The organism is Burkholderia mayonis (assembly GCF_001523745.2).
GTDB lineage: Bacteria > Pseudomonadota > Gammaproteobacteria > Burkholderiales > Burkholderiaceae > Burkholderia > Burkholderia mayonis.
Window position 1 is genome coordinate 2,295,768 of record NZ_CP013387.1, and the last position, 115,343, is coordinate 2,411,110.

Consider the following 115,343-nt stretch of genomic DNA (forward strand, 5'->3'; position numbering starts at 1 on the left):
CAGCGTCAGATACGAGTTCGAGTGGTAGCGGATGCGCGCGATCAACTCGATCGTGTCGGGCAGCTTGACGAGATAATCGTTCGCGCCGGCGACGAACGCCGCGCGCTTGACGTCGGGCTCCTCTTTCGCCGACAGCACGATGATCGGCACGCGCGCCGTCTGCGCGTCGGCACGCCATGCGCGCACGAGTTCGAGGCCGTCGATGTCGGGCATCACGAGATCCTGCAGGATCACGGTCGGCTTCACTTCCCTCGCCATCGCGAGTGCGCGCTGCGCGTCGGTGCACGTGTGCAGCACGATGTCGCTCTCCGGGACGAGCGAGCGGCGAATCACTTCGCCGACGAACGCCTGGTCGTCGACCAGCAGCACCGAGATGCCCGATTCAAGCGAATCCGAATCATTATCCCTATTCGTTTTGTTCATCATGTCGTAACGCTACGCAATCGTTGCCTTGTCGCCTGTTCCAGCTCCGTTCGTCGCTCGCGTGCCTGGCGGGTTCGGCATGCGATCGCGTGAGCGCGAGCCCGCCGTTCCGCGTGAACGGCAATGAAACGGGCCCTCATTCTTTCTTAAAACGAATATAAAGTGCCGATGTTAAATGAAATTAAGTGTGTTCGCTGATTTCGCTCGATAATCGGCGAGCATTTCACTTCGTTTTGCGATCGAATCTTCGATCGAACAGGTAAAAAACGCGCGTCGAAGCGATCCAGTTGATACTGCGATCACAATGCGCCCGATACGCGCCGTGCGCAATTGCGTCCGTGCAGTGTGTTATCTGTCCGCCACAGAGAGATTTATCAATTGCGCCGGCAGTGCCCGAAGTTGTCGGGACGCAAACGTTTTCGCCGATCACGATCGCGGCACGTTCGCCGAACGTGCCCGGCTCGGCAGAAAATGGCGCGAGACGCCCGGCAGACGGGCGTTTGCCGCATGCGCTCGGCACACACCGCCGTCGAACCGATTGAACGTCGACTGCACGGCGCACGCGCCGCACAGCCGGACAGCACGCTCGATTGACCGTCCGGCCGGTGGACGATAGCATCTCGTGACGACGTGACGCCGCCATTCATCGACCGTCCCCGGTGCAATCGCGGACGTCTCGATCATTGAGCGCCGCTTCTCGTTTTTTCGAGATAGCGGCGATCTCCCGCATTGCGTCCTTATCTCAATATTCACGCAATGCTCGTTTAAAACGCAATCGATATCTCTCTTATCTAATTATTCATCACGCCCCTATGAATCCGAGTTACCGCGTTGGCGAAACTATCTCAAAAATGGTCACGTTCGACATTGATTCCGTGCGCCGATTTGCGACGCTCGCCGGCGACATGAACCCGCTGCACCACGACGAGGCACTCGCCGAACCGACGCGGTTCGGCGGACTGATCGTCAGCGGTACGCACTATTCGGCGCTGATGATGGGCATGGTCGCAACGTTCCTCAGCGAGCGACGACCGGCGCTCGGACTCGAATTCGAGTTCAAGTTCCGCAAGGCGGTCGCGGCCGGCGACACGGTGACGATGGCGTGGCGGATCGTCGCGATCGAACCAAGCGAGAAGCTGAAGGGCGACGTCGTTCGGCTCGAAGGCACGTTGCGCAACGCGGCGGGCGACATCTGCGTGATCGCGAAGTCGACGAGCCTCAGCCTGCCGGACGACGCGCTCGCGGCGACGTAGCGCGGAACGGCCGCTGCGATGGGGAGGCGGCCGCCGCCGTTCCCGTTCGATCGGCGGCGCGACGCGTTCGCACCGCGTCGATTCGCCGATTCGCCGGATTCTCGCGGCAAAAGGATACGTCGGCGGAATGGCGCGACCATGCGGCGGCGCGGCGGAGGCAGCGCCGACGAACGCATCGCCGAGCCGCCCCGCCCTTGCGCCGCATTCAGCGCTTGCGCACGACCATCAGCCGCAACTCGGTCATGTCCTCGATCGCGTAGCGGATCCCTTCGCGGCCGAGCCCCGAGTCCTTCACGCCGCCGTACGGCATGTTGTCGACGCGAAACGACGGCACGTCGTTGATCACGACGCCCCCCACCTCGAGCTCGTCCCACGCGCGCTGCGCATGTGCGAGCGAATCGGTGAACACGCCCGCCTGCAAGCCGAAGTCGCTGTCGTTCACGCGTGCGAGTGCGTCGTCGAAATCCGAGAACTTCTCGAGCAACGCGACGGGGCCGAACGCCTCCTTGCGATACAGATCCTGATCGCGGCCGACATGCTCGAGCAGCGTCGCCTCGAACATCGCGCCGTCGACGTCGCCGCCCGCGACGATCTTCGCGCCCGCCGCGACGGCCGCGTCCATCCAGCCTGCGAGCCGCCGCGATTCCGATTCGGAGATCATCGGGCCGACGAACGTCGCCGGGTCCTTCGGATCGCCCATCTTCAGCGAGCGGGTCTTCGCGATCAGCTTCTCGCGCAGCGCATCGTAGATGCCGGCATGCACGATGATCCGCTGCACGCCGATGCAGCTCTGCCCGGACTGGTAGTACGCGCCGAACGCGAGCCGGTCGACGACGTAGTCGAGCCGTTCGCGCTGATCGGCATCGACGATCGCGGCCGCGTTGCCGCCCAGTTCGAGCACGACCTTCTTCTTGCCCGCCTTCTTCTTCAACTCCCAGCCGACCGCGGGCGAGCCCGTGAACGACAGCAGCTTGAAGCGCTCGTCGGTCGTGAAGAGATCGGCGCCGTCGCGATGCGCGGGCAGGATCGAGAACGCGCCCTTCGGCAAATCCGTTTCCGCGAGGATCTCGCCGATGATCAGCGCGCCGATCGGCGTGCGGCTCGCGGGCTTCAGCACGAACGGGCAGCCCACGGCAAGCGCGGGCGCGACCTTGTGCGCGGCGAGATTCAGCGGAAAGTTGAACGGCGAGATGAACGAGCACGGCCCGATCGGCACGCGCTTGTAATAGCCGCTGTAGCCCTGCGCGCGCGGCGAGATTTCGAGATTGATGATCCCGCCTTCGATCCGCACCGCTTCCTCGGCCGCGACGCGGAACGTGTCGATGAGGCGCGTCACCTCGCCCTTCGAATCGTTGATCGGCTTGCCCGCCTCGATGCACAGCGCCTCGGCCAGCTCGTCGAAGCGCTCGCGAAAGCGCGCGACGCAGTGTTCGAGAATCGCCTGCCGCTTGAACGCGGGCAGCTCGCGCAACGGCTTCTGCGCGTCGACGGCCGCCGCGATCGCGGCGTCGATCGCCTTCGCGTCGGCGAGCGCGACGCGCGTCGCGACCTTGCCGCTGTATTTGTCGGTGACGTCGAGATCGGTGTTCGCGTATACCGCGTCGTTCGCGAGGTAGTACGGATAGGTTTCCTTCAGCATGTCGAATGACTCCGTCCGGTTGATGTGCCGAGTTGCCGACTGCGGTCACAATTGCGCCGACAGGCGCTTGATTTCACGGTTCAGCACGCGCTCGTTGTCCGAGTAATCGATCGGCACGTCGATCAGATGCACGCCCGGCGACGCGAAGCACTCGCGCACGAGCGGTTCGAGATCGTCGGCCGATGCGATCCGGTGCCCATGTGCGCCGTAGCTCTGCGCATACGCGACGAAATCCGGGTTCGACAGCGTCATCGCGTAATCCGGGAAGTTCATGTTCTCCTGCTTCCAGCGGATCATGCCGAACGCGTCGTCGCGCAGAATCATCACGACGAGGTCGAGCTTGAGCCGCACCGCCGTTTCGAGTTCCTGGGAATTCATCATGAAGCCGCCGTCGCCGCACACCGCGATCACCTTGCGCTGCGGATGCACGATCTTCGTCGCGATCGCCGACGGCAGGCCCGCGCCCATCGACGCGAGCGCGTTGTCGAGCAGCAGCGAATTCGGCTCGTGCGCGCGCCAGTAGCGCGCGAACCAGATCTTGTACATGCCGTTGTCGAGACAGACGATGCCGTCCTCCGGCAGCGACCGGTAGAGATCGTTGACGATCCGCACCGGATACATCGGAAAGCGCGGATCGTCCTGTCCCTTCTTCAGATGTGCGTCGAAGTGCGCCTTGATCAGCATGAAGCGCGAGAAATCCCAGTGCGGCTGCCGCGCCAGCTTCGCCTTCATCTGCCACACCGCGTTCGCGATGTCGCCGACGACTTCGATCTGCGGAAAGTACACGGGGTCGACCTGCGCGCCGAGGAAGTTCACGTGGATCACGGTCTTGTCGTCGGCGCGCATGAAGAACGGCGGCTTCTCGATCACGTCGTGGCCGACGTTGATGATGCAGTCCGCGTGCTCGATCGCGCGGTGGACGAAGTCGCCGTCCGACAGCGTCGCGTTGCCGAGCCACAGCGGATGCGTTTCGTCGATCACGCCCTTGCCCATCTGCGTCGTGAAGAACGGGATGCCCGTCGTGTCGACGAACTCCTTCAGCATCTTGCAGGTCGTCTTGCGATTGCCGCCCGCGCCGATCATCAGGAGCGGATGGCGCGCCGCCTGAATCGCCTCGGCCGCGCGCGCGACCGCCTTCTCCTCGGCGATCGGCCGGCGGCTGTAGCTCGCCGGAATCGGCTTGCCGTCACCCTCTTCGTGCGCGATGTCCTCGGGGAGTTCGAGATGCGTCGCGCCGGGACGCTCTTCCTCCGCGCGCCGAAACGCCTCGCGCACCGCCGACGGGATGTTGCCGATCGACACGATCTGCCGCGTGAGCTTCGTGAGCGGCTGCATCATCCCGACGACGTCGACGATCTGAAAATGCCCCTGCTTGCTCGACTTGATCGGCTTCTGCCCGGTGATCATCAGCATCGGCATGCCGCCCAGCTGCGCGTATGCGGCCGCCGTCACGAAATTCGTCGCGCCCGGGCCGAGCGTCGACAGGCACACGCCCGTCTTGCCGGTCAGCCGCCCGTAGGTAGCCGCCATGAAACCCGCCGCCTGCTCGTGGCGGGTCAACACGAGCTTGATGCGGGACCGCCGCAGGGATTCGAGCAGATCGAGGTTTTCCTCGCCGGGAATGCCGAACACATACTGGACGCCTTCTGCTTCCAGCGCCTTCACGAACAGATCGGATGCTTTCATGGGGGACTCTCGGTTGGTGCCACGCATCCGGCCTACGGACGGCGCGGCGCTGAGCGACGCGCACGCCGGCCTACGGCGCGCGCGACCCGTTTCCTTCGACAGACAAAAGCACGAGCAAGCTGGGCGAAACCGCCGCGGCGACGCGCGGCGCGGCCTGCGGCATTCGGTCGGAGACCGAAATGGCGGCCGGCGCGCGAATGACGGCGCGCCGGCGGCGGGAACGCTTCTCGATTGTAGAAGATCGCCGAAAAAGCCGCTCCGAGCAGCGCGGTTTACGAAACGATGACAGTCGGAAAAGAAAGGCGCGGCCGGCGGCGCATGCCGCTACCCCTTCGCATGCTGCGCCGCGATCTCCTGCAGCATCCGACGTATCGAACGCCGGCGCGGCGACGAACGCGCGCCGTTCAATACGGCAGCGCGCCCGCCCACCGCGCGATGCTCGACACCGCGTACAGCCCGAGCCCGATCAGCCCGCCGACCAGCGTGCCGTTGATCCGGATGTACTGCAGGTCCTTGCCGATGTTCAGCTCGATCTGCCGCGACATCTCGCGCGCATCCCAGTTCTTCACGGTGTCGCTGATGTGCCGCGTCAGGAACTCGGCGAACTCGGGCGCCATCTCGCTCGCCGCACGCTCGACGTGCTCGTTCATCGAGTCGCGCAACTGCAGGCTCTGTGCGAGGCGCTCGCCGAGCCAGCTGCCGAGCGCCGTCGCGCGCTGATGGACGACCGGCTCGTCGCGCGCGAGATCAGCCTTCAGCCACGCGCGCAGCTGGCCCCACAGGTCCTTCACGTATCGGTTGAACACGTCGCCGTCGCGCAGATAGCGCTTGATCTCTTCGCCCTTCTCGATGAACGCGGGGTCGCGCTTCAGCCGCACGACGAGCCGCGCGGCCGCGTCGTCGAAGCTGCGCCGCAACCGGTGCCCGGGGTCCTCGCCGATCTGCGTGAGCACGCGCGTCACGACGTTCGAGATCAGCTCCGCGCCGTGCTCGCCGAGCCAGTTCGTCGGCAGCAGCCTCTCCATCTTCGGGAATTCGTATTTCAGCCAGTCGACGATGTACGTCGCGATCGACGCGCGGTTGTCGGGATTGCGAAGGAACGCGACGATCTGCGCGATCCCGTCGTCGAGGAGCGCCTGATGGCGGCCGTCCTTCGTCAGCATGTCGAGGATCGCGCCCGCCGACTGCGACAGGTCGATCCGGTCGAGCACCGCATGGAACGCGTCCTTCACGAACGACTGGATCCGCGCGTCGTCGGTCATGTCGAGCCCGAACGCGATGAGGCGCGTCGCGTAGCCGCCCAGCACGTCCGCGTTGCGCGGCATCGCGAGCCACTGCGCGAGCCGCGCGGCCGGGTCGTGCCGCTTGATCAGCGCGACGATCGATGCCGGATCGAGAAACTTCTCCTGCACGAATGCGGCCAGATTGTCGGCGATCTTTTCCTTGTTCTGCGGAATGATCTCCGTGTGCTGTGACACGAACGGAATCGGCACGCGCCGGAACAACGCGACGACCGCGAACCAATCGGCGAGCGCGCCGACCATCGACGCCTCGGCGATCGCCTTGACGCCGTCGATCCAGAAGCCGCGCGGCGCGAACAGCGTCGCGACGAACACGCCCGCCGCGGCGAAGAGCAGCGCGAGCGCGCGCCGCTTGCTGTTTCGGAGTTCCCGTTCCTTGTCGTCGAGCATCGTGACCCGGTCGTATCGGTTCCAGCCGTCAGGCGCGCGGCGGCGCGGACAGCAGGCGCTTCACCATCAACAGCTCGTCCGCGTAGCCGTTCGCCCCCTTCAGCGCGCGCGGCTCGACGCCGTATACGACGAAGCCGTGCCGCTCGTAGAACGCGCGCGCCGCGCCGTTGCCGTCGACGACGGCGAGCGTCACCTGCTCGACCGCTTCCGCCGCGGCCGCGAGCACCGCGTCGAGCAGCGCGGCGCCGACGCCGTGCCGACGCGCGTCGGGCGCGACGTACATGCCCCACAGGAAGCCCTTGTGACGCGCCTTCGCGCCGTCCAGCCGCTTGAAGCCGGCCATCCCGACGATCCGGCCGTCGACGTACGCGCCGAACACGATCGCGCCGGCGAGCCGCTCGGCAAACGCGACCAGCGGGCGGGCGGCTTCGGCGTCGTAGGTCGAGCCGAACGCGTCCGGCGCATCCCGCAGCGCGGCGAGGCGGATCGCGCGATAGTCGGCCGCGTGCTCGGCCAGAAGCCGTCTGACTTCGACGGCGGGTGCGGATGTCGAATCGAGCATGACGGGCGTCGCGAGCATGAGAAAACGAACTCGCCCGATGGTACACCGGCCGGCGCGCGGCTCGGTTGACCCGTGCCGTCGGCGCCACTTAGAATGCCTCCACGCGGTGCCCCGGCCTGCCGCGCCGTCGATCCGACGACCATCCAGACCGACGCCCGAAGGAGTCAGCAACGTGCCGGACAGCCTCGCCCGCCGCAGCCGGTCGCGGCGCCACCCGACCGGCGTCGTCGCGGCCGCGGCGCGCGCGCTCGTCGTGTGCGCGGCGCTCGGGCTCGGGCTCGGGCTTGCCGGCTGCGCGACGCATCCGCCCGCCACCGCGCTCGACCGCACGGTCTCTCACGCGCTGCCGCCCGATACGTCGACGCCGCTCGCCGACGCGCTCGCCGCACCGGAGCGCGCGCATCCGGGCGAGTCCGGCTTTCTCGTGCTGCCGCGCGGCGACGAGGCGCTGCAGATGCGCATCGCGGTCGCGCGCGCGGCGACGAAGACGCTCGACATCCAGTACTACATCGCCGCCGAGGACACGACGGGCAAGCTGCTGCTCGGCGCCGCGCTCTACGCGGCCGACCGCGGCGTGCGCGTGCGGATGCTCGTCGACGACCTGAACTTCAAGGATGTCGACCGCCTGATGGCGGCGCTCGACGCGCACGCGAACCTCGAGGTGCGCGTGTTCAATCCGTTCGGCGCGGCGCGCCGGGGGATGTTCGCGCGCACCACGAATCTCTTCACGCGGATCGACAATTTCACGCGCCGGATGCACAACAAGGCGATGATCGCGGACAACCAGATCGCGATCGTCGGCGGCCGCAATCTCGGCGACGAATACTTCAACGCGAGTCCGACGCTGCAATTCCGCGATCTCGACGTGCTCGCGGCGGGCCCCGTCACGCACGACGTCTCCGCGAGCTTCGACGCGTACTGGTCGAGCGCGCTCACGTATCCGCTGCCAGTGCTGAACCGGCAGCGCTACGACGCGAAGGATCTGGATGCGGCGCGCGACGCGCTGCGTGCGCACTGGCGCGCGAACGCGATGCCGTACAACGCGAAGCCGTTGAACGCGACGCCGCTGTCCGCGCAGATCGCGCGCGACGAGCTCGGCCTCGTCTGGGCGCCGGCGGAGTTCACAGCCGATTCGCCCGACAAGATCACCGCGCCCGACGACAGCTACAAGAGCCCGCCGATGCAGCGGCTCATCGCGCTGACGCGCGACGCGCAGCGCGAATTCCTCGTGCTGTCGCCATATTTCGTGCCGCACCAGGCGGGCGTGAAGGCGCTCGGCCAGCTCACCGCGCGCGGCGTGCGCGTCGCCATCCTGACGAATTCGCTCGCCTCGACCGACGCGGTCGCCGTGCAAGCGGGCTACGCGCCGTATCGCGTGCCGATGCTGCGACACGGCATCGAGCTGTACGAATACAAGCCGGATCAGGGGCGGACGCGCATCGGCATGCTCGGCTCGCGCTCGCGCGCGAGCCTGCATGCGAAGGCGTACGTGATCGATCGGAAGATTCTCGTGATCGGCTCGATGAACCTCGATCCGCGCTCCGCGCACCTGAACACGGAGCTCGCGCTCGTGATTCACAGCCCGCGGCTCGCGAAAGAAGTCGCCGACCTGTTCGACGCGGTGACGAAGCCGACCATCAGCTATCGCGTGACGCTCGCGTCCGATACGCCGGACGCGCCCGGCGCGGTGCAGACGGCGGGCGCGAGCACGGCCGCGTGGCCGCTCGTGTGGACCGAAGTCGCCGACGGCCGCGTGCGCACGTACGGCGTCGATCCGAACGCGGGCTTCTATCGCAACCTGCTCGCGGGACTGTGTCTGTTGCTGCCGATCGACGATCAGCTTTGATGCGCGGCGCGGCGTCACGCCGCGCCTGCGTGCGGTATTCGTTGCGTTTACAGCGCCGCGCGAATCCTCTGAGCCAGCGCCTCGAGCTCCGCCGCGTCGGCCATCTCGCGCGCGTGCATCTTCAGCGGCTCGTCGGCCCAGCGCGGGATCACGTGGAAATGCACGTGCGGCACCGTCTGGCCCGCCGCCGCGCCGTTGAACTGGCCGATGAAGAGCCCTTCCGGCTCGAGCGTCCGGCGCAATGCGAGCGCGACGCGCTTCACCATCTTCATCGATTCGGCTGCGGCCGCCTCGGACAGCTCGTAGAACGTCTCCGCCGCCTCCTTCGGCACGACGAGCGCGTGGCCCTTCGATTGCGGCATGATGTCCATGAACGCGAGCGTCGTGTCCGTTTCGCACAGGCGGATGCACGGCACTTCGCCGCGCAGGATCTTCGCAAAAATGTTCGATTGATCGTAGGCCATCAAAGTCTCCCGGCTCGCGAGCCTGTCTGTCGGATGTTCGTCAACACGCGATTCTTACCGGTCGTGCGCGATCGTGCAAGCGATCCCGCACGCGAATGCACACGCGCGCAAGCGTCGGCCGCTTGCGCGCGTGTGCCGGCGTCGATCCGGGAGCGATATGTCACGCGCCGGATGCTAGGCGCTGCGCGGCAGCATCGACCGCAGCGCGACGGACGGGTCCGCGAGACGCACGGGATCGAGCGCGACGTTCGCCGTCATCAACCGCCGGCACGCGGCGATCTCTCGCCCCGCGTTGACGGCCGCAGCTGCTTCGAGCCCGCCGCGCGCATTCAGCGCGAACACGCAGAACGCGCCGTCGTCCGGCGACCCTCGCACGACGAGCGTCTGCTCGCCGCCGAAGAGGCCGAGCGTCTGCAGATTGCAGTCGTACTGATCGGACCACAGCCACGGCCATTCCGCATAGGTTTCGCTGCCGCCGAGCATGTTCGCCGCCGCGACGGCCGGCTGGTTCTCCGCGACCTGCCACGATTCGATCCGCACGCGGCGGCCGACGAGCGGATTGAAATGCCGCGTGACCTCGCCCGCCGCGAAGATCGCCGGATCGGCGGTGCGGCACATCTCGTCGACGCATACGCCGTTGTCGACGTCGAGACCCGCCGCCTGCGCGAGCTCGACGTTCGGCACGACGCCGATGCCGGCCACGACGACGTCGGCTTCGACGTCGCCCGCGCTCGTCTCGACGACGACCGCGCCGTCCGCGCCGCGTCGAATCCGCCCGGGCAGTGCGGCGAGCCGCACGTCGACGCCGCGCCGCGTATGCAGCGCGAGCGCGAACGTGCCGATGATTTCCGGCATCCCGCGCTGAAGCAGGCGTGGCGCGGGGTCGACGAGCGTCGCGCGGCAGCCGAGCCGCACCGCCGACGCGGCGACTTCCAGCCCGATGAAGCCGCCGCCCAGCACCGCGACGCGCTTGCCGGGCGCGAGCGCCGCGCGCAATGCGCGGGCATCGGCAACGGTGCGCACGTAATGAACCGGCACGTCCGCGTCGACCGGGCCGGCGAAACGCCGCACGCGCGAGCCGGTCGCGATCAGCAGACGCGCGTAGCCGACGCGCGTGCCGTCGCTCAAGCACACCCGCTGCTCGGTGCGCTCGATCGCATCGACGCGCACGCCGAGCCGCAGCGCGATGTCGCGCTCGCGATACCACGCGGCGTCGCGCACGAACGCGCGGCGCTCGCCTTCGTCGCCGCCGACGAGCGCGTCCTTCGACAGCACCGGCCGGTCGTACGGCAGCTCGGGCTCCGCGCCGATCATCACGATTCGCGCGGCCGGATCGCGTTCGCGCAGCGTCTCGGCCGCGCGGCGCGCCGCGTGCCCGCCGCCCGCGATCAGATACGGATCAGCCGTCGACATGGATCTCGACCTGTCCGTCGACGATGCGGATCGGATACGCGCGCACGGGCTCCGTCACGGGCGCGCATTTCGGCGCGCCCGTGCGGATGTCGAAGAGCCCCTGATGCAGCGGGCATTCGACGCAGCCGTCCTCGATGAAGCCTTCGGACAGCCGCGCATGTCCGTGCGTGCACAGGTCGTGCAGCGCGAACACGTCGTCGCCGATCCGGAACACCGCGACCGGCCGGCTGCCGACGACGCGCGCGGCCGGCTCATCTTCCGTGAATTCATCGAGCGCGCCGAGCGGATGCCACGCGGCGACGGTTTCGTTACGCATGCTTCGAACTCCTTGTCAGATCAGATCGGCGTCGCGAGCAGCGTCTGCACGCGCGACGTGTCGTAGATCACGCGCTTCTTCCGGTAGCGCAGCCCGTCGGCCGTGCGCACGACCGTGTCGTAATACTTGCCCGCCTGGTACACGCTCGATTCGCCGTCGCTGCGCGTCTGCACGACGACGTAGCTGCTCTCCGTCTCGATCTCGCCGTCCTCCGCGCCGACGATCGCGAGTCCGGACGTCATGTGCCGATACGTGTGCGCTTCGAAGATGTTCGCGTGGCGCAGCGACACGACGCGGTCGCGCAACATCCGCCGGTTCGTGCAATGGACGATGCCGATCGGCAAGCCCATGTCCGCGTTTTCCTTCGGGACGATTTCGTACAGACAATCTTCGGTGAAAAGCTCCGGCCAACGTTCGAGCCGGTCGTTGTCGAGATGGCTGATGTAGCGGTCCTGCAGCATGTGCAGCTCGAACCACACGCGCATGTCGTCGGTGATGTCGGTCATGTTCGTCTCCCGCTTCAATAGCCCATCAGCTTCTGGTAGCCGACCCAGAACTTGCGGATCAGGCTCTCGGTGATCGCCGTGTCCTCCTGGTCGGGATTGCCGCGCGACATCTCGATCACCGATGCCGCGTCCGCGTCGCGCACGGTGCCGCGCTGGACGAGCTCGGTCGCCTCGGTGTCCTCCATCGAGATGTAGCCCGCGGGCCCGACGAGGTTCGCCTGCTTGATCCGCAGCTCGCGCAGCTCGGGCGTGTCGTCCGCGTAACCGAAGAAGTGGAAGACCAGCTCGAAGTTCTTCGGCCCCTTCGGCAGCAGTTGCCGCGCGACGAGCGTGTTGTGGATCTGCTGGATCACGAGCTGAGGGAAGATCGGCTGGATGTGGTTCGTCGTGTCCTCGTCGTACTCGGACACGAGGCCGAGGATCGATTCGTCCTCGAGCGCGAAACCTTCGTCGAACGAACGGATGTTCTGCTGCTTGTATGCGCTCGCGGTGTCCGCGTCCTCGCGCGTCTTCGTCATCGTGATGATGCTGTGCAGCCCGTGCGTCGCGTCCGGAATCGAGCGCGCCTTCATCCCGACGCGGAAGATGTTGAACGTCGTATGGAACAGATGCAGCATGCTCGCGTGATACGGATCCTTCACGTTCTCGAAATACAGCTTCCAGTTCGACTTCGAATACTGGCGCGTGCAGCCGAGATACTCGATCGGCTTGTGAAAGATCCGCTCGATCCACGGCCGCATCTGCGGGCCGAGATAGTCGGGCAGCGGCGCGACGTCGTCGCTGAACGTCGCGAACACGAGGCCCTGGTAGCTGTCGACGCGCAGCTTGCGCAGCCCGTGATGCGTCGGATCGAAGTCCGCGGGCATTCCAGACATGCCCTTCTGGCCGCGCCTGAACGGCACGCCGAGCAGGTTGCCCTGGCTGTCGAAGCTCCACTGGTGGTACACGCACGTATGCGAGCTCGCGTTGCCGCGCGCCTTGCGGCACACCTGCGCGCCGCGGTGCGCGCAGCGGTTCACCCACGCGGCGAGCGCGCCGTCCTCGCCGCGCGTGACGACGACGGGCGTGTCGCCGACGAACGTGCTCTTGAAGTCGCCCGGATTCGGAATCTCCGCTTCGAGCGCGACGAAATTCCATGTCGGACCGCGAAAGATCCGCTCCTGCTCGCGGTCGTACACCGCCTGCGAGCTGAACACCTTGTACGGCACGCGCGAGCCGTCATCGCGCGGGAATCGCACGTCGGACGAATCGGTGCGATTGATCAGCGATACTGGCGATTCGGTCAGTTCCATCGTTGTCTCCTGTCGATCGGAGTTAGCGCTTCAGCGCTTACTCCGATCCCATGCAAAGCTATCGATCGGAGTTAGCGCTTCAGCGCTTACTCCGATCCCATGCAAAGCTGTCGATCGGAGTTAGCGCTTCAGCGCTTACGCCGATCCCATGCAAGATGCTTGCGGTTGAGGCGGTCGACAATCCGCCTGACGGGACTGATTTTTGAAACGCTAAAATCCGCCGTCTATCCGGAAAGTGCGGTTGCGGCGGCGCAGTATCCACTTCCGGCGGATTTTGTGCGCTACGATGCGCGCATCAGACATGCCATCCGGCCGACGAGCGATATTCAGGACGCCGGCGCTTTGTGCGAGGCAGACGATCATGCCCCCGACCCCATTCGATCCGCTCGCGCTGCGCGAGCACCGGCTGTTCGAATCGCGCGATCTCGACGAGACGCGCGAGCGGATCTCGCGCGTGATGCAGCCGCACGCGCTGCTGCCGGACGGCACGCGGCACGGGCCGTCACATATGGATTTCGTGCGGCTCGGCGGGCTCGGAATCGGAACCATCGCGTTCGGCGACGCGATGCAGGTGCGCGTCGACGCGGTCGACGGCTATCACTTGCTGATGTTTTGTCTGACGGGTTGCGCGCAGGTCCGCACGATGGGGCGCGCGTTCGACGTCGATGGCCACACGGGCGTGCTGTGCCCGCCCGGCGAGCCGTTCGCCGCGCACCTTTCCCGCGATTGCGAGCAGTTCGTCCTCCGTATCGATGCCGCGACGCTCGCCGCGCACATCGGCGATGCGGCGGCGTCGCTCGATCCGGTGATCGGCGTCGACGATTCGGCGCTGAGCGCGTGGATGCAGCAGCTGAAGCTCGTCGCGCGCTCGCCCGAACTGCTCGCGAGCGCAAGCGCGAACCCGCGCGTCGCGGCGAGGCTCGAGCAATTGCTGCTCGACCTGCTGATCGACGGCCATCCGCCCGCCGCCGCGCCCGTGCGGCGCGCCGACCCGGCGCCGGGCTTCGTGCGGCGCGCGCAGGAATTCATCGACACCCAATTCGCGCAGCCGTTGCAGCTCGCGGATATCGCGCAAGCGGCGGGCGTGCCCGAACGCACGCTGCGCGACGGCTTCCTGCAGTTTCGCGGAATGAGCCCGATGCAGTACCTGCGCAAGATGCGGCTCGATCATGCGCGCGAGTTGCTGCGCGCGGCGGCGCCCGACCGGCGGATCGCCGAGATCGCGCTCGACTGCGGCTTCGCGCACCTCGGCCGCTTCGCGATCGCGTACCGCGAGCGGTTCGGCGAGCTGCCGTCCTCGACGCTCGCCGGCCAGCGCGACGCTTGAGCCGGCCCGCGCTCCGCGCGCGGCGTCAGCGGCCCGCCATCAGTTCGCGCGCGAGCGAGCAGAACAGCGTGGTCGCGCGGCTTGCGTCGTGCAGCCGCCGGCTCAGGATGATCGGCGACGTCGCGACGGGCTCCGGCAGCGGCCGGTAGACGACGCCCTTCACTCTCACCCCTTCGACGCTCTCCGGCACGAGCGACACCCCGACCTGCGCGGCGACGAGGCCGAGCGCCGTCTGCAGCTCGCGCACCTCGTGCACCGCCGCGGGCGCGAGGCCGCCGTCGCGCAGCGCGGACAACTGCTGATCGGCGAAGCTCGGCCGCGGCGTACTCGGGTAAACGATCAGCGTCTGCGCGGCGATCTCCGCGAGCGAGAGCGGCGCGCCGGGCGCGGCGAGCGGATGCCCGTCCGGCAGCGCCGCGATCAGCCGCTCTTCGACGAGCACCTCGCGCACGAGCTGGTCGTCGTCGAAGCGCAGCCGGCCGAAGCCGATGTCGATCCGGCCGCCTTTCAGCGCGCCGAGCTGCTCGAGCGTGAACATTTCGTTCAGCGACAGCTCGACCGCCGGCGCGGCCTCGCGGAACGCGCGGATCACGTCGGGCAGCGCGCCGTACAGCGTCGACGGCACGAAGCCGATCACGATCCGCTCTGCCGCCTGCGCGAGCCGGCGCGTGAGCGGCGCGAGCTCGTCGGCCTGCTCGAGCACGCGCCGCGCCTGAGCGTAGAACACCCGCCCTGCATCGGTCAGCTTCAGCGGCCGCGCGCCGCGCTCGAAGAGCGGCAGGCCGATCTCGTCCTCGATCAGCTGCAGTTGGCGGCTCAACGGCGGCTGCGTCATGTGCAGCCGTTCCGCGGCGCGCGTGATGTTCATTTCCTCGGCCACCGCGATGAAATACCGGAGCTGACGCAGTTCCATGCATACCTCGAAAGTATGGAAGTAGTCGGAATGGGTGTTGGACGCCGTCGCGCGTTTGTTTCTACCATGTGCGCGACAGGAGGATTTCGATGATAGCAACAGGCATCACCATCGACCGCATCGAGACGCTGCTCGTCGACGTGCCGACGATCCGGCCGCACAAGCTGTCGGTCGCGACGATGAACTGCCAGACGCTCGTGCTCGTCCGCGTTCGATGCTCGGACGGTATCGAAGGCGTCGGCGAAGGCACGACGATCGGCGGCCTCGCGTACGGCGAGGAAAGCCCCGAGAGCATCCGCACGAACATCGACACCTATTTCGCGCCGCTGCTGCAAGGCGCGGACGCGACCCGCCCCGGCGCCGCGATGGCGCGCGCGCACAAGCTGTTCCAGGGCAACCGCTTCGCGAAATGCGCGCTCGAGACCGCGCTGTTCGATGCGCAGGCGCGCCGGCTCGGCGTGCCGCTGTCCGAGCTGTTCGGCGGCCGCGCGACCGATGCGCTCGACGTCGCGTGGACGCTCGCGAGCGGCGACACCGATCGCGACATTGCGGAGGCCGAAGCGATGCTCGAAGCGCGCCGCCATCGCGCGTTCAAGCTGAAGATCGGCGCGCGCGCGGTCGCCGACGACGTCGCGCACGTGGTCGCGATCAAGCGCGCGCTCGGCGAGCACGGCGACGTGCGCGTCGACGTGAACCAGGCGTGGACCGAGAGCGAAGCGGTGTGGGCGAGCATGCGGCTCGCGGAAGCGGGCGTGAGCCTCGTCGAGCAGCCGATCGTCGCGACGAACCGCGCGGGCCTCAAACGCCTGACCGCGCTCGCGCACATCCCGATCATGGCCGACGAGGCGCTGCACGGCCCCGTCGACGCATTCGCGCTCGCGCGCGACCGCGCGGCCGACGTGTTCGCGGTGAAGATCGCGCAATCGGGCGGCCTGCAAGGCGCCGCGGCCGTCGCGTCGATCGCGGCCGCGGCCGGCATCGATCTGTACGGCGGCACGATGCTCGAAGGCGCGGCCGGCACGATCGCGTCCGCGCAGCTCTTCAGCACGTTCGGCTCGCTCAAGTGGGGCACCGAGCTGTTCGGCCCGCTGCTGCTGACCGAAGAGATCCTCGTCGAGCCGCTGCGTTACGAGGATTTCAAGCTGCACCTGCCGGCCGCTCCCGGTCTCGGCATCGCTTTCGATTGGGCCCGCATCGAGCGGATGCGACGCCGGTCCCGCTGACCCACGCCTACATTCATTGATATTGGAGACGCAGATGAACAAGGAAGCCATCGACGCCCTGCTGAAGTCGTTCGACGACGCCGCGACGCATCCCGGCAACCCGCGCGTGCGCGCGATCGTCAACCGGATCGTGAAGGACCTGTTCCACACGATCGAGGATTTCGACGTGCAGCCGAGCGAATTCTGGACCGCGCTCAACTACCTGAACGAAGCAGGCAAGGAATTCGGCCTGATCGCGGCCGGCCTCGGCTTCGAGCGCTTCCTCGACGTGCGGATGGACGAAGCGGAAGCGAAGGCCGGCCTGCAAGGCGGCACGCCGCGCACGATCGAAGGGCCGCTGTACGTCGCCGGCGCGCCGGAAACGGTCGGCCATGCGCGTCTCGACGACGGCGCCGATCCCGGCCAGACGCTGCTGATGCGCGGCCGCGTGCTCGGCGACGACGGCAAGCCGCTCGCGAACGCGCTCGTGGAAGTATGGCATGCGAACCATCTCGGCAATTATTCGTACTTCGATCCATCGCAGCCGGCGTTCAATCTGCGCCGCTCGATCCGCACCGGCGCCGATGGCCGCTACAGCTTCCGCAGCGTGCTGCCCGTCGGCTACAGCGTGCCGCCCGGCAGCAAGACCGAGCAGTTGCTCGGCCAGCTCGGCCGCCACGGCCACCGTCCCGCGCACATCCACTTCTTCGTGTCGGCGCCCGGCCATCGCAAGCTGACGACGCAGATCAACATCGAAGGCGATCCGCACATCTGGGACGACTTCGCGTTCGCGACGCGCGAGGGCCTGATTCCGGAGATCAAGCAGGCCGAAGGCGCGCAAGGCAAGCCTTACGGAATCGACGGTCAATTCGCGCTGATCGACTTCGACTTCTCGCTGACGCACGAGCGCGGCGACGTGCCGGCGAGCGAAGTCGAGCGCGTTCGCGCGCAGGCGTGAGCGGCGTCGCCGCAACGTTCATCGCAAGGAGCAAACCATGCTGTTTCATGTGGAAATGACCGTCGACCTGCCCGCCGACATCGATCCGGTGAAGGCGGCCAGCCTGAAGTCGGAAGAAAAGGAGATGGCGCAGCGGCTGCAGCGCGAAGGCGTGTGGCGGCACCTGTGGCGCATCGCGGGCCGCTACGCGAACGTCAGCGTCTTCGACGTCGAGAGCCCCGCGCATCTGCACGACGTGCTGAGCCAGCTCCCGCTCTTCCCGTACATGCGGATCGAAGTGCGCGCGCTGTGCCGGCATCCGTCGTCGATCCACGACGACGATCGCTGAGCGGCGCATCGCGTCGGCCGCGCAAAATGAAACGGACGCACGGTTGTTCTCCGTGCGCCCGCGCTTTTTCACATGCACCGGGCATACGCGGCGCATGCGAGATTCACGCTCAACGCGACATCATATTCATGCCGACGTTGTGCATGACCCAAAGCGTGCCGACGATCAGGATCGCCGCCGTCAGCACCGTGTAGCTGAACGCCATCACGTTCCAGCGTTGGCCGGACGATCCGTTCATGTGCAGGAAATAGACGAGGTGCACGACGATCTGCACGAACGCGAGCGCCGCGAGCGCGATCAGCGACGCGTGCGACGACAGCGCGCCGCTCAGCACGAGTCCGAACGACGCCGCCGTCAACAGGACCGACAGGATGAACCCGGCGACGTAGCCGCCCGCCGTGCCGTGCGCTTCGCCGTCGTGAGAGAGGTGCGTATCGGTCATTTAGATCACGCTCGCGAGATAGACAAAGGAAAACACGCAGATCCAGACGATGTCGAGGAAGTGCCAGAAAAGACTCAGGCAGGTGAGCCGGCGAATGTCGCGCTCGGTCAGCGCCGGGCGGCGCATCGCCTGAAACGCGAGCACGGCCATCCACAAGAGGCCGATCGCGACGTGCAGCCCGTGCGTGCCGACGAGCGTGAAGAACGACGACAGGAACGCACTGCGCTGCGGCCCCGCGCCTTCGGCGATCAGGTGCGAAAACTCGCGCAGCTCCATCGCGAGAAAGGCCGCGCCGAGCACGAACGTCACCGCGAGCCAGCCGAGCAGCGCGCCGCGGCGGCCGCGCTGCGCGCCGATCATCGCGAAGCCGTACGTGATGCTGCTGACGAGCAGCAGCGCGGTCTCGAGCGCGACGCCCGGGATGTCGAACAGGTCGACGGCCGTCGGGCCGCCCGCGAACTGATGCGCCATCACCGCGAACACGGCGAACAGCGCGGCGAAGATCACGCAGTCGGTCATCAGATACAGCCAGAAGCCGAACACCGAATGCGACGGCGGATGGTCGTGCGCAGCCTGATGATGAGCGGCGCTCACGGATTGATACGACATCAGTTTGCCTCCAGTTCGGCTTCCGCCGGCCGCGCGGCGAAGCGCGCGCCGCCGCGTTTTTCCTCGATCTTGCGAACGGTATCGGCCGGGATGTAATAACCGTCGTTGTCGCTCGCGCTATGCGCGATCACCGTGACGACGATGCCGGCGAGCCCGACGATCGAGAGCCACCCGATGTGCCACACCGCCGCGAAGCCGAGCACCAGGCTGAACACGCCGACGAAAAGGCCCGCGCTCGTGTTCGACGGCATGTGGATGTCGCGATACTCCGCCTGCTTGCCGATGCCGGGGCCGCGCTCCTTGCGGTGCGCGAATTCGTCGAGCGCGCGCACGCTCGGAATCGTCGCGAAGTTGTACGCGGGCGGCGGCGACGACGTCGCCCATTCGAGCGTTCGGCCGCCCCACGGGTCGCCCGTGACATCGCGGTTCTCGGGCTGTTTGCGATCGCGCAGACTGACGACGAGCTGCAGCAGCTGGCATGCGATGCCGATCGCGATCAGCACGGCGCCGAACGCGGCGACGATGAGCCACGGATGCCAGGCCGGATTGTCGTAATGGTTCAGACGCCGCGTCATCCCCATGAAGCCGAGCACATAGAGCGGCACGAACGCGACGTAGAAGCCGACCTGCCAGAACCAGAATGCGGCCCGGCCGAGCGTCTCGTTCAGCTTGAAGCCGAACACCTTCGGGAACCAGTAGTTAAAGCCCGCGAGATAGCCGAACAGCACGCCGCCGATGATCACGTTGTGGAAGTGCGCGATCAGGAACAGACTGTTGTGCAGCACGAAGTCCGCGCCGGGGATCGCCATCATCACGCCCGTCATCCCGCCGAGCGTGAACGTCACCATGAAGCCGATCGTCCACAGGATCGGCGTCGAGAATTCGAGCCGGCCGCGGTAGATCGTAAACAGCCAGTTGAACACCTTCACGCCGGTCGGAATCGCGATGATCATCGTCATGATCCCGAAAAACGCGTTGACGTTCGCACCCGAGCCCATCGTGAAGAAGTGGTGCAGCCACACGAGGAACGACAGCACCATGATCGCGCAGCTCGCATAGACCATCGTCTTGTAGCCGAAGAGCGGTTTCTTCGCGTACGTCGCGACCACTTCCGAGAAGATCCCGAACGCGGGCAGGATCAGGATGTAGACCTCCGGATGGCCCCACGCCCAGATCAGGTTCAGATACAGCATCGGATTGCCGCCGGCATCGTTCGTGAAGAAGTGCATGCCGAGATAGCGGTCGAGGCCGAGCAGCGCGAGCGTGACCGTCAGGATCGGAAACGACGCCATGATCAGCACGTTCGTGCAGAGCGCGGTCCACGTGAACACCGGCATCTTCATCAGCGTCATGCCGGGCGCGCGCATCCGGATGATCGTCGCGAAGAAATTGACGCCCGTCAGCAGCGTGCCGACGCCGGATATCTGCAGCGCCCACAGGTAATAGTCGACGCCGACGCCCGGACTGAACTGCAGTTCCGACAGCGGCGGATACGCGAGCCAGCCCGTCTGCGCGAATTCGCCGACCACGAGCGAGATGTTGATCAGGATCGCCGAGACCGCCGTCATCCAGAAGCTCAGCGAATTGATGAACGGGAACGCGACGTCGCGCGCGCCGATCTGCAGCGGCACGATGATGTTCATCAGGCCGATCATGAACGTCATCGCCATGAAGAAGATCATGATGACGCCATGCGCGGTGAAGATCTGGTCGTAGTGATGCGGCGGCAGATAGCCGGGCGCGTCGTACGCGAGCGCGAGCTGCAGGCGCATCATGATCGCGTCCGAGAAGCCGCGCAGCAGCATGACCAGCGCGACGATGATGTACATCACGCCGAGCTTCTTGTGGTCGACGGTCGTCAGCCACTCGGTCCACAGCCATTTCCAGCGCTTCGTATAGGTCAGCGCGCCCAGAATCGCGAGCACGACAAGCCCCATGAACGCGGCCGCGCCCATGATGATCGGCTGATCGAACGGGATCGCCGAAAGCGTCAATTTACCGAACATGCTTACCTCTTCGTCCGACAGGCGGCGTCCGTCAGGTCCAGGACGCGGCCATCGTTGTACTTCGCGATGATGTTGTTGAACAGCCGGGGATCGACCGTCGAGTAGTAGCGCACCGGCTGCTTCTCGCTCGGTTGCGCGAGCTGGCTGTACGCGGTCATGTCGAGCCGGTCCGACGACGCGCGGACCTTCGCGACCCACGCGTCGAACGCGTCGCGCGGCGTCGCGAGCGTGCGGAACTTCATGTCGGAAAAGCCGCGGCCGCTGTAATTCGCCGACATCCCGGCGAAATCGCCCGGCTCGTCGGCGATCAGATGCAGGCGCGTCTGCATGCCGGCCATCGCGTAGACCTGCGTGCCGAGCTGCGGGATGAAGAACGAGTTCATCACCGCGTCGGACGTGATCCGGAAATTGACTGGCGTGCCGACCGGCACCGCCAGTTGGTTCACCGAAGCAATGCCGAGATCCGGATAGACGAACAGCCACTTCCAGTCGAGCGCGACGACCTCGACGTCGATCGGCTTCACCGACGATTCGAGCGGCCGGTACGGATCGAGCTCGTGCGTGGTCTTCCACGTGAGGATGCCGAGGAACAGGATGATCAGCGACGGCACCGTCCAGATGACGATCTCGATCGCGGTGGAATGCGCCCACTTCGGCGCGTAGGTCGCGTTGCGGTTCGACGCGCGGTAGCGCCACGCGAAGAGCAGCGTCAGGAAGATCACCGGCACGACGACGATCAGCATCGCCCACGTCGACGTCGCGATCAGCGACTTCTCCGCGGCGCCGACCGCGCCTTTCGGATCGAGCACGTCGAGCCCGCAGCCGGACAGCGAGGCGAGCGCACCGATCGCACCGAACAACGACAAGCCTTTGAAAGCCTTTCTATTCATCACATTTGCCAGCATCAGATGTATCGCAGTCCGAGCGAACCGGCGGACGACCGATTCGCGGAAGCGCTCGCATCATACGGCCGGCGAACGAGATGAAAATCCGTCAATGAGACAAATCATCTTTGCAGAAAATGATAGTGTGACACGTTGTCACAGCGATGACGCGGCTTGTCTCGATGCGGAGGGCAGCGTGGTTGCGTACGCGCGCATGCATGTGCGAGAAGGCGCTCGCCGATGACGAACGGGACCGTCGATGCGATCGGCCGTGCAATCGGCAACGTGCGTGCGGGGTGGTTTGTTCGGCGAGATCGCAAACGCGGCGACGGCGATTGCATGCGTCGTGCGCGTCGGCGGACACGCGTCATCGCTGTCAACGTCGACGCCACGCAATCGACCGTGCTTCACGTTCGAATCGCTGCCGCACGTCAAGCGCCGACATGATGAAAGATCGAACCGGCGATCGCGATCCGTCACGTCGCCCGATTCGACGAGCCGGGATACTCGGCGCGCGGACGCCGGCCTGCCGCGCACGCTCGAATGCATGCAGATGCAGATGCGTCTCGACGCTCGATCGCCGCGACGCGCCCGCTATCGCCGAAGCAAACCGCTGCGCGAGTAGCGCCGCGACGCACGGACGCGCGCCTCGCTCACAGCCGGGCGGCGAGCCTCGAACCCTGGTCGATCGCGCGCTTCGCATCGAGCTCGGCGGCCAGTTCCGCGCCGCCGATCAGATGCACCGATACGCCCGCCGCCTTCAACGGCTCGTACAGCGTGCGCTCGGATTCCTGCCCCGTGCACATCACGATCGTATCGGCCTCGATCACGGTCGGGTCGGCGCGCTCTTTGCCGAACGTCACGTGCAGCCCCTTGTCGTCGATCAGCTCGTAGTTCACGCCGCCGATCATCTCGACTTGCTTCATCTTCAGCGTCGCACGGTGAATCCAGCCGGTCGTCTTGCCGAGCCCCTTGCCGAGCCGCGTCGCCTTTCGCTGCAGCAGCGTGACGCGGCGCGCGGGCGGCGCGACCTCGCCGCGCGTCACGCCGCCGCGCACGAGCGCGGGGTCGGCGACGCCCCATTCGGCCTTCCACGCGTCGAGATCGAGCGTCGGCGATTCGCCATCCTGAACAAGAAACTCGGAGACGTCGAAGCCGATCCCGCCCGCGCCGACCACCGCGACGCGCGCGCCGACCGGCTTGTTGCGCGCGAGCACGTCGATGTAGGTCAGCACCTTCGGATGATCCTGGCCCGGGATGCGCGGATTGCGCGGCGCGACGCCGGTCGCGAGCACGACGTCGTCGTAGCCTGCCGCGATCAGCTCGGCCGCGTCGATACGGCGATTCAGACGTAGCTGCACGCCCGTCAGTTCGATCTGTCGTGCGAAGTAACGCAGCGCCTCGTGGAATTCCTCCTTGCCCGGAATGCGCTTCGCCATGTTGAACTGGCCGCCGATCTCGGCCGCCGCGTCGAACAGCTCGACGCGATGCCCGCGCTGCGCGAGCACGGTCGCGCACGCGAGGCCGGCGGGACCGGCGCCGATCACCGCGACCCGCTTCGCGTTCGCCGCGCGCGCATAGTTCAGGTCCGATTCGTGACACGCGCGCGGATTCAGCAAGCACGAAGCGATCTGGTTCTTGAACGCGTGATCGAGGCATGCCTGATTGCAGCCGATGCACGTATTGATCTCGTCGACGCGCCCTTCGGCCGCCTTGTTCACGAACTCGGCGTCGGCGAGGAACGGCCGCGCCATCGACACCATGTCCGCGCAGCCATCCGCGAGGATCTGCTCGGCGACTTCCGGCCGATTGATCCGGTTCGTCGTCACGAGCGGAATGCCGACCTCGCCCTTCATCTTCTTCGTGACCCACGCGAACGCGCCGCGCGGCACCGACGTCGCGATCGTCGGCACGCGCGCCTCGTGCCAGCCGATGCCGGTGTTGATCAGCGTCGCGCCCGCACGCTCGACCGCCTTCGCGAGCAGCACGGCTTCGTCCCAGTCGCTGCCGTCCGGAATCAGGTCGAGCATCGACAGCCGATAAATGATGATGAAGTCGCGGCCGACCGCTTCGCGAGTGCGCTCGACGATCTCGACCGGCAGGCGCATCCGGTTCGCATACGAGCCGCCCCATTCGTCGGTGCGCTGGTTCGTATGCAGCGAGATGAACTGGTTGATCAGATAGCCTTCGGAGCCCATGATCTCGACGCCGTCGTAGCCGGCGTCGCGCGCGAGCTTCGCGCAACGCACGAACGCGCCGATCTGCCGTTCGACGCCGCGCGCGGTCAGCTCGTGCGGCGTGAACGGCGAGATCGGCGACTTGAGCCGCGTCGGCGCGACCACGAACGGGTGATAACCGTAGCGGCCGGTATGCAGGATCTGCAGCGCGATCTTGCCGCCTTCCGCGTGCACTGCGTCCGGAATCACGCGATGCCGGCGCGCGGCCGATGCCGTCGACAACGTGCCGCCGAACGGTTTCGTCCAGCCGGCGACGTTCGGCGCAAAGCCGCCCGTGACGATCAGGCCGACGCCACCGCGCGCGCGCTCAGCGAAATAGTCGGCGAGACGCGGCAGCGTCTTGCGGCTGTCTTCGAGGCCCGTATGCATCGACCCCATCAGTACGCGATTGCGCAGCGTCGTGAAGCCGAGATCGAGCGGGGCGAGCAGGTGTGGAAACGGGGTCGTCATCGCGTATTGTGGGAAGTATCGGGATCGTGACATCGTAGGGGCGCGCGCCGCTTGTCCGTGAGGGGTCAAACAGCCATAATGCTTGTCATTTATGGCCAATCTTGGCCATTCCTGGCCGGTTCACGACACGATGACGCGGCGATCGACGAAAGACCATCTGGGCCTGCGCCGGCCGACGATTCCGGTCGCGTATCTGCGGCACCTGCTGAAGGTGTTCGAAGAGCGCGGCATCGATGCGCGCGACGCCCGCGCGGGCACCGGCCTGCGCGACGACGTGCTCGGCGAGCCGGACGCGCGCGTCGCGCCGTCGCAATGGGGCCGGCTCGTGCTGAACGCGATCCGGCTGAGCGGCGACGAGGGGATCGGCTTCGAGCTCGGGCTGCGGCTGCGGATGTCGGTGCACGGCTTTCTCGGCTACGCGGCGCTGACGGCGGCCGACTTGCGCGCGTCGCTGCTCGTGAACGCGCGCTATTTCCGGATGCGCAACCGGCAATACCGGTTGCAGTACGCGGAGCGCGACGACGGCGCAACGCTCGCGCTGCACGCCGTGCAGGCGAACCCGGTGCTCCAGCATCACGCGATGTTCGAGATCGTGCTGACCGGGATCGCGCAGAACGTCGGCACGGTGACAGGGCGCGCCGCCCCGCCGGTCGAGCTGCAGTTCGCGTGGCCGGCGCCCGACTATCACGCGCGCTACCGCGACCGGCTGCCGCCCGTGCGCTTCGACTGCGCGGCGAACGCGCTGTGGGTATCGCGCGACGCGCTCGACTGGCCGTTGCCGATGGCGGACGAAGTCGCGCACCAGCAGGCGCTCGCGCAGGTCGAGCGCGAATATGCGGACGTGCGTCACGAAGAAGGCGATCTCGTCGCGCGCGTGCGCGCGGAGCTCACGCTGCCGGCGCACGGCTATCCGGGGCCCGACGCGCTCGCGAAGCGGCTGTTGATGTCGACGCGCACGCTGCGGCGGCGCCTGCTCGATGCGGGTTCCGGCTATCGCGCGCTCGTCGATGAAGCGCGGCTGCGCGACGCGCGCCGGCTGCTGCGCGCGTCCGACCTCGACCTGAAGACGATCGCCGAACGCCTGCAGTTCACCGATCCGGCGAACTTCACGCGCGCGTTCCGCAAGTGGACGGGGCAAACGCCCAGCGCGTATCGGGGGGCGGCGGGCGACGTCGAGCCGTGAACGGCGCGCGCCGCACGTTCGCGGTCATGTCATGAACGCATCGCTCGCCGACCTCCGCGCGACCGCGAACATGTGCTGCGCGAGCCACGCGACTTCCGGCCGGCGCACGTGCTTCGCGGACTCGATTGCGCGGCAACGTCGCTGACGCAGCGCGTGCCGACTTGCATGCACGACGGCTTCGCGTTGTCCGAACCGACGGAGATCGCCAGGCTCGGTCAGCCGCGCGACGCCGAATTGATCTGGGAATATCCGCGCGAAACGCCGCACGGCGATCAGGTCGACTTGATCGAATCGATCGACGTCGTCGGCGGACGCATCGCGCGCCACCGGGTCTACTGGGGCTGGGTCGGATTCCGGACGCTCGTCGCGGCGATGAGGCGCGCCGAATCGTCTGCGTGACGCAGCGACGTTCGGCGCGAAAGGAAAAAGACAGCCCGCCGCGCGGCCGGCGGCGCATGCCGCTGCATCCGGGTACAAAACGCGCGTCCGCGTACCGACTCACCGGCGCGGCAGCGGATTCGCGCGCGCCCGGGCAGATTCGACATGCGCCCCCGTGGACCGATGCGCGCCGATACGTGTCGATACGCGTCGGTCGTTCCGTCGACGCTACGCTTGGCGCGGCGCATCGACGGGCGGCGTGCCGTCGTGGAAAAGCGTCTTCAGTTGAGCGCGCAACGCCGGCGAATCGGCATGATGATGAACCGTGACCGCGTGCTGCACGGCCGCATCCAGCAATTCGTCGTCCGAATCGGCGGACATCGCGACGGTGCAGTGCATTTCGCTCGGAAACTCCCGGCAATCGATGTATTTGCGAGCCATGATGCCCTCCTCGCATGAGACGTGAAGCGATTTGACGATCGAACTTCCCTTGGGATGAATCGCGTCGAAAGCGACGATGCTGCGCATTGGATGAAGTTATGGTTGGATTCTAGGTCACGGCGAAACGCTTTGTCAGGCTAACGAATGCCGAGCGCGAACGCGCCGCGCGTCATGCGCCCGCAAGCCGATCTCCGGCTCGGCCGCGATTCGGTCCGGGCGCGCTCGCGCGTCGTTCCGCGCACCGCCCGCTCATTCGTGCGGCGGCTGATACTCCATGTTGAATTCGTCATATAACTGATAAATCAACGTGAGCATCGCGCGAATGTCCGTCGATTCGTCGAGCATCCGCGTGCTCATGATGATCGGCGACACGAGATTCGGATCGTCGAGCTCCTTATAGCTGACGTCGTCGCGCTTGAGCCCATGCACGCTGCGCGGCACGACCGATACGCCCTCGCCCGCCGCGACGAGCCCGAGCGCGATCTGCAGCTCGCGCGTCTCGTAGATCTTCTGCGGCTTCAGCGCGCGATCGTGGAACGCGGCGAGCACCTGGTCCGCGTAGCTCGGCCGCGGCGTCTTCGGAAAGATGATCAGCGTCTCGTTGACGAGATCGTGCAGCGACAGCAACGGCTTCGCCGCTTCGAGCGGATGCCCGACCGGCAGCGCGACGATCATCCGCTCCTCGCGCAGCACGATGCGCCGCACGCTCGGATCCTCATGACGAATGCGGCCGAAGCCGACGTCGATCCGCCCCTCCTTCAGCGCCTTGATCTGATCCATCGTCGACATCTCGTGCAGGCTCAGCTCGACCTCGCCGTATTCGTCGCGAAAGCGGCGGATGATCCGCGGCAGCATCCCGTACAGCGTCGAACCGACGAAGCCCACCGACAGCGAGCGCTCGATCTTGCCCACACGCTTCGTCATCGATTCGAGCTCGGCCGTTTGCGCGAGCAGCTGCACCGCGTGCGAATAGAAGAAGCGCCCGGCGTCGGTCATTTTCAGCGGCCGCGCGTGCCGCTCGAACAGCATCACGCCGAGCGCGTCCTCGAGTTGCTGGATCTGGCGGCTCAGCGGCGGCTGCGCGATGTGCAGGCGCTCCGCCGCGCGCGTGAAATTCTGCTCCTCCGCGACCGCGACGAAGTAGCGTAAATGCCGCAGCTCCATCTTCATACCTCTTGGATATCGATCCGATACTCAATCAGTGTTGGACGCACCGTTTTGCCGGCAACTATCCTCATTCTGACCGCGTCGTTGTCGTGCACTATACCTGCGAAGCATCGTAGCTCCATCCGGGTTTTCCGCACGGCGCGCGTTGCGGCGCAGCGCCGAACCGATCGTCCGGACCCGCGCCGGTCACGATCAGAGCCCATCAGGAGACGCCCCCCATGATCCCGATCTACCCGGATCGTCATCCGGCACTGCGATGCATCGACGACTTCCTCGTCGAAGACAAGATGCGCGGCGACTACCGGCTGCACCGCAGCGCGTTCACCGACGACATGCTGTTCGAGCTCGAGATGAAGCACATCTTCGAAGGCAACTGGATCTATCTCGCGCACGAGAGCCAGATCCCGAACGCGAACGATTACTACACGACGAACATCGGCCGCCAGCCGATCGTGATCGCGCGCAACCGCCAGGGCGAGCTGAACGCCTTCGTCAACGCATGCACGCATCGCGGCGCGATGCTATGCCGCCACAAGCGCGGCAACCGCGCGAGCTATACATGCCCGTTCCACGGCTGGACGTTCAGCAACAGCGGCAAGCTGCTCAAAGTAAAGGATCCCGAAGAAGCCGGCTACCCGGACTGCTTCAATCGCGACGGCTCGCACGATCTGAAGAAGGTCGCGCGCTTCGAGAACTATCGCGGTTTCCTGTTCGGCAGCCTGAATCCGGACGTCGAGCCGCTCGCCGCGTATCTCGGCGACGCCGCGCGAATCATCGACATGATCGTCGACCAGTCGGCGGACGGCCTCGAAGTGCTGCGCGGGTCGTCGACGTATACATACGAAGGCAACTGGAAGCTCACCGCCGAGAACGGCGCCGACGGCTATCACGTGTCGGCCGTGCACTGGAACTATGCGGCGACCGTCAATCACCGCAAGACGGACGCGCAACACGAAGACTCGATCCGCGCGATGGATGCCGGCAAGTGGGGACGCCAGGGCGGCGGCTTCTACGCGTTCGATCACGGCCACATGCTGCTGTGGTCGCGCTGGGCGAACCCGGAGGACCGGCCGAACTTCGATCGTCGCGACGAATTCGCCGCACGCTGCGGCAGCGACGTCGCCGACTGGATGATCCAGAACTCGCGCAATCTGTGCCTGTACCCGAACGTCTATCTGATGGACCAGTTCGGCTCGCAGATCCGCGTGCTGCGGCCGCTCGCCGTCAACCGCACCGAGGTCACGATCTACTGCATCGCGCCGAAGGGCGAAGCGCCCGACGCGCGCGCCCGGCGCATCCGGCAATACGAGGACTTCTTCAACGCGAGCGGGATGGCGACGCCCGACGATCTCGAGGAATTCCGCGCGTGCCAGCAAGGCTACGCGGGCCGCGCGGTCGAATGGAACGACATGTGCCGCGGCGCGACGCATTGGATCGAAGGCCCCGACGAAGCCGCGCGCAGGATCGGCATCCAGCCGGTGATGAGCGGCATGAAGACCGAGGACGAAGGGCTGTACACGGTCCAGCACCGCTACTGGATCGCGACGATGAAAAAGGCGCTCGCCGCCGAACGGAGCCGCGCATGAAGACGATCGATCTCGCCGACATCCAGGCGTTCCTCCACCGCGAATGCCGGCTGCTCGACGACAAGGAATGGGATGCGTGGCTCGACTGCTATCACCCGGACGCCGTGTTCTGGATGCCGTCGTGGGACGACGCCGACACGCTCGTCACCGATCCGCAGCGCGAAATCTCGCTGATCTACTACCCGAACCGGCAAGGGCTCGAGGATCGCGTGTTCCGCATCAAGACCGAGCGCTCGAGCGCGACGATGCCCGACACGCGCACGAGCCACAACGTCGCGAACGTCGAGCTCGAAAGCGTCGCAGGCGGCGTGCACATCGTGCGCTTCAACTGGCACACGCTCAGCTATCGCTACAAGACGGTGTCGAGCTATTTCGGGATGTCGCGCTACGCGATCGATTTCTCCGGCGACGCGCCGAGGATCGTCAGCAAGTACGTCGTCCTGAAGAACGACTACATCAACCAGCTGATCGACATCTATCACATCTAGCCGGCCGCGCGCCGCACGACGCGCCGCGCCCGAGGAACGCATCATGGAACACCGCATCGCACTCCAGTTCGAAGACGGCGTCACCCGCTTCGTCACGTGCCGCGAAGGCGAAACGCTCGCCGACGCCGCGTATCGCCAGCAGATCAACATCCCGCTCGATTGCCGCGACGGCGCATGCGGCACCTGCCGCTGCCGTTGCGAGTCGGGCGATTACGACCTGCCCGAGTCGAGCTACATCGAGGACGCGCTCACCGCCGGCGAGGCCGCGCAGCGCTATGTGCTCGCATGCCAGACGCGCCCGCGTTCCGACTGCGTGATCGACGTGCCCGCATCGTCGGCCGCGTGCAAGACGGGCGCCGTGCGCCACGAAGGCACGCTTTCCGCAATCGAGCGGTTGTCGGCATCGACGATTCATTTCACGATCGACGTCGACGAGCCCGCGAAGCTCGCGTTTCTCGCGGGTCAGTACGTGAACTTCGAGGTCCCGGGCGTCGGCGCGACGACGCGCTCGTATTCGTTCAGCTCGCGGCCGGGCGACGCGCGCGTGTCGTTTCTCGTGCGCAACGTGCCGGGCGGCCGGATGAGCCGCTATCTCGTCGACGAAGCCGCGCCCGGCCAGCGGATCGCATTCTCCGGCCCGCACGGCAGCTTCTATCTTCGCGACGCCGCACGGCCCGCGCTGTTCCTCGCGGGCGGCACCGGCATCGCACCGTTCCTGTCGATGCTCGACGTCTGCTCGGCGCGCGGCGACGCGCCGCCCGTGCGGCTCGTCTACGGCGTCACGCGAGACGACGATCTCGTCGCGCTCGACCGCCTAGGCGACGTCGAACGCCGCCTAGGCGGCTTCGAATACCGGACCTGCGTCGCCGACGACGCGAGCGCGCATCCGCGCAAGGGCTACGTGACCGCGCACGTCGAGCCCGAATGGCTGAACGACGGCGACGTCGACATCTATCTGTGCGGCCCGGCGCCGATGGTCGACGCGGTGCAAACGTGGCTGCGCGAGCGCGGCGTCACGCCGGCCAATCTGTACTTCGAAAAATTCTCGTCGAGCAGCGCGTCATGAATACTCGCCACGCACCCGGCCGCTTCGACCACCAAGTCATGATCGTCACGGGCGCCGCGCAGGGCATCGGCCGCGGCGTCGCGTTGCGCGCGGCGCGAGAGGGCGCGACGACGGTGCTCGTCGACCGCGCGGATTTCGTCCACGACGCCGCGGCCGAGATCGCGTCGCAGGGCCGCCGAACGCTCGCCGTCGTCGCCGACCTCGAAACGTACGCGGGCGCGGAAACGATGGCGCGCGCGGCGATCAACGCATTCGGCAGGATCGACGTGCTCGTCAACAACGTCGGCGGCACGATCTGGACGAAGCCGTACGACCGCTACGAAGTCGCGCAGATCGAAGCGGAGATCCGCCGCTCGCTGTTCCCGACGCTGTGGTGCTGTCGCGCGGTGCTGCCCGGGATGATCGAGCGCGGCGGCGGCGCGATCGTCAACGTGTCGTCGATCGCGACGCGCAGCATTCATCGCGTGCCGTATGCGGCCGCGAAGGGCGGCGTCAACGCGTTGACCGCGAGTCTCGCGTTCGAGCACGCGGCGCACGGCATACGCGTGAACGCGGTCGCCGCGGGCGGCACCGACGCACCGCCGCGCAAGGTGCCGCGCAACGCCGAACCGCAGAGCGACGACGATGTGCGCTGGTATCGCGAGATCGTCGACCAGACGCTTTCATCGAGCCTGATGCACCGCTACGGGACGATCGACGAGCAGGTCGCCGCGGTCCTGTTTCTCGCGTCGGACGAGGCGTCTTACATGACCGGCTCGGTGCTGCCCGTCGGCGGTGGCGATCAAGGATAAGCGTCACGCTCGCGCACGACGCCGCGCGTTTCCTGTTCGCGTCAGATCCGCTTCAGGTCCGCACGCGCGGCGCGGTGCGCACGAACGCAGCGACGTCGTCGAGCACCGGCGCGAAAGGCCGCATCGGCAAGCCGAACGCGCCGACGAGCAGCGCGTGCCCGACGCGCGGATAGAGCTTGATCTGCACCGCGCCGCCCGCGGCGTCCACGCGCGCGGCAAACCGTGCGGTGTTGCCCGGCTTCACCGTCGCGTCGCACAGGCCCGATATGAGCAGCATCGGCGGCTCGCGGCCGTCGACGAAGCGGATCGGCTGACTCGCTTCGCGCACGGGCTCGGGAAAGACCCGCATCAGCGTCGCGTCCTTCAATGGCAGGAAATCGTACGGACCGGCGAGCCCGACGACCCCCGCGAGATCGCACTTGTCGAGGCCCTGCGCATCGAGAAAGCGGCCGTCGGTCGCAAGCAGCGTCGCGATCTGCGCGCCCGCCGAGTGGCCGGCGACGAACAGACGCTGCGGATCCGCGCCGAGCTCGGCCGCGTGATCGCGCGCCCAGCGCACCGCCGCGGCCGCGTCTTCGACGAAGTCCGGAAACACCGCGTCCGGATAGAGCCGGTAATCGGGAATCGCCACGACGAAGCCGCGCGACGCGAGCGCTTCGCCGACGAACCGGTAGTCGCTGCGCCGGCCGCTCTGCCAGCTGCCGCCATAGAAGAACACGACGAGCGGCGGCTTGCCGCCGCCCGGCGCCGGCGCACCGCGGCCGGCAGGCACGTAAACGTCGAGCGAGCGGCGCGGCCCCGCGCCGTAGACGATGTCGAAGCGGCCGACGAACGTCGCACGGCGAGCCGCCGCGTTCAGCACGGCTACCGGGTTGCGGCCGGCCCACACGCCGAGCGTCACGACCGATCCGATCAACATCATTCCTGCCAGCATGGCCTGCTCCTCGATTGCCCGAACGACGGTTCACGCGCCGCGCGCCGCCTGGTCGGTGCGCACACGCCGCATTCAAACGATTCAAACGCCGCGCCGCGATTCGCGGCACCGGCATGCGTCGTGCGTCGCGTCCGGTCCGCGGCGTTTTCGGCCGCAAGCATCGTCTTCGACGGAAGAAACCGGTTAACGATAAGGCGTCCAAATAGGCGATTCGTAGAGGGTCGCCTCGATATCGCACGACATGTCCGCCGGCGCACGCTCGCCGATGCGCACAGGTGAAGCGCTCGTGCGCTGGCCGTATTGCATGCGGCACACACTTCCGCCGTCGCCGCCGAACGTGTCGTCAACGTGCTGCCCGGCGGCCTGATCGGCATCGCGTTCGTGCTCGGAATGCCTTGGTTCGAGACGCGTCCGCTCGCGCGATGGCGCGACGCTCGCGCAAGCCGGCGCGCGTGACGCAGCAATCGCCGAGTTCGCGCGTGCGACCCACCGCATGTCGCATACGCGGCGTCCGCATCGCATTCGATGCATCACTCGCGATACATCGGCATCCGAACCAGGCACGAACGAAAGACGAATGCGTAACGCGCATGGCGTTCAATTTCGATGCATCACCACATAGGAAAAACCGGCGAAGCGCAGACCGATTGGCATTCGCTGTACGCGAGGTTCGGCACATGCGGAACATCGATTGTGCCGTTCTTCGTGCAAACGAAATCGGCAACGCGGCGAATCGCACCGACGTGTTCGCGGCGCCGTAAACGCCGGTGTCCCGCGCGGAGCGGCGAGACTGCCGCCTGCCGTCGAACGGCGCGTCGGCGGTCCTCGAACAACAAAATAATTCGAAAAAAACGACGGCATCCCGCGACTCAGACTCAAAAAAGCGGCCGCGCCCGAAGCCGGGCGCGGCCGCTTTTCAAAATCGCAACGGAGAACGCATGCCCGCTGCGCGACGCCGCGCGCTACGACGCCGCTTCAGGACTCGACGGCACGCGCACGGCCGCCGCTTCGCGTGCATCGCGCGCCGCCGCGCGTTCGTGCTCGGCGACCCACGACGCGATATCCATCTCTTCGTAGCGAACGAGACGGGTCTTGTGGAAGAGCCGGTAGCCGAGCCACACGACGAGGAAGAGCGGAATGCCGACGTAGGTCGCGAGCACGCCGACCCAATCGATCTTGTTCGCGAGGAACGCCTGGTAGTCCTGACCGAGGGCGATCACGATGCACAGCGCGAACGCGAAGATCGGGCCGTACGGATAAAGGTTCGATTGATACGGCAGTTGGCCGACCGAGAAGCCCTGGCGGATGAAGCCCTTGCGGAATCGATAGTGGCTGACCGCAATGCCGAGCCATGCGATGAAGCCCGTCATCCCCGACGTGTTCAGCAGCCACAGATAGACCGTCTTGTCGCCGTACAGCGACGACAGGAAACACAGCGCGCCCACCGCGGTCGTCGCGTACAGCGCGTTGCGCGGCACGCCGCCCGCCGAAAGCTTCGCGAACAGTTTCGGCGCGCGGCCTTCGGTCGCGAGGTTGTAGAGCATCCGCGTCGATGCATACATCCCCGAGTTGCCGGCCGACAGCACCGCGGTCAGGATCACGGCATTCATCACGCCTGCGGCGAACGCGAGGCCCGCATGGCGGAACACGAGCGTAAACGGGCTCACGCCGACGTCGGTCACGTCGCTCTTCAGCAGATTCGGATCGGTATACGGAACCAGCACGCCGATCACGAAAATCGCGAGCACGTAGAACAGCAGGATCCGCCAGAACACCTGGCGCACCGCACGCGGGATCGTCGTGCGCGGGTTTTCCGATTCGCCGGCGGCGACGCCGATCAGCTCGGTGCCCTGGAACGAGAAGCCGGCGATCATCGCGACGCCCATCATCGCGGGCAGACCGCCCGCGAACGGCGCGTCGCCGATCGTGAAGTTGCTCCAGCCGTTGCTCGGGCCGCCCTCCAGGATGCCGAAGATCATCAGCAGGCCGACGCCGATGAACGCGAGCACGGTGACGACCTTGATCAGCGCGAACCAGTATTCGGCCTCGCCGAAGCCGCGCACGGTCAGCACGTTGAGGAGGAACATCACGCCGAGGAACGCCGCGCTCCACCAGACGCCCGGCACGTCCGGGAACCAGTAATGCATGACGAGCTGCGCGGCGACGAGCTCGACGGCGATCGTCACCGCCCAGTTGTACCAGTAGTTCCAGCCGAGCGCGAAGCCGAAGCCCTCTTCGACGTATTTCGCGCCGTAGGTCGCGAACGAGCCGGACACCGGCATGAACGCGGCCATCTCGCCCAGGCTCATCATCAGGCAGTAGACCATCACGCCGATCAGCAGGTACGCGAGCATCGCGCCGCCGGGGCCCGCCTGCGAGATGGACGCGCCGGACGCGACGAACAGGCCCGTGCCGATCGAGCCGCCGATCGCGATCATCGTCAGGTGACGGGCTTTCAGGCTGCGGCGCAGCTGAGGGGGATTCGATTGTGCGGTTGAGCTGTCGGAATTCGGGTGTGATGACATAACGGGCTGGCAAGGAGCGGCGGGCGACGGTTCGACGCCGCGCCGGGCAGGACGCCGGATTCGGCGCGTCCCCGGGACGATCTGCGGCGCGCCGCGCCGCACGCATTTTTTGCGCAGCGCGGATTCTACCCGATTCGTCAGACGTCGCCTGCAACATGACGTGCTGCGACGCGCAAGATCGCGATGAGCAAAACGCTTTGTCGATCAAGGGGTTGCGCGCAGAACGCGGCGGCTCGGGGCTCGCGGTCGCGCATCGCGAGCGGGCGCTCGTCCGATGCACTGCGGCATTAAAAAGTATGATGATTTCGCGAATGCCGCTCATTCGCTGCGACGCACAACGCGCGGACACGCCGCGATCGGCCGCGCCTGCGGCGGCCAAAAACGGAAGGGCCGCTCGTAGCGGCCCTTCTCTTCTCCCTGATTTGCCTGCTAACCCTGCATTACACCGCCCGCGGCACTGGATGCAGCGGCACCCGGCGCGGCGCGGCCTTCGCCGCCTGGCGCGCATTGCTTGCGTCGATCTCGGCGATCAGATCGTCGAGGCGCTCCAGATGCACGCTGTTGTCGTGGTCCCACGGATGGAAGCCCGGTCGGAAGTAGTCGATCCATTCGCGCGCGATCAACGCGAAGATGCCGTTCCTCGGGCTCCACAAATACTTGACCAGCTTGCCGATGCCGAGGCCCTTGCCGATGCGGCGGCGATGCGCGATCAACAGGCGCGTGTTGAAGTCGAACAGCGTCGCCCAGAACACGACCGTGACGAGCCCCATCGCGCCCGTGCGAACCAGGTAGTTCTTCAGGTTCGGCTTCATCACGGTGCGCCACACGTCATACGCGACCGCCTTGTGCTCGGTTTCCTCCATCGAGTGCCACATCCACATCTGGCGGTAGCCGTCGACGTCGCTGGTCGTGATGCGGTTCGCGAGCACGAGGCCCGTAAACATCGCGGTGTAGTGCTCGAGCGCCATCGTGATCGCGAGCTGCGCCGAATGCGGCAGCACCTTCTTGAACCAGCCGAGCACCGTCCACAGGCGCTTGTCGAGCTTGTGCGCCGGCATGCCGGCCGCCTGCAGCAGATCGTTGAACTCGACGTGCTCGCGCGTGTGCATCGCTTCCTGGCCGATGAAGCCGGCGATGTCGCGCTTCAGATTGGGTTCCTCGATCCGGTCGCGATAGTTGCGGACCGAATCCATGAAGAAGCGCTCGCCGGCAGGGAACAACAGCGACAGCGCGTTGAACAGATGCGTCACGCCTACGCCTTCGGCATGCCAGTCGCAGATGCGATCGGGCGGCAGGGCGAAGCGGATATCGCGACGGACAATAGCATTCACGGTGTTTGTCTCCATGTCCCGCAACGGGACGTCGGTGCGACTCGATGCAACGCCCTCGATGGTTCGATTTGGGAATTAGGGCGCGGTCGCAATCTCACATCAAACCATCAATCAACGTTACATTGATTGATGTCATGATAGGAGAGGTTCTCAGTCAGCGCAAGAACGACTTCACGCAAAAAACTTATTCGCCGTTGCAGAATCCTCCGCCTCGCACGCGCCCGCCCTGTCCGCATACCGGGTTGCGCGGCCCGCGGCGACGCCCGAGCGCTTCCTTCAAACGCTAGCCCCGCATGCCGAACAGCGGGCACGGATAGCATCCGCGTACGCTGTTCGACGTCTGCCGCGGCAGTCGCCGACGCGCGTTTTTCGCACCGCACAAACCGCATTGCACCCATCTCCAGGCACCAGGCGCGCAATGCGCCGCGCATCGCGCGAAGGCGCATGCTCGCACACTCGCACGCGTCGACGCCGTGTTCGCGGCGCTGCAACACGCTCTCGCACATCCTCGCGTCCGCGCCGACGCGCGCGATCCGCGGCGACGCACGCACGACGCACTCGCACATTCATCGGCCGGCGCCTTTTCGCCGCGCGTCCGAATGCGTCGCCGCGCGAATTGATCCACGTCAGCGATGCGCGCGTCGCGTGTAGTGCAATGGACGCATCCCACATCACAAGCTTCTCAGGGGGTCTCATGAAACTGACGTTCCTCGGCGCGACGGAAACCGTCACGGGCTCGAAGTATCTGCTCGAGGACGCCGGGACACGCGTCCTGATCGACTGCGGGCTGTTCCAGGGCACGAAGAAGCTGCGGCTGCGCAACTGGAGCCCGCTGCCCGTGCCCGCCGACTCGATCGACGCCGTCGTGCTCACGCACGCGCATCTCGATCACAGCGGCTATCTGCCCGTGCTCGTGCGCGAAGGCTTCAGCGGGCCGGTCTATTGCACGCACGGCACGGCGGAGCTCGCCGAGATCATGCTGATGGACAGCGCGCGGCTCCTCGAGGAAGAAGCCGATTTCGCAAACCGCCACGGCTATTCGAAGCACCATCCGGCATTGCCGCTCTACACCGTCGACGATGCGCGGCGCGCGCTGCAGCGTCTCGCACCGCGCGAATTCGACGCGCCGACGCCGCTCCCGGGCAATCTGCACTTCCGATTTCTGCCGGCCGGGCACATTCTCGGCGCGGCGAGCGTGGTCGTCTGCTGGCGGCACACGCTGATCGCGTTCTCGGGCGATCTCGGCCGCCCGCACGATCCGATCATGCGCGCGCCCGTGCCGCCCGTTCACGCGGATTATCTCGTCGTCGAATCGACGTACGGCGACCGGCTGCACGACGCGAGCGATCCCGAGGCCGAGCTCGCCGACGTGTTCTCGAAGACGTTCGCGCGCGGCGGCGTAGTCGTGATGCCGTGCTTCACGGTCGGGCGCGCGCAGGAGATCCTCCACTACATCGCCCAGTTGAAGAAGACGGGCCGGATGCCGCACGTGCCCGTCTACCTCGACAGTCCGATGGCGACGAGCGTCACCGAGATCTACCGGCGGCGCCTGAGCGATCATCGGCTCACGATGTCCGATGCGGACGCGATCGGCCATGCGGCGACGATGGTGCGCACCGTCGAGCAATCGAAGGCCATCGCCGATCACAACGGGCCGATGGTGATCATCGCGGGCAGCGGGATGGCGACGGGCGGCCGCGTGCTGCACCATCTCGAGCGCTACGCGCCCGACAGCCGCAACACGATCCTGCTCGTCGGCTACCAGGCGGCGGGCACGCGCGGCGCGGCGCTCGCCGCGCACGAGCCGACGGTGAAGATCCACGGCGAATACGTGCGCGTGCGCGCACAGATCGAGATGATCTCGTCGCTGTCCGCGCACGCGGACTACAGCGAGATCCTCGCGTGGCTCGGCGCGCAGTCGAGCGCACCCGCGCGCACGTTCGTCACGCACGGCGAGCCCGCGGCGGCCGACGCGCTGCGCCGCCGGATCGAGGAGTCGCTGCATTGGCATTGCGAAGTGCCGTCCTATCTCGAATCGGTCGAACTGGAAGATGCGCCCGCGCGTGCGAAGTAAACGAGAAGAACGGGACGCCGGGTATCCATGCCTGCCCGGCGTTTCGGCATGCCGAACACGTCGGACGAATCGTTTGGAAAGTGAAGCGATGCGCGCCGAATCGTCGAGATCGGCGCGTCGAATACGCTGATGAATGCATCGCCCGCGATCCGCCGCGTCAGCGAACGGGCTTCGATGTTTCGGCACACTGAACGATTGCGAGAATCGAGCGACCGCGAACGGGTTTTGCCGGATGCCTGGCGTCTGCGAAACTGCGCATCCGAGAAACGACGGACAGAAACGTTGCATCGGGCTACGCGACACGCCGCATGACAAACGTGTGCTGCACAGGCATGCGCGACACGGCCCCCCGCCGCGCCGCGGGCACCGAAGCGCGCGCCGCCGCGCGAACGGCGGCACGGCTTCGATCAATACATATGCATCCCGCCGTTGATCGCGAGATCGGCGCCGGTGACGAACGCCGCATCGTCCGAGCACAGGAATGCGATGAGCGCGGCCACTTCGTCGGGCTTGCCGAGCCGGCCGACCGGAATCTGCGGAAGAATCTTCGCTTCGAGCACGTCCTGCGGCATCGCTTCGACCATCGCGGTCGCGAGATAGCCGGGCGACACGGTGTTGACCGTGATCCCGCGCTTCGCCGTCTCGAGCGCGAGCGTCTTCGTGAAGCCGTGGATGCCCGCCTTCGCCGATGCATAGTTCGCCTGACCGAACGCGCCGCGCGAGCCGTTCACCGAACCGATGTTGACGATGCGTCCGAAGCGCCGCTCGACCATCCCGGCGATGAACTGTTTCGTCACATTGAACATCGCATCGAGATCGGTGCGCATCACGGTGTCCCAGTCGCCCTTCGTCATCTTCAGGAACGTCGCGTCGCGCGTGATCCCCGCGTTGTTGATCAGCACATCGACCTTGCCGAAATCGGCGAGCACCTTCTCCGCGCAACGCTCGCACGACTCGTAGTCGGCGACGTCGACACCGTATGCCTTGAAATCGCGCCCGGCGTCGCGCTCGTGCATGAGCCACGTCGACACATGATCGTTGCGCTCCGAGTGCGATACCGCCACGGCCATGCCGGCGTCGTGCAGCCGCCTGCTGACCGCCGCGCCCAATCCACCCATACCGCCCGTCACAAACGCCACGCGTTTTGCTTCCATCACGGCCTCCTGATGAGGTGCCCGGTGCGGCATCGACGCCGCGCCGCGCGGCCGATAGGCAGCATCGCGCGGTCATGATCCGGGCAGGGGTTGAGAAAAATGCTGCTTGCAGCGCGCCACGAAGAACGCGCGCCGATTCGTATGCGCGGCAACGTGCCGAAACCGGTTGCCGCGACGCTGCGTGAAACGCTGCAAAGCTACCGCGTTTTACTGTAAGCGCGCACTCACTCGATCCGTTGACCTGGGTCAAACGGATGCACGGCACGAGTCCACGCTGCTGCTGTAGGAAACGCCCTACAGCGCTACGCTGATGCTTACCCGATCTTCAACGTTCGCCGATTTCGATGCCGCAGTTTGCGTTCCATACTGGCAACCATAGGGGCGGTCCGTCGATGATCGCTCCGACCCGCGTTTCGTCGACTATGCTCATAGCGGGCAGGCTTGCCTCAGCCGATTCGGTCATCGCAACGAAACGGCGGATTGCGCACGATGACATGCGAGCCGAGCTCCCGGACGTCAGTCTCAGCGGTTTGCACACATCGTCCGGCATGCCGTGCGACGCATGTCGATCGCTTCGTCGACGCCGTCGCGCAATGCGGCGCTTCGTGCCGCGCCACGTCGCAGCGATCCTCGATCGTGCCAATCGAGCGTCGCCGCATGAAAGGAGCCGATTATGCTGACCGCCTCAGTCAATGAAGTTGCGCCTTCCGTCGTGCCGCAACGATCCGTGTTCCCGTTGCATCCCGTCGCGGCCAACGACGCGCCGAAGCAGCCAGCGATCCGCTGTTCGACCTGTGCGATACGCGACGTATGCATGCCGGCCGGTCTCACGCCGAGCGAGTTCGCTCGTCTCGACGCGATGGTGTGCACGACGCGCCACGTCAAACGCGGTGAAGCATTGTTTCGCACGCACGACACGTTCCAGAGCATCTATGCGGTACGCACCGGTTCGTTCAAGACGGTCGTCATGCACCGCGACGGCCGCGAGCAGGTGACGGGCTTCCAGATCGTCGGCGAGACGCTCGGCCTCGACGGCGTGTGCGGTGGCCGCCACAACAGCGACGCGATCGCGCTCGAGGACAGCACCGTCTGCATCATTCCATTCGCGCAGCTCGAAGCCGTCTGCCGCGAAGTGAAGCCGATGCAGCACCACGTCCATCAGCTGATGAGCGGCGAGATCGTCCGCGAATCGAGCCTGATGATGCTGCTCGGGACGATGACGGCCGAGCAGCGCGTCGCCGCGTTCCTGCTCAACATTTCCGAGCGATTCCAGAAACGCGGCTATTCGGCGTCGGAGTTCAATCTGCGGATGACGCGCGAGGAGATCGGCTGCTATCTCGGCATGAAGCTCGAGACCGTCAGCCGGATGCTGTCGAAGTTCCAGCGCGACAAGTTGATCGCGCCGCGCGGCAAGCAGATCCGCATCACCGATCCACAGGGGCTCGCGCGCGTGTGACGCATCGCGGGCGCGATGCACGGCGCGTCATGAACGCGCCGGCTGCATGGCGGGCCGCACGCCATCTCCGAAGCGGCCGCTTGCGGGCCGCGCGCGTCCACGCGAACCCGCGCGCCGCGCGTCGATGCTCCCTCAGCGCGTCGTCAGCACCGCCGCGCCCGTCAGGCGCCCCGAGCGCAGATCGTCGAGCGCCTGGTTCGCCTGCGTGAGCGGATACGGCGTCGCCTCGACTTCGAGCTGCACGTCGTTCGCAATCCGCATGAACTCCGCCGCGTCGTCGCGCGTCAGATTCGCGACCGACACGATCCGCCGTTCTCCCCACAACAGGTCGTACGAAAACGACGGAATGTCCGACATGTGGATCCCGCCGCAAACGACGATGCCGCCTTTCACGACCGCCGCGAGCGCGGCCGGCACGAGCGCGCCGACCGAGGCGAAAATCAACGCGGCGTCGAGCGGCTCCGGCGCGGTTTCGTCGCTGCCGCCCGCCCATGCCGCGCCGAGCCGGCGCGCGAGCCGCTGCGCAGCGCTATCGCCCGGCCGCGTGAATGCGTAGACGGAGCGCCCCTGGAAACGCGCGATCTGCGCGACGAGATGCGCGGCCGCGCCGAAGCCGTACAGGCCGATGCGGCGCGCGGGGCCCGCCATCTTCAGCGCCCGATAGCCGATGAGGCCCGCGCACAGCAGCGGCGCCGCGTGGATGTCGTCGTAGCGGCGCGGCAGGTGCACGCAGTAGCGCGCATCGGCGACCGCGCGCTCCGCATAGCCGCCGTCGATCGTGTAGCCGGTGAAGCCCGGTGCGTCGCACAGGTTCTCGCGGCCGCTCGTGCAATACGCGCAGTGCCCGCACGTGCGGCCGAGCCACGGCACGCCGACGCGATCGCCGATCGCGAAGCCCGCCGCGCCCGCGCCGAGCGCGGCGACCGCGCCGACGATCTCGTGCCCCGGGATCACCGGCCGCTTCGGATCGCGCAGGTCGCCGTCGATGACATGCAGATCGGTCCGGCACACGCCGCACGCGTGCACGTCGATCAGCAACTGCCCCGCCGTCGGAACCGGGTCCGGCAGCTCCGCTTCGCGCAGCCGCGGCGCGCCGCCGTCGAACACCATCGCGCGCATCGTCAACGCACTCCCAGGCGCCGCGTGTGCATGTCGTCCGCCGCGTGCGCGGGCAACGCGATGCGATCGCGCACGCGGCGGATCGCGATCACGCGCAGATAGTCGTAGACGCGCGCGCCATCCGCAAGGCGCGTGATTTCGTCATCGAGCATGTGCATCAACGCTCTCTCCGTGATCGAGCGGCGCTGCGCGGCGGCGAGCAGCGAGTCGTAAAGCGTGTCCTGGTGCATGCGTGTTCCTGTCCGTTGTCGAACCCGACGATTCCAGCGTAGACGCATCGTCATCGATTGAAACCCGGCGTCGCGGGCTCGGCTTGACTTGCATCAAGCGTCGTCGGTTCGCCGCCGCGCATGGCCGCGCCGCTGCCGCAGCGCCGCATGATTCACGCCCCTCCGGCGTGCCTGGAGCGACGATCTTCAGCGCCTATGCCCCGACCCCGTTGACCTGCGTCAACGGTCGCTCGCGCTCGCCGCTTAGACTCGAAACAAGCGTCCGATCGAGGGTTGCGCCATGACGAACAGTCTGCCGAATTTCGCGCTCGCGTGCATGCTGAGCGCGGTCTGCATGGTCGCGGCCGACGCCGCCGGCGCGCAGGTGCGCGAGCCGACCGAGCTCGTCGACCAGCAGCATTGCATGTTCTGCCATGCGCCGAACATGCCGTTCCTCGCGCCGTCGTTCCATCAGATCGCGGAACGCTATCGCGACGTGCCGAATGCCGCCGAGATGCTCGAGCAGAAACTGCGTCGCGGCGGGCGCGCACACTGGGGCGATACGCCGATGCCGACCGCCCCGGAACGCGACGGCCCGCTTTCGAGCGAAGACGCGCATACTTTGATTCAATGGGTCATGAGCCAGTAGCGCGGCGTCGCCGCGCAATTTGCAAGGAGTCAGTCGTGCGCATCACCATTCATCTCGATACGTTCGCGTCCACCGATCCGGCCTCCTACGCGATCCTGTGGATCGACACGGCGGAGCACAAATGGTCGCGCGAAGGCCATGCGGGCGTCGAACTGCCCGAGTGGGGCAACATCGTCTGCCAGAGCGGCACGACCCGCGTGACGAGCGCCGACGGCACGCATTCGCTGTGCGTGCTCGAAGGCCTCGATCTCGGCGCGAAGCAACGTCCGTCCGAAGGCGAGACGGGCGCGGCCCGCTGGTATCGGCATGCGCATCACGCGCCCATCGTCGGCGAATGGCACGTGCAATGCGTCGACGAAACTGTCGCGCCCGCCGAGCACGAATTGTTCACGGGGCGCGAGGAGTCCTGAGCGGATGGCGTGGCGTGCGCGGGCGTCGTCGGTCGACGCGCGCCCCGGGGCGACCGGGTCTGACGCGTTCATCGAATTTGTCGAATCGATTGTTCTCCGATTCACCGGCCCATCCGCCCGCAGAATCGCAGCTCCGATCGTTCACCGTTTCAATCACTTTCCGGTTCGCCGGCCAGTTCGCTCGCCGATTCGCTCGATTCGCTCGACCCTCAGGCGAACGTCGCAGCGAGCTCCCGCTCGGCGGCATCGAATGCGTTCCGGATCGCCGCGAGCGGATCGGCGCCCATCATGTGCGGAATCGGCTTCAATTCGTAGTCGCGCGTGATCAGATCGAGGCGGACGTCGTACGTCGGATCCGAGGTGCCGGCGCCAAGCGCCTCGATCGCGAGGTGGCAACCGGCGAGGCGCGCGCTGTATCGCTCCAGACGGATCAGTTGGATGCTCGCCTCGGCTTCGAGTTGCGCTGATCCGGCAAAGCCGAAATAGGCGATCTGCATTCCAATTCCCATGATCCTTTCTCCCCTGGCGCTCTTACGGCAAAGCGCAATGACGTGCCAGAGCGATAAGTATTGCGTCCATCCTCGGGGCGCTTGATTAGCATCTTCCGGTTCTTCGACCGGCGCCGCTTGACATGTGTCAAGCGTGAGGCCGATATCGGATGCCCAGCTCACCGGTGGTCCGATGCGCGTCGAGTTCACGTCGAGTTCACGTCGAGTTCGCATCGACTTCACGGCGGCGCCGCGCAGCCGCGCATCGTCACACCGGCTTTGTCGAGCCGCGTTGACCGCGATCAATCGGTGCGCACCGAACCGGCTTAACGTGGTGTCGATCCGACTTTCCGCCTCTGGACAGCGCGATGAAAAAACCGACGACTCCACGCGTGAAGCGGCGCTCGGCTTCCGCCGCACGCGCCACCGGACGTCGCACGCCGCTGCGCCGCACACACGCCGCGCCGAAGCGCCGCCCGCCGCTGTCGGCCGCCGTCGAGCGGCTCGTGTCGAGCCCGACGTACCGGCAGGCAGACGAAGACCTCACGTTCCTCCAGCGTCCCGAGATGTGCGGCGTGCGGCTGCAGCTCGATTATTGGAAGACCGAGGAAACGCTGCAGCGCTTCGGGATCAGCGATACGGTCGTCGTCTACGGCAGCACGCGGATCGTCGCGCCCGCCGTCGCGCGCGCCCGGCTCGCCGACGCTCAGCACCGGCTCGCCGCGCATCCGAGCGATCCCGAGCGGCGGCATGCGGTCCGGGTCGCGGTGCGTCTGCTCGAGCGCAGCCAATACTACGGCGTCGCGCGCGATCTCGGCCGGCTCGTCGGCGAGACCGCACGCTCGCCGCATCCGCGCCGCCTCACGATCATCACGGGCGGCGGCCCAGGCATCATGGAAGCCGCGAATCGCGGCGCGCACGAAACGGGCGCACCCAGCATCGGGCTCAACATCACGCTGCCGCGCGAGCAATTCCCCAACCCTTACGTGACGCCGGAGCTGTGCTTTCGCTTCCACTATTTCGCGATCCGCAAGCTGCACCTGCTCGAACGCGCGAAAGCCGCCGTGTTCTTTCCCGGCGGCTACGGCACCTGCGACGAACTGTTCGAAGTACTGACGCTCCTGCAGACCCGCAAGATCGCGCCCTTGCCTGTCGTGCTGGTCGGCCGCACGTTCTGGCGAGCTGCGGTCGATTTCGCGTTTCTCGTCGACGAAGGGATGATCGATCCGCGCGACGCCGAGCTGTTCCGATTCTGCGAAACCGCCGACGAGGTCTGGGCGGCGATCGGCGGTCCGCATCGTCCCGCGTGAGCACGCACGGCCTGTATTCAGGGTTCGCACGTAAGGCGTTTCCGCATCCGCGTCCGATCTCGCGGGTTCTTCCCTAGGGCGCTTTCCTACGCCGATGAAAGCACGCCACCGGTTGTAGGAAAACACCGATAGGTCCGCCGCATTTCCTACGAAAAGCTCGGTGTGCGCTGCTAGGAACGCACCGCGTGCCGCCCGATACTGTCATTGCAGGCACGCATCTCGCGACGCATGCAAGAACGCTCCACCGCAATCAGGAGGCCGCCATGTCATACCAAGCCGCCTACACCGAATCGAGCCACCTCGCTTATGACCGGGACGAAGCTGCGCCCGCCGCCGCATCGGGGGGCGCCGCGCGGCCGCGGCAGGCGGCGTCCGCCGACCGGGCCGACGCGCTGCTCGCGCTCGCGCGCGAAGCGGGGATGCTCGTCACGCTCGACGGGCAGATCGGCCGCGAACGCTATCAGAGCGTTGCAGGCTCCCTCGCATCGCTGATGCGCTTCGCGAACGCACTCGAACAATCGCTGCTCGACGGAGACCGCTGACATGCTCGCCTGCGCCAATCCGGCGTGCTGCTCGCGGTGTCGCGGCGTGCGTGTTCCGCGCGCGGCAGCCGCCCGTGCCCGCAGCCGCCGCAGCAATTCCGCATCGCGCCGCTACGCGTCCGGCTGCCGTTAGCCCGACCGCTCGTGCGGCTTCGTTTCGTCCGACCGCCTTCGCTTCAGCTTTCGTCTTTGTTCGTTTTCGTCTCGCGAGCCATGCGCAGCCTCATCCTCCCGCACGCTCGCGCGCGTCTTTTCTTTCGACTCGATCGTTCGTGAATCCGCACGCCGGGCAACGGCCGGCGGCGGCGTGCGCGCTGCGCGCGTCACGGCGCGTCGTTCGCATCGCGTTTGCCGCACGGCGCGCTTCCAATATTGCGCGTGATAGCCGGTGCGGCGCATCAAAAACCACGCACACGCAACGCGCGCACCCCGTCCGCGCCGCCCGGCATCGCTTCCGTCACTCGACGACCAGATCGTCGACGACCGCCCGCACGCCGCGCATCGACCACGCGGCGCCACGCGCGACCGCACGCTCCGCATACGAGCCGACCTTGCCCGTCAGCGTGACGGTGCCGTCCTTGACCGTCACGTCGATGTGCTTCGCCTCGCGCTCCGCATGGCGCTGCATCGCGCGCCGGATGCCGCCCGCGATCTCGTCGGCGCTGACGTCGCCGAGAATCGCGATCTCATTCGTCACGCCGGTCACGCCGCGCATCTGCGCGATCGCGCGGACCGCGACGTGGCTCTGATACGCCCAGTCGACCTTGCCCGACAACGTCACCCAGCCCGATTCGACCTGCACCTGGACGGCCGCGTCGTGCAGCCCCACGGTCCAGTGCAGGATCGACCGCACGGCGTCGGCGATCTCTTCGTCGGAGCGGACATCGTCTTGCGGCAGCCGCACCTGCACGTCGACGACGACCGCCCGCACGCCCGCGATCCGGTTCGCCGCCTTCTCGGCCGCGAGCTTTTCCGCGTAGCTCGACGGATGGCCCGTCAACGTGACGATGTGCCCCGCGACGTCGACGTTGAAATGTGTGACGTCGATCATCGGATTGCCCGTCAGTTCCTCCTCGACTTCCTGCTTGATCTGCCTGTCGGTTTTCATCGCTCGCTCCACCTGAAAACACGGCGCGAATCCGCCGCTTCGGAACAGCTTTGCATACGCGCGACACGAGATTTCTGATGCACGTCAAGCGTGATTCGACACGTCGCGACTCGAAGGCCCGAAGACCGGAACGCGCGCCGCCGGGCCGCAGGGTTCGTGATCGCGACGGCGCGTCCGATATCGCGCGCGGAAACGTCTCGCGTCTCGGGGCCGCCGGACTCGCCGGCATTCGTCAGTCGGTTGCGTCGAACGCCACGATCGTCCGCCGTGGGCAACGCGTCCGGCGACGCCACGCCGGCGACATGCGGCGTCTGCCCGCCGGGCGCGTTGCGACACGGTCGCTGGGGATCGCGCTGCTCGCACTCGGCGAGCGACGTACCTCCCGCTAAACCGAACATCGCCGACGATCCCGCGCGCCACCGCACGATCGCCGGCATCGATGCGGTTCAGCGCGATCTGCCTCTCGTCCTGCTGATCGAGCAGCATCGGGTTGCGCCGCGCGAGCGCGCGTTCGGTCATGCTCAGTTCGAGCTCCGCCTCGACGCCGTTCACCTCGATGCGCTCGATCGTCCAGCTTTCGAACTTCGCGATCCGATTCAGCGCGAACGCGATCGTCACTGCAAACAGGCGAGCGGCCAATGCGAAGCTCGGATGTCGCATCATTCATCGCCGCGAATTGCATGGATCATGCCGAACACATAAAGCCGCGCGGATTTGATGCACGTCAACAATCATGCGCGCGACCGTCCACTGCCTCCGCAACATCGGCCTATAGTGGCGCGCTGCATTGGTGCGACTGCGTTGACTTGGCTCAACGCGCGCAGGCATGCGCAGCGCATCCTATTAAAAAGATGCTTCGCGCGCTGTCGATGAGGCTCGCACGTTTGTGCGTCAAGCGCCGCTCCGCCGGAGATCCGATGCGCCGACACCGCTCTCCCCACGCCGCGCCGAACGTTCGCGCCCAGCCTCCGACCGCAGCTCGCATGCAGCCGGCGCAATGCCGGTCCCGACAACTCAGCGACGAACTTCATCATGTCACCTCGTTCCCGGTTCACTTGGCGCACGGCCGTCTTCGGCCCCGGCTTCCGGCCCGTCTCGCGGATCGTCGCTGCCGACGCGTCGACTGGCGCACCCTCCATCGTCACGCCCCCGACCGACGTCGCGGTGCTCGTCTATCACCGCTTCTCGAACGCGTCCCGCTCCGATCCGATGACGGTCAGCACCGCGACGTTCGAAGCGCAGCTCGCGCACCTGCGCCGCCTCGGCTATCGGATCGTCCAGCTGCGCGACATCGTCCGATGGCTGCGCGGCGAGCATGTCGTGCTGCCGCCGAAGGCGGTCGCGCTGACGATCGACGAAGGGCACGCGTCGATCTTCGAATGGGTAAAAATGATCGCGCTGCGCGAGCAAGCGCCGATCACGCTGTTCGTCTATCCGTCGGCAGTGGGCGAAGCGCCCGGCTCGCTCACCTGGCATCAGTTGCGCGTGCTGCACAAGACCGGCTGGTTCGACGTGCAGTCGCATGCTTGGTGGCATCCCGATCTGAATGCCGCACACCGGTCGTCCGAGGCGTTTCGCGACGCGACGCGCGCACAGTTCGAGCAGGCGCGCGCGCGCATCGAGCACGAAATCGGCAACACGGTCGACCTGCTCGCATGGCCTTTCGGCGCGTTCGACGGCGAGCTCGGCGCGCTTGCGCGTGAAGCCGGCTACGTGGCCGGCTTCACGCTCGAGCCGAGCAAGATCCGGCATGACGCGCCGCTTCTCACGCTGCCGCGCTTTCTGATGGTCGAGGAATGCACGCCGCCCGTGCTGCGGCGGCTGCTCGCGAAGACCGCCGAAGAGCGCGGAGAAGCGACGCGGCGATGATGCAAACGGCGGCGGCGAGCGGCTAAACGGAATCGACGAGGACGGCGATGGCGGCGCGATCGGCGTGGCAAGCAAGATCGGCGTAGCCGCCACGCTCGCGAACGGCGACGGCATCCGCGAAGCTCCCGGCACAGGCGAGGCCACCGGAAAAAACATGCGCCCCCCCCCGCAAGGCGCCGCGATCGCGCCACGCCTGACGGCGTGCAGAACACGCGCCGTCGCCCCACCGTCACCGCCCCGCAGATTCGCCCCACCCGCCGCCCAGCGCCGCATACAACGCGACCGTATCCTGCAGCCGCTGCGCGCTCGCCTGCACCCACGCAAGCCGCGCCTGCCGGTATTGCTGATCGGCGGTCAGCACCTGCAGATAGCCGGCCGTGCCCGTCTCGTATTCGATCGTCACGAGCCGCAGCGCCTCGCGCGACGCGTCCATCGCGCGCGCCTGCGCGTCGAGCCCCGCCGCGTCGTGATCGAGCGCGCGCAACGTGTCGGCGACTTGCGCAAACGCGCTCAGCACCACCTGCCGATAGGCGGCGTTCGATTCGTCGAACGCGTCGATCGCGGCCTTGCGCTGATACCACAGCGCGCCGCCATGAAAGAGCGGCGCGGTGATCCCCGCTCCGGCGCTCCACGTCTTGCTCGCCGCGTTGAACAGCGAAGGCAGCCGCGCCGCGTCGAAGCCGCCCGACGCCGTCAGCGTGACGCTCGGAAACAGCGCCGCCGTCGCGACGCCGATGTTCGCGCTCGCCGCATGCAGCGCCGCCTCGGCCTGCAGGATGTCCGGGCGGCGGCGCACGAGTTCCGACGGCACCGTCTGCGGCAGCCGCGGCGGCAACGCGATGTCAGCGAGCGACAGCTTCGACGGCATCCACTCGGCCGGATAGCGGCCTGCGAGCGTCGCGAGCAGATCGTCCGCCTGACCGATCTTCTGCTCGAGCGCGGGTAGCGACGCATCGAGCGACGCACGCGACGCGTCGAGCGCGAGCACGGCCGAGTACGCGCTCGTGCCGGCGCTCACCTGCGCACGCGTGAGGCGGATCTGCTCGTCCGTCAGCGCGATCAGCTCGCGCGTGACCGCGATCTCGTCCGCATAGGCGGCGCGCGCAATCATCGTGTTGACGACGTTCGACGCGAGCGTCAGGCGCGCGGCTGCGAGCGCGTGACGCTGCGCATCGGCCTGCGCGGCGAGCCCTTCGACGCCGCGCCGCTCGCCGCCCCAGATGTCGAGCGCGTAACTGATCGTCGTCGACAGCGTGAACAAGTTGAAAATCGACGCGGGCAGATTCGCGCCCGTGCGCAACGGCACGTAGCGCTGCCGCGACGCGCCCGCCTGCGCGTCGACCTGCGGATAGAACACGCCCGCACCCGCCATCAGTTCGTGCTCGCTGCGTCTGAGCGTGGCCTGCGCGCCGGCGAGCGTCGCGCTGCCGGCGAGCGCGTCGTCGACGGCCGCGTCGATCTCGCGCGAACCGAACAGCCGCCACCATGCATCGGGCAATGGCGCATCGGGCGCGAGCGTCTGCGTCGCGCCGCTCGCGGTGAAGCTCGTGCGCGCGGCGCCGTCCGGCACGAATGCGTCGACGTGCGGCGGCTCGGGCCGGACGAAGTCGGGCCCGACCGCGCAACCCGCGACGAGCGACGCAAAGCCGAGCGCGATCGCCGCGAAGCGCAGCCGGCACCGACGTGCGCGGCTAATCGGACGCAATGTACACATCGACGATCTGCCCCGGGAACAGCCGCAGATCCTTGTGCGGCACGACGCGGAAGATCACCGGCAGCACGCGCACGTCGACGCGCTCGGTCCGCTGATCGGACAACTGAATTTTTGGCGTCACGTAAGGCTGCACGCGAACGAACTCGAGATCCGCCTCGGTCGGCGTGCCGCGCACCGACATGTGCGCTTTCGGCGCCTTGCCGGCCGGCAGCCGGCTGATCAGGATCTCGTCGACGTAGCAGCGCACCTGCAGGCGGTTCGCGGACGAGCCGAGCACGATCGCCGGCGTGTTGCCCTGCGTATACGTGTCGTACATCCCCTGCGGCGACAGATACGAGCCGACGGCCGCGTTCATCGCGAGCACGGCGCCGTCGGCAGGCGCATGCAGCGTGTAGTGCGTGAGGAGCGCGGCGGACGCGTCGGCTGCCCGGCGCAGCGCGGCGACCTGCTTCTCCTGATTGCGGATGTCGTAGATCCACGCGCCCGCGCGCGTCAGGCGGTACTGCCGCGTGGCGACGTCGAGGTTCGCGCGCGCGACCTTCACGCCGTTCAGCGCGTTGTCGAGCGCGTCGCGACTCACCGTCTTGGGATCGATCTCGAACGCGCGCCGCTGCTTGTCGTACTGGTCCTGCGCGGTCTTCAGGCTCGCTGCGGCCGCGGCGGCCTGCGCCGCCGAGACGTCGAGCGTCTCGCGACGAGGCTGCGCCTTCAGTTCGTCGAGCATCGCCTGTGCCGCGTCGGCTTGCGCGGCGAGCTGTGCGGCGGTCGCCTTCTGCACCGAATCGTCGAGCGAGAGCAGCACATCGCCCGCCTTCACCGCGTCGCCCTCGTGCACGAAGATATGCGTGACCGGTCCCGTGACGTCCGGATACACATTGACGTTCGCGCCCGACGTCTGATCGCTCTCGACGATGCCCGTCGCATAGACGCCGCGCGCGTAGGGATTCGACGCCGGCTTGAACACGGGCGGCTGCGGCGGCTCCTGGATGCTGTAGACCCACGCGGCGACGACGCTCGCGAAAAACCCGACGAGCGCGACCAGAAAGACGATCCGCTGCTTCACTGGCCGCCTCCTTTCTCGATCGTGGTGAGCTTGCCGTCCTCCATGCGCAGGATGCGGTCCGCGTAATCGAAGATGCGGCTGTCGTGCGTAACGATCACGATGCAGCGCTTGTCGTTGAGCACCTTGTGCTTGACGAAGTGGATGATCGTGCGGCCCGTGTCGCCGTCGAGCGACGCCGTCGGCTCGTCGAGGATCAGGATGTCGGGCTGGCTGACGATCGCGCGCGCGATCGCGACGCGCTGCTGCTCGCCGCCCGACAGCTTCACGGGCGGCAGCGCCGCGCGATTTCTCAGGCCGACGACGTCGAGATATTCGTGCGCCGCATCGATCGCGCTGTTCCACTCGCGGCGCTTCAGGATCAGTGGAATCGCGACGTTCTCGACCGTCGTCAGGCGCGGAAACAGATGGTAGTCTTGAAACACGAAGCCGATACGGTTGAGCCGGAATTCGGCGATCGCGTCGTTGTCCTGCGCCCACAGATCGACGCCGTCGACCATTACACTGCCTTCATCCGGCCGCAGGATGCCCGACATCACGCTGAGCAGCGTCGTCTTGCCGCTGCCCGATGGCCCGACGATCAGCAGCATCTCGCCGAAGCGGGTCTGCACCGATACGTCCGACAGCGCACGCGTGCGCGCCTCGCCCTCACCGAACCACTTGGTGAGTCCGCGCGCATCGATCGCGAGTTCGGCCATCGTCATCCTCTGAAAATATCGAACGGCTCGATCCGCAGCACGCGACGCACGCCGAGATAGCTCGACAGCCCGGCGATCACGACGACCATGCCGAACGCGAGCGCGAGGTTGCCGTAGGTGATGAGCGCCGCGTAGCTCGGCAGGCGCAGCCGCGCGACGCTGATGAGCACGGTGCACAGCCCGACGCCGAGGCCGTAGCCGGTGAGCGCGGTGAACGTCGCCTGGAACAGGATCATCGCGACGAGCTCGCGATTCTTCGCGCCGATCGCCTTCAGCGCGCCGAATTTCTCGAGATTCTCGAGAATGAACGTGTAGAACGTCTGGCCCGAGATCGACAGCCCGACGATGAAGCTGATCGCGGTCATCAGCAGGATGTTCGTGCCGACGCCCGTCTCGTACTTATAGAAGTCCGAGATGTGCTGCATGAATTCTTCCTTCGTGTACGCCAGATAGCCGAGCGCCGCGACCTCCCGCTTGATGTGCGGAATGTCCCGGTCCGACTTCGGCTCGACGAGGATGTACGACGTCGTGTAGCGCGTCGAAGGAATGTAGCGCGTCGCGCGCGCGTAGGTCGTGTAGAGCGTCGGCGTGCCGAACAGGCCGCTGCTCGCGACCTTCGCGATGCCGACGATCACGCCGCGATTGTCGTTCAGCTCGAACATCGTGCCGAGCGTCGGGTTCTTCAGCTTGGGGAACTCGGCGTCGTCGATCGCGATGAAGCCGTTTTCGGCGTAGATGTCCTCGATGCGGCCCGCCTTCATCGTCGGGCGGCCGAGCAGGCTCGCGTCGTCGAGGCCGATCACGGTGACGGCCTGATAGGTGCCGTCGCCGAGCTTGACGAGCGCGCCGCCCGAATAGACCGGCACCGCATACTTGACGCCGTCGATGCTGCGCACCGCGTCGAGCACGTAATCCGGCATCCCGATACTGCTCGCGATCGTCTGCACGCCGGGGTCCATCACCCAAACCTTCGAGCCGATGTTGATGACGGTCGACGACGACTTGTTCAGGATTCCTGCGAACAGCGACGTCATCTCGACCATCAGGAACACGGCGAACGTGATCCCGACGATCAGCGCGGTGAACTTCGCGCTGTCGTTGACGAGCAGCTTGAACGCGAGTCTCAGGATCCCGTTCACGATGCGTCGCGCGCAGTTTCCCCGTGACGATGGACGAACGCGACGCGCTGCCGCGCGAACGCGGGTGCGAAGATCGGCCGGTAATACAGATCGACGAAGCCGAGCACGCCCGCCACGATCGCGAACAGCCCGAAGTACGGGGCCGAGCCGTCGGCGACGAGCAGCCCGCGTACCGCTGCGATCAGGCCGATTTGCGAAGCGAACACGGCGACGGTCGAAGCAATCGCCTTGCGGTCAGGATGCGTCATGTCGTTCTCCTTGTTCTCGTGGCGCGCGGGACGCGCTCACACTTCCACTCGATGCTCGGCTTCCTCGCCGCGCACGAGCAGGACCGGGCAGTGCGACGTGCGCAGGAAGCGCTCGGCGACGCTGCCGAGCACGACGCGCCGCACGCCGCGGCGACCGTGCGTGCCCAATACGACGAGATCCGCGCCGTTCTGCTTCACGCAGCGCTCGAGTGCCTGGGCGACTTCCTCGCCGATGCCGGCCGTCTCGAACAGCTCCGCTTCGCCCGGCACCTGCGCGGCCTCCATCGTCTTTTCCGCTTCGCCGAGCGCCTTGCGGCCATCGTCGCGGAAGCCTTCGAGGAGCGCATTCGGGTCGAAATGGCCCGCGTAGCTGAACACCACCGACTTGTCGACGACGTACACCGCATGAACCCGTCCGCCCGTCGCCTTCGCGATCTTGATCGCTTCGTCGAGGCCGCGCTTCGAGATATCGCTGCCGTCGAGCGCCACCATGATCTTCTGATACATAAAACCTCCTGATTCAAGTCGATGTCGTTTCGGCGGTCCGGCGCTCCGGCAGCCCGGCGCTTTCGAGCGCTTCGTAAAAAACCGCCGTTCGCATCGAACTCCTCCATCGTTGCCAGGAACCGTTCGGGATGCCGAAAACGTGAGTTCATGATCGGGGGATTCTGCGTACGGAAAGTTGACTTCCGTCAAGCTTCCGCCGCGCAGCACCCGGATTCATGCATTTCGTCAGGTCAACAGCTCCTCGATGAAACGCGCGTAGTCGCGCCGCGCCGCAGCAATGTCGCGCCGGGTCGCGGGCGCCGCGCGCAGCGCCTGTCGCAGGCAAGCGTGCGTGAGCGGCGCGACGAGCAGGAGCGGCGTGCGCGCGGCGACGCCTTCGCGCAACTCGCCCGCCTCGACGCCCCGCCGCACGAGCCGGTCGACGGCCGTCGCGACTGCGCGCTCGACCTGCTTCTGCCAGCGCTCGACCGCATGCGGCGCGCGCCGGCTTTCGGCGATCAGGAGACGCAGCGTCGCGATCACGGGCTCGCTCGTCGACCACGCATAGAGATCGCCCGCGAGCAGATCGACGATCGCCGCGAGCGACGCGGGCCCGGCCGGCGCGGATGAAGCCGCCGGAGAACGCGACGCGGCGGGCGGACGCGACGCACTCGGCGCATCGTGTGCCTCGGCGTCGCTCGATGCGTTCAAAGGATCCTGCGCGAACGCCGCGCGTTGCGCGTTCGCCATGTCCGGCTTCCGCGCGCCCGTCGACCGGCGCGCCGATCGCGCCGTCTTCGATGCCTTCGATGCCGCCAGCAGCGGCGGCGTCAGCGAGCGCTCGAGCAACGCCTCGAAGATCTCGTCCTTGCTGCCGAAGTGCGTGTAGACACCGCCCTTCGACATCCCCGCGCGCGCGGCGATGTCGTCGATCCGCGCCCCCGCGAAGCCGCTCGCGGAAAACTCGGCCAACGCCGCGTCGAGGATCTGGTTGATGCGCACGTCGGCGGGCAACCGGCAGCGCGGCGGCCTGGCCGGTGCCGCTTCGCGCGCCGTCGCCGCCTGATCGATGCCGTTCCGGTTTCGCATGGTCCGCCGCCGCTTCGCCGCCCTGCGGGCGGCCGTTCGTTGTGTCGTTTCGTTTCGCGATGCGCGACGTCCGCGCGGCGGACGCACCCGCATCGTGCATGGCGACATCTTAAAAACTGACCAGTCGGTATCTCACTGACTCAGATCAAGATAGGACACGGTAATCGTCGGATATAAAGGGACGCGAGAGAGCGGCGCGCATCGCGCGACGTTTGCCCGCGCCGCGCGACGGTGAGCATGTTCGGGAGTGTGCGCGGCGTCCACGAAGAACAGTCGGCTTCATCGACCACCGAGGATATGACCATGCGCAACGATGCGCGCCACGACGAACGGCATCAGCGGCGGCACGGCATCGCGCGCCGAGTGTCGCGGCATGCCGCCGCGCTCGCACTGTGCGCGGCCGTGTCGGGCTGCCTGTCTCTCGCGCCCGACTATGCGCGCCAACCGCCGCCCGTGCCCGCTGCCTATCCGGCCTACCCGGCCGATCCGACGGGCGCCGGCGCGCGCGCGCTCGACCAGCTCGACTGGCGCCAGTATTTCGTCGATCCGCGGCTGCAAGCGCTGATCGAGACCGCGCTCGCGAACAACCGTGATCTGCGGATCGCGACGCAGCGCGTCGAGGAGGCGCGCGCGATGTACGGCATCCGTCGCGCGGACCAGTTTCCGACGATCGCCGCGAATGCCGCGTACATCCGCTTCCGCGAGCCGGGCGGCCTGCTGCTGCCGAATCCGATCCTCGGCGAGCTGTATTCGGCGTCGCTCAGCGAAGTCCAATGGGAGATCGACTTCTGGGGCCGCGTGCGCAACCTGAAGGCCGCTGCACGCGATTCGTTCCTCGCGAGCGACGCATCGCGCCGCGCGGTGACGATCAGCCTCATCGGCCAGGTCGCCGATGCGTATCTGTCGCTTTGCGCATACGACGAGCGCCTCGCGCTGACGAACGAGACGATCGCGAGCCGCCGCGAATCGCTGCGGATCTTCCGACGCCGCTACGAGGAAGGCGCGATCTCGAAGCTCGATCTGACGCAATCGGAAATCCTGCTGCAACAGGCGCAGACGCTCGGCTCGCAGCTCGAGCAAGCGCGCGACGTGCAGCAGCACGCGCTCGATCTGCTCGTCGGCAAGCGCGCGCCGGCGCAGACGCTCGCGTCGCTCGTCGACTCGAGCATCGCGCCGTACCTCGCGCCCGGCCTGCCGTCGGCGCTCCTGGCGAACCGTCCCGACGTCGTCGCGGCCGAGTATCAGTTGCGCGCCGCCCACGCGAACATCGGCGCCGCGCGCGCGGCGTTCTTTCCGCGCATCGCGCTGACGAGCTCGATCGGCTCCGGCAGCACAGAGCTGCACAACCTGTTCGCGTCCGGCACGAGCGCGTGGAACTTCGTTCCGAACCTGTCGATGCCGATCTTCGACGCGGGCCGCAACATCAGCAACCTGAAGCTCGCGAAGGCGCGCCGCAAAGAAGCGGTCGCGCAATACGAGAAGACGATCCAGTCGGCGTTTCGCGACGTCGCCGACGCGCTCGCCGCGCGCCACTGGCTCGCCGATCAGGTGCGCATCGCGCAGGACACGCTCGCGACACAGTCCGAGCGCGCGCGGCTCGCGAAGCTGCGCTACGACAGCGGCGCCGCGCGCTTTCTCGAAGTGCTCGACGCGCAGCGCGACTTGCTGAGCGCGCAGCAGCAGCTCGTGCAGACGCGCCGCGCGCTGCTGTCGAGCCGCGTCGCACTGTACGCGGCACTCGGCGGCAATCTCGCCGAGCCCGCGCGCGACGCTGCGCAATCGTCCTCCTCCACCGAACCCTCAGTGAAATAAGGTCCGTTGTCATGATCCAGGTCACCAGGAAGCAGATCGTCGCCGCGGCCGCCGTCGCCGCGGTCGCGCTCGGCGGTTACTACGGCTGGACGCTGTTGCGCAATCAGGGCCCGGGCGACGGCTTCGCGAGCGGCAACGGCCGCATCGAGGCCACCGAGATCGATGTCGCGACGAAGCTGCCCGGCCGCATCGACGAAATTCTCGTCGACGAAGGCGATTTCGTGAAGGCGGGCCAGCCGCTCGCGAAGATGGAGATCCAGGTGCTGCGCGCGCAGTACGACGAAGCGACCGCGCAGCGGCAGCGCGCGCTGAACACCGCGGCCGGCGTCGAGTCGCAGGTCGCGCAGCGCAGGAGCGACAAGGTGGCCGCGCAGGCAATGGTCGTGCTGCGCGAGAGCGAGCTCGACGCCGCGAAGCGCCGGCTCGTGCGTTCCGAGACGCTGTCGCGCGAAGGCGCGTCGTCGATGCAGGAGCTCGACGACGATCGCGCGCGCAGCCGCAGCGCGCAAGCGGCCGTGTCCGCGGCGGCCGCGCAGGTTTCCGCCGCGCAGGCCGCGATCGAGGCGACCGAAGCGCAGCTCGTCGCCGCGCATTCGGCGGTGACGGCGGCCGATGCGACCGTCGCACGCGTGCAGGCCGACATCAACGACAGCGAGCTCGCGTCGCCGCGCGACGGCCGCGTCCAATACCGCGTCGCGCAGCCGGGCGAAGTGCTGCCCGCGGGCGGCAAGGTGCTGAATCTCGTCGATCTGTCGGACGTCTACATGACGTTCTTTCTGCCGGAGACGGTCGTCGGCCGGGTCGCGCTCGGCGCCGACGCGCGGATCATCCTCGACGCCGCGCCGAACTACGTGATTCCCGCGACCGTGTCGTTCGTCGCGAGCACCGCGCAGTTCACGCCGAAGACCGTCGAAACCGCGAGCGAGCGGCAGAAGCTGATGTTTCGCGTGAAGGCGCGGATCGACCGCGAGCTGCTGCAAAAGCACTTGAAGCTCGTGAAGACGGGGCTGCCCGGCGTCGCATGGGTCCGCGTCGATCAGAGCAAGCCTTGGCCCGCGCAACTGATGGTCAAGGTCCCGCAGTGAGCACGCCGAGCGTCGTTCGATTCACGGACGTCAGCCTGCGCTACGGCAGGACGGTCGCGCTCGACCGCATCACGCTCGACGTCCCCGCCGGTCTCACGATCGGCCTGATCGGGCCGGACGGAGTCGGCAAGTCGAGCCTGCTCGCGCTCGCGTCCGGCGCGCGCGCGTTGCAGACGGGCGGCGTCGATGCGCTCGACGGCGACATGCGCTCGCGACGCCATCGCGAGCGCGTGTGCCGGCGCATCGCGTACATGCCGCAGGGGCTCGGCAAGAATCTGTATCCGACGCTGTCGGTCGAGGAAAACCTGCAGTTCTTCGCGCGCCTGTTCGGCCATGACGCCGACGAGCGCCGCCGCCGGATCGATGCGCTCACGCAGAGCACGGGCCTCTTCCCGTTCCTGTCGCGGCCGGCGGGCAAGCTGTCGGGCGGGATGAAGCAGAAGCTCGGCCTGTGCTGCGCGCTGATCCACGATCCCGACCTGCTGATCCTCGACGAGCCGACGACGGGCGTCGATCCGCTCGCGCGCGCGCAGTTCTGGGATCTGATCGCGCGGATCCGCGCGGAGCGGCCGACGATGAGCGTGATCGTCGCGACCGCATACATGGACGAGGCGCAGCGCTTCGACTGGCTGATCGCGATGGACGCGGGCCGCGTGCTCGCGACGGGCGCGCCCGCCGAGCTGCTCGCGCGCACCGGCTGCGACACGCTCGAAGCGGCGTTCATCGCGCTGTTGCCCGCGGACAAGCGGCGCGATCACAAGCCGGTGAAGATCGAGCCGCTGCGCGCCGACGCGCAGGCGGGCGTCGCGATCGAAGCGCGCGGCCTGACGATGCGCTTCGGCGACTTCACCGCGGTCGATCACGTGAGCTTCCGGATCCGCCGCGGCGAGATCTTCGGCTTCCTCGGCTCGAACGGCTGCGGCAAGTCGACGACGATGAAGATGCTCACGGGCCTCCTGCCCGCGACCGAAGGCGACGCGCGGTTGTTCGGCAAGCCCGTCGATCCGAAGGACATCAACACGCGCCGGCGCGTCGGCTACATGTCGCAGGCGTTTTCGCTCTACAGCGAGCTGACGGTTCGGCAGAACCTCGTGCTGCACGCGCGCCTCTTCGGCGTGCCGGCCGCCGACATCGGCGCGCGCGTCGACGAGATGGCGCACCGCTTCGGCCTCACCGACATCTTCGATACGCTGCCCGACAGCCTGCCGCTCGGGATGCGCCAGCGGCTGTCGCTCGCGGTCGCGATGGTCCACAAGCCGGAGCTGCTGATCCTCGACGAGCCGACGTCGGGCGTCGATCCTGTCGCGCGCGACGGCTTCTGGCAGTTGATGATCGATCTCGCGCGCCGCGATCAGGTGACGATCTTCATCTCGACGCACTTCATGAACGAAGCGGAGCGCTGCGACCGGATCTCGCTGATGCACGCGGGCCGCGTGCTCGCGAGCGACTCGCCCGCCGGGCTCGTGCGCGCGCGCGGCGCGGCGACGCTCGAAGATACATTCATCGGGTATCTCGTCGATGCGTCGGCAGAGGAGCAGGACGGCGGCGGCGCGGCGGAAGCGGCGAGTTCCGCGCATCGGCAACGCGCGGCCGGTGGGAATGCCGATGCCGACGTCGATACTCACGCCGACGCGCGTGCAAGAGTCGGCGCCTCGGCCGACAGCGATGCCGTCGCCGACGCCGGCGTCAAACTCGAAACCCGAGACAGCGCCGCCGCCGCGTCACGCGCCATATCCGAAGCACCCGACGCACCCGCCCCGCTCGTCGCTTCGCCGCGATCCGCACCAACCGAAATCGACCTGCCCCACCGCGCCTTCAGCGCCCAGCGCGCGCTCAGCTACATGTGGCGCGAGATGCTCGAACTGCGCCGCGACCCGGTTCGCGCGACGCTCGCGCTGATCGGCTCGCTCGTGCTGATGTGCGTGATCGGCATCGGCATCAGCCTCGACGTCGAGGATCTGACCTACGCCGTGCTCGACCGCGACCAGACCGAGCTGAGCCACGACTACGCGCTGAACCTGTCCGGCTCGCGCTACTTCGTCGAGCGGCCGGCGCTGTCCGACTACGCGGAGCTCGACCGCCGGATGCGCGACGGCGAGCTGTCGCTCGCGATCGAGATCCCGCCGCATTTCGCGCGCGATGTCGAACGCGGCGCTTCCGTGCAGATCGGCATGTGGATCGACGGCGCGATGCCGCAGCGCGCGGAGACGATCCGCGGCTACACGATCGGCATGCATACGATGTGGCTCTACGACCAGGCGCAGCATCGCCTCGGGATGACGGCCGCGCCGCGCGCGGACATCGTCACGCGCTATCGCTACAACCCGGACGTGAAGAGCCTGCCCGCGATGATCCCCGCCGTGATGCCGCTCCTCTTGCTGATGCTGCCCGCGATGCTGACGGCGCTCGCCGTCGTCCGCGAGCGCGAGCTCGGCTCGATCCTGAACCTGTACGTGACGCCCGTCACGCGCACCGAGTTCCTGATCGGCAAGCAGGTGCCGTACGTCGTGCTCGCGATGCTGAACTTCCTGCTGATGACGGTGCTCGCGCGGATCGCGTTCGACGTGCCGGTCAAGGGCAGCTTCATGACGCTGCTGCTCGCGGTGCTGATCTTCAACGTCGTCGCGACGGGCATCGGCCTCCTCGCATCGACGTTCACGCGCAGCCAGGTCGCCGCGATCGTGATGACGATCATCGGCACGATGATTCCGACCGTGCAGTTCGCGGGCCTGCTGACGCCGCTGTCGTCGCTCGAGGGCGCCGGACGCTTCATCGGTGCCGTCTATCCGGCGACGTACATGCTGTCGATCAGCCGCGGCGTGTTCAACAAGGCGCTGTCGCTCTCCGATCTCTACTCGCAGTTCTGGCCGCTCGCCGCTTCGGCGCCGGTGATCCTCGGCGCGACCATACTGCTCTTGAAAAAACAGGAACGCTGATCATGCAGCGCCTCGCGATCGTCTATCGTCTCGGCGTCAAGGAGCTGTGGAGCCTCGTGCGCGACCCGATCCTGCTCGTGCTGATCGCGTACACGTTCACCGTGTCGATCTACTCGGCCGCGACCGCGCGCCCGGACACGCTGCACATGGCGCCGATCGCGATCATCGACGAGGATGCGTCGCCGCTGTCCGCGCGGATCGCATCGGCGTTCTTCCCGCCGCAGTTCGCGCTGCCGAAGATGGTGACGCTCGCGCAAGCGGACCGCGGGATGGATGCGGGCGACTTCACGTTCGCGCTCGACATCCCGCCGAACTTCCAGCGCGACGTGCTCGCGGGTCGGCCCGCGCAGATCCAGCTGAATGTCGACGCGACGCGGATGAGCCAGGCGTTCACGGGAAACGGCTACGTGCAGCAGATCGTGAGCGGCGAGATCGACGATTTCGCGCGGCGCTACCGGACGAACGCAACGCCGCCCGTCGACATCGCGATGCACATGCGCTTCAACCCGAACCTCGACCAGACGTGGTTCGGTTCGCTGATGGAAGTGATCAACAACGTGACGCTGCTGTCGATGGTGCTCACGGGCGCCGCGCTGATCCGCGAGCGCGAGCACGGGACGATCGAGCACTTGCTCGTGATGCCGGTGACGCCAGGCGAGATCATGATGGCGAAGGTGTGGTCGATGGGGCTCGTCGTCGCGTGCGCGGCGGTGTTCTCGCTAACGTTCGTCGTGCGCGGCGCGCTGCACGTGCCGATCGAAGGATCAGTCGCGCTGTTCGTCGTGGGGATGGCGATTCACCTGTTCGCGACGACGTCGATGGGCATCTTTCTCGCGACGCTCGTGCGCAGCATGCCACAGTTCGGGATGCTGCTGGTGCTGGTGCTGCTGCCGCTGCAACTGCTGTCGGGCAGCCTGACGCCGCGCGAGAGCATGCCGTTCGCGGTGCAGAACATCATGCTCGCCGCGCCGACGACGCACTTCGTCGAAATCGGGCAGGCGATTCTCTATCGCGGCGCGGGGATCGAGACGGTTTGGCGGCAGTTTCTGATTCTGGCGGTGATCGGGACCGTATTGTTTCTGCTGTCGTTGAAGCGGTTTCGGAAGACGATCGGGCAGATGGCATAAGACGAAGAGCAAAACCAGCCAATGGCGTTCCGGCCATGCGCAAATCGGTTCCAGAAAAAATAAACACGTCCCCATAAAATTGGGGCCAACGACACGATTCGCCCTCCGCCCCATTTGCACTCGTCAATAAATCACCCATAAAAATCCAAAAATTAAAAATAATTTTCCAAATAATAGATAAATATAACCACTCCATTCCGCATGGCATCTGCGACTCGTAATTACGCACCATATCATGCGACCTGAAATTATCAAGCAAAAAAATGTGTCCACTTCATATTAAAAAATATGACGATGAATTTCCGATTCGCCCACTGCGCATCAGCCCTTCCGGTCTTTTCATAAGCGCAAAGCCTTGAGAATACGTAGAAACGCCGGCATGCCGCCCCCATCGCCCCGTCGCTGAACCGATTCCCGTTTTGAGCCGACCTACTAGATTCGGCAGGTTGAATTACGTAGCCTCTCGACCATAATTTTTCACTGTTTGACGATCAATAAAATCAAATAAGAGACGGGTTTGATTTATTGATCACGCACTCAATCATCCCGATCATATCGGCCTTTAAAAGACGATCACCCCGCCCTCATCGTCCTAAAAAAATTCCCGCAGCATCAGAAACGACTCCCGTTGTTCGTATTTTCACCATGAAAACATCAATGGAATTTCGGAGATATTGTGGACACGATACCGACATCCCGGCGCTTTCCCGATCGTAAAGAGAACCGACGAGCATCGCCTGACGGGGAGGCGGCCGAACACGGAGAGAACGCGCTCGACGGCTCCGTTCCGGACCATCAAGCAATCGTCGCCAAAGCGGTCGACGTTGCAAGCGTTCTTTCCGAAGAGGCGCATGTGTCGGACAAGCAGCGGCGCCTGACCGACCGGACCGTCGCCGCCGTCACCGACGCGGGCCTGATGAGGCTGTTCTCTCCGCGACGGCAGGGGGGCCACGAAGCTCGCCCGAGCACGCTGTTCGACGTGTGCGTCGAGCTCGGACACGGCTGCTGTTCCGCAGCGTGGGTCACGAGCGTGCTCAACATGGGCAACTACATGGCCGCCCATTTCTCGGAGCGCGCGCAGGACGAAGTGTGGGACGGTAACAAGGACACGCGCACGGCACTCATCATCGCGCCTTCGAGAGCCGCCGTCGAACGCGTCGACGGCGGTGTCGTCGTAAGCGGCGAATGGGGCTACGCGTCCGGCAGCCTGCATGCCGAATGGATCGCGGCATTGATACCGAAAGGCGTCGACCGCGACGACGACACGACGAACCTCGTTCTCATGCGTGCCGACGAAGTCGAAATCCGCGACACCTGGCACATCACGGGCATGCGCGGAACCGGCAGCAACACCGTCGTCGCGAACCGGCTGTTCATCCCGCGCCATCGCGTAACCCCCTACGCGCCGATCGTGACTGGCGAATCGCGTCCTCCGTCGGCGCGGCATCCGCTCTACAGCGGCAGTTACTCGGGGCTGCTGTCGCTCGGCCTGCTGGGCCCGCAACTCGGCGCAATCGAAACCGCGCTGCGCCTCGTGCGCGAGCAAGCGCACGAGCGCCGTGTCGCATCATCCACGTTCCGGAGCCAGGCCATCTCACCCGCTTTCCAGACGGACATCGCCGAAGCTGCGCTGATGATCGACGGCGCGAAGCTGCATGCCCGCCGGATCGTCGAGACCGTCGAAGAACACGCATTGGCGGGCGCCTTGCCCGACGAACTGACCCGCTCACGGTTCCGAATGGAATCCACCCGTGTGACGCGCCTGTGCCGGGAAGCCATTGACCGCCTTATCACCGCCTACGGAAGCGCAGCCTTCTTCGAAACGAACCCGTTGCAACTGATCTGGCGCGACCTCCACGTCGCGAGCCGGCACGCAGGCTTCGGAATGGGCATTCCCCAGCTTGTCTACGGTCGAGCGCTCGTCGGTCTCGACCCGCGCGAAATCAGCTATCTCGTTTGATCCACCTCGGCCGTCATCCAGGCGGCCATCCTCTACTTAAGGAGTACTTATGTCAGACATCGAAACCCTCGTCAGTCCGTCGTCGAACCATGACGCGATCCGGCAGCGCAATCGGAAAATCGTCGAGCAGTACATGCACACACGCGGCGAAGCGCGGCTGAAGCGCCATCTGTTGTTTACCGAAGACGGCGTCGGCGGTCTCTGGACCACCGACAACGGCCAGCCCATCGTCATTCGCGGCCGCGACCGCTTGGCCGCGCACGCCGTGTGGTCGCTGCAATGCTTCCCCGATTGGGCATGGACCGACATCCAGATCTTCGATACCCAGGATCCGAACTGGTTTTGGGTCGAGTGCCGTGGAGAAGGCGCAATCTGCTTCCCCGGCTACCCCCAAGGACACTACACCAATCACTTCATCCACTCCTTCCGGTTCGAGAACGGACTGATCAAGGAGCAGCGCGAATTCATGAACCCCTGCGAACAATTCCGTTCGCTTGGCATCGAGGTTCCTGTCGTTCGCCGGGATGGTCTCCCGAGCTGAATATACGACACATGGAGGAGTTCAATGGCTGGCATTCCTACGATTCATCAATACGATCTACCTGACTCAAACAGACTGCCCGGCAATACTGTGTCATGGCGCATCGATCCGTCGCGCGCATTACTGCTGATCCATGACATGCAGAACTATTTCCTTTCCCCGTTTCCGCCGACGATGCGGGAGACGCTGACGGCCAACGTCGCATCGCTGCGCTCACGATGCCGGCAAGCCGGCATCCCGGTCGCCTATACAGCCCACCCGGGCCGCATGACCGACGAGGAGCGCGGCCTGCTGCGCGATTTCTGGGGACCGGGCATGGAGACCAAACCTGCCGACCGGGACGTCGCCGCCGCTGTCGGCCCGTCTCCCGGCGACTGGATATTCACCAAGTGGCGCTACAGCGCTTTCTTCCGTACCGGCTTGCGTGAGCGGATGCGCGAAAACGGCCGCGATCAGCTGATGCTCTGCGGCGTGTATGCGCACATCGGCGTGCTCATGTCGGCGGTCGACGCTTTCACGAACGACATCCAGCCGTTCTTCTTCGCCGACGGCGTGGCGGACTTCTCCGAAAGCCATCACCACCAAGCCTTGACGTACGTAGCCCAGCGCTGCGGCAAGGTCCTAACGACAAAGGAGGCACTTTCATGAGTGCCGATCATCACCCAGACCTTCTCGATCGCATCCTGAGCGGCCGAACGACTTGCTTCGCGCTCATCAGCCGTTCCGAAGGCAACGAGATCCACCACGCAAGCATCGACGTCATCGCGGGCGACGCGTCATATCCGGCCTCCCTTGCCGACCTTCCGCTGTCGCCCGTGCATGCCGGCGTGGCCGGGCGCGATCAGGAGCTCCTGCTGCTGGTGCCTTATCGTCAGTTGCACGAGCGCGGCTTCGAAAGCCGGGACGACGGCGCGCCACTCGTCGCCGTCGCCTGCACCGAGCACGAGACCGTCGCCGTATCCGAGGCACTGGCGCGAATCCCTGACGCCGAGACCGGGCTGAGCGGCCGTCACTTCGATATCGACGACGACGAATACGCCCGCATCGTCGAACGAGTCATCACCGACGAGATCGGCGCCGGCGAGGGCTCGAACTTCGTCATCAAACGCACCCTCAAAGGCGAGCTCCGCGACTATTCCGTCGGCAAGGCGCTTGCCGTCTTCAAGCGACTGCTGCGAAAGGAAAGCGGCGCGTACTGGATCTTCCTCGTTCACACCGGAGAACAGACTCTCGTCGGCGCCACGCCCGAGCGGCACCTGACCCTGAACAAGGGCAAGGCCACGATGAACCCGATTAGCGGGACCTATCGGTATCCGAAGACGGGCCCCACCCTCGAAGGAATCAGCGCGTTCCTCGGCGACCGGAAGGAGTCCGACGAGCTCTACATGGTGCTGGACGAAGAGCTCAAGATGATGGCGCGCATCTGCAAGACGGGCGGACAGGTCACGGGCCCCCACTTGCGCGAGATGACAAGACTCGCCCACACCGAGTATTTCATCGTCGGCCACACCGACACCGACGTTCGCGACCTGCTGCGCGAGACCATGTTCGCGCCGACCGTCACCGGCAGCCCGCTGGAGAGCGCCGCCCGCGTCATCGCGAGACACGAGCCGGTCGGCCGCGGCTACTACAGCGGCATCGCGGCCCTCGTCGGCCGGGATGCGGATGGCGAGCGCACGCTCGACTCCGCCATTTTGATCCGGACGGCGGAGATCGACCGTCATGGCCGGGTCCGCATCGGCGTCGGTTCCACGCTCGTCCGTCATTCCGATGCGGCGTCCGAGGTCATGGAAACGCACGCCAAGGTCGCGGCACTTTCGAACGCCTTCGATCCGCCGGATGCCGGCCTGCCCCTCGGCCAGCATCCGGCGGTGCAGGCGGCGCTCCGGCAGCGCAACGAGGGCATTGCCGACTTCTGGTTCAGGCAGCATGGCGCGCGGCATGGCGGATTGTCCCATCTGAGCGGCCGCCGCGCGCTCATCGTCGACGCGGAAGACCATTTCACCGCGATGATCGCCCAGCAACTCGCATCACTCGGTCTCATCACCGAAATCTGCGGCGTCTACGATCCCGCCGTCTTCGCCCATCACGACATCGTCGTCATGGGGCCGGGGCCGGGCGATCCAAGCGCCGTACGCGATCCGCGGATCGCTCGCCTGCACGCGTCGCTGCGCCGCCTGCTGGAAGAGCGCAAGCCGCTCGTCGCCGTGTGCCTGAGCCATCAGGTGCTAACCGCTGTCCTCGGCATCCCGCTCGTGCGGCGCCAGATCCCAAATCAAGGCATCCAGGTCGAGATCGACCTGTTCGGGCAACGGGAACGCGTCGGCTTCTACAACACCTACGTAGCACGAACTGCGCACGACGAACTCGACATCGACGGCGTCGGCATCGTCCAAGTCAGCCGTAATCCGCAGAGCGGCGAAGTCCATGCGCTGCGCGGCCCGTCTTTCAGTTCGATGCAGTTTCACGCCGAATCCGTGCTGACCGTCGACGGACCGCGCATCCTCGGAGAAGCCGCCACGCACGCGCTGCGCAGCAAAGAACGAACGGCCACCCTGACGGCCTGACCCCCTCCCCACAACCCCATATAGGACACGCATTTCATGATCGTCGACATCGTTTGGTGGGATCTGGACGGATCCACACCGACCATCGAATCGCTGAAAGCGCATTTGCACGACGGCACCGTCGGCCGCTGGACGAACGTGCCTGGCTTGAGACAGAAGCATTGGATAGCGGATGCGGAAAAGAACCGCTGGGGAGCGATCATGCTCTGGGACGGCAGCCGCCCCCCGGCCCACCTGATGCCCCCGAACGACGCACAAAACCTGATCGGACGGCCGGTTTCCCTGCGCGCACGCTTCGCGGTCGAAGCAAGCGTCGAACGCAGCGATATCCAGCGCTTCATGCGCGCCCTAGCCCCCTCGCCACTGCACGCGAATACGGCCGAACCGGGACCGGCTTCGTCTCCGATCGACTACCTCGTGGTCGACGCATTCACCCGCACTCCGCTCGAAGGCAATCCCGTCGCCGTCTTTCTCGTCGACGAGACGCTCGCGCCGCAGCGCATGCAACAGATCGCCCGCGAAATGAACCTCTCGGAAGTCACGTTCGTAATGCCGCCCAGGAACGACGGCGATGTGCACGTGCGCATCTTCACGCCGGTCAACGAGCTGCCGTTCGCAGGCCACCCGCTGCTGGGCACCGCAGTGGCGCTCAGGCATCTGAAAGCGCAGGACCGCTTCGTGTTCGAAACCGGCATGGGTCCCGTCACCTTCGATGTGCACTCCGAACAACCCGGCCTCGCATTCGTCACAATGCAGCAGCCGATTCCGACCTGGCAGCGCTACGAGCACGCCGATCGCCTGCTCGACGCGCTCGGCCTGAACGCCTCCACGCTCCCCGTCGAAGCATATCGAAACGGCCCCCGCCATGTGCTCGTCGGCTGTCCCAACGCCTCCGCGCTGTCGAACGTCCACCCGGATCATCGCGCGCTCGCCCAATTCGAGGACATGTCGGCCATTTGCCTCGCACCCGCCGGCGACCATTGGCGCTGCCGGATGTTCTCGCCCGCCTACGGCGTCACAGAGGACGCGGCGACCGGCTCCGCGGCCGGTCCCATCGCCATTCACCTCGCACGGCATCGACAGATTCCCTGGGGACAAGCGCTACACATCCTCCAGGGCGTCGAGATCAAGCGCCCCTCGCACATGTACGCGCTCGTGACGGGAACGGAGCACGACATCCGGTCCGTCGAGGTCAGCGGACATGGCGCCGTCGTCGCTCGAGGCCGGCTTGGCATCTAGAGTCTCTCGCCCTCACGGAAATACAGCCATGAATACCAGTCGATTCGAAAGCCTGACAGGGCACGTCGATGTCCCGTTCCCGGAATATGACGATCCACCGCCGGAGCCCCTCACACTACTTCGACGCTGGCTTGACGCGGCGGAATCCGCCCGCGTGCGGGAGCCGAAGGCGCTCGCGCTGGCAACGGCGACCGCAGACGGACGCGCGTCGACGCGCGTCGTCGCGTTCTGTGCCATCGACGACCGGGGCCTGATTTTCTGCACGCATTCCACGAGCCGGAAAGGCCGCGAGCTGTCCGAGACTGGCTGGGCCTCCGGCGTCCTCTACTGGCGCGAAACCGGGCAACAGATCGTGATTTCCGGGCCCGCGAATCTGCTGAACGAAAAGGAATCGGAAGCCCTGTGGTTCGCACGGTCGGTGCCCATGCACGCAATGTCGACAGCGTCACACCAGAGCGATCGGCTCACGGATCTAGAGGCGTTGCGCGACGAGGCAGCCGGCCTCCTCGCACTCGGGGTTCCGTTGCCCCGGCCGACCCGATTCGTCGGCTATCGCCTCGAGCCTCAAGAAATGGAATTCTGGGCCGCCAGTTCCGACAGGCTTCATCGTCGCCTGAAATACGATCGCCACGGCCGGTCCTGGAAAACCACGCGACTTCAACCCTGACGTTTTTCGGATAAGGAAACTTCCTCGTGACTACTCTCGATATCCCGGTCGGCGTCGGCCAGACCGCACTGTTCATCGCCTGGCAGCGTCATGCCGAAAGCCAGCGACCGGATGCGCTGTTTCATGATCCGTTCGCAGCCGCTCTGATCGAATACCTGGCGGGCACGCCGACTCATGCTCACGTCAGCGAAGTCGCCCGGCGCGCGAACTTCCCGCAGTACTTCGCCGTCCGCACCCGCTACTTCGACGATGAGATCCAAGCCAACCTGAGTCGTGGCCTCCGGCAGGTCGTCACGCTCGCGGCCGGCGTCGACGGACGCCCGGTGCGCCTGCCATGCCCCGACGGCACCCGCTGGTTCGAGCTCGATCTCGACGACATCATCGCCTTCAAGCGCGAACTGATGAAGCGGTCCAAGCTGTCTCTGCAATGCGACTGGCGTCCGATTGTCGCCGATCTGACGTCCGGCTGGGACCGCCCGCTACGCGCGGCGGGCTTCGATCCCACGCAACCGACCGTCTGGCTTGTCGAAGGACTGCTCATGTATCTGAGCGCCGCGGACGGCGACAAACTGATCCGCCGAATCTCCGATCAATCCGCTCCGGGCAGCGCGCTTCTGCTCGAACATCTCAATACCTTGATGATGAGCGACGAGGGCAAGGAAACGCGCAAACGCGTCGAATCCCAGGGAGCGCGCTGGTTGTCCGCGCGGGACGACATCCAGGACTGGCTCGCCCACTCCGGATGGACCGCAGCCGTCCATGCGTCGGTCGATCCGGAGATTGCGCACGGACGCAGCGTCGCTCACATCCCAGCAGGCTGGTTCGCCTCATCGACGCGCTCGCCCTGATTCGCCCGATGTAACGCAAACCGGTAAGCGCGGATGTCAGAGGGAAGTCGGCAACCCGGCGTCCCATCGAAGAGATCTGCGACTTACCGAGTCGCTTCGGATAGCGCGGCGCGGCTCTTACGGCGCGGCTGCCCGCGTCGCCATGGCGGTTCGTGCGATACGAGGCGTGCCGATCGGCGGCCGACCTTGCCGATCCGTCGAACGACAAGGAGTTCGTCGGGTAATCGAGTTGGAATCCGCATCGCCGAGCTGCCAGAGACGAAACCGCCTGCGATCGAGACGCCGGCCGATCTCCGTCGCCCCCGGCGGCGCGCAGTCGCGCGCACGTTCGATCGATTCGCGTTCGCCTGAACGGCGCCGACGGCACCCGGCGGCAATGCGATCCGGCACGCCCCGGCGCTACAACTGAACAACGACCACAATTGTGCCGCGCCGGTCCACCCGGCTTATCGTCGCACGCACGAAAACGACGAGCATGCCGCGCGTCGATTGATGTGCGCCCAGCGCTTGCCGCCGGCGACGGCCGCTTTCGGATTATCTCCCTCCTGTCGTACGTCTGATTCGATGACCGCAAGATTCGCATCGGCCGGTCATAATCGCCCCCCCAACACCGCGGCTGTCTCATTCGAGCCGGCGGGAATCTCAGACAGGGATCAGCATGGCCCGGTTGACGCTGCCCGTGCGACTTTTCGCGCCGATGTCGGCAATCGATGCCGTACCGCGCTTGCGTACGATCAACATCGCGATTTCCAGCGACTGTTCGTAGTTCAACCGCGGATCGACAGTCGACTTGTACGCGCGCAAAAGATCCGCTTCGGTTAGATTGCGCGCACCGCCAAGGCATTCGGTCACGTTCTCGCCTGTCAGCTCCAGATGCACGCCGCCCAGATGCGTGCCGCAGGCGGCATGAATATCGAATGCCGCTTCGAGCTCCGCGCGGATATTGTCGAATCGCCGGGTCTTCACGCCGCCCGGCGTCGTCTCGCCATTGCCGTGCATCGGATCGCAGCACCACAGCACGCGCTGGCCCTCGGCCTTGACGGCGTTCAGGTGCTGCGGCAATTCCGCGTCTATCGCCGCCGCGCCCATGCGCGTGATGAGCGTCAGGCGGCCTGCTTCGTTTTCGGGATTCAGCGTATCGATCGTGCGCAATAGCTGGTCGGGCTTCACGCCGGGCCCGACTTTCAAGCCGATCGGGTTGCGGATGCCCGAGCAGTATTCGACGTGCGCGCCGTCGAGCTGCGCGGTGCGCATGCCGATCCACGGAAAATGCGTCGACAGATTGAACCAGCCCCAATGCTGCGGCACCTGCCGTGTCACGGCCTCTTCGTAGTTCAGCAGCAGCATTTCGTGCGACGTGTAGAAGTCCACTTTCGCATAGCTGCCGAGCGGCTCGCCCGCGAGCGTCTCCATGAAGCGCACGGATTCGCCGATCGACTGCGCCATCCGCCGGTACTCGTCCTGAAGCCCCGCATGCGAAACCCACGCGAGATCCCAATACTCGGGATGGTGCAAGTCGGCGAAACCGCCGTCGATCAACGCACGGACGAAATTCATCGTCAGCGCAGACTTCGAATGCGCGTCGATCAGACGCTGAGGATCCGGCTCGCGGGCCTCCGCGCTGAACTCGCTCGCGTTGACGATATCGCCTCGGTAGCACGGCAAGGTCACGTGACCCCGCGTCTCCGTATCCGCCGAGCGCGGTTTCGCGTACTGGCCGGCGAAGCGACCGACGCGCACGACCGGCAGCTTCAAGCCATGCACGAGCACGAGGCTCATCTGCAGCAGCACTTTCAGGCGATTGGCGATGACGGGCGACGTGCAGTCGGCAAAACGCTCCGCACAATCGCCACCTTGCAGCAGAAAGCAGCGGCCTGCCGCCGCATCGGCCAGCTTGCGCTTCAGCGCCAGTACTTCCCATGACGTAACGAGCGGCGGCAGCTGACGCAGTTCGGCAACCGCGCGCTCCAGCGCCGCCGCGTCGCGGTATGTCGGCTGTTGCAATGCAGGCTTGGTTTTCCAAGAAGCAGGCGTCCAATGTTTGGTGACACGCACAGGAGAGAGATTGCGCTCCATAATTCCGCTCGAATGGTGAACATGCCTTCGATCGGATGGACTTTGCGTTGCGGAAGTCCATCCGCGCCTATGCCGCTGCCGCACCGCTACAGCTTCACGAGTACCGTTCCGAGATGACGCCCGTGAACCGTGTCGCACAACGCGACGGGCGCCTGCTCCAGTCCATCGATCACCGTATGCGGGAATGAGATGTCTCCGGACCGCAGCCACTCGGGGAACAATTCGAACCATTCCCGCTTGGCCTCCGGATTGTCGTCGGCACTGTAGCCGCGCATCGTGATTCGCTTCAGGAGGATCTGGACCGCGTCGAGCTCGACGGGAGCGACGCGGCCCGTGCCTCGTGCGGCAAGCTGGCCCGACAGCGTTCCGACGATCACGAAGCGCGCGCCCTCCCGGGCGACCGTCACGGCCGCCTGCAGTTGCTCGCCGCCGACGGAATCGATGAAGACGTCGAGACCGCCTTGCGCCGCATCCGCCAATTGGTTCACGAAAGGCTGCTCGCCGCCGCGGATCACCGCTGCGTCGTACCCCAGCTCGGCGACCAGCCGATTCGCCTTCTCGCGCGAGCTGGTGCTGCCGATCACGCGCCCTGCTCCCAGCCGACGCGCGATCTGTCCCGCCATCGAACCGATCGCGCCGCCGGCGCTCGATACGAAAACCCTATCGCCCGGACGGATCTGCACGCCACGGGTCAACGCCGCATAGGCCGTCCAGCCGTGCCCCAGATAGCCAAGATACCCGATCGGCTCCGGCAACGGCTTGCCGACGCGGGAACACGCCTGTACCGGAACCGCGGCGTAATCGCGCCATCCGCTGAAATGCGTGACCATGTCGCCAGGCGATAACGTGCCGCCGGCCGGCGCTTTCACCACCTCGCCGATCGCCTCGCCCCGCAGCGCGTCGCCGGCTCGCAACGCGGGAAAAGGCACGCCCGGCACGTCCTCCGCACCTTCGCTCACCATCGCGCGAAGCGAAGCCGAAATCAGGAAATAGCGGTTGCGAACCAGCACTTCCCCCGCACCGGCCTCCGGCACGGGTACGGTGGCCATTTCGAAATGTTCCGGCGCAGGCAGCCCTTTAAGCCGCGTCTTCAATCTCACCTCGCGACTCATCGGAATAAACGCTGTCATATTTGATCCCCTTGACCCTGTTCGCCCGTCGGGCGAATATGCAGACAATACATTCTTGCTGCAGGGTGCCGACTTGGCTACTCGCATTTCCCGGCCCGCGGACGCGATGCGGAGAGAGCCGCGGCAGAAGCGATCACGCGTCACGATCGATTCGATTCTCGACGCCACAGCTCACGTTCTAGGAGAACGTGGCTGGACGGGACTGACGACGAACATCGTCGCCGACGTCGCCGGGGTCAGTATCGGTTCGCTATACCAGTACTTTCCGAACAAGCTCGGATTGGTCGAAGCAGTCAGGCGGCGGCATTTCGAAGAAGTGCTCAACGCACTGCGCACGGCGGCAAACACCAGAACGCCTTACGCGATGCGCATCGAGGCTTTCGTCGACGGCGTCATCGCGGCCCATAGCCGCTATCCGGCCGCTCACAAGGTCCTGCTCGAAGAAGCGCCGCGCAGCGCCGATGCGCGGCGTCTCCACGACGAATTTGGCGCATGGTACGAGAAAGGGTGCCGGGCGCTCGTCCAATGCACGGCCGGCGCACGCGAAGGCGATGATCGCCTGCGCATTTCCGCTCGTGTGCTGGCGTCCGCGGTCGCCGGCGTCGTACACGACGCAGCCCAGCAGCGCACGCTGGACGCACTGGACCTCAGACGGGAACTGATCGCACTGGTCGAATCCATCTGCAAGAACAATCGCTCACGGCGCCACGACAATACGGGTGCTATCGCCGGTCATACGGACAGACATCCGGCCGCACCGGACGCAAACGCCGTCGCCGCGGATGCCGGTTGCGTCGCGGCGTCCACGGAGCGCCACTTCGGAAAGTGACGCCAGCGCGTGCGTCAACCGCACCAGCACGCGCCAGTCGACGATGACGAGAAGCACGCGTTCCGTGTAAGCCCGTCGAATGGCTCGCGCACGCGACACAATGCCGAAAGCAACGCTCCGGTCACGATCGGCAACGCGCGTTGTCAACGGGAGCGAGAACCCGAAGAGGCAGGTGTTTTGCGCATGCCTCGATCGAGCGGGCAAGCGAGGATGCAGGCGAAAGTGCGAGCGCGGGCGCGCACGAGCCCTTCGGCCGCGAAATCGCGATCCATTGGCCGGGACGCGTGTCGGTCACGCGAATGCCTTTGTAGACGGTCACGCCCGTGCACACGATCGGCGCGATCTCGTCGAACGCGACGTTGCTCGGCAAATGGCCGACATAGTTCGGACCGGCGACTCCATACTCCGCGTAGCTGCCGTTCATCGAACCTCATGTCGGACGCCGGCCGGTCAGCCAAAAGAGGCTTTTCGGAAAACGATCGGGCTAATGGCGCAAGAAAACGCCAGAGCGAACACGCCGCGCAGAACCGGTGCCAAGCCCGTTCCGCGTGCGCCCCCAACGCGACGCAACGCTTGTCACAGACCCGGTTTCGCCTAGACTTCGCTGTATAGGCTTCGAACAGCAGGCCTATCACGCACGCGCCTCGCCGGGTAAAACGCCATCGAAGTCATTGGTCCGACGCATGTGCCCGGGCGAACCCTGACAGAGGTCATCATGAGACGGATCTATTTCCTGCTGCCCGACGCGGACATGGCACGGGTGATCGTTGACGAGCTGCTGCTCAAGCGCATTGAATGGCGGCGCATCCACGTCATCGCGAACGACATGGTTCCGCTGGAGAATCTGCCCGAAGCGTCGATCACCCAAAGCAGCGACCTGTTGCCGGCGCTCGCCCGCGGAACCGCCGCGGGCGGCGTCACCGGCGCGCTCGCCGGGCTGGTCGCGATCGTGTTCCCGCCCGCCGGCCTGACGATTGCGGGCGGCGCGGTGGTCGCGCTCGCCGTCGCCGGAGCGGGCTTCGGTGCGTGGGTCGGCACGATGATCGGCGTGAGCGTGCCGAATACCCGGTTGAAACACTTCCAGGACGCCGTCGAAAATGGGGAATTGCTGATGATGATAGACGTGCACCGCGACCGGGTCGAAGAAATCGAAGCGCTAGTCAAGCAGCATCACCCAGAGGCACACCTCGAAGGCACCGATCCGACCATTCCCGCATTCCCTTGATGCAAGTCAGGCTGCGGCTGTTCCAAGCCGCCCATCGGGACCGAATTCCTACCTATCCGCCAATCAGATCCTGCATGTCGTCGCCGGCAGAGTGGGGATAGCCGCCGGGATAAGCTCGAAGGTCCGCTCGTACCCGATTGACCCACGGATTCCCGGCAACGCCGGCCGGATAATCACAAGGCGACTGTCTCATTCTCACGACCTCGCCGGCTCTCAACGCAGCCGCCACCGACTCGGTCAGCTCGGAGCGAAAGTCGCGCCGATACCGATAGAAGTCGTCGGCCGACACGATGAGATTGACGGGTCTGGACAAATGAACCGGCGTGCTCTCGCCGGTATACGCATCCGGAAAATCCAGCATTTCGTGGATTTCCAGCGTGTAGCGATCGTCGAGCGATCGCAAGCTGAGCTGATATGTCCGACATGCGCCGTTCACTTCGCGCACCTGCAGCCGGTAGCGATGAACAGGCGCCCTCGCTTCATTATTTGCGTTCGATTCTTTGATCACGTTTTCCAGTCATTCCTTAGCGTTCTGTCATCCGCGACTTCGGCAAGACGACGTCAGCCGCGGTGAAGCAGCCGCACGTTTTCGAGCCTCGGGCAAGCGCAGGCGGCCCCGCCGCCCGCGCTCCTTTGCATCACTCCCCCGTCAACACGATCCGCCCATCGACCTTTCCGGCCCGCAGCGACGCGAATATGTCGTTGATGTTCTCGAGCCTGTCGCGATGAATATGCGCGCGCACGAGCCCTTCGGCCGCGAAATCGAGCGATTCCTGCAAATCGCGCCGCGTGCCGACGATCGACCCGCGCACCGTGATCCCGTTGAGCACCGTCGAAAAAATCGGCAGCGGAAAATCGCCGGGCGGCAGTCCGTTCAGCGCGACCGTCCCGCCGCGCCGCACCATCCCGAGCGCCTGCGCGAACGCGCCGCGCGAGACGGCCGTCACGAGCACGCCGTGCACGCCGCCGATCTCTTTCTGAATCACCGCCGCGGGATCGCTCGTCGACGCGTCGACGACGAACTTCGCGCCGAGCTTGCGCGCAAGCTCGAGCTTCTCCGGCGCGACGTCGACCGCCACGACGTGCAGCCCCATCGCATTCGCATACTGGACCGCGACGTGCCCGAGCCCGCCGATCCCCGAAATCGCGATCCATTGGCCGGGGCGCGTATCGGTCACGCGAATGCCCTTGTAGACGGTCACGCCCGCGCACAGGATCGGCGCGATCTCGTCGAACGCGACGTTGCTCGGCAGATGGCCGACGTAGTTCGGATCGGCGACCACGTACTCCGCGTAGCTGCCGTTCACCGAATAGCCGGTGTTCTGCTGCTCGTGGCACAGCGTCTCCCAGCCGGTCTGGCAATACTCGCAATGGCCGCATGCGGTGTAGAGCCACGGCACGCCGACGCGATCGCCTTCCTTCACGTGCTTGACGCCTCCGCCCACCGCCGAGACGAAGCCGACGCCCTCATGTCCCGGAATGAACGGCAGCGTCGGCTTGACGGGCCAGTCGCCGTCGGCCGCGTGCAGATCGGTATGGCACACGCCCGATGCCTTGATGTTCACGAGAATCTGGCCCGGTGCGGGTGTCGGCACGAGAACTTCCTCGATGCGAAGCGGTTCGCCGAATGCGTGCACCACCGCCGCCTTCATGTATTGCGCCATCAGTCGCTCCTGGTTGGTTCGATGACCGATCGAGTATCGATCACGCGCCGCGCCGGTCATTGACGTGCGTCAACCGCGCCCGGCACGCCGCGCGGTCTCATTGACGATTCGCTCCCTTTTCGGGATGTCGACGCGCGCCGCCGCTCGCGGCGGCTCACGATCCTGCGGACGTGCGGCCGTTCGCCGTGCATGCGCTCGCCCGCGTCGGGCGCAGCGCTCACCGCGCACGTGCATGCATCGTTCTCGGCCACGGACACCGGCCATCTCGGCGCGCGGGACGCGAGGCTCGGGGCAACCGCATTCACAACGCACTCGCCGCCAATTCGACGATGTCCGCCGTGATCTCGTCCTGCCGCGCGATCCGGTAGGCCTGCAACAGCTCGCCGAGCTTGCGTTCGACCGATTCGCGCGCGGCGATCATCGCGCGCGTGCGCGCCTCGTTCTCCGCGGCGAACGCGAGCATCGCCGCATCGCACAGCTCGACGAACACGTATGCCTGCGCGAGTTCCGCGAGCAGCGTCGCGGGTGGCAGATGCACGAGCGGCGGCTGTGCGCGCGGCTCGGTATCGAAGCGCGCGTAGTCGAACGGCAACAGGCGGCGCTCGACCATGTCGAGCTGCTGCGCCGCAGCCGGCATCGCGTGGACGATCGATACCGGCTGCGCGCCGCGCACCGTCAGATGCGCGTACAGCGCGTCGGTGATCCGGTTCGCGAGGTGCACGACGTCGTCCGCGTGCGACGCCATCGGCGTGCTCCAGACGAGCGGCACGCCGCCAGCCTCGGCGAGCATCGCGCCGCGCGTGCCGACCATCATGTATTCGCGCGTCGCGGCCGCCGCATCGGGCCGCGTCGCGTAATCGATCAGTTGCGCGTTGTACGCACCGACGAAGCCCTGCTCGCTGCACAGCACGATGACGAGCCGCGCGCGCGGCGCGCCGCGTCGCGCGGCCGCGGCTTCGAGCGAAGGCGCGCCGGCCGACAACGCGTCGCCGATCGCCGCGCCGACCGTCGCCGCCGATGCGCGGATCCCCGGCAAGCGCTGCTGCGCCTCGTGCGCGCGCGCGGCGGCGACGCCCTGCATCGCGCCAATCACCGTCTGCAACTGACGCGCGGTGTCGGTGCGCGCTTCGATCGCGGCGAGCTTGTCGCTCATCGCTTGCGCTCCGGTTCGGCTTCGGGCTTGGCTTCGGGCTTGGGCTTGGCTTTCGCGTTGGCTTTCGCGCTGACGCTGGCGTTGGCGTTGGCTTCAGCGCCGCCTTCGGCTTCGGTTCCGGCGTCGCCATCGAGCGAGCGATCGACCGCGCCGCCGACGTCGCCCGCCGCATCTTCCGCATGCATGTGTCCCGCCGTGCGATCCGTCGCATCGGCCGTGATCCGTTCGATCAGCTCGCCGATCGACTCCGCGAGCGTCGCGAGCGCCGCGTCGTCCGCGAGCCAGTCGAGGGGCGGCGCGCCCGCCGGCGACAGCGCCGCGATCCGCGCATCGAGCCACGACGGCAGCCGGTCGCGCAGCGGCGCGACGCGATCCGTCGACATCGTATCGAGCGCACCCGCCGCGAGCGCCTTCAGCAGCACGACTTCGTCGAGCGTTCGCAGCGCGCGGAAGCGCGGCTGCGTGATCAACGCGCGAATCCGCTCGCCGCGCGTGATCTGCGCGCGCAGCCGCGCATCGGTGAGCCCGCCGAAGCGCGTGAACGCCTCCAGCTCGAGAAACTGCGCGTAGTCGAGCCGCAAGCGGCCCGACGCGCTGCGCAGCGCCGGATGCTGCGCCTTGCCGCCGACGCGGCTCACGCTCAGGCCGACGTCGACCGCCGGCCGCTGGTTCGCGGCGAACAGCGCCGAATCGAGCACGATCTGCCCGTCGGTGATCGAGATCAGGTTCGTCGGAATGTACGCGGCGAGATTGCCCGCGTCGGTCTCCGCGATCGGCAGCGCGGAAAGCGACCCGCCGCCGAGCTTCGCGGACAGCTTCGCCGCGCGTTCGAGCAGGCGCGCGTGCACGTAGAAGATGTCGCCTGGATATGCCTCGCGGCCGGGCGGCTCGCGCGTGAGGAGCGCGAGCTCGCGGTGCGTCGCCGCGTGCTTCGTCAGGTCGTCGACGACGACGAGCGCATGCTGCCCGCGATCCCGGAAATACTCGGCGATCGAAAAGCCCGCGAACGGCGCGACCCATTGCAGCCCCGGCGCGGACGCGGCCGGCGCGACGACGAAGATGCAGCGCTCGGGCGCGCCGTAGCGGCGCACCGCGTCGATCACGCGCCGCACCGCGCTCGCGCGCTGGCCGATCGCGACGTACACGCAGATCACGTCCGAATGCCGCTGGTTGACGATCGCGTCGATCGCGAGCGACGTCTTGCCCGTCGCGCGATCGCCGATGATCAGCTCGCGCTGGCCGCGTCCGATCGTGAAGAGCGCGTCGACGATCAGCACGCCGGTGTCGAGCGGCTCGCTGACGAGATCGCGGTCGATGATCGCAGGCGCGGGGCGCTCGATCGGCAGCGTGTCCGTCGTGCCGAGCGGCGGGCCTTCGTCGAGCGGACGGCCGAGCGGATCGACGACGCGTCCGAGCAGTTGCGGGCCGACCGGCACTTCGAGCACCGCGCCCGTACGCATGACGGCCGCCTGCGCTTCGACGCTCGCGTCCGGATCGAGCAGCACGACGCTGATCAGATCCTCGTCGAGCGTGTGCGCGAAACCCGTGACGCCGCCGTCGAAACGCAGCACTTCGTTGAGCATCGCGTCCCGCAGCCCGGACACGAACGCGATCCCGTCCACGACGCGCTCGACGCGTCCGACCGCCTGCGCGACGGGCGCGAGCGCCACCCGCGCGAGCGCATCGCGGCGACGCGTGAGCCAGGCCGCATCGGTTGCATCAGTGGCCGCCGTCATCGTCGCTCAGCAATGCCGCCTCGATGGTCGCGAGATCCTGGCGCAAGCTGTTGCGCACGGTCGCGTATTTCGATTCGAACTCGAGCCCGGCGATCAGCGCCGGATCGACGCGCACGTCCGGCTCGAGCGGTCGTCCGACGCTCGCCGCGAACGCCGCGCGGCACGCGGCTGCTTCCTGCGCGGTCAATGCGCGCGGTGCGACGAGCTGGACCTGCGCGTCGTCTGCGGCGAGCGCCGCGCGCACGTCTTCCGGCAGTTGCGCGAGCGACGCCGCGACGCCGTCGACGAAGCCCGCGACGCGCGCGCTGTCGGGCAAGCGCGCGAGCAGCTTCGCCGCGATGTCGACCGCGAGGCGCGTCGCGCGCGCGTCGAGCTCCTTCGCACGCTGCGCGGCGTCGGCTTCCGCTTGCGCGCGCGCCGCGTCGCGCAGCGCCTGTGCATCGGCGCGCGCCTGTTCGATCAAACGCTCACGCTCGGCGGCCGCCTGCGCGAGCGCTGCCTTCAATGCGTCGTCGCGCGCCGCGGCGAACGACGCGCGCTCGGCATGCGCGCGCTCGTGCTCGGCGCGCGCGGCGTCGCGCTCGTGCGCCGCATCGTCGATCAGCTTGCGCGCGGCGGCCTGGCGCTTCGCGATGATGTCGCTGACGGGACGAAACAGGAAGCGCGACAGCAGCCACACGAGCACGACGACGTTGATCGCCTGCAACGCGAGCGTGGACCAGTCGATTCGCATCGCCGCCCCCTCGTCACTTGACGAACGGATTCGCGAACAGCAGCAGCAGCGCGACGACGAGGCAGTAGATCGCCATCGTCTCGATCATCGCGAGCCCGACGAACAGCGTGCGCGACACGGTGCCGGACGCATCGGGCTGCCGCGCGATCGCATCCATTGCCGCGCCGACCGCGCGCCCTTCGGCGAGCGCGGGACCGATCGCGCCGAACGACACCGCGAGCGCGGCCGCCGCGATGCTGACCACTTCGATGAGATTGTTCATGAGTTCTCCTGCCCGCGCCGCGGCGCGGAAGTTTCGTCACCCGACACGGCCGCGCCGATGAACACCATCGACAGCACCATGAAGATGTACGCCTGCACGGTGCCTGTCAGCAGATCGAGCGCCATCAGCGGAATCGGCACGAACAGACCGGCGAGCGACAGCACGATGCCGATCACGAATACGCCGCTCATCACGTTGCCGAACAGACGCACGATCAGCGAGAACGTGCGCGTCAGCTGCTCGACGACGTTGAGCGGGATCATCACCCACGTCGGCTCCGCGAACGTCGCGAGATAGCCGCGCAGGCCGCGCACGCGCACGCCGTAGTAGAGCGTCGCGGCAAGCACGACGAGCGCGAGCGCGGCGTCGGTCTCGAGATGCGCGGTCGGCGGCTCGACGCCCGGCACGAGCGACGCGCTGTTCGCGCAGAACACGAGCACGAAGATCGTGCCGATCAGCGCGCGGTAGCGGGCGGGCGGCGTCTGCATCGTGTCGACGATCTGCGCGTCGATCGTCGCGACGAACAGCTCGAGCACGCTCTGCAGCCGCGACGGCGCGTCGACGCTCAGCCGCTTGCGCGCGAAGAGCGCGAGCGCGACGAGCACGGCCATGATCCCCCACGTCGCGAGCACGGGCTCCGAGATACCGACGGGACCGATCGAGAACATCGGCACGGTCGACAGCGGCGACGCGTTCATCGCCGCGCGCCCGTCAATGCGCCCGTCCAGCGGATCGCGAACGCGCGCGCGACGAACAGCCCCGCCGAGCCGGCGACGAGCGCGTCGACGCCGATGCGCGCGAGCACGACGAGCACCGCGACCGTGAGCGCGATCCGCACCAGTTGCAGCACGAGCGCCGCGCCCGCGCGGCCTTCGACAAACAGGCGGCTGTTCCAGCCGAGCGACACGAAATGACACGCGCCCGTCGCGAGTCCGGCGGCGAGCCCGATCGCGACGGCGATGCCGTCGAGCGACGCGCGCGCGGTTTCCAAAATTTCACTCATCGCGATCTCCGTCCTGTTGACCTTTCATCCAGCGCCATGCGAGCCAGAAGCCGAGCGCCGCGCCGAGCATCAAGAGCGGCGCGGAGAAGAACACGCGCGACGCGAACACGCGATCGAGCCAGCGGCCGAGCGCGAGCGCGGCGAGCGTCGGCGCGAGGATCGTCCAGCCGAGCACGCCGATCTGCGCGAGACGCCTGCCGAGCGACGGCTCCGGATCGCGCGCGCCGCGCGCCGCACGCCGCGCGGCCGTGCGCGCCGCCTGCTCGACGCGGTCGGCTGCCGGGCCGTGCGCGTCGGGCCGCGCGGCCGGCTGCGCGCCGGATCGGGCCGCGCGCCGCGCGCCGGGCTCGCCGTCGCGCTTCGCATCGGGCGCGGACGGCTTCGTCATTCGAGCGTCTCCGGCTTGCGCGGCGCGTGCATGCCGTCCTTCGAATGCGCGGGCCGCAGATACGTGAGCAACCGCCGCATCGCCTGCGCGTGCAGCCGCGTCTCGTCGACCCGCGCGCGACGTTTCTCGTCGAGCTGCGTCGCGCGCACGCCGCGCACGATCGCGTCGAGTTCGGCGAGCGACTCGCCGAGCACCGCCTCACGGCACGCGATCTCGATCCGCGCGCCGCGCGTCACGCGCAGCACGCCGCCGTCGAGCGCGGCGTAGTGCATTGCGCCGTCGACGGTGCGCCAGCGCACGACCGACGCACGCAGCAGCGTGACGAAATCGACGTGGCCCGCGCGGATGCCGAACGAGCCGCTCGCGTCCTCGGCGCGCAGCGACGCGATCGGCAGATCATCGATGCACACGCGCGCCGGCGTCGCGATCGCGAGGCGCAGCTCAGCGGACATGCGGCACTCCCTGCGGCGCGGTGGAAGCGGAATCGCGCTCGGGCGCACGAGCGGCCGCGTTCGTCGTATTCGTCGTATTCGTCGTATTCGTCGCGTTCGTCGCGTTCGTCGCGTTCGTCGCGTTCGTCGCACCGTCCGCGTTCATGGACGACGCGTTCCCTGCTTGGTCGTTTTGCGGCGAGTCTTTCGAGACGCTCGGCGCAGCGCCCGGCGTTTCGCCCGCCGCGCCGCCGCGCGCAGCCGATGCGCCGCCGCCCGCCCCGCCCGCGCCATCGCGCCGCGCGTCGGCTTCGCGCGCCGCTTCTTCCTTGCGCCGCGCATCGCCGAGCGTGCCGACCATGTATAGCGAGCTCTCGCGCCAGTCGTCGCAGTCGCCGCGCAGGATCGCGCGGCAGCCGGCGATCGTGTCGGCGATCTCGACCGACGCGCCCGCTTGACCCGTGAACGCCTCGGTCACCGCGAACGGCTGCGTCAGGAAGCGCTGCAGCCGGCGCGCGCGGCCGACGATCCGCCGATCGTCCGCGCCGAGTTCGTCGATGCCGAGCAGCGCGATCACGTCCTGCAGCTCACGGTAATGCTCGATCACGCGGCGCACCTCGATCGCGACCTCGACATGCTCGTCGCCGACGACGAGCGGATCGAGCAGGATCGACGACGACGCGACCGGATCGATCGCCGGATACATCCCTTCGGCCGCCATCGCGCGCGACAGCACGACCATGCTGTCGACGTGCGCGGCGATCGCGGTGACGGCCGGATCGGTGAAATCGTCGGCGGGCACGTACACGGCCTCGATCGCCGTGACCGCCGCGCCCTCGACCGACGCGATCCGTTCCTGCAATGCGGCGACCTCGCTCGCGAGCGTCGGCTGGTAGCCGACCCGCGACGGCAGCCGCCCGAGCAGCCCCGACACCTCGGCGCCCGCCTGCACGAAGCGAAATACGTTGTCCATCAGGAGCAGCACGTTTTGCGCGCGCTCGTCGCGGAAATATTCGGCGATCGCGAGCGCGGTGAGCGGCACGCGCCAGCGCGCGCCGGGCGGCTCGTTCATCTGCCCGTAGACGAGCACCGTGCGGGCGAGCACGCCGGAGCCGCGCATGTCGAGCAGCATCTCGTGCCCTTCACGCGAACGCTCGCCAATGCCCGCGAACACCGAAATCCCGCGATAGCGCTCGACCATCGCGTGGATCAGCTCCATCACGAGCACCGTCTTGCCGACGCCCGCGCCGCCGAACATCGCCGCCTTGCCGCCCTGCGCGAGCGGCGCGAGCAGGTCGATCACCTTGATGCCGGTCGCGAACAGCGCGGTCGCGCTCTTCTGCTCGGACAGCGGCGGCGCGCCGCGGTGGATCGGCCGGCGCGCGGCGTCGGGCGCGAGCGCCGCGCCGTCGTCGCCGGGCTCGCCCGTCACGGTCAGCAGGCGGCCGAGCACCGCGTCGCCGACCGGCACGCGGATCGGCCCGCCCGTCGCCCGCACGGCGGCGCCGCGCTTGAGCCCGCCCGTCGGGCCGAGCGCGAGCGCGCGCACCGCGGCGTCGCTCAGGTGCGCGTGCACCTCGGCGAGAATCGGCGCCGCGCCGTCGATCGGAATCACGAGCGCGTCGTTCAGCGCGGGCAGCGCGCCGCCGTCGAACGCGACGTCGACGACCGCGCCGCGCACCGCGACGACCCGTCCGTCGCGCGCCGCTTCCGCCGCAGTCGTGCCGTTCGTCGCATGCTGATCCGTCACCGTCGCTCCCGTCTGACTTGTCCGTCGATGGCTTCACCATAACGGCGCACGCGGCGTGCCGGCTGATCTCGGTCAACAAACGGGAAATCGCCAGATGAATCCGTGCGCGATGCGATACGCGACGATTGCGCGGCCGTTACGCGATTCGCTCGGCTTCCATTGATGCAAATCAGATTCCGCAGATCTATGCGTCGCTACAGTAGCCGTGTCAGTGATCGTCGACGCATGCCGTCGAAGCGCACGGCGGGCGACTGCGCCCGCCGCGCGGCTTCGCGCTCGGCCGGCCGCACCGGCTGCCTCGGTTCGTCATGTCGTCGCCCGCGTAGCGCCAGCCGAAGGAAGCCCGATGGATACACGCCATACCCCTGAATCCGGCGCGCCCGCAGCGCCGCTGCCCGCCCACCCGCCCGCGTCGTACGAGCAGGAAAGTCCGTACCGCGTATTCGATTTCGCGAAGGAGGCCGCGCTCGCGAAGCTGACGTCCGGCCTGTCTCCCGCCGCGCTGCAGCTCGCGCTGTCCGACTGGCTGATTCACCTCGCGGCCGCGCCCGGCAAGCGCGCCGAGCTCGCGTCGCTCGCGATGAAGCATGCCGCGCTGCTCACCGAGTACCTGTTCGAAGCGACGACCGGGCGCACGCCCGCGGCGCTCGCGCAGCCGTCGCCCGGCGACCGGCGCTTCCGCGCGAACGTGTGGCAGCTCGAGCCGTACCGCTTCTGGCACCAGGCGTTCCTGCTCGCCGAGCAATGGTGGCGCGCGGCGACCCACGAAGTGCCCGGCGTGTCGCGCCACCACGAGGACGTCGTCGCGTTCTCCGCGCGGCAGATGCTCGACACGTTCGCGCCGGCGAACTACGTCGCGACGAATCCGGAGGTCGCGCAGCGCACCGTGCTGTCGTGCGGCACGAACCTCGCGCAGGGCGTGTGGAATTATCTGGACGACGTCCGGCGCCTGATGACGAAGCTGCCGCCCGCGGGCGTCGAGCGCTTCCAGGTCGGCAAGGACGTCGCGACGGCGCCCGGCCGCGTCGTGTTCCGCAATCATCTGATCGAACTGCTGCAATACGGCCCGGCAACGCCCGACGTCTACGCGGAGCCGGTCCTCATCGTGCCCGCGTGGATCATGAAGTACTACATTCTCGATCTGTCGCCGCACAACTCGCTCATCCGCTATCTGGTCGGCGAGGGGCACACGGTGTTCTGCGTCTCGTGGCGCAACGTCGCCGCGAGCGACCGCGATCTGAGCCTCGACGACTACCGCCGGCTCGGCGTGATGGATGCGCTCGACACGATCGGCAAGATCGCGCCCGGCGCGAAGATCCATGCGGCCGGCTACTGTCTCGGCGGCACGCTGCTGTCGATCGCGGCCGCGGCGATGGCGAACGCGGGCGACGAGCGCTTCGCGTCGATCACGCTGCTCGCCGCGCAAACGGACTTCACCGAGCCGGGCGAGCTGCAGCTCTTCATCGACGAAAGCGAGATCTACTTCCTCGAAAGCATGATGTGGGAGCGCGGGTTTCTCGGCGCGCACCAGATGGCGGGATCGTTCCAGTTGCTGATGTCGAACGACTTGATCTGGTCGCGCATGATCCACGACTACCTGCTCGGCGAACGCACGCCGATGATCGACCTGATGGCGTGGAACGCCGACTCGACGCGAATGCCGTACCGGATGCATTCCGAGTATCTGCGCCACTTGTTCCTCGACAACGATCTCGCGACGAACCGCTACGTGATCGACGGGCAGACGGTGTCGGTGCACAATATCCACGCGCCGTTCTTCGTCGTCGGCACCGAGCACGATCACATCGCGCCGTGGCGCTCGGTTTACAAGATCCACTATCTGACCGACAGCGACGTGACGTTCGTGCTGACGGCGGGCGGCCACAACGCGGGCATCGTCAGCGAGCCCGACCATCCGAAGCGCCATTACCGGATGAAGGTCACGACCGCCGAAGCGCCGAGCATCTCGCCCGACGAATGGCTCGCCGGCGCGACCGATTGCAAAGGCTCGTGGTGGCCCGCGTGGCATGCGTGGCTCGCCGAGCATTCGAGCGCGCAGCGCGTCGCACCGCCGCGGCTCGGCAAGCCCGGCGCGGAAACGCTCGGCGACGCGCCGGGCACCTACGTGTTCCAGAAATAAGGAGCGCCGCGTGGAGCGCGAAATCCTGCAGAACCGGCCGTTCGAATCGCTCGCGATCGGCGACAGCGCGTCAGTCGTGCGCGCCGCGTCGCGCGACGACATCGACCTGTTCGCCGCGATGTCCGGCGACGTCAATCCAGCGCACCTCGACGCGGCGTTCGCCGCGCACGACCTGTTCGGCCACGTCGTCGTTCACGGGATGTGGACGGGCGCGCTCGTGTCCGCGGTGCTCGGCACGAAGCTGCCGGGGCCGGGCACGATCTATCTCGAACAGACGCTCGAGTTCCGGCATCCGGTCGCCCCGGGCGACACGGTCACGGCGACCGTGACCGTCAAGGAGAAGCATCCGGAGAAGCGGATCGTGCTGCTCGACACGCGCTGCACGAACCAGGACGGCCAGGTCGTGCTGCGCGGCACCGCGACCGTGATCGCGCCCGACAAGCCGATCGCGTGGGAACGCGCGCCGGCGCCGGACGTCGCGGTGCGCCGCCACGACCGCTACGAGACGTTCGTGCGCGACGCGCGCGAGCAGCCGCCGCTGCGCACCGCGGTCGTCCATCCGTGCTCGCCGGACGCGATCCGCGCGGCGATCGACGCGCGCGACGAGCACCTGATCGATCCGATCCTGATCGGCCCCGAAGCGAAGATCCGCGCGGCGGCCGAAGCGGCCGGCGTGAATCTCGCGGGCGTGTCGATCGAAGCGGTCGAACACAGCCATGCGGCCGCCGCGCGCGCGGTCGAGCTGGGCGGCATGGGCCAGGTCGCCGCGCTGATGAAGGGCAGCCTGCATACCGACGAGCTGCTCGCCGCGGTCGTCGGCCCGGCGTCGCTGCTGCGCACCGAGCGGCGCATCAGCCACGTCTACGCGATGGACGTGCCCGCGTATCCGAAGCCGCTCCTCATCACCGACGCGGCGATCAACATCGCGCCGACGCTCGAACAGAAGCGCGATATCTGCCAGAACGCGGTCGACCTGCTGCACCTGCTCGGCATCGAGCGGCCGCACGTTGCGGTGCTCGCGGCGGTCGAGACCGTCAACCCGAAGATGCCTTCGACGCTCGACGCGGCCGCGCTCACCGTAATGGCCGCGCGCGGGCAGATCTCGGGCGCGATCGTCGACGGGCCGCTCGCGTTCGACAACGCCGTGAGCGCGATCGCCGCGCAGTCGAAGGGCATCACATCGCCCGTCGCGGGCCAGGCCGACATCCTGCTCGTGCCCGATCTCGAAGCGGGCAACATGCTCGCGAAGCAGCTGATGTACTTCGCGGGCGCCGACGGCGCGGGCCTCGTGCTCGGCGCGCGGCTGCCCATCATCCTGACGAGCCGCGCGGACAGCCTGCGCGTGCGGATCGCGTCCGCCGCGCTCGCGAAGCTCGTCGCCGAGAGGACGCGCAGCGGCGCGCTCGCACCATGAGCGAGCCGCTGCTGCTGACGTTCAACGCCGGTTCGTCGACGCTGAAGATCGGCCTCTACAGCGTCGCGAACGGCGAGCCCGCGCCGCTCGGACGCGGCAAGATCGACTTCAACCGGACGCCGTTGCAGTTCGAATACTCGAACGGCGGCGACGCACGCACCGTTCCGCTCGCCGCGCCCGTCACCGACGACCTGCACGAAGTGCTCGACGAAGCACTCAACTGGATCGCGTCGCATCTGTCGCTGCACGAACTGGTATCGGTCGGCCATCGCGTCGTGCATGGCGGCGACGTATTCGACGGGCCGGTCGCCCTCGACGATCGTACGCTCGACGCGATTACCGCGCTCGTGCCGCTCGCGCCGCTGCATCAGCCGCAGAGCGTGCGTTTGATTCGCGCGCTGCGCCATCTGCGTCCGCATCTGCCGCAGGTCGCGTCGTTCGACACCGCGTTCCATCGGACGCAGTCCGATCTCGTGCGGCGCTTCGCACTGCCGCGCGCGCTGTTCGACGAAGGCGTCAAGCGCTACGGTTTTCATGGGCTGTCTTACCGATACGTCGCCGGACGGCTGCGCGAGCGGCATCCGGCGCTCGCGCGCGGCAAGATCGTCGCCGCGCACCTCGGCAGCGGCGCGAGCCTCTGCGCGCTCGACGCCGGCGTGAGCCGCGACACGAGCATGGGCTTCTCGACGCTCGACGGGATTCCGATGGCGACGCGCTGCGGCGCGCTCGACGCAGGCGTCGTGCTGCACCTTCAAAAGATGCTCGGCTATTCGGTCGATGCGGTCGAGCAGATGCTGTATCACCGCTCCGGCCTGCTCGGCGTGTCCGGCGTGAGCGGCGACGCGCGCGTGCTGCTCGCCGATCGTTCGGACGGCGCGCGCGACGCGCTCGAGCTGTTCGCGTTCCGGATCGCCGGCGAGACCGCGCGGCTTGCGGCGACGCTCGGCGGCCTCGACGCGCTCGTGTTCACCGCGGGCATCGGCGAGCATCAGCCCGAAACGCGCGCCGCGGTGTGCGAGCGGCTGCGCTGGCTCGGCGTCGAGCTCGATGCCGACGCGAACGCGCACAACGCGGAGATCGTCAGCCGCGACGCGAGCCGCATCGCGGTGCTCGTCGTGCCGACCGACGAGGAACAGGTGATCGCGCGGGATGCGGCGTCGGTCCTGCATGTCTGAGCGCGTGGACCGGTTGGGCGGTTCTTCGGGCCGCCCTCCGGTCCGATGCGCATCATTCCGGAGCGGAATGCGCGGATCGTCCGCCTGATCCGCATCGCGTGACGCGCTGCGCTGCGCGTCACGTGTCATGCGACCGCGCCGGCCGCGTCTCGGCGATCGAACGCTTCCGGGCTTTCGAACGAACACACGAGCGATCGCCCGGTGCAACCGACACGGCATCTCCGCAGGCTGCGCAGCACGTTGCCGACCGGCCCGCTGGCGCCCACGCGAGCAACCGCATGCGCGTGACCGGCGGAATCGGGCGCGGAGCCGAATCGCAAGATGCGGTCCACGACGAGGATGCCGAAAGGGCGCCGGGCGCGCAGGCGTCACGCCTCGACCGTCCCCGGCAATTCCCGATAGATCCGCTCGACGTCTTCCCTCGTGCACAACGCGGTGCCCGCGCTCAGCAGCGACGCCGACGCGGCTGCGAGCGCGTAGCGCGACGCATCGGCGACGCTCGCGCCGCGATTGAGCGCGTCGACGAGCCCCGCGACGAAGCTGTCGCCCGCACCGATCGCGCTGCGCACCGCAACGCGCACGCCCGGCAGCCGCACCGCGTCGTCGCGCGATGCGATGAGCGCGCCGGCGTCGCCGAGCGTCAGCGCGACGATCCGCGCGCGACCGCTGTCGACGATCGCGCGCGCTGCCGCGAGGCGCTCGGCGTCGTCGCCGAGCGGCAGCCCCGTCAGCGCGCGCAACTCGCCGAGGCTCGGCTTGACCAGATAAACGCCCGCTTCGAGCGCCGCCGCGAGCGCCGGTCCCGACGTATCGACGACCGTCCGCACGCCGCGCGCGTTCGCGAGCCGCGCGAGACGGCCGTAGCAATCGTCCGGCATCCCGGGCGGCAGGCTGCCGCTCATCACCAGAAAGCGCGACGCGTCGGCGAGCCGCGCGAGCGCATCGAGGCAGCGCGGCCATTCGTCGGGCGCGAGCGTCGGCCCCGGCAGCACGAAGCGGTACTCGCGCCCTGTCGACGTTTCGAGCACCGAGAAGTTTTCTCGCGTCTCGTCGATGACGTCGATGCAGCTCGCGCGCACCCGCTCGTCGGCTAGCAGCCCGCGCAGCGCGCGACCGGTATCGCCGCCCGCGAGATAGAGCGCCGTGCAATCGGCGCCGAGGCGCGTCAGCACGCGCGCGACGTTGATCCCGCCGCCACCCGGGTCGCGCCGCGCGGGTCCGCAGCGCAGCTTGCGGGTATCGGTCACGCGGTCGACGGACGTCGCGACGTCGACGGCGGGATTCGGCGTGATGGTGACGATTTCGGTCATCGTGCAAAAAGGTTCACAACGGAAAGGAAACCAGAAGATCGAGCGCGGCTACGGAGGTCGTGCGCCGCACCTGTTCGAGTTGGCGTCGAACTGTCCGCATCGGCGCGTGTCCACGGCACGGCCGTTGGCCGTTGGCCGTTGGCCGTTGGCCGTTGGCCGTTGGCCGTTGGCCGTTGGCCGTTGGCCGTTGGCCGTTGGCCGCTGGCCGCTGGCCGCTGGCCGCTGGCCGCTTGCCGCTTGCCGCTTGCCGCTTGCCGCTTGCCGCTTGCCGCTTGCCGCTTGCCGCTTGCCGCTTGCCGCTTGCCGCTTGCCGCTTGCCGCTTGCCGCTTGCCGCTTGCCGCTTGCCGCTTGCCGCTTGCCGCTTGCCGCTTGCCGCTTGCCGCTTGCCGCCAGTCAGTGTCGAACGCCGCGCGGGCGACGCGCAAGCGCCGCTCGCACGGCCCGCGCCTACGCGACGGTCAGATGATCGACGACCTCGCGCACGCCCTTGACCGACCATGCTGCGCCGCACGCCGCGCGCCGCTCGACGAGCGAATCGACGATGCCGGACAGCGTGACGACGCCGTCGCGCTCGTCGACGTCGATATGCGTGGCCTCGCGCTGCGCGCGCCGCGCGAGCGCATCCGCAACGCGCTCGCGCACGGCTTCGCTCGCGTCGTGCAAGTGCACGTCGATCCGGTTGACGACGCCAATCACGCCCCGCATCCGGCTCACGACCGTTTCGGCCGCCTGCCGCTGATAGCCGAACTCGACTTCGCCCGTGAGCGTCACGCAGCCCTCGTCGACGTCGACGTGAATCTCCTGCCCCGCCAGCCCTTCCTGCCACGCGAGCGCCGACACGATCGCGGCGGCGAGCACTTCATCGTCACGCGGCGATTCGTTCGGCAGCACCTTCAACTCGAGCACAAGCGCCCGCGCGCCGGCGATGCGCTGCGCAGCCTTCTGTGCCGCGTACTTCTGCGCCCAGCTCGGCACGAAGCCCCGCAGCGTCACGATGCGGTCGTGCACCGACACGTCGATCTGCCGCGCATCCAGCGACGGATCCCAATACAGTTCCTGTTCGACATCTTGCTTGAGCGCAGCATCGGATTTCATCGTCGTCTCCTCGCCGACCGGTTTCGATAAGCGGCCGCCGCAGCGAAAAAACGCGCACGGCGGCGCATGCGATCCAGCATCGCGCATTGCGCGGCACGGACCTTGATGCGCGTCAATGAAGGGAACATGACAGACGAATGCAAAGCGGCGCGGCAGCGCGATCGGCGGCGGGCGATGCAGCACGGAAAGATCCGGCTCTCGCCGGTTTCGGCGGCCTGCCGCCCGAGCCCGGACACGCGGGAAGCCGACGAAATCTGCGAGGAAAAGCGAAAAAACGCGGAAATCGCGCGGAACGCGGCGCGGCGCGACGAATCGCGCACGCCCCGCCCCGTCGACGCCGAGCCGCGCGTCACGCCAGATAGAACGCGTCAGGCAGCAAGTCGCCCGCATTCGTCACGCGCACGTCGCCCTTCATGTTCGTCAGCACGACCTCGAGCATCGGCTTGCCGAGCTCGATCATCACCTGCCGGCACGCGCCGCACGGCGCGATCGGCCCGTCCGTCTCGCCGACGACCGCGATCGTCGCGAACTCGCCCGGCCGATAGCCGGCCGCGAGCGCCGAGAACAACGCGGTGCGCTCCGCACAATTGCACAGCCCGTACGACGCGTTCTCGACGTTGCAGCCGTGGAAGACCTTGCCGTCCTTCGTTGCGAGCGCCGCGCCGACCTTGAAGTTCGAATACGGCGCGTAGGCCTTTTCGCGCGCAGCCTTTGCGGCTTCGATCAATGCGTTGTGCGTCATGTCGTGTTCCCTCGTTCGTTGATTCGATGTTCCGTGATTCGGTTCTTGTGCTGCGATTGCGTGTCGGGCCTCGATTGTCGAGCGATGAGCGATGAGCGATAAGCCTTGAGCCTTGAGCGAGCGTCGCGCGTCGCAAAGTCCGTCGACCACGTCGCGGATGCCGCAAGCTGCGCCGCGGCTCCGCACGGTGCGATCCGGGCGGCGGCGGGATCGACGTCGCGCGCTCACGCGTCTCGGCGCCGGTTGCATCCGATGCCTTCGACGCGCCCGATGCGTCCGGCACGCCCGCTCAGTCGATCACCGCATAGACGACGCGCGTCTCCGCCGGCTGCTCCGCGCCGATCCGATAGGCACGCCGCACGGCGTCGGCGGCCCGCTTTGCCGCATCGACGTCGCGCGCGTGCACGAGCGCGAGCGGCTGCCCCGCATCGATGCGCGCGCCCAGCCCGGCGAGCGCGGACAGCCCGACCGCGTAATCGAGCGCGTCGCCGATCTTCGCGCGCCCGCCGCCCAAGCCGACGACCGCGAGCCCGAGCGCGCGCGCGTCGATCCGCTCGATCCAGCCGGCGCGCTCGGCGGGAACGGGCACGACGACCGCCGCGCGCGGCAGATGCCGATCGGGCTGCTCGATCAGATCCGCCGGCCCGCCGAGCGCCGCGACCATCCGCGCGAAGCGCTCGGTGGCCGCGCCCGATTCGAGCGAGGCGCGCAGTTGCCGGCGCGCGTCGTCCGCGTTCGCGGCGAGGCCGCCCATCGTCAGCATCTGCGACGCCAGCGCGAAGCTGACCTCGTGCAGCCGCGCGGGGCGCGCCGCGCCCGTCAGAAAGTCGATCGCGCAGCGCACCTCGATCGCGTTGCCCGCGCACGGCGCGAGCGCCTGGTTCATGTCGGTCAGCATCGCGGCCGTCTTCACCCCCGCGCCGTTGCCGACATCGACGATGCTGCGCGCGAGCTCGGCCGACTTCTCGACGGTCGGCATGAACGCGCCGGAGCCGACCTTTACGTCCATCGCGAGCGCGTCGATGCCCGCCGCGAGCTTCTTCGACAGGATCGACGCGGTGATCAGCGAGATCGACTCGACGGTCGCCGTCACGTCGCGCACCGCGTAAATCCGCTTGTCGGCGGGCGCGAGCTGCGCGGTCTGGCCGACGATCGCGACGCCGGCGTCGCGCACGACGCGGCGCAGCATGTCGACGGACGGCGCGACGTCGTAGCCCGGAATCGCTTCGAGCTTGTCGAGCGTGCCGCCCGTGTGGCCGAGCCCGCGGCCCGAGATCATCGGCACGTAGCCGCCGCACGCGGCGACCATCGGCCCGATCAGGAGCGACGTCAGATCGCCGACGCCGCCCGTCGAATGCTTGTCGACGACGGGGCCGCTCAGGCGCTCGCCGCGCCAGTCGAGCACGTCGCCGGAATCGCGCTGCGCGAGTGTCAGCGCAATCCGCGCGGACAGCGGCAGCTCGTTGAAATAGACCGCCATCGCGAACGCTGCGATCTGCCCTTCGGTCACGTCGCCCGTCGTCACCCCGCGCACGAAACGCTCGACGTCGGCTGCGTCGAGTGGCTTGCGGTCGCGTACCTTGCGGATGAATTCCTGCGGAAGAAAGGTCATAGATTGCGTAAATGTTCGATTTTCAAAAACACAAATACATCCCGAATAGCAACATGTCCCGCTATGCGCCCCACCGGTCAAGCCCTCGCCGAGACCAAACGACCGGGCGGAAATCTCATGAAGAGGGACGCTATCACGGACGCGCAATCCGCACACGAAGTCCTGACGCACCGCGAAGGCTCGATCGATTGCGACGACACGGGCCCGCGATGAAATGGATCGAGGATCTGGCTGCACGGACACTTCATATTCGACGAACGGACGCGATTGTCGAGCCTCGCCCGCGTCGTGCACGACATACCCAAGCGTCCTGGCCGCATCGCCGGACGGTTTGCTGACGAGATGCTACGGATTCCTGATGGCGAACGCGATCGCATCGGTACGGCTATGGAAGCGCTTGGTCGGCATGACGCGCATTGCGGCCTTGGCCAGCGCTTTCTGTCCGCGGTCCCGATCGAGTTCGAGCTTCACGTTATCGGGGGTATACACCCCCAAATCGGCACGAGGCGGCGAAGCTCCGAGCGAATCGCTCCAGCGCCTGCGGATTCCGGCAAGCGTACGGTTCGACACGGCGCACGGCGGCGGCTCGACATGTCGAGCTCGAGGGGCAGCGAATCGACGCATATCGCCAGACAGCCGGGAGATTTGGCATATCACTCTAACCGGGAATTTTCCTGTTAAGAAAGCAATGCTTGCGGTCGTTAAGAAGGCTTATAGACAGGGGGTCGATATGCTCTACGCCATCTTGACGCCGAAAGCGGAAGCACCGCTCGGCTACTACGATTCGCCGGTGACGCCGACACTGGAAGACATGGCCGACCATCTTGCCAAGGCGATGGGATTTGACGATCGCGAAGATTGGATGGAGACGTATGGCGTCGAGAAGCTCGGCTATGCGCCGGTTCACTAACTTTGTCAGCGCGCGAAGCGGCCGCTCGCGGCGGCACGTGCCGCCGCGCGTCGCTCAATATGCGCCCCGCGTCGCCCCCGCTCGATGCCCGAGCGTCTCGAGCAGATTGCCGAGCAGCCCCGACGCGCCGAAGCGGAACGTCGCGCTCGTCAGATAGCCGGCCCCGAGTTCGCGCTCGGCGAGCGACAGATACTGCGCCGCATCCTGCGCGGTGCGCACGCCGCCCGCCGCCTTGAAGCCGATCGCGCGCCCGCTTTCGCGGATCGTCGCGAGCATCACGACCGCCGCGTCGAGCGTCGCATTCACCGCGACCTTGCCCGTCGACGTCTTCAGAAAATCCGCGCCCGCCTCGATCGCGATCTCGCTCGCCTTGCGGATCGCCGCCGGGCCACGCAGTTCGCCCGTCTCGAGGATCACCTTCAGGCACAGGCCGCCCGCCGCCGCGCGGCATTGCGCGACGAGCTCGCGCCCGACCCGCTCGTCGCCCGCAAGCAGCGCGCGATATGGGAACACGACGTCGATTTCGTCCGCGCCGAGCGCGACCGCGTCGGCCGTCTCGCGCGCGGCCGCGTCAGGATCGGCCGCGCCGTGCGGAAAATTCGTGACGGTCGCCACCGGCAGCACGAGCCCGCGCGCAGCGAGCGCCGCGTGCGCGATGCCGACGAAGCGCGGATACACGCATAGCGCGGCGGGCGTGCCGACCGGCGTGTCGGCCGACACGGCTAGCGCGGCAATCTTCTCGTCGGTGTCGTCGTCGTTGAGCGACGTAAGGTCGATCAGATGCAGCGCCTTCAGCGCCGCCTCGGTCAACTGGTTGCGATTCAGCGAAAGCTCCATGCGAGCACCTCGTTCAGGAAAGGGACAGGAACAGGCCGGCGATCGTCGCGCTCATCAGGTTCGACAGCGTCGCGGCCGCGAGCGCGCGCAACCCGTAGCGCGCGACGTGGGAACGCAGATCCGGCTCGACCGCGGTGAAGCCGCCCGTCAGGATCGCGATCGACGAGAAGTTCGCGAAGCCGCACAGCGCGAACGACACGATCGCGATCGTCTTCGGCGCGAGCACGGGCAGCCCGGCTGCGGCGACCTGCGCCGCGTCCTTCAGATAAGGCGACAGCGCGCCGTACGCGACGAACTCGTTCAGGATCAGCTTCTGGCCGATGAAGCTGCCGGCCACCGACGCATCCCGCCACGGCACGCCGATCAGCCACGCGAGCGGCGAGAACAGCGCGCCGAGCAACGATTGCAGCGTGACGCCGGCAAAGCCGAGCCAGCCGGCAACGAGACCGACCATCGCGTTCAAGAGTGCAATCAGCCCGATGAACGCGATCAGCATCGTACCGACGTTCACGGCGATCCGCATCCCGACGCCCGCGCCGGACGCCGCCGCCTCGATCACGTTCGCCGCGCGCTTCTCGTCGAACTCGAGCGATTCGACGACGACGCGGGAAGGCTCCGTCGTCGGGCACAGCATCTTTCCGAACAAAAGGCCGCCCGGGATCGCCATGAACGACGCAGCGAGCAGGTACTCCATCTTCACGCCGAGCCCCGCATAGCCGGCGAGCACCGAGCCCGCGACCGACGCCATGCCGCTCGACATCACCGCGAACACTTCGGTTCCGTTCATCCGCCGGATGAACGGCTTCACGAACGCGGGCATTTCGCTCTGGCCTAGGAAGATCGTCGCGACGGCCGAACACGCTTCGATGCGGCTCACGCCGAGCAGCTTCGCCATCGCGGTGCCGACGATCGCGATCAGCCACTTCATCACGCCGATGTAGTACAGCACCGCGATCAGCGACGTGACGAACACGATCATCGGCAGCACGCGCAGCGCGAACGCGAAGCCGCCGTCGCCGAAGAGCGCGAACATCTTGTCGCCGACGAGGCCGGCGAACAGGAACGCGACGCCGTGCTGGCCCATCTCGAGCACGCTGTTGACGGCGTGCGCGGTCGCCGCGAGCGCGTTGCGGCCGATCGGCACGAACAGCACGAGCGCGCCGATCACGAGCTGCGTCGCGAGCGCCGTGACGACCGTGCGGGTGCTGATCGCCCGCCTGTTGATCGACAGCGCATAACCGACGCCGAGCAATACCACGATGCCACACAAGCTGCGCAAGATGTCCACGAACGTACCTCGGGTGATGGGATGAGAAGCCGCCGCCGTTGCCGGCGCGGCCGGTCCGGCTCGCCGGCCGGTTCGATCGGACGGACAAGTCCGTCCATTCGTCGGACGAGAACATAACGTGCGCGGACCGCGAATGCCAGTGCGTCGAATCGACCGGGGAACGAAAGTGGCGCGGGCGCAGGCGCCGTGCGTGGTTTGAGTTGTCAGCGGGATTTTGGTGAGGTAAGCGATCAGCGGCCCGGAGCGGCGACGCTGGCGGGCCAGCGTGAGGAAAGGTCGAAGCGTTCGAGCGCTCCGCACCGCCGCGCATGCGGCGACGGGCGGAGCGCCGCGAAGTCGCGCCTGTTTGTCGGTTCGCCCGTTCGCCCGTGCCGCCGCGGCGTCCGTTGCCGCGACGGCATCGGCGCGCCCGCCTGCAATCGATGGTCGAAGCCGGTCAATCGCGAACGCGCATCGAAGCAAGCAAACGCCGCACGCGCGCCGCAGCAATGCGCCGTCCCGACGTTCTTGCGACGCTCGCGAGACGCGCTTCGTCCAGCGCGCTCACCACTTCGCGAGAAACGGCAACGTGCCGAGCAGCACCTGCCGGCAATTGCGCACCATCTTCTCCTCGGGATCGCGATAGCCGGTCAGCAGCCACGCCGCCCCGACGTTCGTCATCGCGCCGACGAGCGCGAGCCCGATGATCCGCTGGTCCGCGCGCTCGTCGGCGTCCTCGCTCACCGGTCCGACGAGCGAAACGATCATCTTGCCGAACTCGAGCAGATTCCGCTGGTAGGTCGCATCGGTCCCGGCACTCACGCCCATCACTTCGAGCAGCAGCACGCGCGCCGCGCAGGTGTCGCGCAGGAATGCGAAGAATGCGGCGAGCCCCGCGTCGATCCGCGCGTCGAGCCCGTCGTGCGCGTCGTCGAGCGCGTCGATCGCCTGCTTCACCGACGCGCGCAACCGCTCCGCATGATGCTGGTAGGTGCAGCGCAGCAATTCACCGGCGCCGTCGAACGCCGCGTAGAAATAGCGGTCGTTGAGCTTCGCCTCCTGGCAGATCGCGCGCACGGTCGCCTTGCGAAAGCCGACCGTCCCGAAGATGCGCGTGCCCGCACGAATCAGCGCGTCGCGGCGCTCTGCCGCCCGCGCCTCGGGCGAAACTCCGCCGTAGGGACGGCCCCTCTTGTCGAGTTCGAGTATGTTCTCCATTTCGCTATTTGACATCAGTCAATGTCAAAATTAAAGTGGTGACGACCAACACCACATTAAAAGCTGACACAAGTCAAATGGAGACACCCATAGGGAGGGCCGTCCGATGAAGCATTTTTCAGGCAAGGTGGCGGCAATCACCGGCGCGGGTTCCGGCATGGGACGCAGCCTGGCCGTCGAGCTGGCGCGGCGCGGCTGCCATCTCGCGCTCAGCGACATCAACGAAAGCGGCCTCGCGCAGACCGTCGCGTTCTGCGCGGCGCACGGCGTGAAGATCACGTCGCAACGGCTCGACGTGTCGTCGCGCGATGCGGTGTTCGACTGGGCGCGCGCGACGCGTGAAGCGCACGGCAAGGTCAACCTGGTCTTCAACAACGCGGGCGTGTCGCTCGCGGCGCCCGCCGAGACGGCGCGGATCGAAGATTTCGAATGGATCATGGGGATCAACTTCTGGGGCGTCGTGCACGGCGCCCAGGCGTTCCTGCCGTATCTGCGCGAATCGGGCGACGGCCACGTGATCAACACGTCGAGCCTGTTCGGCCTCGTCGCGATGCCGACGCAAAGCGCGTACAACGCGACGAAGTTCGCCGTGCGCGGCTTCACCGAAGCGCTCAGGATGGAGCTCGAGCTCGAAGGCGCGCCCGTCGGCGTGACCTGCGTGCATCCGGGCGGCGTCGCGACCAACATCGCGACCGCGTCGCGGATCGATTCGAGCATCGCGACGCTGACCGGTCAGGACATCGAAACGCATCGCCGCGCGGCGAACCGGCTCATCAACGTGACGACGCCCGAATCGGCCGCACGCCAGATCATCGCGGGCGTCGAGCGCAACGCGCGGCGCGTGCTCGTCGGCGCCGACGCGCGCCGCATCGACAAGCTCGCGCGCCTGTTCGGCTCCGCATACCAGGTCTTCGTGCTGCGCTTCGTTCGCAAGTCGCGCGAACGCAACCTCGCGCGCCAGCACGGCGCGGCGCAGCCCGCCCCCCCTTCCTCCATCAGCAAGGATCCCGCATGAGCTCGACGACAAACTGGAACGCCGCCCGCTCGCTGAACGATCGCGCGCCGCATGCGGCGACGGGCGGCGACGCCCGCGCCGCGACCGACTTCGACGTGCTGATCGTCGGCGCCGGGCTGTCCGGCGTCGGCGCCGCGTACTACCTGCGCGAGCGCTGTCCGGACGCGAAGTTCGCGATCCTCGAAAGCCGCGCGACGATGGGCGGCACGTGGGATCTGTTCCGCTACCCCGGCGTCCGTTCGGATTCCGACATGTTCACGCTCGGCTTCAGTTTTCGGCCGTGGCACAGCGACAAGGCGATCTCGGACGGCCAGACGATCCTCGACTACATCCGGGACACCGCGCGCGCGTTCGGCATCGACAAGACGATCCGCTTCAACCACAAGGTGACGGCCGCAAGCTGGGATTCGACGAGCGCGCGCTGGACCGTGCGCGTGCAGCGCACGAGCGACGCGCATCACGAAGAAGCCGTCTACACGTGCCGCTTCCTCTACATGTGCAGCGGCTACTACGACTATGACGAAGGCCACGCGCCGACCTGGCCCAACATGGATGCGTACCAGGGCCGCGTCGTCCATCCGCAGCGCTGGCCGGGCGATCTCGACTACAAGGACAAGCGCGTCGTCGTGATCGGCAGCGGCGCGACTGCGGTCACGCTCGTGCCGTCGATGGCGGGCGACGCGCGCCACGTGACGATGCTGCAGCGCTCGCCGACCTACATCGTGTCGCTGCCCGCGCGCGACGCGATCGCGAACGCGCTGCGCCGATGGCTGCCGTCGGGGCTCGCGCACCGGCTCGTGCGGCTGAAGAACGTACTGCTGACGATGTACTTCTACAGCCTCGCGCGCCGCCGGCCGGATGCGACGAAGAAGTTCATCATCCGCGCGGCGGGCAAGCAGCTCGGCCCGCAGTTCGACGTCAACAAGCATCTGACGCCGCGCTACAAGCCGTGGGACCAGCGCGTCTGCCTCGTGCCGAACGGCGATCTCTTCAAGGCGATCCGCTCGGGCAGCGCGTCGATCGTCACCGACGAGATCGAGCGCTTCACGCCGACCGGCCTGCGCCTGAAGAGCGGCCAGCGCCTCGACGCGGACGTGATCGTCACCGCGACGGGCCTCAAGCTGAAGATGCTGGGCGGCGCGGCCGTGACGGTCGACGGGCGCCCCGTCGATCTGTCGCAGACCGTGTCGTACAAGGGAATGATGTATAGCGGCGTGCCGAATCTCGCGTCGTCGTTCGGCTACACGAACGCGTCGTGGACGCTGAAGGCCGAGCTGATCGCGCAATACGTGTGTCGCCTGCTCGACCACATGCGCACGCACGGCTACGACGTCTGCGTGCCGAGGCTCGCACCCGACAGCATGGAGCTCGAACCCGCCGTCGACCTGACGTCGGGCTATATCCAGCGCGCCGCCGGCGTGCTGCCGAAGCAGGGCACGAAAAAGCCGTGGAAGTCCTACCAGAACTACGCGCGCGATTTCGCCACATTCAGGTTCGGCACGCTTGCCGACGGCGCGATGCAGTTCGAACGCCGCCGCCCGGCGCTCGCCGAACGTGACGACACCCGTCAGCCCGCCTACGAAGGAAGGTGATCCCAATGATAATCAAGCTGTTCCACTTTCTCGTTTACGCGACCCTCGCGCTCGTTGCATTCACGCTGTTCACGTCGCACCGCATCAAGAAGATGTTCCCGCCCGAAGGCAAGTTCGTCGACGTCGGCGCGGACCGCCTGCACTACGTCGAATACGGCGAAGGTCCGCCGATCGTATTCGTGCATGGCCTCTGCGGCCAGCTGCGCAACTTCGCGTACCTGGACCTGCAGCGGCTCGCGAAGTCGCATCGCGTGATCCTCGTCGATCGTCCCGGCTCCGGCCGCTCGACGCGCGGCCCGCGTTCGACCGCGAACGTTTATGCACAGGCCCGCACGATCGCGATGTTCATCGCGACGCTCGGCCTCGACAAGCCGGTCGTCGTCGGCCACTCGCTCGGCGGCGCGATCTCGCTCGCGCTCGCGCTCAACCATCCGCAGAGCGTGAGCCGCATCACGCTGATCGCCCCGCTCACGCACACCGAAACCGAGCCGCCCGGCCCGTTCCGCGGTCTCGCGCTGCGCTCGTCGCTCATGCGCCGCTTCGCATCGTTCACGCTCGGCATTCCGGTTTCGATATTGCAAAGCCGCAAGGCGATCGAACTGATCTTCGCGCCGGAAACGGTGCCGCACGACTTCGGCGTGAAGGGCGGCGGCCTGATGGGGCTGCGGCCGCACGCGTTCTATTCGGCGTCGTCGGACCTCGTCGCGGCGCCGGAAGACCTGCCCGACATGGAAAGCCGCTACGCGTCGCTTACCGTGCCCGTCGACGTGCTGTACGGCCGCAGCGATCAGATCCTCAACTGGCAGCGTCACGGCGAGGCGCTGAAGAAGCGGCTCGACGCGGTCAACCTGAAGGTCGTCGACGGCGGGCACATGCTGCCCGTCACGCAGCCCGCGCAAACGACCGACTGGCTGCTAGAAGTCGCCGGAACCCCGGTATCCGCCGAGCCCAAGCGCGTGACGGAAAGCGCGGAAAGCTGAACCGACGATTTGCGACGGACGGCATCGGTAGCGCGTGCGATTGCACCGCGAAGCCGTTCGATTTGCGCGATGCGCGCCGCCTTTCATGCGGCGCGTTTTTTTATTGTGCGCACCATTGCTCACGCTTGCTGAACACACTCGCGACTCGTTGCATACGCAACGAATCGCTCACACCGCCGTAAGCGCGCACTTCGTGACACCGGCCGTCCAGATCGAGATCAAAAGCATCGCGCCGGCCCGCCGCGCGCTGCGTACCGACTGACCGGCGCTGTCGCGCGCTCGCGCCCGCGACGCCATCGTAACGCACGCATGCGGCAATCCGCCGCGCGCGCGGTCAGCGCATCGGTCATCGACCGGCATTGCAATGACATTGAAAGATCCGCGCGCGAATCCGTGCTCGACGATCGCGATATTCCGAAGTAAAAATCTCCGATCGAATCAACCGACGCAAAATGCGCGCGGCGCGCCGTTCATGACGGGCCGGCGTGCGACGGCCGAATCGCCGGCCGTCGCCGGATCGACCTGGAGAACGCCCTTGTGCGACGCCCGAATGCTCAAGAAAATGCCGCATTGCACGATAACCCGAATAACCGTCGCACCCGCGTGAGCCTGCAGCCTGCGCTACGCGACGAACGAAACGACGGTCCGATCGGACGGCGCCCGGAAGCGGGACGCCGCCGATCCGCCGCCCGACAGCCCCCGACGTCATGCGCAAGCGTTCGACCTCCTTCACCATTCGTTACCTGCAGCCCTGGATGCAGAGCCTGATGTCGCCGACGGGCATAATCGTTTGCGGCGCGCTGCTGCTCACGCTGATCTGGCTGTTTTGCGCACGCGTGCTGTACGAGTCGCGCAAGGATGCCTACCAGCGTGCGACCGAAAACGCGAACAACCTCGTGCTGTTGCTCGAACGCGACATCGCGCGCAACGTCGAGCTCTACGACCTGTCGCTTCAGGCGGTCGTCGACGGCGTCAACGATCCGCGCATCATGGCCCTCGACCCCGCGATACGCAGCAAGGTGCTGTTCGACCGCGCGGCGACCGGCAAGTATCTCGGCACGATCTACGTGATGAACGCGCGCGGCGACATCGTGCTCGATTCGCATTTCCCGAAGCCGCCGCCCGTCGCGAACTTCGCGTATCGCGACTACTTCATCTATCAGCGCGACCACCCGGCGGGCGGCCTCTACATCAGCGAGCCGTACGCGGCGCGCTTGCGGCACGGCGCGCTGACGGTCGCGCTGAGCCGGCGCATCACGCGGCCCGACGGCTCGTTCGGCGGCATCGTCGCCGGCACGCTCAGCATCGACTACTTTCGTGCGCTGCTCGACGGCCTGTCGGTCGGCCCCGGCGGCACCGCAGCAATTTTCGAGACCAACGGGTTGTTGATCTCGCGGCTGCCGTTCGACACGAAGATGGTCGGGCGCAGCATCGCCAATTCGGAGCTCTACGCGAACGCGACGGCGCACGACGAAGGCGCGTTCACCGGCATCGCGTCGATCGACGGCGTGCGCCGCCTCTACGTGTACAAGCGGCTGCCCGGTCTGCCGATCGTGGTCGACGTGTCGCCCGCCGAGCGTCACGTCTTCGCCCAATGGCACATCCGCGCGCAGCGGCTCGGCGTGCTGATGCTCGTGTTCGGCGTCGTGATCGTCACCGGTACCGCGCTGCTGTCTCGCGAACTGCGCTGGCGGCGGCACGCGGAACTGCGCCTGCAGCGCCTCGCGCGCACCGATGCGCTGACGGGCCTCGGCAACCGCCGTGCGTTCGACGAGAACCTGCGCCGCGAATGGGCGCGCACGCTGCGCTCCAGCCGGCCACTGTCGCTGCTGTTCGTCGACATCGATCAGTTCAAGAATTACAACGACTGCTACGGCCATCAGGCGGGCGACGAAGTGCTGCGAGAAGTCGCCCTCTGCCTTGCGCTGAACGTGCGCCGCGCGGCCGACGACGTTTCGCGCTACGGCGGCGAGGAGTTCGTGATCACACTGCCGGACACCGATGCGAAGAGCGCATCCGCGATCGCCGAACACCTCCGCCGCGCCGTCTACGATCTCGACATCGAGCACGAGAAGAGCCCGTACCGGCGCGTGACCGTCAGCATCGGACTCGTGACGTCGCACGCTAACGCCGCGCATTCCGACACGGCGCTCGTCAAGATGGCCGACGCCGCGCTGTACCAGGCGAAATCGACTGGCCGCAACCGTGTCTGCGACGCGCAGCACGCGTAGCGAGCGCCCACGCTTCGGATCCGGCGACGCGGTCCCGGCGCACGCGCGCCGCCGCGCCGCTTTCCTGCTCGCGAACGCGCGCGGAAGGAACCCAGGCCGCGCGGCCCGGTCATTCGTATACGCTATCGCTTTATCCACGCTCGAACCTTTTGCCCTGAATCATGCGCGTTGGCCGCCCCGTTCCCGCCCTCCCTCAACCTGTCTGCGACTACTGCGGCGCGAAAGCGACGCTCGCGCGTTTCGGCGACGAAGCGTATCCGTACCGCGAAGATCACGGCGAACTGTGGATCTGCCCGCCGTGCGACGCGTGGATCGGCGTCTTTCCGCGCAGCCGGCGCCACGTGCCGCTCGGCCGGCTCGCGAACGCCGAGCTCAGGCATGCGAAATCTGAGCTGCATGCGGCGCTCGAACCGCTCGTCGCCGCGAAGATGCGGCGCGACGGCTGCAACGCGTTCGAAGCGCGCGCGAAGGGCATACGCTGGCTCGCGGCGCAGTTGGGGCTCGACGCAACGTCGAGCACGATCCACACATTCGATCTCGACGCATGCCGGAACGCGCTGCTGCTCGTCGACCAATTCATGTCCCGCAAATCGCCGCCCGCAAATTCGTAATACAAATTCGCGGCCTCCGCGGCGTATCAAACGCTTTCCGCCAGCCAACTTACAAGCAGCTTTAATCGAATTCGGTTCAAACGAATTCCGCTTCTAAATTTTTTAGATCAAATCAAAAAAAGTTTGACGCTTCGATTTTTTCCTTGCTATCTTTTCATAGACAAATGCCGCTGCTGGCACATGGCACAAGTACTACCCAAACATTAGCTTGACCAAATTCTTCCAATTCAATTACGTTATTTTCGAGGGGCGGCTTTCAATCCACGAAGAAACCGCAGCACGTTTCCGGACCATCGATTAATTCCTGATTAACCAGCAATCCAGCTTCATTCATCGCGAATCAGAAATATCGAAAATCATTCGATTAAACGCGGATTTTCGAGATTGGGTTCAGTGCGATGCGACGCGGATGCCGGAATGTCGGGTGTCGAGCATCCGGCCGGCGCGGCCGACGAAAGCGGCATACGACGAATGATGTGCGCGACGAAAGGGCGCCGCGCGCCGCCGACGCCCCGGCAGCACGACTTGCTTCACAGCCCGACCGGCTCGCCCGGTTCAGGCCGGTCTATTGAGTGTGCGTTCCGTCTCGCGCGCCGCTTCGCCGCGGCTGCGCGACGGGATTCTGTTCTCTGAAATCGCAGGAAGACGCGGCGCAGCGGCCGCGCGACAGGCCACGCCGGCCCGCCGCGTCGCCATGCGAATCGCGGAATGGATCGTGGTACGGCGGAAGCGGTTCTTTCGCGCGCCATATGAATTGGATTCCTAAGCATTGAACGAGCTGCCCATCGAGTCGGACGCCCGTTCGTTCGGCACGCGAAACCGGCCGCGCGCCGACACGAACGCCGAACCAAACGGCGCCGTTCCGCCACGCAATCCGTCGAAGGGAGAGAGCCATGTCGCCATGAATCGCAGCTTCGCCGCATCGCCGTGCATCGGCTGCGCGCCGCGCGTCCCTACCCGCCGGACCAAGGCTGCGCATCCGTTCTTCATCATTTTCTTGGGACTCCCAAAATGCAGAGAACTCAGCATGTCAACCGGCTATTCTCGAAACGCTTCGCGCTGTCGCTGCTACCGCTAGCGATCGCCGCCACGTTGTCCCCGCTTTCCGCGCAAGCCGCATCCGATTGGGCGCCGACCCGCACCGACGCCTTCCTGCTCACGCGCGCGCCAGCCGCCGCCGCGTCGCAGACGCTGGCCAAGACGGCGCCGAGCTACGCGCTCAATACGATCGGCACACCCGAGCTCGCCGACACGACCGTCACGCCGCTCGAGCTGAGCCAGCCGCTGCGCGTGACCGTTGTCCTGAAGAGCCGCAACGAAGCGCAGCTCGACGCGTTCCTTCATGAAGTGAACCAGCCCGGCAGCGCGAACTATCACAAGTACCTGACGCCCGAACAATTCAAGGCGCGCTTCGCGCCGACCGACGGCCAAGTGCAGGCCGTCGTCGCGCACCTGAAGGCGAACGGCTTCAGCAACGTCACGGTGTCGGCGAACAACAAGCTGATCTTCGCGGAAGGCAACGCATCGAATGCGGAGCGCGGCTTCCATACGACGCTCAAGCGCTTCAACTACCGCGGCAAGGCGGTCTACGCGAACGACGCGGCGGCGCTGATTCCCGCGTCGATGAGCCCGTTCGTCGATTCGGTGCTCGGGCTGCAGAATGCGGCCGTTCCGCATCGGCTGCTCCATCGCGCCACGCCGACGGACGCGCGCATCCAGCCCGGCACGATCACGAAGAACGCGACGAGCGGCTCGCAGGTCGGCCACCAGACGACCGACTTCGCGCAGATCTACGACGCAAGCGGCCTACCGGCCGCGACCAATACGACAGTCGGGATCATCACGTGGGGCGACATGACGCAGACGATCGCCGACCTGAAAACGTTCACGCAGAACGCAGGTCTGCCGACCGTCAACACGGCGGTCGTCGCGGGCAGCTCGGGCACGCTCGCCAACGACGGCGATCCGAGCGAATGGGATCTCGACAGCCAGACGATCATCGGCACATCGGGCGGCGTCAAGCAACTGATCTTCTATGCGGCCGTCAACGGCGACAGCAACGACAGCGGCCTCACGAACGCGACGCTGACGGCCGCGTACAACAAGGCCGTCACCGACAACGTCGCGAAAGTCATCAACGTATCGCTCGGCGAAGACGAAGCGGCCGCGAACTCGGACGGCACGCTCGCCGCGACCGATGCGGTCTTCAAGCAAGCGGTCGCGCAAGGCCAGATCTTCTCGGTGTCGTCCGGCGACGCGGGCGTCTACCAATGGTCGACGTCGCCGTACGGTGCGCCCGGCTACATCGGCACGTACAGCGGCGGCAAAGTCACGACGAAGATCAATCTGGCGAAGTACAGCGTGTCGTCGCCGGCGAGCTCGCCGTACGTCGTCGCGGTCGGCGGCACGACGCTGTCGACGAGCGGAACGACGACCTGGGCGGGCGAGACCGTCTGGAACGAAGGTCTCGCGTACGCGGACATCGGCAGCAACGGCCAGCCGCTCGACAACGCGGTTCGGATCTGGGCGACGGGCGGCGGCGTCAGCGGCTACGAGGCGGCGCCGAGCTGGCAGACGGGCGCGCTCGGCAGCTCGGTGACGAAGCGCGTCGTGCCGGACGTCGCGTTCGACGCCGCGCAATCGACGGGCGCGTACATCGTCGTCAACGGCCAGCCGAATCAGTTGATCGGCGGCACGAGCCTCGCGTCGCCGATCTTCGTCGGCGGCTGGGCGCGCGTCGAATCGGCGAACAACAACAGCCTCGGTCTGCCGACATCGAACTTCTACCAGGGCCTGCCGGGCAACACGTCGCTCGTGCACGACGTCACGTCGGGCAACAACGGCTATAACGGTTACGGCTATAGCGCGAACTCCGGGTGGGACGATGACACCGGCTTCGGCAGTCTCGATTTCGCAAAGGTAAGCGCGAGTTCGGTCAAGTAACGAGCGGGGATCGCCGCGCGGCCAGCTTGGAACGCGCGGCGAATTTCGCGCTGGAACGCGTATGTTGTATGTCGGCATCGTAGGCAGGCGTCTGCGTGGCTGTCGATGCGACTGTCACCTCTGCTGGAGAGGTGGATTCTTGTCGAGTTCTCTTTGTCGCAATTTGCGGCTTGCCGTCGGATTCGTTGTGCGCTCGGGCGCATCGCGGTTGATTTGCCGCGCAGGCGGCTCAACCAAGCTCAACCCTATCGGCGGCGGGCAAATCGATGCCGCTCGGTCGGTGAGCGCCGCCCCCTAGCCATCCTCCTCTTCTCGAATCGAGCCATCTCGATCGATATCGCAGCACGTCTCACGCTTTCGAACCTGCGCCGTACGCCAAACGTCGCGCGAATCAAGCAACGACTGCGCGATGCCACCATCGTCGTGCCCCGTGTTCCGTGTTCCGTGTTCCGTGTTCCGTGTTCCGTGTTCCGTGTTCCGTGTTCCGTGTTCCGTGTTCCCAGCGTAGTCCGTTACGCCGCCCGAAACGTCACGTAGCACAACGGGAACAGCGCCGCCGCAGCCTCGCAGAAAATCCAAATTTCTTCACCAATTTCGAACGATTAATCGATGATTTGATATTTTTTATACATTAACGAAGGGAAATTCTACCAATTTCCAAATGGTACGAAAATTGCTTCAAAGGCTGTCACAGTGAGATTATCTGGGAGCCTGTCATGCAAAAACTGTTCAATAAATCGGCCATCGCAATCGGCGTTTCCGCGTTGCTCACCCTTTCCGGCTGTGGATCGGTCGACGGTCCGTCCTTGCCTTCCGGCGGCGTGAAACCGACCACCATCGGCAATACCGGAACGTCGGGTACATCAGGGTCGTCGGGCACGTCCGGCACCTCGGGTTCGGGCGGGTCCGGTGCGTCGGGTACTTCCGGCACGTCGGGTACTTCCGGTACCTCGGGTACTTCCGGCACGTCGGGTACTTCCGGCACGTCGGGTACTTCCGGCACGTCGGGTACTTCCGGCACGTCGGGTACTTCCGGTACCTCGGGTACTTCCGGTACGTCGGGTACTTCCGGTACCTCGGGTACTTCCGGCACGTCGGGTACTTCCGGTACCTCGGGTACTTCCGGCACGTCGGGTACTTCCGGTACCTCGGGTACTTCCGGCACGTCGGGTACGTCTGGTACGTCTGGTACGTCTGGTACGTCTGGTACGTCTGGTACGTCTGGTACGTCGGGTACGTCGGGTACGTCGGGTACGTCGGGTACGTCGGGTACGTCGGGTACGTCGGGTACGTCGGGTACGTCGGGTACGTCGGGTACGTCGGGTACGTCGGGCACCGCCTCCTCCCCGCTTGGCAACATCCTCGCGCAAACCGGCAATCTGATCACCGCGACGGGGACGGTCGTCTCCGCCACCGGCAACCAGATCTCCGGCACGTCGGTGCCTGGCGTCAACAGCGCGACGACCACGGATCTCGGCAACGCAGTCAGTTCGCTCGGCAACGGCGTCCAGACGCTCGGCAACGGCACCGCCGCCGGCCTCGGCACACTCGGCACGTCGCCAAACCCGCTCGGCCCGACGCTCACGTCGACGTCCGGCGTCGTCTCGAATGTCGGCAACGCAGTTTCGTCGCTCGGCGGCGTCGTGACGAGCATCGGCACCGGCCCCCTCGCGCCGCTCGCGCCCGTCACGTCGCCGCTCGGCGGCGCGGTCGGCACGCTCGGCAGCACCGTCACCCAAGTCGGCTCCGGCCTGAACAACGTGCTCACCAGCGCGCCCGTCCAGCAGCTCGAAACCGGCGTGAGTTCGATCATCAACCCGATCACGAACGCCGTCTCCGGCACGACGCAGACGGTCGGCGCAGTCACCGGTCTCGGCGCACCCGTCAACAATCTGCTGACCACCGTCGGCAGCGGTCTGAACGCGGCCGGCGCGAAGGTGTCGGGCTCGACCAACAACCAGGTGGTCCAGGCAGTCGGCGGCGTCGTCAGCCAGCTTGGCAACACGGTCACGAGCGTCGGCGGCCTGCTGACCGGCGGCACGACCAATCCGCTTGCACCGATCACCGGCGTCCTGTCCGGCGGCTCGTCCAATCCGCTCGCGCCGATCACGAGCATCGCGGGCTCGCTGACCGGCGCGGCAGGCGCGACACAGCCCGGCACGACGCCGAATCCGCTTGCGCCCGTCACCGGCCTGCTCGGCGGCCTGTCGGGCTCGACGGGCGGCAACGCGACGTCCGGCCTCAACCTCGTGCTGTCGCCCGTCACGAACCTCGTCGGCTCGCTCGCCATCAGCGCGAACGGCACCGTCGCGACGACGTCGCCCACGACGAGCACCGGTTCGACGACGACCTCGCCCGTCACGGGCGTCGTCGGTAGCCTGACCGGCAGCACGACCGCGAGCGGCTCGGCGACGACAAACCTGCTCGCGCCCGTGACCAACCTGATCGGCGGACTGCTCGGCGGCGTCACCGGAAAGTAAGCAGACAAGCAAGCTGAACGGCGCGGCGGCCGGGCCCAACCACTCCAAACGCCCGGCCGCCCGCCGTCCATGTCATGACACGGGGGGATGACATGCAATCCACTCTCGACAGCGTCGCGAACGCCCAAGAACGGCCGCCGCATTCGGCAACGCCATTTTCGATCGGCCTCGCCGGCATCGCGGCGGGGCTCTTCACGTTGTGGGCGTCGCGCGGCTCAGCCGCACTGACCGGCACGGAGCGCAGCCTGCTCGCATGCGCCGCGATCATCGCGACGATCGGCGCGTATGAGCTGTTCGTCGCGCGCGTCCATTTGCGTCCGAGCGCCGGCCTCGCGAACCGCGCGCTGCGGCCGCTCAGCGTCGCGCGCGTGTCGCTGCGGCTCGCCGCGCTCGCGTCGGTCTATGCGGGCATCGCGCTCGTCTACTGGCTGCTGCCCGAATACCACGGCGCGTTCTACCAGCCGTTCTGGTCGCTCGTCGGCACGCTCGCGCCGTACATCGCGCTCGCCGCGCCGATCTATTTCTGCTGGATGGACCGGCGCCAGCGCGATGTCGACGACGCGTATCTAGAATGGGGCCGCTGGCTGTTCCGCGGACAGCGCCCGGCCGATTGGCGGCCGATCCGCGAGATGCTCGCCGGCTGGGCCGTGAAGGCGTTCTTCCTGCCGCTGATGGTCGTCTATCTGTCGACCGATGCGAACCGCATCGGCGCGTCGTTCGCGAGCGCGGCGAGCGCGCCGTTCTCGCTCGCGACGTTCCGTTTCATGTACGACCTGTCGTACACGATGGACCTGATGTTCGGCGCAGTCGGCTATCTATGCACGTTTCGCCTTCTCGACAGTCACGTGCGCAGCGTCGAGCCGACGACGCTCGGCTGGCTCGCCGCGCTGATCTGCTATCAGCCGTTCTGGTCGCTGATCGGAAACAACTACATCCGCTACGAAGGATCGATGTTCTGGGACAACTGGCTGCTGTCCGTGCCCGTCGTCCGCTTCGTGTGGGGCGGCGTCATCGTCGCACTTCTGCTCTGCTATGCGCTGTCGACGATTTCGTTCGGACTGCGTTTCTCGAACCTGACGAATCGCGGCATCATCACGTCGGGCCCGTACCGGTTCACGAAACATCCGGCCTATCTCGCCAAGAACCTATCGTACTGGATGATCTCGGTGCCGTTCGTCGAGCCGCTCGGCTGGCGCCTCGCGATCATGCATTCGACGGCGCTCGTCGCGGTGAATCTGCTGTACTGGCTGCGCGCGAAGACCGAGGAGCGGCATCTGATGCGCGATCCCGAATATCGTGCGTATGCCGAGTGGATCGATCGGCACGGGTTGTTCGCGAAGCTCGCGAGGTTGGTCGGGCAGGAGCGGCGTGCGTGATGGAAATGCTCGATGACTTCCAGCAACCGCATTGCTGATTTGGCGTCCGAAATACGGGCATTTCGAGATTACTTATCCAAATAAGAACAGACGCACCAGCGGTTCCCTACATTCACGCATCGTCCGGGCCCAAAATCGGGCCCCCCGCGCATGATCGCGCCGGCGCATCCCCGGCATCGTTCGCGTGCCTCCCCGCCCGCGAACGCCCCCCCCGGCCGCGGTCCGCACCGCCAGCATCGTCGCGCGCGGCCTTCCGCCAAGCGCGCGCCGCCGCCCACCGTCTTCCCCTATTTTTACCGGGGTCAACGCCGTTTCCCCGCCTTCCGCCCCATCTGCGTAGTGTGGGCTGTCGTACTTTCCCCGCCGGACGGCGACGCTATCCTTCGACGCAGATGCATGGTTCGCGCGCCGATCCCTGTCCGACGCCGCCGCCCACGGGCGGCGGCTCCTCCCGCCAACCCAGCCGTCGGAGCGACGGCCGGCCGCGCGAACGCGTCCACGGGCGTGCGGCCCGAGTGAGTCAGACGACTTGAGCCGAGACCGCGGTTTTGCGGCATCGCTCGCTGATTGAAGACGGCACGCGCAACCGTTCGAAACCCGACGATGCCGGCCCGAAAGATCCAGCCGTTCGACTCGCCATTCGACTATTACGCACCGATGCAAGGTATCTCGAAGATACACAGACTCTGGGCGGCAACGTTCGTCATCGCAGTTGCGAACGACGTGTTGTCCGGCGCGATCCGCTACTACACGTCGCTCGCGGGCGTCGCGGCGCTCGGCTACCTGCCGAAGGCGCTGATGGTCGCGTGCCTCGGGCTCGCGATCGTCCAGCGGCCGAAAGCGAGCCACGTGCTCATCGCCGCGTACCTCGCCGCACAGACATGCGTGTCGCTCGCGAACGGTGTCGGCCTGAGCGCGGTCGGCTTCTGGATCTGGACGATCGCACCGATGCTGTTCGCAATCGTCATACCGCAGCAGGCACTCGAAGAACTCGAATCGCGCCGGATGCTCGGCGCGTTCGTCGCGCTCGCGCTGCTGTGCATCGGCGGCGTGCTGCTCAATTATTTCATCAAGCTGCCGTGGGTCGGCGGCAGCGTCGACATCGGCGGCGTCAGCGTGCAGCTCGCGAAATCGTCGTACGTCGGCACCTCGTCGCGACTGCCCGGCTTCGGTCGCAGCAGCGCAACGACCGGGCTGATGATCGGACTGCTGACGACCTGGATCTTTCCGCGCGTGCGCTCGCGGCTCGCGCTCGCCGCACTGCTGGCGTTGGCGGCGGCCGGCATCTGGGCGACGACGAACAAGACGACGCTCGTCGCGCTCGCGTTCGTCGTCGCGTTGCATTTCATGCTGCGCACGCACTCGTTGCGAACGGTGTGCATCTGGGCGACCGTGCTCACGATCGCACTGCCGATCGCCGGCTGGGTTGTCACGCTCGCGAGCACGCAGGACGTCGGCAGCTCGGGCTCGCTGTCGTCGATGCAGGACCGTTTCATCAATACGTGGCCGCTGCTGATCGAAGGGCTGCTGCGCGAGCACCTGATCTGGTTCGGCATCGGGCCGGGCGGCTTCGGCTCGGCGGTCGGCTATTACACGGCCGACTTCGGCTTCAACGTCGGTTACGCGGACAACATGGCGCTCTACACGGTCGCGAACTTCGGCGTGATCGGCGCCGTGCTGATCGTCGCAGCTTTCGTGCGCTTCATCCTCACGCAGCCGGCATACGACCGGCCTGTCTGGCTGATGCTTTGCTTCCTGCTCGTGAGCGGCGTGACGACGGACATCTGCGAGACGATCGGCTGCCTGCTGTTCCTCGGCGTGACACTGCGCTCGATCAGTCTGCGTGCGCCGCAGCGTGCGCGCATCGCGAGTGCGCGAATTGCATTCGACCGGCTGCGATACGGTGCCGGCGTGAGCGCGCCGATCGCGCGCTGAAGCCGCGATGCGCCAAGAAGGAAACGACGATATGACGAACCGCACGTCCAACCAGCGCCGCCGAATGCTTGCCGCGCTTGCGAGCGCGGTGCTCGCCGCACCGGGCTTCGCTGGAGCCTCGACTACCGTCGTACTCGGCACCCCAACCACGAACGTCATCGCAAAACGCGCATACGCCGATCTGCCGGGCTTCGCGGCGTCGCGCGACAACACCGGCATCGCCGTGCACGACATCGGCGATACGAAGCTGCTCGATGCGGTGAAAGACGCCGGTTTCTCGTTCGTCCGCGCGGACCTGTTCTGGGAGGCAGTGGACACGCCGCACGGCTGGGATTTCTCGAAGTATGACGCGCTCGTCGCCAATCTGTCCGCACGCGGGCTCGGTGCGTTGTTCATTCTCGGCGGCATGCATCATCTGCACAGCCCGAACCAGCCGCCGACGACACCCGCCCAGCTTGCCGCGTTCCGCCAGTATGTGTTCAAGGCGGCGCAGCGCTTCAAGGGCAAGCCGGTGCGCTTCGAAGTGTGGAACGAGCAGGACCACAAGACCTACTGGCTCGGCGAGCCGTCTCCCGCCGCTTACCGGAACGTACTAAAGCAGGCGGTGCAAGCGGTGAAGGCCGCGAATCCCGACGCGATCGTCGCGACGGGCGGCGTGCAGCAAGTCAACCGCACGTTCATCCGCGCGGTCGGCGACATCGCCAGCCGCGCGCAGCCGGCGCCCGACGCGATCAGCGTGCACCCATACCGGCAAACCGAGCCGGAAACGGTGTTTGCCGACTATGCGGCGCTGCGGCGCGACCTATCGGCATATCGCACGCTGCCGCAGATCTGGGCGACCGAATGGGCGTATCCGAGCTACGGCTACAACTACGTCGCCGACATCGGAGACGGCCATTCGAGCGTCGCACGCGAGCGCCAGGCGAGATACGCAGTACGGCTGCTGCTAGCGAACTGGATCTCGCAGATCGGGCTCACGTCGTACTACGACATTCGCGACGACGGCCGCGATCGCAAGAACATGGAGCACAACTTTGGACTCCTCGACACCGACAACGGAAGGCTGCCGGCATACATTGCAGTTCGCCAGTTGTTCTCGTTCACCAGGAACGCCGAACGCGCCCGGTATTTTCAGGATTCGGACGCGCGCTACGTGGTGCTGAGGCTGACCGCCGCACGCGCGACGAAATACGTGGTCTGGTGCTACGGCGACGGCAACGCGATCGGCGTCGACCTGTCGCGGCTGCCGACCGGCGCAGTCGTGACCGACATGTACGGCGCCGGGCTCGATGTCGGCAGCCGCAGACGACTCGACGTCTCGGAGGCACGAGGGCCGATATTCATCACGATCGGAGCATGAGCGTCGCGCCCGGCGCCCGCCCTCGCGCGGAACCGTGCTCGATCGCTCGATGAAGAGCACTGATTGAGAGGATTGCGGCGGCCGGCATCGCGGTCGTCGTCGCATATCACGGGAAACAACGATGGATCTGAAAGCACAACCCATTTCGGCGGTACCGCACGCAAAGAGAAACGACGGGCTCGCGGGCCTGTGGTGGAGCGTCGTGCGGCACCGGCGGCTCTTTGCGACGATCGTCGTCGTGTTCTTCGCGCTCGGCGTCCTGTATGCGCTCGTCGCAACGCCGCAGTATCGCGCCGAAGCGCTATTGCGGATCCAGACGAAGCCCGGATCGTCGATCAGCGCGCTGTCGGACGTGTCCGGCACGATCTCAAACGGCCCGTCCGCGAACGACGAGAGCGAAGTGCTGACGTCGCGCGCGATCGTCGGCACTGCGATCGAACAGATCGGCGCGAACCTCGACATCCGCACGCTCGACTATTTCCCGTTCGTCGGCCGCCTGTTCGCGTCAGGCCATGCGAACGACGACAAGCTCGCGTCGCCGTTCCTCGGCATGTCCGGCTTCGCGTGGGGCGGCGAAAAGCTGAAGCTCGGCGAATTCTCGTTGCCCGATGCCGCGCTCGGCGACAAGTTCCGACTCGTTGCGGGCGAAAACGGCCAATGGACGCTCTATGACAAGAAAGACCGCCTGCTCGCGCGCGGCGCGGTCGGCCAGACCGTGCCGTTCAGCGTCGCCGTGGACGGCGAACAGGCGCAAGCAGGCCAGATCCGCGTCGACACG

At 66.8% G+C, this 115,343-nt stretch carries 101 protein-coding genes and 5 pseudogenes (2 of these 106 cut by a window edge); 48 read left to right on the forward strand and 58 right to left on the reverse strand.

All coding sequences use genetic code 11. The features are described from left to right. Nucleotides 1–426: the start of a hybrid sensor histidine kinase/response regulator gene (locus tag WS70_RS29120; RefSeq protein WP_059598533.1), read on the reverse strand. Its footprint begins 672 nt before the window's first position; 426 of the gene's 1,098 nt are visible here — the first part of the coding sequence; it begins with the start codon at nucleotides 424–426; its stop codon lies beyond the left edge, outside the window. A 680-nt stretch (nucleotides 427–1,106) separates the two neighbouring features. On the opposite strand from WS70_RS29120, the gene WS70_RS33960 reads away from it, so the two are divergent. Beyond that, the gene (locus WS70_RS33960; protein ID WP_226382888.1) at nucleotides 1,107–1,676 is read left to right on the forward strand and encodes a MaoC family dehydratase; all 570 of its coding nucleotides are present in this window, start codon (nucleotides 1,107–1,109) and stop codon (nucleotides 1,674–1,676) included. Between the two features lie 205 nt (nucleotides 1,677–1,881). Here the strand turns inward: WS70_RS33960 and WS70_RS29135 are convergent, their stop codons facing one another. The 4 genes from WS70_RS29135 to WS70_RS29155 form a co-directional block, all read right to left on the reverse strand. Further along, the gene (locus WS70_RS29135; protein ID WP_059598532.1) at nucleotides 1,882–3,315 is read right to left on the reverse strand and encodes an aldehyde dehydrogenase family protein; all 1,434 of its coding nucleotides are present in this window, start codon (nucleotides 3,313–3,315) and stop codon (nucleotides 1,882–1,884) included. 45 nt (nucleotides 3,316–3,360) lie between these two features. Then, nucleotides 3,361–5,001, reverse strand: a complete 1,641-nt coding sequence (locus WS70_RS29140) for an acetolactate synthase large subunit (protein WP_059598531.1) — start codon at nucleotides 4,999–5,001, stop codon at nucleotides 3,361–3,363. A 404-nt stretch (nucleotides 5,002–5,405) separates the two neighbouring features. Then, entirely contained in the window at nucleotides 5,406–6,692 is a 1,287-nt protein-coding gene (locus WS70_RS29150; protein ID WP_059472666.1) for a DUF445 domain-containing protein, read from the reverse strand. Between the two features lie 28 nt (nucleotides 6,693–6,720). Further along, entirely contained in the window at nucleotides 6,721–7,254 is a 534-nt protein-coding gene (locus WS70_RS29155; protein WP_059598581.1) for a GNAT family N-acetyltransferase, read from the reverse strand. A 37-nt stretch (nucleotides 7,255–7,291) separates the two neighbouring features. On the opposite strand from WS70_RS29155, the gene WS70_RS29160 reads away from it, so the two are divergent. Next, entirely contained in the window at nucleotides 7,292–9,100 is a 1,809-nt protein-coding gene (locus tag WS70_RS29160; RefSeq protein ID WP_418230161.1) for a phospholipase D family protein, read from the forward strand. Between the two features lie 47 nt (nucleotides 9,101–9,147). Here WS70_RS29160 and WS70_RS29165 read toward each other — a convergent pair whose 3' ends face one another. The 5 genes from WS70_RS29165 to andAc form a co-directional block, all read right to left on the reverse strand. Beyond that, nucleotides 9,148–9,564 carry an HIT family protein gene (locus tag WS70_RS29165; RefSeq protein WP_059472664.1) on the reverse strand — a complete coding sequence of 139 codons (417 nt, stop codon included), beginning with the start codon at nucleotides 9,562–9,564 and terminating at the stop codon, nucleotides 9,148–9,150. A gap of 174 nt (nucleotides 9,565–9,738) precedes the next feature. Further along, on the reverse strand, nucleotides 9,739–10,977 hold the full coding sequence (gene andAa / locus WS70_RS29170; protein ID WP_059598529.1) for an anthranilate 1,2-dioxygenase system ferredoxin--NAD(+) reductase: 1,239 nt from the start codon (nucleotides 10,975–10,977) through the stop codon (nucleotides 9,739–9,741). Then, a complete protein-coding gene (gene andAb / locus WS70_RS29175; RefSeq protein ID WP_059472662.1) occupies nucleotides 10,964–11,293 on the reverse strand; it encodes an anthranilate 1,2-dioxygenase ferredoxin subunit AndAb in 330 nt (109 codons plus the stop codon). Before andAb ends, andAa begins: the two co-directional genes overlap by 14 nt. A gap of 20 nt (nucleotides 11,294–11,313) precedes the next feature. Further along, the gene (andAd, locus tag WS70_RS29180; RefSeq protein WP_059598528.1) at nucleotides 11,314–11,799 is read right to left on the reverse strand and encodes an anthranilate 1,2-dioxygenase small subunit AndAd; all 486 of its coding nucleotides are present in this window, start codon (nucleotides 11,797–11,799) and stop codon (nucleotides 11,314–11,316) included. A gap of 14 nt (nucleotides 11,800–11,813) precedes the next feature. Then, nucleotides 11,814–13,091 (reverse strand): anthranilate 1,2-dioxygenase large subunit AndAc, encoded by a 1,278-nt coding sequence (gene andAc / locus WS70_RS29185; RefSeq protein WP_059598527.1) that lies wholly within the window; start codon nucleotides 13,089–13,091, stop codon nucleotides 11,814–11,816. Between the two features lie 301 nt (nucleotides 13,092–13,392). Here andAc and andR point away from each other — a divergent pair, with 301 nt between their 5' ends. After that, nucleotides 13,393–14,418 carry an anthranilate 1,2-dioxygenase regulatory protein AndR gene (gene andR, locus WS70_RS29190; RefSeq protein ID WP_059472659.1) on the forward strand — a complete coding sequence of 342 codons (1,026 nt, stop codon included), beginning with the start codon at nucleotides 13,393–13,395 and terminating at the stop codon, nucleotides 14,416–14,418. A 25-nt stretch (nucleotides 14,419–14,443) separates the two neighbouring features. Here andR and WS70_RS29195 read toward each other — a convergent pair whose 3' ends face one another. After that, a complete protein-coding gene (locus WS70_RS29195) occupies nucleotides 14,444–15,331 on the reverse strand; it encodes a LysR family transcriptional regulator (protein ID WP_059472658.1) in 888 nt (295 codons plus the stop codon). Between the two features lie 89 nt (nucleotides 15,332–15,420). On the opposite strand from WS70_RS29195, the gene WS70_RS29200 reads away from it, so the two are divergent. The 3 genes from WS70_RS29200 to catC are packed head-to-tail and all read left to right on the forward strand — an operon-like array spanning nucleotide 15,421 to nucleotide 17,819. Further along, entirely contained in the window at nucleotides 15,421–16,554 is a 1,134-nt protein-coding gene (locus tag WS70_RS29200) for a muconate/chloromuconate family cycloisomerase (protein ID WP_059472657.1), read from the forward strand. A gap of 34 nt (nucleotides 16,555–16,588) precedes the next feature. Beyond that, nucleotides 16,589–17,491 carry a catechol 1,2-dioxygenase gene (gene catA / locus WS70_RS29205; protein WP_059472920.1) on the forward strand — a complete coding sequence of 301 codons (903 nt, stop codon included), beginning with the start codon at nucleotides 16,589–16,591 and terminating at the stop codon, nucleotides 17,489–17,491. A 37-nt stretch (nucleotides 17,492–17,528) separates the two neighbouring features. Beyond that, entirely contained in the window at nucleotides 17,529–17,819 is a 291-nt protein-coding gene (gene catC, locus WS70_RS29210; RefSeq protein WP_059472656.1) for a muconolactone Delta-isomerase, read from the forward strand. A 109-nt stretch (nucleotides 17,820–17,928) separates the two neighbouring features. On the opposite strand, the gene cyoD is transcribed toward catC, so the two are convergent. From cyoD to WS70_RS29240, 5 genes are all read right to left on the reverse strand, one after another. Next, nucleotides 17,929–18,261, reverse strand: a complete 333-nt coding sequence (gene cyoD / locus WS70_RS32580) for a cytochrome o ubiquinol oxidase subunit IV (protein WP_059472655.1) — start codon at nucleotides 18,259–18,261, stop codon at nucleotides 17,929–17,931. Beyond that, nucleotides 18,262–18,870, reverse strand: coding sequence for a cytochrome o ubiquinol oxidase subunit III (gene cyoC, locus WS70_RS32585; RefSeq protein WP_059598526.1), 609 nt, complete (start codon nucleotides 18,868–18,870; stop codon nucleotides 18,262–18,264). Next, nucleotides 18,870–20,876, reverse strand: coding sequence for a cytochrome o ubiquinol oxidase subunit I (cyoB, locus tag WS70_RS29225; RefSeq protein WP_059598525.1), 2,007 nt, complete (start codon nucleotides 20,874–20,876; stop codon nucleotides 18,870–18,872). The genes cyoC and cyoB overlap by 1 nt, the downstream gene beginning before the upstream one ends. A gap of 2 nt (nucleotides 20,877–20,878) precedes the next feature. Further along, on the reverse strand, nucleotides 20,879–21,766 hold the full coding sequence (gene cyoA, locus WS70_RS29230) for a ubiquinol oxidase subunit II (RefSeq protein WP_108034096.1): 888 nt from the start codon (nucleotides 21,764–21,766) through the stop codon (nucleotides 20,879–20,881). 647 nt (nucleotides 21,767–22,413) lie between these two features. Beyond that, complete coding sequence (locus tag WS70_RS29240) at nucleotides 22,414–24,447, reverse strand: NADPH-dependent 2,4-dienoyl-CoA reductase (protein WP_059472593.1); 2,034 nt, start codon at nucleotides 24,445–24,447, stop codon at nucleotides 22,414–22,416. A 130-nt stretch (nucleotides 24,448–24,577) separates the two neighbouring features. Between WS70_RS29240 and WS70_RS29245 the strand changes: the two genes are divergently transcribed. Further along, a complete protein-coding gene (locus WS70_RS29245) occupies nucleotides 24,578–25,630 on the forward strand; it encodes an AraC family transcriptional regulator (protein WP_059596979.1) in 1,053 nt (350 codons plus the stop codon). Between the two features lie 231 nt (nucleotides 25,631–25,861). Continuing rightward, nucleotides 25,862–26,029, forward strand: a pseudogene (locus tag WS70_RS33750) (nuclear transport factor 2 family protein); the annotation flags it as partial. Between the two features lie 207 nt (nucleotides 26,030–26,236). On the opposite strand, the gene WS70_RS29260 reads toward WS70_RS33750, so the two are convergent. Beyond that, the gene (locus tag WS70_RS29260) at nucleotides 26,237–26,449 is read right to left on the reverse strand and encodes a DUF1059 domain-containing protein (RefSeq protein ID WP_059472597.1); all 213 of its coding nucleotides are present in this window, start codon (nucleotides 26,447–26,449) and stop codon (nucleotides 26,237–26,239) included. Nucleotides 26,450–26,698: 249 nt separating this feature from the next. Next, nucleotides 26,699–27,613, reverse strand: coding sequence for a LysR family transcriptional regulator (locus tag WS70_RS29265; RefSeq protein ID WP_059472596.1), 915 nt, complete (start codon nucleotides 27,611–27,613; stop codon nucleotides 26,699–26,701). Between the two features lie 221 nt (nucleotides 27,614–27,834). Here WS70_RS29265 and benA point away from each other — a divergent pair, with 221 nt between their 5' ends. From benA to WS70_RS29285, 4 genes are read left to right on the forward strand one after another with little or no spacing between them, the layout of a single operon-like run. Then, a complete protein-coding gene (benA, locus tag WS70_RS29270) occupies nucleotides 27,835–29,202 on the forward strand; it encodes a benzoate 1,2-dioxygenase large subunit (RefSeq protein ID WP_059472590.1) in 1,368 nt (455 codons plus the stop codon). Further along, the gene (gene benB, locus WS70_RS29275; protein ID WP_059596978.1) at nucleotides 29,199–29,690 is read left to right on the forward strand and encodes a benzoate 1,2-dioxygenase small subunit; all 492 of its coding nucleotides are present in this window, start codon (nucleotides 29,199–29,201) and stop codon (nucleotides 29,688–29,690) included. Before benA ends, benB begins: the two co-directional genes overlap by 4 nt. A 43-nt stretch (nucleotides 29,691–29,733) precedes the next feature. Beyond that, complete coding sequence (gene benC, locus WS70_RS29280) at nucleotides 29,734–30,756, forward strand: benzoate 1,2-dioxygenase electron transfer component BenC (protein WP_059596977.1); 1,023 nt, start codon at nucleotides 29,734–29,736, stop codon at nucleotides 30,754–30,756. Beyond that, a complete protein-coding gene (locus tag WS70_RS29285) occupies nucleotides 30,753–31,547 on the forward strand; it encodes a 1,6-dihydroxycyclohexa-2,4-diene-1-carboxylate dehydrogenase (RefSeq protein WP_059472587.1) in 795 nt (264 codons plus the stop codon). The genes benC and WS70_RS29285 overlap by 4 nt, the downstream gene beginning before the upstream one ends. Nucleotides 31,548–31,599: 52 nt before the next feature. Here WS70_RS29285 and WS70_RS29290 read toward each other — a convergent pair whose 3' ends face one another. Next, nucleotides 31,600–32,481 (reverse strand): alpha/beta hydrolase, encoded by an 882-nt coding sequence (locus tag WS70_RS29290; RefSeq protein WP_059472586.1) that lies wholly within the window; start codon nucleotides 32,479–32,481, stop codon nucleotides 31,600–31,602. A 321-nt stretch (nucleotides 32,482–32,802) separates the two neighbouring features. On the opposite strand from WS70_RS29290, the pseudogene WS70_RS33755 reads away from it, so the two are divergent. After that, nucleotides 32,803–32,937, forward strand: a pseudogene (locus tag WS70_RS33755) (FUSC family protein); the annotation flags it as partial. Nucleotides 32,938–33,443: 506 nt separating this feature from the next. On the opposite strand, the gene WS70_RS29300 reads toward WS70_RS33755, so the two are convergent. Further along, nucleotides 33,444–35,006: an amino acid permease gene (locus WS70_RS29300; protein ID WP_059472585.1), complete on the reverse strand. Its 1,563-nt coding sequence runs from the start codon at nucleotides 35,004–35,006 to the stop codon at nucleotides 33,444–33,446. 440 nt (nucleotides 35,007–35,446) lie between these two features. Beyond that, nucleotides 35,447–36,337: a metal-dependent hydrolase gene (locus WS70_RS29315; RefSeq protein WP_082716348.1), complete on the reverse strand. Its 891-nt coding sequence runs from the start codon at nucleotides 36,335–36,337 to the stop codon at nucleotides 35,447–35,449. Between the two features lie 694 nt (nucleotides 36,338–37,031). On the opposite strand from WS70_RS29315, the gene WS70_RS29320 reads away from it, so the two are divergent. Continuing rightward, nucleotides 37,032–38,411 (forward strand): MBL fold metallo-hydrolase RNA specificity domain-containing protein, encoded by a 1,380-nt coding sequence (locus tag WS70_RS29320; protein WP_059472582.1) that lies wholly within the window; start codon nucleotides 37,032–37,034, stop codon nucleotides 38,409–38,411. A gap of 407 nt (nucleotides 38,412–38,818) precedes the next feature. Here the strand turns inward: WS70_RS29320 and WS70_RS29325 are convergent, their stop codons facing one another. Next, nucleotides 38,819–39,565, reverse strand: coding sequence for a beta-ketoacyl-ACP reductase (locus WS70_RS29325; protein WP_059472581.1), 747 nt, complete (start codon nucleotides 39,563–39,565; stop codon nucleotides 38,819–38,821). A 673-nt stretch (nucleotides 39,566–40,238) separates the two neighbouring features. Here WS70_RS29325 and WS70_RS29335 point away from each other — a divergent pair. Continuing rightward, on the forward strand, nucleotides 40,239–41,021 hold the full coding sequence (locus WS70_RS29335; RefSeq protein WP_059472579.1) for a helix-turn-helix domain-containing protein: 783 nt from the start codon (nucleotides 40,239–40,241) through the stop codon (nucleotides 41,019–41,021). A gap of 132 nt (nucleotides 41,022–41,153) precedes the next feature. Here WS70_RS29335 and WS70_RS29340 read toward each other — a convergent pair whose 3' ends face one another. Continuing rightward, nucleotides 41,154–42,140: a zinc-dependent alcohol dehydrogenase family protein gene (locus tag WS70_RS29340; protein ID WP_059596976.1), complete on the reverse strand. Its 987-nt coding sequence runs from the start codon at nucleotides 42,138–42,140 to the stop codon at nucleotides 41,154–41,156. Nucleotides 42,141–42,142: 2 nt separating this feature from the next. After that, entirely contained in the window at nucleotides 42,143–42,370 is a 228-nt protein-coding gene (locus WS70_RS29345; RefSeq protein WP_059596975.1) for a DUF3562 domain-containing protein, read from the reverse strand. Nucleotides 42,371–42,650: 280 nt separating this feature from the next. On the opposite strand from WS70_RS29345, the gene WS70_RS29350 reads away from it, so the two are divergent. After that, the gene (locus tag WS70_RS29350) at nucleotides 42,651–42,998 is read left to right on the forward strand and encodes a c-type cytochrome (RefSeq protein ID WP_108034097.1); all 348 of its coding nucleotides are present in this window, start codon (nucleotides 42,651–42,653) and stop codon (nucleotides 42,996–42,998) included. Next, the gene (locus tag WS70_RS29355) at nucleotides 42,980–43,408 is read left to right on the forward strand and encodes a DUF3564 domain-containing protein (RefSeq protein WP_059472576.1); all 429 of its coding nucleotides are present in this window, start codon (nucleotides 42,980–42,982) and stop codon (nucleotides 43,406–43,408) included. The genes WS70_RS29350 and WS70_RS29355 overlap by 19 nt, the downstream gene beginning before the upstream one ends. Before the next feature lie 209 nt (nucleotides 43,409–43,617). Here the strand turns inward: WS70_RS29355 and WS70_RS29360 are convergent, their stop codons facing one another. Beyond that, nucleotides 43,618–43,905, reverse strand: a complete 288-nt coding sequence (locus tag WS70_RS29360; protein ID WP_059472575.1) for a hypothetical protein — start codon at nucleotides 43,903–43,905, stop codon at nucleotides 43,618–43,620. A gap of 359 nt (nucleotides 43,906–44,264) precedes the next feature. Here WS70_RS29360 and WS70_RS29370 point away from each other — a divergent pair, with 359 nt between their 5' ends. Continuing rightward, complete coding sequence (locus tag WS70_RS29370; protein WP_059472574.1) at nucleotides 44,265–45,206, forward strand: LOG family protein; 942 nt, start codon at nucleotides 44,265–44,267, stop codon at nucleotides 45,204–45,206. Nucleotides 45,207–45,469: 263 nt separating this feature from the next. Continuing rightward, nucleotides 45,470–45,748, forward strand: coding sequence for a hypothetical protein (locus WS70_RS29375; RefSeq protein ID WP_059596974.1), 279 nt, complete (start codon nucleotides 45,470–45,472; stop codon nucleotides 45,746–45,748). Nucleotides 45,749–46,205: 457 nt separating this feature from the next. Here the strand turns inward: WS70_RS29375 and WS70_RS29385 are convergent, their stop codons facing one another. Then, on the reverse strand, nucleotides 46,206–46,856 hold the full coding sequence (locus WS70_RS29385; protein ID WP_059472600.1) for a BON domain-containing protein: 651 nt from the start codon (nucleotides 46,854–46,856) through the stop codon (nucleotides 46,206–46,208). Nucleotides 46,857–47,288: 432 nt separating this feature from the next. After that, nucleotides 47,289–47,519 (reverse strand): annotated as a pseudogene (locus WS70_RS29390) (methyl-accepting chemotaxis protein); the annotation flags it as partial. Between the two features lie 369 nt (nucleotides 47,520–47,888). Between WS70_RS29390 and WS70_RS29400 the strand changes: the two are divergent. Beyond that, nucleotides 47,889–48,725, forward strand: coding sequence for a polysaccharide deacetylase family protein (locus tag WS70_RS29400; RefSeq protein ID WP_059472602.1), 837 nt, complete (start codon nucleotides 47,889–47,891; stop codon nucleotides 48,723–48,725). 229 nt (nucleotides 48,726–48,954) lie between these two features. On the opposite strand, the gene WS70_RS29405 is transcribed toward WS70_RS29400, so the two are convergent. The 7 genes from WS70_RS29405 to WS70_RS29435 all read right to left on the reverse strand — a co-directional run bounded on the left by WS70_RS29405 (nucleotide 48,955) and on the right by WS70_RS29435 (nucleotide 55,159). Beyond that, nucleotides 48,955–50,439 carry an efflux transporter outer membrane subunit gene (locus tag WS70_RS29405; protein WP_059596973.1) on the reverse strand — a complete coding sequence of 495 codons (1,485 nt, stop codon included), beginning with the start codon at nucleotides 50,437–50,439 and terminating at the stop codon, nucleotides 48,955–48,957. Further along, on the reverse strand, nucleotides 50,417–51,502 hold the full coding sequence (locus WS70_RS29410) for an HlyD family secretion protein (RefSeq protein ID WP_059596972.1): 1,086 nt from the start codon (nucleotides 51,500–51,502) through the stop codon (nucleotides 50,417–50,419). Before WS70_RS29410 ends, WS70_RS29405 begins: the two co-directional genes overlap by 23 nt. Next, nucleotides 51,499–52,203: an ABC transporter ATP-binding protein gene (locus tag WS70_RS29415; RefSeq protein WP_059472605.1), complete on the reverse strand. Its 705-nt coding sequence runs from the start codon at nucleotides 52,201–52,203 to the stop codon at nucleotides 51,499–51,501. Before WS70_RS29415 ends, WS70_RS29410 begins: the two co-directional genes overlap by 4 nt. Continuing rightward, a complete protein-coding gene (locus WS70_RS29420; protein ID WP_059472606.1) occupies nucleotides 52,200–53,336 on the reverse strand; it encodes an ABC transporter permease in 1,137 nt (378 codons plus the stop codon). The genes WS70_RS29415 and WS70_RS29420 overlap by 4 nt, the downstream gene beginning before the upstream one ends. Beyond that, nucleotides 53,333–53,584 (reverse strand): DUF2964 family protein, encoded by a 252-nt coding sequence (locus tag WS70_RS29425; protein ID WP_059596971.1) that lies wholly within the window; start codon nucleotides 53,582–53,584, stop codon nucleotides 53,333–53,335. The genes WS70_RS29420 and WS70_RS29425 overlap by 4 nt, the downstream gene beginning before the upstream one ends. A 36-nt stretch (nucleotides 53,585–53,620) precedes the next feature. Further along, nucleotides 53,621–54,091 carry a universal stress protein gene (locus tag WS70_RS29430; protein WP_059472608.1) on the reverse strand — a complete coding sequence of 157 codons (471 nt, stop codon included), beginning with the start codon at nucleotides 54,089–54,091 and terminating at the stop codon, nucleotides 53,621–53,623. A 225-nt stretch (nucleotides 54,092–54,316) separates the two neighbouring features. Next, nucleotides 54,317–55,159 (reverse strand): TetR/AcrR family transcriptional regulator, encoded by an 843-nt coding sequence (locus WS70_RS29435; RefSeq protein WP_059472609.1) that lies wholly within the window; start codon nucleotides 55,157–55,159, stop codon nucleotides 54,317–54,319. A gap of 297 nt (nucleotides 55,160–55,456) precedes the next feature. Here WS70_RS29435 and WS70_RS29440 point away from each other — a divergent pair, with 297 nt between their 5' ends. From WS70_RS29440 to WS70_RS29490, 11 genes are all read left to right on the forward strand, one after another. Beyond that, nucleotides 55,457–56,971, forward strand: coding sequence for an efflux transporter outer membrane subunit (locus WS70_RS29440; protein WP_059596970.1), 1,515 nt, complete (start codon nucleotides 55,457–55,459; stop codon nucleotides 56,969–56,971). An 11-nt stretch (nucleotides 56,972–56,982) separates the two neighbouring features. Further along, complete coding sequence (locus tag WS70_RS29445) at nucleotides 56,983–58,056, forward strand: HlyD family secretion protein (protein ID WP_059596969.1); 1,074 nt, start codon at nucleotides 56,983–56,985, stop codon at nucleotides 58,054–58,056. Beyond that, nucleotides 58,053–60,992, forward strand: coding sequence for a ribosome-associated ATPase/putative transporter RbbA (gene rbbA, locus WS70_RS29450; protein ID WP_059596968.1), 2,940 nt, complete (start codon nucleotides 58,053–58,055; stop codon nucleotides 60,990–60,992). Before WS70_RS29445 ends, rbbA begins: the two co-directional genes overlap by 4 nt. A 2-nt stretch (nucleotides 60,993–60,994) precedes the next feature. Then, entirely contained in the window at nucleotides 60,995–62,119 is a 1,125-nt protein-coding gene (locus tag WS70_RS29455) for an ABC transporter permease (protein WP_059596967.1), read from the forward strand. Nucleotides 62,120–62,795: 676 nt separating this feature from the next. Next, nucleotides 62,796–64,079, forward strand: coding sequence for an acyl-CoA dehydrogenase family protein (locus WS70_RS29460; RefSeq protein WP_082716350.1), 1,284 nt, complete (start codon nucleotides 62,796–62,798; stop codon nucleotides 64,077–64,079). A gap of 49 nt (nucleotides 64,080–64,128) precedes the next feature. Beyond that, nucleotides 64,129–64,620, forward strand: a complete 492-nt coding sequence (locus tag WS70_RS29465) for a PhzA/PhzB family protein (protein ID WP_059472614.1) — start codon at nucleotides 64,129–64,131, stop codon at nucleotides 64,618–64,620. Nucleotides 64,621–64,644: 24 nt separating this feature from the next. Further along, nucleotides 64,645–65,268, forward strand: coding sequence for an isochorismatase family protein (locus WS70_RS29470; protein WP_059472615.1), 624 nt, complete (start codon nucleotides 64,645–64,647; stop codon nucleotides 65,266–65,268). Beyond that, entirely contained in the window at nucleotides 65,265–67,187 is a 1,923-nt protein-coding gene (locus tag WS70_RS29475; protein WP_059596966.1) for an anthranilate synthase family protein, read from the forward strand. The genes WS70_RS29470 and WS70_RS29475 overlap by 4 nt, the downstream gene beginning before the upstream one ends. A gap of 36 nt (nucleotides 67,188–67,223) precedes the next feature. Beyond that, entirely contained in the window at nucleotides 67,224–68,426 is a 1,203-nt protein-coding gene (locus tag WS70_RS29480; protein WP_082716351.1) for a PhzF family phenazine biosynthesis protein, read from the forward strand. A 28-nt stretch (nucleotides 68,427–68,454) separates the two neighbouring features. Continuing rightward, nucleotides 68,455–69,093: a phenazine biosynthesis FMN-dependent oxidase PhzG gene (gene phzG / locus WS70_RS29485; RefSeq protein ID WP_059596965.1), complete on the forward strand. Its 639-nt coding sequence runs from the start codon at nucleotides 68,455–68,457 to the stop codon at nucleotides 69,091–69,093. 26 nt (nucleotides 69,094–69,119) lie between these two features. After that, nucleotides 69,120–69,941 carry a class I SAM-dependent methyltransferase gene (locus WS70_RS29490; RefSeq protein WP_059596964.1) on the forward strand — a complete coding sequence of 274 codons (822 nt, stop codon included), beginning with the start codon at nucleotides 69,120–69,122 and terminating at the stop codon, nucleotides 69,939–69,941. Nucleotides 69,942–70,583: 642 nt separating this feature from the next. On the opposite strand, the gene WS70_RS29495 is transcribed toward WS70_RS29490, so the two are convergent. Together WS70_RS29495 and WS70_RS29500 are read right to left on the reverse strand one after the other, a co-directional pair. After that, a complete protein-coding gene (locus tag WS70_RS29495) occupies nucleotides 70,584–72,017 on the reverse strand; it encodes a class II 3-deoxy-7-phosphoheptulonate synthase (RefSeq protein WP_059596963.1) in 1,434 nt (477 codons plus the stop codon). 86 nt (nucleotides 72,018–72,103) lie between these two features. After that, the gene (locus WS70_RS29500) at nucleotides 72,104–73,147 is read right to left on the reverse strand and encodes an MDR family NADP-dependent oxidoreductase (protein ID WP_059472620.1); all 1,044 of its coding nucleotides are present in this window, start codon (nucleotides 73,145–73,147) and stop codon (nucleotides 72,104–72,106) included. Between the two features lie 55 nt (nucleotides 73,148–73,202). Here WS70_RS29500 and WS70_RS29505 point away from each other — a divergent pair, with 55 nt between their 5' ends. Then, nucleotides 73,203–73,976 (forward strand): TetR/AcrR family transcriptional regulator, encoded by a 774-nt coding sequence (locus WS70_RS29505; RefSeq protein ID WP_226382889.1) that lies wholly within the window; start codon nucleotides 73,203–73,205, stop codon nucleotides 73,974–73,976. Between the two features lie 256 nt (nucleotides 73,977–74,232). Here WS70_RS29505 and WS70_RS29510 read toward each other — a convergent pair. After that, a pseudogene (locus WS70_RS29510) lies at nucleotides 74,233–74,403 on the reverse strand (zinc-dependent alcohol dehydrogenase); the annotation flags it as partial. Between the two features lie 288 nt (nucleotides 74,404–74,691). On the opposite strand from WS70_RS29510, the gene WS70_RS29515 reads away from it, so the two are divergent. After that, on the forward strand, nucleotides 74,692–75,201 hold the full coding sequence (locus WS70_RS29515) for a DUF1269 domain-containing protein (protein ID WP_059470178.1): 510 nt from the start codon (nucleotides 74,692–74,694) through the stop codon (nucleotides 75,199–75,201). A gap of 52 nt (nucleotides 75,202–75,253) precedes the next feature. On the opposite strand, the gene WS70_RS29520 is transcribed toward WS70_RS29515, so the two are convergent. The 11 genes and pseudogenes from WS70_RS29520 to atpD all read right to left on the reverse strand — a co-directional run. Then, nucleotides 75,254–75,709, reverse strand: a complete 456-nt coding sequence (locus WS70_RS29520) for a hypothetical protein (RefSeq protein WP_082722203.1) — start codon at nucleotides 75,707–75,709, stop codon at nucleotides 75,254–75,256. 130 nt (nucleotides 75,710–75,839) lie between these two features. Further along, complete coding sequence (gene adhP / locus WS70_RS29525; protein ID WP_059470180.1) at nucleotides 75,840–76,865, reverse strand: alcohol dehydrogenase AdhP; 1,026 nt, start codon at nucleotides 76,863–76,865, stop codon at nucleotides 75,840–75,842. A gap of 301 nt (nucleotides 76,866–77,166) precedes the next feature. Beyond that, nucleotides 77,167–78,018 (reverse strand): F0F1 ATP synthase subunit gamma, encoded by an 852-nt coding sequence (locus WS70_RS29530; RefSeq protein ID WP_059596961.1) that lies wholly within the window; start codon nucleotides 78,016–78,018, stop codon nucleotides 77,167–77,169. Then, nucleotides 78,015–79,754 (reverse strand): F0F1 ATP synthase subunit alpha, encoded by a 1,740-nt coding sequence (locus tag WS70_RS29535; RefSeq protein ID WP_059596960.1) that lies wholly within the window; start codon nucleotides 79,752–79,754, stop codon nucleotides 78,015–78,017. The genes WS70_RS29530 and WS70_RS29535 overlap by 4 nt, the downstream gene beginning before the upstream one ends. After that, the gene (locus WS70_RS29540; RefSeq protein WP_059470183.1) at nucleotides 79,738–80,487 is read right to left on the reverse strand and encodes a F0F1 ATP synthase subunit delta; all 750 of its coding nucleotides are present in this window, start codon (nucleotides 80,485–80,487) and stop codon (nucleotides 79,738–79,740) included. The genes WS70_RS29535 and WS70_RS29540 overlap by 17 nt, the downstream gene beginning before the upstream one ends. 13 nt (nucleotides 80,488–80,500) lie before the next feature. Continuing rightward, on the reverse strand, nucleotides 80,501–80,749 hold the full coding sequence (locus WS70_RS29545; protein ID WP_004187193.1) for a F0F1 ATP synthase subunit C: 249 nt from the start codon (nucleotides 80,747–80,749) through the stop codon (nucleotides 80,501–80,503). Beyond that, nucleotides 80,746–81,447, reverse strand: a complete 702-nt coding sequence (locus WS70_RS29550) for a F0F1 ATP synthase subunit A (RefSeq protein ID WP_059596959.1) — start codon at nucleotides 81,445–81,447, stop codon at nucleotides 80,746–80,748. Before WS70_RS29550 ends, WS70_RS29545 begins: the two co-directional genes overlap by 4 nt. Then, the gene (locus WS70_RS29555) at nucleotides 81,444–81,752 is read right to left on the reverse strand and encodes an N-ATPase subunit AtpR (protein WP_059596958.1); all 309 of its coding nucleotides are present in this window, start codon (nucleotides 81,750–81,752) and stop codon (nucleotides 81,444–81,446) included. The genes WS70_RS29550 and WS70_RS29555 overlap by 4 nt, the downstream gene beginning before the upstream one ends. Continuing rightward, a complete protein-coding gene (locus tag WS70_RS29560; RefSeq protein ID WP_059470186.1) occupies nucleotides 81,745–82,140 on the reverse strand; it encodes an AtpZ/AtpI family protein in 396 nt (131 codons plus the stop codon). The genes WS70_RS29555 and WS70_RS29560 overlap by 8 nt, the downstream gene beginning before the upstream one ends. Beyond that, nucleotides 82,137–82,592 carry a F0F1 ATP synthase subunit epsilon gene (locus WS70_RS29565; protein WP_059470203.1) on the reverse strand — a complete coding sequence of 152 codons (456 nt, stop codon included), beginning with the start codon at nucleotides 82,590–82,592 and terminating at the stop codon, nucleotides 82,137–82,139. The genes WS70_RS29560 and WS70_RS29565 overlap by 4 nt, the downstream gene beginning before the upstream one ends. 202 nt (nucleotides 82,593–82,794) lie before the next feature. Continuing rightward, nucleotides 82,795–84,321 (reverse strand): annotated as a pseudogene (gene atpD / locus WS70_RS29575) (F0F1 ATP synthase subunit beta); the annotation flags it as partial. 346 nt (nucleotides 84,322–84,667) lie between these two features. On the opposite strand from atpD, the gene WS70_RS29580 reads away from it, so the two are divergent. The 3 genes from WS70_RS29580 to WS70_RS29590 are packed head-to-tail and all read left to right on the forward strand — an operon-like array spanning nucleotide 84,668 to nucleotide 89,050. Beyond that, nucleotides 84,668–86,461 (forward strand): PHA/PHB synthase family protein, encoded by a 1,794-nt coding sequence (locus tag WS70_RS29580; protein ID WP_059596957.1) that lies wholly within the window; start codon nucleotides 84,668–84,670, stop codon nucleotides 86,459–86,461. 10 nt (nucleotides 86,462–86,471) lie between these two features. After that, a complete protein-coding gene (locus WS70_RS29585) occupies nucleotides 86,472–87,875 on the forward strand; it encodes a bifunctional enoyl-CoA hydratase/phosphate acetyltransferase (protein WP_059596956.1) in 1,404 nt (467 codons plus the stop codon). Then, entirely contained in the window at nucleotides 87,872–89,050 is a 1,179-nt protein-coding gene (locus WS70_RS29590; protein WP_059470189.1) for an acetate/propionate family kinase, read from the forward strand. Before WS70_RS29585 ends, WS70_RS29590 begins: the two co-directional genes overlap by 4 nt. Before the next feature lie 368 nt (nucleotides 89,051–89,418). On the opposite strand, the gene WS70_RS29600 is transcribed toward WS70_RS29590, so the two are convergent. The 6 genes from WS70_RS29600 to WS70_RS32015 form a co-directional block, all read right to left on the reverse strand. Beyond that, complete coding sequence (locus tag WS70_RS29600) at nucleotides 89,419–90,360, reverse strand: 1-phosphofructokinase family hexose kinase (protein ID WP_059470190.1); 942 nt, start codon at nucleotides 90,358–90,360, stop codon at nucleotides 89,419–89,421. Between the two features lie 448 nt (nucleotides 90,361–90,808). After that, entirely contained in the window at nucleotides 90,809–91,456 is a 648-nt protein-coding gene (locus tag WS70_RS29610) for a BON domain-containing protein (protein WP_059470204.1), read from the reverse strand. Continuing rightward, nucleotides 91,453–91,776 (reverse strand): hypothetical protein, encoded by a 324-nt coding sequence (locus WS70_RS32010; RefSeq protein WP_159082990.1) that lies wholly within the window; start codon nucleotides 91,774–91,776, stop codon nucleotides 91,453–91,455. The genes WS70_RS29610 and WS70_RS32010 overlap by 4 nt, the downstream gene beginning before the upstream one ends. A gap of 29 nt (nucleotides 91,777–91,805) precedes the next feature. Next, nucleotides 91,806–92,447, reverse strand: coding sequence for a cytidine deaminase (locus WS70_RS33500; protein WP_257791901.1), 642 nt, complete (start codon nucleotides 92,445–92,447; stop codon nucleotides 91,806–91,808). Nucleotides 92,448–92,487: 40 nt separating this feature from the next. Continuing rightward, on the reverse strand, nucleotides 92,488–93,810 hold the full coding sequence (deoA, locus tag WS70_RS29625; protein WP_059596954.1) for a thymidine phosphorylase: 1,323 nt from the start codon (nucleotides 93,808–93,810) through the stop codon (nucleotides 92,488–92,490). Nucleotides 93,811–94,155: 345 nt separating this feature from the next. Further along, nucleotides 94,156–94,299, reverse strand: coding sequence for a hypothetical protein (locus tag WS70_RS32015; protein WP_159082991.1), 144 nt, complete (start codon nucleotides 94,297–94,299; stop codon nucleotides 94,156–94,158). Nucleotides 94,300–94,540: 241 nt separating this feature from the next. Between WS70_RS32015 and WS70_RS29630 the strand changes: the two genes are divergently transcribed. Further along, nucleotides 94,541–94,720, forward strand: coding sequence for a hypothetical protein (locus WS70_RS29630; RefSeq protein WP_059470205.1), 180 nt, complete (start codon nucleotides 94,541–94,543; stop codon nucleotides 94,718–94,720). A 54-nt stretch (nucleotides 94,721–94,774) separates the two neighbouring features. Here the strand turns inward: WS70_RS29630 and deoC are convergent, their stop codons facing one another. The 3 genes from deoC to WS70_RS29650 all read right to left on the reverse strand — a co-directional run bounded on the left by deoC (nucleotide 94,775) and on the right by WS70_RS29650 (nucleotide 98,042). Continuing rightward, a complete protein-coding gene (deoC, locus tag WS70_RS29635) occupies nucleotides 94,775–95,557 on the reverse strand; it encodes a deoxyribose-phosphate aldolase (protein ID WP_059596953.1) in 783 nt (260 codons plus the stop codon). A gap of 13 nt (nucleotides 95,558–95,570) precedes the next feature. Continuing rightward, complete coding sequence (locus tag WS70_RS29640) at nucleotides 95,571–96,845, reverse strand: NupC/NupG family nucleoside CNT transporter (protein ID WP_059596952.1); 1,275 nt, start codon at nucleotides 96,843–96,845, stop codon at nucleotides 95,571–95,573. 543 nt (nucleotides 96,846–97,388) lie between these two features. Continuing rightward, nucleotides 97,389–98,042 (reverse strand): TetR/AcrR family transcriptional regulator, encoded by a 654-nt coding sequence (locus tag WS70_RS29650; RefSeq protein WP_059596950.1) that lies wholly within the window; start codon nucleotides 98,040–98,042, stop codon nucleotides 97,389–97,391. Between the two features lie 106 nt (nucleotides 98,043–98,148). Here WS70_RS29650 and WS70_RS29655 point away from each other — a divergent pair, with 106 nt between their 5' ends. From WS70_RS29655 to WS70_RS29680, 5 genes are all read left to right on the forward strand, one after another. Next, nucleotides 98,149–99,057 carry an SDR family NAD(P)-dependent oxidoreductase gene (locus WS70_RS29655; protein ID WP_059596949.1) on the forward strand — a complete coding sequence of 303 codons (909 nt, stop codon included), beginning with the start codon at nucleotides 98,149–98,151 and terminating at the stop codon, nucleotides 99,055–99,057. After that, nucleotides 99,054–100,649, forward strand: a complete 1,596-nt coding sequence (locus WS70_RS29660) for a flavin-containing monooxygenase (protein WP_059470198.1) — start codon at nucleotides 99,054–99,056, stop codon at nucleotides 100,647–100,649. Before WS70_RS29655 ends, WS70_RS29660 begins: the two co-directional genes overlap by 4 nt. A gap of 5 nt (nucleotides 100,650–100,654) precedes the next feature. After that, entirely contained in the window at nucleotides 100,655–101,629 is a 975-nt protein-coding gene (locus WS70_RS29665) for an alpha/beta fold hydrolase (protein WP_059470199.1), read from the forward strand. Between the two features lie 767 nt (nucleotides 101,630–102,396). Then, nucleotides 102,397–103,860, forward strand: coding sequence for a GGDEF domain-containing protein (locus WS70_RS29675; RefSeq protein ID WP_059596993.1), 1,464 nt, complete (start codon nucleotides 102,397–102,399; stop codon nucleotides 103,858–103,860). Nucleotides 103,861–104,021: 161 nt separating this feature from the next. Beyond that, nucleotides 104,022–104,471 (forward strand): zinc-finger-containing protein, encoded by a 450-nt coding sequence (locus tag WS70_RS29680; protein ID WP_059470200.1) that lies wholly within the window; start codon nucleotides 104,022–104,024, stop codon nucleotides 104,469–104,471. Between the two features lie 762 nt (nucleotides 104,472–105,233). On the opposite strand, the gene WS70_RS29685 is transcribed toward WS70_RS29680, so the two are convergent. Further along, nucleotides 105,234–105,500 (reverse strand): hypothetical protein, encoded by a 267-nt coding sequence (locus tag WS70_RS29685; protein ID WP_159082992.1) that lies wholly within the window; start codon nucleotides 105,498–105,500, stop codon nucleotides 105,234–105,236. Here WS70_RS29685 and WS70_RS29690 point away from each other — a divergent pair. From WS70_RS29690 to WS70_RS29720, 6 genes are all read left to right on the forward strand, one after another. Beyond that, nucleotides 105,483–107,414 (forward strand): S53 family peptidase, encoded by a 1,932-nt coding sequence (locus tag WS70_RS29690; protein ID WP_059596947.1) that lies wholly within the window; start codon nucleotides 105,483–105,485, stop codon nucleotides 107,412–107,414. The two genes, WS70_RS29685 and WS70_RS29690, sit on opposite strands and share 18 nt — an antisense overlap. A 716-nt stretch (nucleotides 107,415–108,130) precedes the next feature. Beyond that, nucleotides 108,131–109,894 carry a collagen-like triple helix repeat-containing protein gene (locus tag WS70_RS29695; RefSeq protein WP_108034101.1) on the forward strand — a complete coding sequence of 588 codons (1,764 nt, stop codon included), beginning with the start codon at nucleotides 108,131–108,133 and terminating at the stop codon, nucleotides 109,892–109,894. Nucleotides 109,895–109,986: 92 nt separating this feature from the next. Then, entirely contained in the window at nucleotides 109,987–111,270 is a 1,284-nt protein-coding gene (locus WS70_RS29700) for a methyltransferase family protein (RefSeq protein WP_059596945.1), read from the forward strand. Between the two features lie 603 nt (nucleotides 111,271–111,873). Continuing rightward, entirely contained in the window at nucleotides 111,874–113,205 is a 1,332-nt protein-coding gene (locus WS70_RS29710) for a hypothetical protein (RefSeq protein ID WP_059596944.1), read from the forward strand. Nucleotides 113,206–113,236: 31 nt separating this feature from the next. Continuing rightward, nucleotides 113,237–114,565: a cellulase family glycosylhydrolase gene (locus WS70_RS29715; RefSeq protein WP_059596992.1), complete on the forward strand. Its 1,329-nt coding sequence runs from the start codon at nucleotides 113,237–113,239 to the stop codon at nucleotides 114,563–114,565. Between the two features lie 121 nt (nucleotides 114,566–114,686). Further along, nucleotides 114,687–115,343: the 5' end (the start) of a GNVR domain-containing protein gene (locus WS70_RS29720; protein ID WP_059596943.1), read on the forward strand. 1,707 nt of this gene lie beyond the right edge of the window; the window shows 657 of its 2,364 coding nt (coding positions 1–657); the start codon lies at nucleotides 114,687–114,689; its stop codon lies beyond the right edge, outside the window.

Coding starts and splice junctions, on each gene's coding strand:
- WS70_RS29500 (WP_059472620.1), bottom strand. CDS start 73,147: ATGACAGCGTTTATTCCGATGAGTCGCGAGGTGAGATTGAAGACGCGG.
- benC (WP_059596977.1), top strand. CDS start 29,734: ATGGAACACCGCATCGCACTCCAGTTCGAAGACGGCGTCACCCGCTTC.
- WS70_RS29560 (WP_059470186.1), bottom strand. CDS start 82,140: ATGACGAAGCCGTCCGCGCCCGATGCGAAGCGCGACGGCGAGCCCGGC.
- WS70_RS29160 (WP_418230161.1), top strand. CDS start 7,292: ATGGTACACCGGCCGGCGCGCGGCTCGGTTGACCCGTGCCGTCGGCGC.
- WS70_RS29680 (WP_059470200.1), top strand. CDS start 104,022: ATGCGCGTTGGCCGCCCCGTTCCCGCCCTCCCTCAACCTGTCTGCGAC.
- benA (WP_059472590.1), top strand. CDS start 27,835: ATGATCCCGATCTACCCGGATCGTCATCCGGCACTGCGATGCATCGAC.
- catC (WP_059472656.1), top strand. CDS start 17,529: ATGCTGTTTCATGTGGAAATGACCGTCGACCTGCCCGCCGACATCGAT.
- WS70_RS29360 (WP_059472575.1), bottom strand. CDS start 43,905: ATGCAGATCGCCTATTTCGGCTTTGCCGGATCAGCGCAACTCGAAGCC.
- WS70_RS29495 (WP_059596963.1), bottom strand. CDS start 72,017: ATGGAGCGCAATCTCTCTCCTGTGCGTGTCACCAAACATTGGACGCCT.
- deoA (WP_059596954.1), bottom strand. CDS start 93,810: ATGACCTTTCTTCCGCAGGAATTCATCCGCAAGGTACGCGACCGCAAG.
- WS70_RS29565 (WP_059470203.1), bottom strand. CDS start 82,592: ATGTCCGCTGAGCTGCGCCTCGCGATCGCGACGCCGGCGCGCGTGTGC.
- WS70_RS29245 (WP_059596979.1), top strand. CDS start 24,578: ATGACGCGGCGATCGACGAAAGACCATCTGGGCCTGCGCCGGCCGACG.
- cyoA (WP_108034096.1), bottom strand. CDS start 21,766: ATGAATAGAAAGGCTTTCAAAGGCTTGTCGTTGTTCGGTGCGATCGGT.
- WS70_RS29325 (WP_059472581.1), bottom strand. CDS start 39,565: ATGGAAGCAAAACGCGTGGCGTTTGTGACGGGCGGTATGGGTGGATTG.
- WS70_RS29405 (WP_059596973.1), bottom strand. CDS start 50,439: ATGTGTACATTGCGTCCGATTAGCCGCGCACGTCGGTGCCGGCTGCGC.
- WS70_RS29465 (WP_059472614.1), top strand. CDS start 64,129: ATGTCAGACATCGAAACCCTCGTCAGTCCGTCGTCGAACCATGACGCG.
- WS70_RS29600 (WP_059470190.1), bottom strand. CDS start 90,360: ATGACCGAAATCGTCACCATCACGCCGAATCCCGCCGTCGACGTCGCG.
- WS70_RS29550 (WP_059596959.1), bottom strand. CDS start 81,447: ATGAACGCGTCGCCGCTGTCGACCGTGCCGATGTTCTCGATCGGTCCC.
- WS70_RS29555 (WP_059596958.1), bottom strand. CDS start 81,752: ATGAGTGAAATTTTGGAAACCGCGCGCGCGTCGCTCGACGGCATCGCC.
- WS70_RS29240 (WP_059472593.1), bottom strand. CDS start 24,447: ATGACGACCCCGTTTCCACACCTGCTCGCCCCGCTCGATCTCGGCTTC.
- cyoC (WP_059598526.1), bottom strand. CDS start 18,870: ATGTCGTATCAATCCGTGAGCGCCGCTCATCATCAGGCTGCGCACGAC.
- cyoD (WP_059472655.1), bottom strand. CDS start 18,261: ATGACCGATACGCACCTCTCTCACGACGGCGAAGCGCACGGCACGGCG.
- WS70_RS29370 (WP_059472574.1), top strand. CDS start 44,265: ATGAAAAAACCGACGACTCCACGCGTGAAGCGGCGCTCGGCTTCCGCC.
- WS70_RS29715 (WP_059596992.1), top strand. CDS start 113,237: ATGACGAACCGCACGTCCAACCAGCGCCGCCGAATGCTTGCCGCGCTT.
- WS70_RS29655 (WP_059596949.1), top strand. CDS start 98,149: ATGAAGCATTTTTCAGGCAAGGTGGCGGCAATCACCGGCGCGGGTTCC.
- WS70_RS29385 (WP_059472600.1), bottom strand. CDS start 46,856: ATGAAAACCGACAGGCAGATCAAGCAGGAAGTCGAGGAGGAACTGACG.
- WS70_RS29155 (WP_059598581.1), bottom strand. CDS start 7,254: ATGCTCGATTCGACATCCGCACCCGCCGTCGAAGTCAGACGGCTTCTG.
- WS70_RS29665 (WP_059470199.1), top strand. CDS start 100,655: ATGATAATCAAGCTGTTCCACTTTCTCGTTTACGCGACCCTCGCGCTC.
- WS70_RS29455 (WP_059596967.1), top strand. CDS start 60,995: ATGCAGCGCCTCGCGATCGTCTATCGTCTCGGCGTCAAGGAGCTGTGG.
- WS70_RS29430 (WP_059472608.1), bottom strand. CDS start 54,091: ATGTATCAGAAGATCATGGTGGCGCTCGACGGCAGCGATATCTCGAAG.
- WS70_RS29415 (WP_059472605.1), bottom strand. CDS start 52,203: ATGACGATGGCCGAACTCGCGATCGATGCGCGCGGACTCACCAAGTGG.
- WS70_RS29285 (WP_059472587.1), top strand. CDS start 30,753: ATGAATACTCGCCACGCACCCGGCCGCTTCGACCACCAAGTCATGATC.
- WS70_RS29480 (WP_082716351.1), top strand. CDS start 67,224: ATGATCGTCGACATCGTTTGGTGGGATCTGGACGGATCCACACCGACC.
- andAc (WP_059598527.1), bottom strand. CDS start 13,091: ATGGAACTGACCGAATCGCCAGTATCGCTGATCAATCGCACCGATTCG.
- WS70_RS29265 (WP_059472596.1), bottom strand. CDS start 27,613: ATGGAGCTGCGGCATTTACGCTACTTCGTCGCGGTCGCGGAGGAGCAG.
- WS70_RS29200 (WP_059472657.1), top strand. CDS start 15,421: ATGATAGCAACAGGCATCACCATCGACCGCATCGAGACGCTGCTCGTC.
- WS70_RS29425 (WP_059596971.1), bottom strand. CDS start 53,584: ATGACGCATCCTGACCGCAAGGCGATTGCTTCGACCGTCGCCGTGTTC.
- andAd (WP_059598528.1), bottom strand. CDS start 11,799: ATGACCGACATCACCGACGACATGCGCGTGTGGTTCGAGCTGCACATG.
- WS70_RS29515 (WP_059470178.1), top strand. CDS start 74,692: ATGAGACGGATCTATTTCCTGCTGCCCGACGCGGACATGGCACGGGTG.
- WS70_RS29350 (WP_108034097.1), top strand. CDS start 42,651: ATGACGAACAGTCTGCCGAATTTCGCGCTCGCGTGCATGCTGAGCGCG.
- WS70_RS29355 (WP_059472576.1), top strand. CDS start 42,980: ATGGGTCATGAGCCAGTAGCGCGGCGTCGCCGCGCAATTTGCAAGGAG.
- adhP (WP_059470180.1), bottom strand. CDS start 76,865: ATGGCGCAATACATGAAGGCGGCGGTGGTGCACGCATTCGGCGAACCG.
- WS70_RS29610 (WP_059470204.1), bottom strand. CDS start 91,456: ATGAAATCCGATGCTGCGCTCAAGCAAGATGTCGAACAGGAACTGTAT.
- WS70_RS29260 (WP_059472597.1), bottom strand. CDS start 26,449: ATGGCTCGCAAATACATCGATTGCCGGGAGTTTCCGAGCGAAATGCAC.
- WS70_RS29345 (WP_059596975.1), bottom strand. CDS start 42,370: ATGCACCAGGACACGCTTTACGACTCGCTGCTCGCCGCCGCGCAGCGC.
- WS70_RS29400 (WP_059472602.1), top strand. CDS start 47,889: ATGTCACCTCGTTCCCGGTTCACTTGGCGCACGGCCGTCTTCGGCCCC.
- WS70_RS29650 (WP_059596950.1), bottom strand. CDS start 98,042: ATGGAGAACATACTCGAACTCGACAAGAGGGGCCGTCCCTACGGCGGA.
- WS70_RS29135 (WP_059598532.1), bottom strand. CDS start 3,315: ATGCTGAAGGAAACCTATCCGTACTACCTCGCGAACGACGCGGTATAC.
- WS70_RS29375 (WP_059596974.1), top strand. CDS start 45,470: ATGTCATACCAAGCCGCCTACACCGAATCGAGCCACCTCGCTTATGAC.
- WS70_RS29660 (WP_059470198.1), top strand. CDS start 99,054: ATGAGCTCGACGACAAACTGGAACGCCGCCCGCTCGCTGAACGATCGC.
- WS70_RS29195 (WP_059472658.1), bottom strand. CDS start 15,331: ATGGAACTGCGTCAGCTCCGGTATTTCATCGCGGTGGCCGAGGAAATG.
- deoC (WP_059596953.1), bottom strand. CDS start 95,557: ATGGAGCTTTCGCTGAATCGCAACCAGTTGACCGAGGCGGCGCTGAAG.
- WS70_RS29335 (WP_059472579.1), top strand. CDS start 40,239: ATGCTGACCGCCTCAGTCAATGAAGTTGCGCCTTCCGTCGTGCCGCAA.
- WS70_RS29630 (WP_059470205.1), top strand. CDS start 94,541: ATGCTCTACGCCATCTTGACGCCGAAAGCGGAAGCACCGCTCGGCTAC.
- WS70_RS29700 (WP_059596945.1), top strand. CDS start 109,987: ATGCAATCCACTCTCGACAGCGTCGCGAACGCCCAAGAACGGCCGCCG.
- WS70_RS29435 (WP_059472609.1), bottom strand. CDS start 55,159: ATGCGAAACCGGAACGGCATCGATCAGGCGGCGACGGCGCGCGAAGCG.
- WS70_RS29320 (WP_059472582.1), top strand. CDS start 37,032: ATGAAACTGACGTTCCTCGGCGCGACGGAAACCGTCACGGGCTCGAAG.
- WS70_RS29290 (WP_059472586.1), bottom strand. CDS start 32,481: ATGCTGGCAGGAATGATGTTGATCGGATCGGTCGTGACGCTCGGCGTG.
- WS70_RS29445 (WP_059596969.1), top strand. CDS start 56,983: ATGATCCAGGTCACCAGGAAGCAGATCGTCGCCGCGGCCGCCGTCGCC.
- benB (WP_059596978.1), top strand. CDS start 29,199: ATGAAGACGATCGATCTCGCCGACATCCAGGCGTTCCTCCACCGCGAA.
- WS70_RS29590 (WP_059470189.1), top strand. CDS start 87,872: ATGAGCGAGCCGCTGCTGCTGACGTTCAACGCCGGTTCGTCGACGCTG.
- WS70_RS29440 (WP_059596970.1), top strand. CDS start 55,457: ATGACCATGCGCAACGATGCGCGCCACGACGAACGGCATCAGCGGCGG.
- WS70_RS29710 (WP_059596944.1), top strand. CDS start 111,874: ATGCCGGCCCGAAAGATCCAGCCGTTCGACTCGCCATTCGACTATTAC.
- WS70_RS29580 (WP_059596957.1), top strand. CDS start 84,668: ATGGATACACGCCATACCCCTGAATCCGGCGCGCCCGCAGCGCCGCTG.
- WS70_RS29470 (WP_059472615.1), top strand. CDS start 64,645: ATGGCTGGCATTCCTACGATTCATCAATACGATCTACCTGACTCAAAC.
- WS70_RS29300 (WP_059472585.1), bottom strand. CDS start 35,006: ATGTCATCACACCCGAATTCCGACAGCTCAACCGCACAATCGAATCCC.
- WS70_RS29475 (WP_059596966.1), top strand. CDS start 65,265: ATGAGTGCCGATCATCACCCAGACCTTCTCGATCGCATCCTGAGCGGC.
- catA (WP_059472920.1), top strand. CDS start 16,589: ATGAACAAGGAAGCCATCGACGCCCTGCTGAAGTCGTTCGACGACGCC.
- WS70_RS29545 (WP_004187193.1), bottom strand. CDS start 80,749: ATGAACAATCTCATCGAAGTGGTCAGCATCGCGGCGGCCGCGCTCGCG.
- WS70_RS29690 (WP_059596947.1), top strand. CDS start 105,483: ATGCAGAGAACTCAGCATGTCAACCGGCTATTCTCGAAACGCTTCGCG.
- WS70_RS29540 (WP_059470183.1), bottom strand. CDS start 80,487: ATGCGAATCGACTGGTCCACGCTCGCGTTGCAGGCGATCAACGTCGTC.
- WS70_RS29340 (WP_059596976.1), bottom strand. CDS start 42,140: ATGCGCGCGATGGTGTTCGACGGCGGCGCGCCGCGGCTGCGCGAAGCG.
- WS70_RS29695 (WP_108034101.1), top strand. CDS start 108,131: ATGCAAAAACTGTTCAATAAATCGGCCATCGCAATCGGCGTTTCCGCG.
- WS70_RS29685 (WP_159082992.1), bottom strand. CDS start 105,500: ATGCTGAGTTCTCTGCATTTTGGGAGTCCCAAGAAAATGATGAAGAAC.
- WS70_RS29530 (WP_059596961.1), bottom strand. CDS start 78,018: ATGAGCGACAAGCTCGCCGCGATCGAAGCGCGCACCGACACCGCGCGT.
- andAb (WP_059472662.1), bottom strand. CDS start 11,293: ATGCGTAACGAAACCGTCGCCGCGTGGCATCCGCTCGGCGCGCTCGAT.
- WS70_RS29140 (WP_059598531.1), bottom strand. CDS start 5,001: ATGAAAGCATCCGATCTGTTCGTGAAGGCGCTGGAAGCAGAAGGCGTC.
- andR (WP_059472659.1), top strand. CDS start 13,393: ATGCCATCCGGCCGACGAGCGATATTCAGGACGCCGGCGCTTTGTGCG.
- WS70_RS29165 (WP_059472664.1), bottom strand. CDS start 9,564: ATGGCCTACGATCAATCGAACATTTTTGCGAAGATCCTGCGCGGCGAA.
- WS70_RS33500 (WP_257791901.1), bottom strand. CDS start 92,447: ATGCAACCGGCGCCGAGACGCGTGAGCGCGCGACGTCGATCCCGCCGC.
- phzG (WP_059596965.1), top strand. CDS start 68,455: ATGAATACCAGTCGATTCGAAAGCCTGACAGGGCACGTCGATGTCCCG.
- cyoB (WP_059598525.1), bottom strand. CDS start 20,876: ATGTTCGGTAAATTGACGCTTTCGGCGATCCCGTTCGATCAGCCGATC.
- WS70_RS29535 (WP_059596960.1), bottom strand. CDS start 79,754: ATGACGGCGGCCACTGATGCAACCGATGCGGCCTGGCTCACGCGTCGC.
- andAa (WP_059598529.1), bottom strand. CDS start 10,977: ATGTCGACGGCTGATCCGTATCTGATCGCGGGCGGCGGGCACGCGGCG.
- WS70_RS29150 (WP_059472666.1), bottom strand. CDS start 6,692: ATGCTCGACGACAAGGAACGGGAACTCCGAAACAGCAAGCGGCGCGCG.
- WS70_RS29675 (WP_059596993.1), top strand. CDS start 102,397: ATGTCGCCGACGGGCATAATCGTTTGCGGCGCGCTGCTGCTCACGCTG.